General features: G+C 45.1%; 102 protein-coding genes, 1 tRNA gene and 14 pseudogenes (1 of these 117 only partly in view). 70 read left to right on the forward strand and 47 right to left on the reverse strand.

All coding sequences use genetic code 11. The annotated features are described in order from the left end of the window. From typA to clpB, 14 genes and pseudogenes are all read right to left on the reverse strand, one after another. On the reverse strand, positions 1–1,227 hold the 5' portion of the coding sequence (typA, locus tag JEU20_RS06260; protein ID WP_198244294.1) for a translational GTPase TypA. Its footprint begins 588 nt before the window's first position; 1,227 of the gene's 1,815 nt are visible here — the first part of the coding sequence; it begins with the start codon at positions 1,225–1,227; its stop codon lies beyond the left edge, outside the window. 56 nt (positions 1,228–1,283) lie between these two features. Then, positions 1,284–1,676 (reverse strand): rhodanese-like domain-containing protein, encoded by a 393-nt coding sequence (locus JEU20_RS06265; protein ID WP_198244296.1) that lies wholly within the window; start codon positions 1,674–1,676, stop codon positions 1,284–1,286. Positions 1,677–1,685: 9 nt separating this feature from the next. Further along, positions 1,686–2,255 (reverse strand): class I SAM-dependent methyltransferase, encoded by a 570-nt coding sequence (locus JEU20_RS06270; protein WP_198244298.1) that lies wholly within the window; start codon positions 2,253–2,255, stop codon positions 1,686–1,688. After that, positions 2,255–3,157 (reverse strand): LysR family transcriptional regulator, encoded by a 903-nt coding sequence (locus JEU20_RS06275; RefSeq protein WP_198244299.1) that lies wholly within the window; start codon positions 3,155–3,157, stop codon positions 2,255–2,257. Before JEU20_RS06275 ends, JEU20_RS06270 begins: the two co-directional genes overlap by 1 nt. A gap of 338 nt (positions 3,158–3,495) precedes the next feature. Then, positions 3,496–4,542, reverse strand: coding sequence for a hydrogenase expression/formation protein HypE (gene hypE / locus JEU20_RS06280; protein WP_198244301.1), 1,047 nt, complete (start codon positions 4,540–4,542; stop codon positions 3,496–3,498). A 1-nt stretch (position 4,543) separates the two neighbouring features. Continuing rightward, positions 4,544–5,695: a hydrogenase formation protein HypD gene (gene hypD / locus JEU20_RS06285; protein WP_198244303.1), complete on the reverse strand. Its 1,152-nt coding sequence runs from the start codon at positions 5,693–5,695 to the stop codon at positions 4,544–4,546. Next, a complete protein-coding gene (locus JEU20_RS06290) occupies positions 5,692–6,387 on the reverse strand; it encodes a D-sedoheptulose-7-phosphate isomerase (protein WP_198244305.1) in 696 nt (231 codons plus the stop codon). The genes hypD and JEU20_RS06290 overlap by 4 nt, the downstream gene beginning before the upstream one ends. Further along, on the reverse strand, positions 6,384–6,677 hold the full coding sequence (locus JEU20_RS06295) for a HypC/HybG/HupF family hydrogenase formation chaperone (protein WP_198244307.1): 294 nt from the start codon (positions 6,675–6,677) through the stop codon (positions 6,384–6,386). Before JEU20_RS06295 ends, JEU20_RS06290 begins: the two co-directional genes overlap by 4 nt. After that, the gene (hypF, locus tag JEU20_RS06300; protein ID WP_198244309.1) at positions 6,668–9,037 is read right to left on the reverse strand and encodes a carbamoyltransferase HypF; all 2,370 of its coding nucleotides are present in this window, start codon (positions 9,035–9,037) and stop codon (positions 6,668–6,670) included. Before hypF ends, JEU20_RS06295 begins: the two co-directional genes overlap by 10 nt. 69 nt (positions 9,038–9,106) lie before the next feature. Next, positions 9,107–10,660: pseudogene (locus JEU20_RS06305) on the reverse strand (IS3 family transposase). A gap of 17 nt (positions 10,661–10,677) precedes the next feature. Continuing rightward, a complete protein-coding gene (locus JEU20_RS06310) occupies positions 10,678–10,818 on the reverse strand; it encodes a hypothetical protein (protein WP_198244311.1) in 141 nt (46 codons plus the stop codon). Positions 10,819–10,995: 177 nt separating this feature from the next. After that, the gene (gene hypB / locus JEU20_RS06315) at positions 10,996–11,847 is read right to left on the reverse strand and encodes a hydrogenase nickel incorporation protein HypB (RefSeq protein WP_198244313.1); all 852 of its coding nucleotides are present in this window, start codon (positions 11,845–11,847) and stop codon (positions 10,996–10,998) included. Next, positions 11,847–12,188, reverse strand: coding sequence for a hydrogenase maturation nickel metallochaperone HypA (gene hypA, locus JEU20_RS06320; RefSeq protein WP_198244315.1), 342 nt, complete (start codon positions 12,186–12,188; stop codon positions 11,847–11,849). Before hypA ends, hypB begins: the two co-directional genes overlap by 1 nt. Before the next feature lie 279 nt (positions 12,189–12,467). Beyond that, positions 12,468–15,041, reverse strand: a complete 2,574-nt coding sequence (gene clpB, locus JEU20_RS06325; RefSeq protein WP_198244317.1) for an ATP-dependent chaperone ClpB — start codon at positions 15,039–15,041, stop codon at positions 12,468–12,470. A gap of 183 nt (positions 15,042–15,224) precedes the next feature. Here clpB and JEU20_RS06330 point away from each other — a divergent pair. Together JEU20_RS06330 and JEU20_RS06335 are read left to right on the forward strand one after the other, a co-directional pair. Continuing rightward, positions 15,225–15,301: transfer RNA gene (locus tag JEU20_RS06330), tRNA-Arg, on the forward strand. Positions 15,302–15,781: 480 nt separating this feature from the next. Further along, complete coding sequence (locus tag JEU20_RS06335) at positions 15,782–16,159, forward strand: hypothetical protein (protein ID WP_198244319.1); 378 nt, start codon at positions 15,782–15,784, stop codon at positions 16,157–16,159. Positions 16,160–16,256: 97 nt separating this feature from the next. Here the strand turns inward: JEU20_RS06335 and JEU20_RS06340 are convergent, their stop codons facing one another. Then, entirely contained in the window at positions 16,257–17,216 is a 960-nt protein-coding gene (locus JEU20_RS06340; protein WP_198244321.1) for a L,D-transpeptidase family protein, read from the reverse strand. Between the two features lie 86 nt (positions 17,217–17,302). On the opposite strand from JEU20_RS06340, the gene JEU20_RS06345 reads away from it, so the two are divergent. Further along, positions 17,303–17,659 carry a hypothetical protein gene (locus JEU20_RS06345; protein WP_198244323.1) on the forward strand — a complete coding sequence of 119 codons (357 nt, stop codon included), beginning with the start codon at positions 17,303–17,305 and terminating at the stop codon, positions 17,657–17,659. A gap of 20 nt (positions 17,660–17,679) precedes the next feature. Here JEU20_RS06345 and JEU20_RS06350 read toward each other — a convergent pair whose 3' ends face one another. The 3 genes from JEU20_RS06350 to amrS form a co-directional block, all read right to left on the reverse strand. Beyond that, positions 17,680–17,859 carry a hypothetical protein gene (locus JEU20_RS06350; protein WP_198244325.1) on the reverse strand — a complete coding sequence of 60 codons (180 nt, stop codon included), beginning with the start codon at positions 17,857–17,859 and terminating at the stop codon, positions 17,680–17,682. Between the two features lie 128 nt (positions 17,860–17,987). Next, on the reverse strand, positions 17,988–18,140 hold the full coding sequence (locus JEU20_RS06355) for a hypothetical protein (protein WP_198244326.1): 153 nt from the start codon (positions 18,138–18,140) through the stop codon (positions 17,988–17,990). A gap of 65 nt (positions 18,141–18,205) precedes the next feature. Beyond that, positions 18,206–19,291 (reverse strand): AmmeMemoRadiSam system radical SAM enzyme, encoded by a 1,086-nt coding sequence (gene amrS, locus JEU20_RS06360; protein WP_198244328.1) that lies wholly within the window; start codon positions 19,289–19,291, stop codon positions 18,206–18,208. A 116-nt stretch (positions 19,292–19,407) separates the two neighbouring features. Here amrS and amrB point away from each other — a divergent pair, with 116 nt between their 5' ends. Then, entirely contained in the window at positions 19,408–20,217 is an 810-nt protein-coding gene (amrB, locus tag JEU20_RS06365) for an AmmeMemoRadiSam system protein B (RefSeq protein ID WP_198244330.1), read from the forward strand. Positions 20,218–20,276: 59 nt separating this feature from the next. Here the strand turns inward: amrB and JEU20_RS06370 are convergent. After that, positions 20,277–21,392: pseudogene (locus JEU20_RS06370) on the reverse strand (ISAs1 family transposase). 115 nt (positions 21,393–21,507) lie between these two features. Here JEU20_RS06370 and JEU20_RS15595 point away from each other — a divergent pair. The 3 genes and pseudogenes from JEU20_RS15595 (at position 21,508) to JEU20_RS06385 (ending at position 23,168) form a co-directional block, all read left to right on the forward strand. Then, complete coding sequence (locus JEU20_RS15595; protein ID WP_342590472.1) at positions 21,508–21,708, forward strand: AMMECR1 domain-containing protein; 201 nt, start codon at positions 21,508–21,510, stop codon at positions 21,706–21,708. Between the two features lie 160 nt (positions 21,709–21,868). Next, positions 21,869–22,760 (forward strand): annotated as a pseudogene (locus JEU20_RS06380) (IS5 family transposase). Between the two features lie 87 nt (positions 22,761–22,847). Further along, on the forward strand, positions 22,848–23,168 hold the full coding sequence (locus JEU20_RS06385; RefSeq protein WP_198244332.1) for a hypothetical protein: 321 nt from the start codon (positions 22,848–22,850) through the stop codon (positions 23,166–23,168). A 409-nt stretch (positions 23,169–23,577) separates the two neighbouring features. Here the strand turns inward: JEU20_RS06385 and JEU20_RS06390 are convergent, their stop codons facing one another. After that, positions 23,578–23,745 (reverse strand): hypothetical protein, encoded by a 168-nt coding sequence (locus JEU20_RS06390; protein ID WP_198244334.1) that lies wholly within the window; start codon positions 23,743–23,745, stop codon positions 23,578–23,580. A 266-nt stretch (positions 23,746–24,011) separates the two neighbouring features. Further along, positions 24,012–26,177, reverse strand: coding sequence for a DNA helicase II (gene uvrD, locus JEU20_RS06395; protein WP_198244336.1), 2,166 nt, complete (start codon positions 26,175–26,177; stop codon positions 24,012–24,014). A gap of 277 nt (positions 26,178–26,454) precedes the next feature. Here uvrD and JEU20_RS06400 point away from each other — a divergent pair, with 277 nt between their 5' ends. Together JEU20_RS06400 and JEU20_RS06405 are read left to right on the forward strand one after the other, a co-directional pair. Next, complete coding sequence (locus tag JEU20_RS06400; RefSeq protein WP_198244338.1) at positions 26,455–26,718, forward strand: YgaP family membrane protein; 264 nt, start codon at positions 26,455–26,457, stop codon at positions 26,716–26,718. Positions 26,719–26,813: 95 nt separating this feature from the next. Continuing rightward, positions 26,814–28,103 (forward strand): DUF3422 family protein, encoded by a 1,290-nt coding sequence (locus JEU20_RS06405; RefSeq protein WP_198244340.1) that lies wholly within the window; start codon positions 26,814–26,816, stop codon positions 28,101–28,103. Positions 28,104–28,204: 101 nt separating this feature from the next. On the opposite strand, the gene JEU20_RS06410 is transcribed toward JEU20_RS06405, so the two are convergent. Then, entirely contained in the window at positions 28,205–28,654 is a 450-nt protein-coding gene (locus JEU20_RS06410) for an FxsA family protein (RefSeq protein ID WP_198244342.1), read from the reverse strand. A 40-nt stretch (positions 28,655–28,694) separates the two neighbouring features. Here JEU20_RS06410 and cutA point away from each other — a divergent pair, with 40 nt between their 5' ends. The 11 genes and pseudogenes from cutA to JEU20_RS06465 all read left to right on the forward strand — a co-directional run bounded on the left by cutA (position 28,695) and on the right by JEU20_RS06465 (position 41,390). Further along, positions 28,695–29,012: a divalent-cation tolerance protein CutA gene (gene cutA / locus JEU20_RS06415; RefSeq protein ID WP_198244344.1), complete on the forward strand. Its 318-nt coding sequence runs from the start codon at positions 28,695–28,697 to the stop codon at positions 29,010–29,012. Then, on the forward strand, positions 28,994–30,844 hold the full coding sequence (gene dsbD, locus JEU20_RS06420; RefSeq protein ID WP_198244346.1) for a protein-disulfide reductase DsbD: 1,851 nt from the start codon (positions 28,994–28,996) through the stop codon (positions 30,842–30,844). Before cutA ends, dsbD begins: the two co-directional genes overlap by 19 nt. Next, the gene (locus JEU20_RS06425) at positions 30,841–31,365 is read left to right on the forward strand and encodes a TlpA family protein disulfide reductase (RefSeq protein ID WP_198244348.1); all 525 of its coding nucleotides are present in this window, start codon (positions 30,841–30,843) and stop codon (positions 31,363–31,365) included. Before dsbD ends, JEU20_RS06425 begins: the two co-directional genes overlap by 4 nt. A gap of 202 nt (positions 31,366–31,567) precedes the next feature. Further along, positions 31,568–32,680, forward strand: coding sequence for a PAS domain-containing protein (locus tag JEU20_RS06430; protein ID WP_198244350.1), 1,113 nt, complete (start codon positions 31,568–31,570; stop codon positions 32,678–32,680). A gap of 45 nt (positions 32,681–32,725) precedes the next feature. Further along, a pseudogene (locus tag JEU20_RS06435) lies at positions 32,726–33,335 on the forward strand (IS5 family transposase). After that, positions 33,320–34,525 carry a putative bifunctional diguanylate cyclase/phosphodiesterase gene (locus JEU20_RS06440; protein WP_198244352.1) on the forward strand — a complete coding sequence of 402 codons (1,206 nt, stop codon included), beginning with the start codon at positions 33,320–33,322 and terminating at the stop codon, positions 34,523–34,525. The pseudogene JEU20_RS06435 and the gene JEU20_RS06440 overlap by 16 nt, the downstream one beginning before the upstream one ends. Before the next feature lie 15 nt (positions 34,526–34,540). Beyond that, the gene (locus JEU20_RS06445; protein ID WP_198244354.1) at positions 34,541–35,593 is read left to right on the forward strand and encodes a transporter family protein; all 1,053 of its coding nucleotides are present in this window, start codon (positions 34,541–34,543) and stop codon (positions 35,591–35,593) included. Beyond that, positions 35,581–36,123, forward strand: a complete 543-nt coding sequence (locus JEU20_RS06450) for a YfiR family protein (RefSeq protein ID WP_198244356.1) — start codon at positions 35,581–35,583, stop codon at positions 36,121–36,123. The genes JEU20_RS06445 and JEU20_RS06450 overlap by 13 nt, the downstream gene beginning before the upstream one ends. Beyond that, the gene (locus tag JEU20_RS06455; protein ID WP_198244358.1) at positions 36,113–39,040 is read left to right on the forward strand and encodes a response regulator; all 2,928 of its coding nucleotides are present in this window, start codon (positions 36,113–36,115) and stop codon (positions 39,038–39,040) included. Before JEU20_RS06450 ends, JEU20_RS06455 begins: the two co-directional genes overlap by 11 nt. Beyond that, positions 39,030–39,950, forward strand: coding sequence for a diguanylate cyclase domain-containing protein (locus JEU20_RS06460; RefSeq protein WP_198244360.1), 921 nt, complete (start codon positions 39,030–39,032; stop codon positions 39,948–39,950). Before JEU20_RS06455 ends, JEU20_RS06460 begins: the two co-directional genes overlap by 11 nt. A 72-nt stretch (positions 39,951–40,022) precedes the next feature. Further along, a complete protein-coding gene (locus JEU20_RS06465; protein WP_198244362.1) occupies positions 40,023–41,390 on the forward strand; it encodes an L-serine ammonia-lyase in 1,368 nt (455 codons plus the stop codon). On the opposite strand, the gene JEU20_RS06470 is transcribed toward JEU20_RS06465, so the two are convergent. Further along, positions 41,371–42,582: a D-alanyl-D-alanine carboxypeptidase/D-alanyl-D-alanine-endopeptidase gene (locus tag JEU20_RS06470; protein WP_214657290.1), complete on the reverse strand. Its 1,212-nt coding sequence runs from the start codon at positions 42,580–42,582 to the stop codon at positions 41,371–41,373. The genes JEU20_RS06465 and JEU20_RS06470 overlap by 20 nt on opposite strands. Before the next feature lie 173 nt (positions 42,583–42,755). Between JEU20_RS06470 and aroQ the strand changes: the two genes are divergently transcribed. The 6 genes from aroQ (at position 42,756) to JEU20_RS06500 (ending at position 47,809) form a co-directional block, all read left to right on the forward strand. Beyond that, positions 42,756–43,202, forward strand: coding sequence for a type II 3-dehydroquinate dehydratase (gene aroQ / locus JEU20_RS06475; RefSeq protein WP_198244366.1), 447 nt, complete (start codon positions 42,756–42,758; stop codon positions 43,200–43,202). A 4-nt stretch (positions 43,203–43,206) separates the two neighbouring features. Further along, positions 43,207–43,659, forward strand: a complete 453-nt coding sequence (accB, locus tag JEU20_RS06480; protein WP_198244368.1) for an acetyl-CoA carboxylase biotin carboxyl carrier protein — start codon at positions 43,207–43,209, stop codon at positions 43,657–43,659. A gap of 15 nt (positions 43,660–43,674) precedes the next feature. After that, the gene (accC, locus tag JEU20_RS06485; protein ID WP_198244370.1) at positions 43,675–45,018 is read left to right on the forward strand and encodes an acetyl-CoA carboxylase biotin carboxylase subunit; all 1,344 of its coding nucleotides are present in this window, start codon (positions 43,675–43,677) and stop codon (positions 45,016–45,018) included. Between the two features lie 67 nt (positions 45,019–45,085). Beyond that, complete coding sequence (prmA, locus tag JEU20_RS06490; protein WP_198244373.1) at positions 45,086–45,985, forward strand: 50S ribosomal protein L11 methyltransferase; 900 nt, start codon at positions 45,086–45,088, stop codon at positions 45,983–45,985. After that, on the forward strand, positions 45,951–46,607 hold the full coding sequence (locus JEU20_RS06495) for a zinc-ribbon and DUF3426 domain-containing protein (RefSeq protein WP_198245924.1): 657 nt from the start codon (positions 45,951–45,953) through the stop codon (positions 46,605–46,607). Before prmA ends, JEU20_RS06495 begins: the two co-directional genes overlap by 35 nt. Positions 46,608–46,609: 2 nt before the next feature. Continuing rightward, positions 46,610–47,809, forward strand: coding sequence for a class I SAM-dependent rRNA methyltransferase (locus JEU20_RS06500; RefSeq protein ID WP_198244375.1), 1,200 nt, complete (start codon positions 46,610–46,612; stop codon positions 47,807–47,809). A 375-nt stretch (positions 47,810–48,184) separates the two neighbouring features. Here JEU20_RS06500 and JEU20_RS06505 read toward each other — a convergent pair whose 3' ends face one another. Beyond that, positions 48,185–48,538, reverse strand: coding sequence for a TraR/DksA family transcriptional regulator (locus JEU20_RS06505; RefSeq protein WP_342590473.1), 354 nt, complete (start codon positions 48,536–48,538; stop codon positions 48,185–48,187). Positions 48,539–48,640: 102 nt separating this feature from the next. Between JEU20_RS06505 and JEU20_RS06510 the strand changes: the two genes are divergently transcribed. Genes JEU20_RS06510 through JEU20_RS06520 form a run of 3 tightly spaced genes read left to right on the forward strand, consistent with a single transcriptional unit; the run spans position 48,641 to position 52,445 of the window. After that, positions 48,641–49,546: an AAA family ATPase gene (locus JEU20_RS06510; RefSeq protein WP_198244377.1), complete on the forward strand. Its 906-nt coding sequence runs from the start codon at positions 48,641–48,643 to the stop codon at positions 49,544–49,546. Continuing rightward, positions 49,543–50,493: a DUF58 domain-containing protein gene (locus tag JEU20_RS06515; protein ID WP_198244378.1), complete on the forward strand. Its 951-nt coding sequence runs from the start codon at positions 49,543–49,545 to the stop codon at positions 50,491–50,493. The genes JEU20_RS06510 and JEU20_RS06515 overlap by 4 nt, the downstream gene beginning before the upstream one ends. Positions 50,494–50,495: 2 nt before the next feature. Then, positions 50,496–52,445 (forward strand): transglutaminase TgpA family protein, encoded by a 1,950-nt coding sequence (locus JEU20_RS06520; protein WP_198244380.1) that lies wholly within the window; start codon positions 50,496–50,498, stop codon positions 52,443–52,445. On the opposite strand, the gene JEU20_RS06525 is transcribed toward JEU20_RS06520, so the two are convergent. Next, positions 52,427–52,711: a hypothetical protein gene (locus tag JEU20_RS06525; protein WP_198244382.1), complete on the reverse strand. Its 285-nt coding sequence runs from the start codon at positions 52,709–52,711 to the stop codon at positions 52,427–52,429. The genes JEU20_RS06520 and JEU20_RS06525 overlap by 19 nt on opposite strands. Positions 52,712–52,824: 113 nt before the next feature. Here JEU20_RS06525 and JEU20_RS06530 point away from each other — a divergent pair, with 113 nt between their 5' ends. From JEU20_RS06530 to JEU20_RS06600, 15 genes and pseudogenes are all read left to right on the forward strand, one after another. Further along, positions 52,825–53,748, forward strand: coding sequence for an SPFH domain-containing protein (locus tag JEU20_RS06530; RefSeq protein ID WP_198244384.1), 924 nt, complete (start codon positions 52,825–52,827; stop codon positions 53,746–53,748). Beyond that, positions 53,745–54,194 carry an NfeD family protein gene (locus JEU20_RS06535; RefSeq protein ID WP_198244386.1) on the forward strand — a complete coding sequence of 150 codons (450 nt, stop codon included), beginning with the start codon at positions 53,745–53,747 and terminating at the stop codon, positions 54,192–54,194. The genes JEU20_RS06530 and JEU20_RS06535 overlap by 4 nt, the downstream gene beginning before the upstream one ends. A 76-nt stretch (positions 54,195–54,270) precedes the next feature. Further along, positions 54,271–54,936 carry a response regulator gene (locus JEU20_RS06540; protein ID WP_198244388.1) on the forward strand — a complete coding sequence of 222 codons (666 nt, stop codon included), beginning with the start codon at positions 54,271–54,273 and terminating at the stop codon, positions 54,934–54,936. 15 nt (positions 54,937–54,951) lie between these two features. Then, positions 54,952–56,391: an ATP-binding protein gene (locus JEU20_RS06545; RefSeq protein WP_198244390.1), complete on the forward strand. Its 1,440-nt coding sequence runs from the start codon at positions 54,952–54,954 to the stop codon at positions 56,389–56,391. A 92-nt stretch (positions 56,392–56,483) separates the two neighbouring features. After that, positions 56,484–56,621 carry a hypothetical protein gene (locus JEU20_RS06550; protein ID WP_198244392.1) on the forward strand — a complete coding sequence of 46 codons (138 nt, stop codon included), beginning with the start codon at positions 56,484–56,486 and terminating at the stop codon, positions 56,619–56,621. A 147-nt stretch (positions 56,622–56,768) separates the two neighbouring features. Beyond that, the gene (locus tag JEU20_RS06555; protein WP_198244393.1) at positions 56,769–57,509 is read left to right on the forward strand and encodes a methylenetetrahydrofolate reductase; all 741 of its coding nucleotides are present in this window, start codon (positions 56,769–56,771) and stop codon (positions 57,507–57,509) included. A gap of 869 nt (positions 57,510–58,378) precedes the next feature. Beyond that, the gene (dnaA, locus tag JEU20_RS06560) at positions 58,379–59,713 is read left to right on the forward strand and encodes a chromosomal replication initiator protein DnaA (RefSeq protein WP_198244396.1); all 1,335 of its coding nucleotides are present in this window, start codon (positions 58,379–58,381) and stop codon (positions 59,711–59,713) included. A gap of 182 nt (positions 59,714–59,895) precedes the next feature. Continuing rightward, complete coding sequence (gene dnaN / locus JEU20_RS06565) at positions 59,896–60,996, forward strand: DNA polymerase III subunit beta (protein ID WP_198244398.1); 1,101 nt, start codon at positions 59,896–59,898, stop codon at positions 60,994–60,996. Between the two features lie 7 nt (positions 60,997–61,003). Next, the gene (recF, locus tag JEU20_RS06570) at positions 61,004–62,083 is read left to right on the forward strand and encodes a DNA replication/repair protein RecF (RefSeq protein ID WP_198244400.1); all 1,080 of its coding nucleotides are present in this window, start codon (positions 61,004–61,006) and stop codon (positions 62,081–62,083) included. Positions 62,084–62,128: 45 nt separating this feature from the next. Then, entirely contained in the window at positions 62,129–64,543 is a 2,415-nt protein-coding gene (gene gyrB / locus JEU20_RS06575; protein WP_198244402.1) for a DNA topoisomerase (ATP-hydrolyzing) subunit B, read from the forward strand. A gap of 8 nt (positions 64,544–64,551) precedes the next feature. Next, on the forward strand, positions 64,552–65,382 hold the full coding sequence (gene thyA, locus JEU20_RS06580) for a thymidylate synthase (protein WP_198244404.1): 831 nt from the start codon (positions 64,552–64,554) through the stop codon (positions 65,380–65,382). 3 nt (positions 65,383–65,385) lie between these two features. Beyond that, a complete protein-coding gene (locus JEU20_RS06585) occupies positions 65,386–65,889 on the forward strand; it encodes a CDP-archaeol synthase (protein WP_198244406.1) in 504 nt (167 codons plus the stop codon). Between the two features lie 17 nt (positions 65,890–65,906). Then, the gene (locus tag JEU20_RS06590; RefSeq protein ID WP_198244408.1) at positions 65,907–66,656 is read left to right on the forward strand and encodes an endonuclease/exonuclease/phosphatase family protein; all 750 of its coding nucleotides are present in this window, start codon (positions 65,907–65,909) and stop codon (positions 66,654–66,656) included. Continuing rightward, positions 66,653–67,240, forward strand: coding sequence for a CDP-alcohol phosphatidyltransferase family protein (locus tag JEU20_RS06595; protein WP_198244410.1), 588 nt, complete (start codon positions 66,653–66,655; stop codon positions 67,238–67,240). The genes JEU20_RS06590 and JEU20_RS06595 overlap by 4 nt, the downstream gene beginning before the upstream one ends. Before the next feature lie 229 nt (positions 67,241–67,469). Further along, positions 67,470–68,213: pseudogene (locus tag JEU20_RS06600) on the forward strand (IS5 family transposase). Here JEU20_RS06600 and JEU20_RS06605 read toward each other — a convergent pair. Then, the gene (locus tag JEU20_RS06605; RefSeq protein ID WP_198244412.1) at positions 68,202–69,086 is read right to left on the reverse strand and encodes an asparaginase domain-containing protein; all 885 of its coding nucleotides are present in this window, start codon (positions 69,084–69,086) and stop codon (positions 68,202–68,204) included. The pseudogene JEU20_RS06600 and the gene JEU20_RS06605 sit on opposite strands and share 12 nt — an antisense overlap. A gap of 64 nt (positions 69,087–69,150) precedes the next feature. On the opposite strand from JEU20_RS06605, the gene JEU20_RS06610 reads away from it, so the two are divergent. Further along, the gene (locus JEU20_RS06610) at positions 69,151–69,672 is read left to right on the forward strand and encodes a dihydrofolate reductase (RefSeq protein WP_198244413.1); all 522 of its coding nucleotides are present in this window, start codon (positions 69,151–69,153) and stop codon (positions 69,670–69,672) included. A gap of 119 nt (positions 69,673–69,791) precedes the next feature. Beyond that, positions 69,792–71,459, forward strand: a complete 1,668-nt coding sequence (locus JEU20_RS06615) for a multicopper oxidase family protein (protein ID WP_198244415.1) — start codon at positions 69,792–69,794, stop codon at positions 71,457–71,459. 160 nt (positions 71,460–71,619) lie between these two features. On the opposite strand, the gene JEU20_RS06620 is transcribed toward JEU20_RS06615, so the two are convergent. From JEU20_RS06620 to JEU20_RS06660, 12 genes and pseudogenes are all read right to left on the reverse strand, one after another. After that, positions 71,620–72,507: an IS5 family transposase gene (locus tag JEU20_RS06620; RefSeq protein WP_198246166.1), complete on the reverse strand. Its 888-nt coding sequence runs from the start codon at positions 72,505–72,507 to the stop codon at positions 71,620–71,622. Next, complete coding sequence (locus JEU20_RS15110) at positions 72,440–72,835, reverse strand: hypothetical protein (protein ID WP_245395130.1); 396 nt, start codon at positions 72,833–72,835, stop codon at positions 72,440–72,442. Before JEU20_RS15110 ends, JEU20_RS06620 begins: the two co-directional genes overlap by 68 nt. A 373-nt stretch (positions 72,836–73,208) precedes the next feature. Then, positions 73,209–74,321 carry an ABC transporter permease gene (locus JEU20_RS06625; protein ID WP_245395131.1) on the reverse strand — a complete coding sequence of 371 codons (1,113 nt, stop codon included), beginning with the start codon at positions 74,319–74,321 and terminating at the stop codon, positions 73,209–73,211. A 32-nt stretch (positions 74,322–74,353) separates the two neighbouring features. Continuing rightward, a complete protein-coding gene (locus JEU20_RS06630) occupies positions 74,354–75,508 on the reverse strand; it encodes an ABC transporter permease (RefSeq protein ID WP_198244420.1) in 1,155 nt (384 codons plus the stop codon). Continuing rightward, a complete protein-coding gene (locus tag JEU20_RS06635; RefSeq protein WP_245395132.1) occupies positions 75,505–76,212 on the reverse strand; it encodes an ABC transporter ATP-binding protein in 708 nt (235 codons plus the stop codon). Before JEU20_RS06635 ends, JEU20_RS06630 begins: the two co-directional genes overlap by 4 nt. A 32-nt stretch (positions 76,213–76,244) precedes the next feature. Continuing rightward, on the reverse strand, positions 76,245–77,000 hold the full coding sequence (locus JEU20_RS06640) for an IS630 family transposase (protein ID WP_245395133.1): 756 nt from the start codon (positions 76,998–77,000) through the stop codon (positions 76,245–76,247). Continuing rightward, positions 76,967–77,269, reverse strand: a complete 303-nt coding sequence (locus JEU20_RS15115; RefSeq protein WP_245395134.1) for a terminase gpP N-terminus-related DNA-binding protein — start codon at positions 77,267–77,269, stop codon at positions 76,967–76,969. The genes JEU20_RS06640 and JEU20_RS15115 overlap by 34 nt, the downstream gene beginning before the upstream one ends. 39 nt (positions 77,270–77,308) lie before the next feature. Further along, positions 77,309–78,592 (reverse strand): ATP-binding cassette domain-containing protein, encoded by a 1,284-nt coding sequence (locus tag JEU20_RS06645; protein WP_198244424.1) that lies wholly within the window; start codon positions 78,590–78,592, stop codon positions 77,309–77,311. Continuing rightward, positions 78,586–79,116, reverse strand: a complete 531-nt coding sequence (locus JEU20_RS15120) for an HlyD family secretion protein (RefSeq protein ID WP_245395135.1) — start codon at positions 79,114–79,116, stop codon at positions 78,586–78,588. The genes JEU20_RS06645 and JEU20_RS15120 overlap by 7 nt, the downstream gene beginning before the upstream one ends. Positions 79,117–79,143: 27 nt before the next feature. After that, the gene (locus tag JEU20_RS15125; RefSeq protein WP_245395136.1) at positions 79,144–79,425 is read right to left on the reverse strand and encodes an HlyD family secretion protein; all 282 of its coding nucleotides are present in this window, start codon (positions 79,423–79,425) and stop codon (positions 79,144–79,146) included. A 30-nt stretch (positions 79,426–79,455) separates the two neighbouring features. Then, complete coding sequence (locus JEU20_RS06655; protein ID WP_245395137.1) at positions 79,456–80,787, reverse strand: TolC family protein; 1,332 nt, start codon at positions 80,785–80,787, stop codon at positions 79,456–79,458. Then, a pseudogene (locus tag JEU20_RS06660) lies at positions 80,772–81,474 on the reverse strand (IS5 family transposase). The gene JEU20_RS06655 and the pseudogene JEU20_RS06660 overlap by 16 nt, the downstream one beginning before the upstream one ends. Before the next feature lie 174 nt (positions 81,475–81,648). Here JEU20_RS06660 and JEU20_RS06665 point away from each other — a divergent pair. The 6 genes from JEU20_RS06665 (at position 81,649) to JEU20_RS06690 (ending at position 89,850) form a co-directional block, all read left to right on the forward strand. Beyond that, positions 81,649–82,659, forward strand: coding sequence for an HlyD family secretion protein (locus tag JEU20_RS06665; protein ID WP_198244425.1), 1,011 nt, complete (start codon positions 81,649–81,651; stop codon positions 82,657–82,659). A 131-nt stretch (positions 82,660–82,790) separates the two neighbouring features. Next, positions 82,791–83,084, forward strand: coding sequence for a transposase (locus JEU20_RS06670; RefSeq protein ID WP_198244427.1), 294 nt, complete (start codon positions 82,791–82,793; stop codon positions 83,082–83,084). Beyond that, entirely contained in the window at positions 83,077–84,648 is a 1,572-nt protein-coding gene (locus tag JEU20_RS06675) for a DHA2 family efflux MFS transporter permease subunit (RefSeq protein WP_198244429.1), read from the forward strand. Before JEU20_RS06670 ends, JEU20_RS06675 begins: the two co-directional genes overlap by 8 nt. A gap of 95 nt (positions 84,649–84,743) precedes the next feature. Further along, a complete protein-coding gene (locus JEU20_RS06680; protein ID WP_198244431.1) occupies positions 84,744–85,352 on the forward strand; it encodes a TetR/AcrR family transcriptional regulator in 609 nt (202 codons plus the stop codon). Continuing rightward, on the forward strand, positions 85,349–86,743 hold the full coding sequence (locus JEU20_RS06685; protein ID WP_198244433.1) for an efflux RND transporter periplasmic adaptor subunit: 1,395 nt from the start codon (positions 85,349–85,351) through the stop codon (positions 86,741–86,743). The genes JEU20_RS06680 and JEU20_RS06685 overlap by 4 nt, the downstream gene beginning before the upstream one ends. Further along, positions 86,740–89,850, forward strand: a complete 3,111-nt coding sequence (locus JEU20_RS06690; protein WP_198244434.1) for an efflux RND transporter permease subunit — start codon at positions 86,740–86,742, stop codon at positions 89,848–89,850. Before JEU20_RS06685 ends, JEU20_RS06690 begins: the two co-directional genes overlap by 4 nt. A 135-nt stretch (positions 89,851–89,985) precedes the next feature. Here the strand turns inward: JEU20_RS06690 and JEU20_RS06695 are convergent. After that, positions 89,986–90,470, reverse strand: a pseudogene (locus JEU20_RS06695) (IS5 family transposase); the annotation flags it as partial. Between the two features lie 47 nt (positions 90,471–90,517). Here JEU20_RS06695 and JEU20_RS14760 point away from each other — a divergent pair. The 11 genes and pseudogenes from JEU20_RS14760 (at position 90,518) to JEU20_RS06745 (ending at position 96,846) form a co-directional block, all read left to right on the forward strand. Then, a complete protein-coding gene (locus tag JEU20_RS14760; protein ID WP_214657291.1) occupies positions 90,518–90,682 on the forward strand; it encodes a hypothetical protein in 165 nt (54 codons plus the stop codon). Then, positions 90,679–91,068: a hypothetical protein gene (locus tag JEU20_RS06700; RefSeq protein ID WP_198244437.1), complete on the forward strand. Its 390-nt coding sequence runs from the start codon at positions 90,679–90,681 to the stop codon at positions 91,066–91,068. Before JEU20_RS14760 ends, JEU20_RS06700 begins: the two co-directional genes overlap by 4 nt. A gap of 223 nt (positions 91,069–91,291) precedes the next feature. Further along, a pseudogene (locus JEU20_RS06705) lies at positions 91,292–91,774 on the forward strand (IS5 family transposase); the annotation flags it as partial. Between the two features lie 45 nt (positions 91,775–91,819). After that, positions 91,820–92,065: a helix-turn-helix domain-containing protein gene (locus JEU20_RS06710; protein ID WP_198244439.1), complete on the forward strand. Its 246-nt coding sequence runs from the start codon at positions 91,820–91,822 to the stop codon at positions 92,063–92,065. Beyond that, positions 92,062–92,451, forward strand: a complete 390-nt coding sequence (locus tag JEU20_RS06715; RefSeq protein WP_198244441.1) for a HipA N-terminal domain-containing protein — start codon at positions 92,062–92,064, stop codon at positions 92,449–92,451. The genes JEU20_RS06710 and JEU20_RS06715 overlap by 4 nt, the downstream gene beginning before the upstream one ends. Positions 92,452–92,477: 26 nt before the next feature. Further along, positions 92,478–92,786, forward strand: coding sequence for a HipA domain-containing protein (locus JEU20_RS06720; RefSeq protein ID WP_198244443.1), 309 nt, complete (start codon positions 92,478–92,480; stop codon positions 92,784–92,786). 55 nt (positions 92,787–92,841) lie between these two features. Beyond that, entirely contained in the window at positions 92,842–93,591 is a 750-nt protein-coding gene (locus JEU20_RS06725) for an IS5 family transposase (protein WP_198243554.1), read from the forward strand. Further along, on the forward strand, positions 93,576–94,121 hold the full coding sequence (locus tag JEU20_RS06730; RefSeq protein WP_198244445.1) for a HipA domain-containing protein: 546 nt from the start codon (positions 93,576–93,578) through the stop codon (positions 94,119–94,121). Before JEU20_RS06725 ends, JEU20_RS06730 begins: the two co-directional genes overlap by 16 nt. A gap of 295 nt (positions 94,122–94,416) precedes the next feature. Next, entirely contained in the window at positions 94,417–95,520 is a 1,104-nt protein-coding gene (locus JEU20_RS06735) for an AAA family ATPase (protein ID WP_198244447.1), read from the forward strand. Between the two features lie 29 nt (positions 95,521–95,549). Then, positions 95,550–96,020 (forward strand): metallophosphoesterase family protein, encoded by a 471-nt coding sequence (locus JEU20_RS06740; protein WP_198244449.1) that lies wholly within the window; start codon positions 95,550–95,552, stop codon positions 96,018–96,020. Position 96,021: 1 nt separating this feature from the next. Continuing rightward, on the forward strand, positions 96,022–96,846 hold the full coding sequence (locus JEU20_RS06745; protein WP_198244451.1) for a metallophosphoesterase: 825 nt from the start codon (positions 96,022–96,024) through the stop codon (positions 96,844–96,846). On the opposite strand, the gene JEU20_RS06750 is transcribed toward JEU20_RS06745, so the two are convergent. Next, positions 96,832–97,152 carry a hypothetical protein gene (locus tag JEU20_RS06750; RefSeq protein WP_198244452.1) on the reverse strand — a complete coding sequence of 107 codons (321 nt, stop codon included), beginning with the start codon at positions 97,150–97,152 and terminating at the stop codon, positions 96,832–96,834. The two genes, JEU20_RS06745 and JEU20_RS06750, sit on opposite strands and share 15 nt — an antisense overlap. 230 nt (positions 97,153–97,382) lie before the next feature. Here JEU20_RS06750 and JEU20_RS15845 point away from each other — a divergent pair. The 3 genes and pseudogenes from JEU20_RS15845 to JEU20_RS06760 form a co-directional block, all read left to right on the forward strand. Further along, positions 97,383–97,613 (forward strand): annotated as a pseudogene (locus JEU20_RS15845) (DUF6444 domain-containing protein); the annotation flags it as partial. Between the two features lie 19 nt (positions 97,614–97,632). After that, positions 97,633–98,682 (forward strand): annotated as a pseudogene (gene tnpC, locus JEU20_RS06755) (IS66 family transposase); the annotation flags it as partial. 215 nt (positions 98,683–98,897) lie between these two features. Continuing rightward, the gene (locus tag JEU20_RS06760; RefSeq protein WP_198244456.1) at positions 98,898–101,429 is read left to right on the forward strand and encodes a tyrosine-type recombinase/integrase; all 2,532 of its coding nucleotides are present in this window, start codon (positions 98,898–98,900) and stop codon (positions 101,427–101,429) included. A 316-nt stretch (positions 101,430–101,745) separates the two neighbouring features. Here JEU20_RS06760 and JEU20_RS06765 read toward each other — a convergent pair. After that, positions 101,746–102,230, reverse strand: a pseudogene (locus tag JEU20_RS06765) (IS5 family transposase); the annotation flags it as partial. A 401-nt stretch (positions 102,231–102,631) separates the two neighbouring features. On the opposite strand from JEU20_RS06765, the gene JEU20_RS06770 reads away from it, so the two are divergent. The 4 genes and pseudogenes from JEU20_RS06770 to JEU20_RS06785 all read left to right on the forward strand — a co-directional run bounded on the left by JEU20_RS06770 (position 102,632) and on the right by JEU20_RS06785 (position 105,687). Then, complete coding sequence (locus JEU20_RS06770) at positions 102,632–103,423, forward strand: hypothetical protein (RefSeq protein ID WP_198245930.1); 792 nt, start codon at positions 102,632–102,634, stop codon at positions 103,421–103,423. Further along, a pseudogene (locus JEU20_RS06775) lies at positions 103,410–103,963 on the forward strand (BREX protein BrxB domain-containing protein). The gene JEU20_RS06770 and the pseudogene JEU20_RS06775 overlap by 14 nt, the downstream one beginning before the upstream one ends. Before the next feature lie 10 nt (positions 103,964–103,973). Then, on the forward strand, positions 103,974–104,120 hold the full coding sequence (locus tag JEU20_RS06780; RefSeq protein WP_198244458.1) for a hypothetical protein: 147 nt from the start codon (positions 103,974–103,976) through the stop codon (positions 104,118–104,120). 17 nt (positions 104,121–104,137) lie between these two features. Then, positions 104,138–105,687, forward strand: a pseudogene (locus tag JEU20_RS06785) (IS3 family transposase). Here JEU20_RS06785 and JEU20_RS06790 read toward each other — a convergent pair. The 6 genes and pseudogenes from JEU20_RS06790 to JEU20_RS06815 all read right to left on the reverse strand — a co-directional run bounded on the left by JEU20_RS06790 (position 105,677) and on the right by JEU20_RS06815 (position 115,058). Next, complete coding sequence (locus JEU20_RS06790) at positions 105,677–107,842, reverse strand: Eco57I restriction-modification methylase domain-containing protein (RefSeq protein WP_198244460.1); 2,166 nt, start codon at positions 107,840–107,842, stop codon at positions 105,677–105,679. The pseudogene JEU20_RS06785 and the gene JEU20_RS06790 overlap by 11 nt on opposite strands. Further along, a complete protein-coding gene (locus JEU20_RS06795; RefSeq protein WP_198244462.1) occupies positions 107,839–108,336 on the reverse strand; it encodes a hypothetical protein in 498 nt (165 codons plus the stop codon). Before JEU20_RS06795 ends, JEU20_RS06790 begins: the two co-directional genes overlap by 4 nt. Further along, positions 108,326–109,369, reverse strand: a complete 1,044-nt coding sequence (locus JEU20_RS06800) for an AAA family ATPase (RefSeq protein WP_198244464.1) — start codon at positions 109,367–109,369, stop codon at positions 108,326–108,328. Before JEU20_RS06800 ends, JEU20_RS06795 begins: the two co-directional genes overlap by 11 nt. Before the next feature lie 9 nt (positions 109,370–109,378). Further along, the gene (gene brxC / locus JEU20_RS06805; RefSeq protein WP_198244466.1) at positions 109,379–112,792 is read right to left on the reverse strand and encodes a BREX system P-loop protein BrxC; all 3,414 of its coding nucleotides are present in this window, start codon (positions 112,790–112,792) and stop codon (positions 109,379–109,381) included. Continuing rightward, a pseudogene (locus JEU20_RS06810) lies at positions 112,752–114,305 on the reverse strand (IS3 family transposase). Before JEU20_RS06810 ends, brxC begins: the two are co-directional and overlap by 41 nt. Before the next feature lie 33 nt (positions 114,306–114,338). After that, positions 114,339–115,058, reverse strand: coding sequence for a TraI domain-containing protein (locus JEU20_RS06815; RefSeq protein WP_198244467.1), 720 nt, complete (start codon positions 115,056–115,058; stop codon positions 114,339–114,341). Positions 115,059–115,343: the final 285 nt, after the last annotated feature.

Consider the following 115,343-nt stretch of genomic DNA (forward strand, 5'->3'; position numbering starts at 1 on the left):
TTCCTCCACCTCAATCGTGACCATTTCAAAAGGTTCCTGTTTTTCGCCATCGACTTCTTTAATGATGACTTCAGGGCGCGATACGCCAAGCTCAAAACCTTCTCGCCGCATATTTTCGATCAGGATAGACAGGTGTAATTCGCCACGACCGGAAACCTTGAATTTATCAGGATCATCGGTATCTTCTACCCGCAAGGCGACATTATGCTGCAATTCCTTTTCCAGTCGCTCACGAATTTGCCGGGAAGTGACAAACTTGCCTTCTTTGCCGGCAAATGGCGATGTATTGACCTGGAACGTCATGCTGACAGTCGGCTCATCCACCGATAAGGCCGGCAATGCTTCTACCGCATCAGGGTCACACAAAGTATCTGAAATCTGCAATTTATCAATACCGGTAAAGGCAATAATATCACCGGCTGAGGCCTGCTGTACCGGCACCCGCTCCAGACCATGAAAACCAAAAATCTGCAACATACGGCCTGATCGTGTATTGCCTTCATGATCGATAACGGTCAACGGCATATTGACCTTTACAGTACCGCGTTTGATCCTGCCAATGCCTATGACACCAACATAAGAGTTGTAATCTAATGTAATCACTTGCATCTGAAACGGCCCATCGACATCAACATCGGGTGGGCTGACTTGATCGACAATAGTTTCAAACAAGGGTGTCATGTCACCTTCTGTCACGTCATCAGTCAGGCTGGCATAGCCATTTAAGGCTGAGGCATAAACTATCGGAAAATCCAGTTGTTCATCGGTTGCCCCCAGCTTATCGAATAAATCGAAGGTTTGATCAATAACCCAGTCAGGACGAGCACCCGGCCGGTCGATTTTGTTAATCACGACAATCGGTTTCAAGCCCATAGCGAAGGCTTTTTGCGTCACAAAGCGCGTTTGTGGCATCGGGCCATCAACGGCATCAACCAATAACAGCACTGAATCCACCATGGATAATACACGTTCGACTTCGCCGCCAAAATCGGCATGTCCCGGCGTATCAACGATATTGATATGGTAGCCATTCCAGTCAATCGCTGTATTTTTAGACAAAATGGTAATGCCGCGCTCCTTTTCCAAATCGTTTGAGTCCATGATGCGTTCATCGATTTTTTCATGAGCGGCAAAGGTACCGGATTGTTTTAATAATTGATCGACCAAAGTGGTTTTGCCGTGGTCGACGTGTGCAATAATTGCAATGTTTCTGAGTTTTTCTATCACGTTTAAAAATATAATAAGTAGCTAAAAATACAGCGGGGTTAAAAAAGAAAGGCGGATTAACTCTGTTCCCAGGGTAGGCCTTCGTAGCGCCAGCCGCCAAGCGTGCCGCGATGTTTGTTGTCATCCAACGGCCCTTCAAAGCCATCGACGATGTTGATCAAATGCTGATAGCCTTCTGCCTCTAATGCTTGTGCAGCCGCCAATGAGCGCTGACCACTGCGGCATAGTAACAGGACTGGAGACGTTTTATCGGGAACAGTTTGTTTTAGCTGTTCGATAAAATCAGGGTTTGATTGCATCCCGGGAAATTCTTTCCAGGCAATATGAATAGCACCAGGTGGATGCCCGACAAAGCTATGTTCAATCGCTGTTCTAACATCAATTAAAACGGCTTTCGGATTTTGCTGAAGCAATTCCCAGCATTGTTTTGGATTCAGGTTTTCAATCATGATCTCTTTTTATGTTTTTTGGCCAATAAATAATGCTTCATCTCTATTTCCAACATTCAAATCGCCAATACGGGAAAGCTCCTGATAATAAACCAGGGTCAATGCATCAAACAGCGTTAACAATTCATTCCGTTGCAGTAGATAGTCGGGATTTGATGGGCCGAAACGAGTCAATTTATCGACGACAAAGGTTTGATAAAACAATAAACCACCAGGCTTTAAGGCTCCCATAATAGCCGGTGCCAAAGACCGGTCCAGAAAACGGCTCACCACAATGACATCAAACGCCTGATGTAAAAATGTTTCGGGCGTTATTTTAACCTGTTTTGTTTGAATGCGCAGGCCAGCGGACTGCGATTTTCCTTCTAATTTAGTCAATGCCACTGCAGAAATATCCCAGCCTTCAGTTTCAAGACCATGTCGCGCCAAAAACAGCGCATTTCCACCCAATCCACAAGCTAAATCCAAAGCCCTACCTTGGGTCGGCAATAAACAGGCATTTTGCTTCAAAACAGTTGCAGGTACTGCCGTTATATCCGAGTTCCGGTAAATTTGATCCCACTTATCCCGTTCCTGCATTATTCCGTCATTCCTACTCGATTCGATAACCAGGCCTGTAAATATTCGATAAATATCCGAACCTTGGTCGATAAATATTTTCGATGCGGATAAACGGCATGAATTGGCATGGGATCAATGGCATAGTCTTCCAGTATCGGTTGCAGCTTCCCTTTTTCAATATCCCGTCCCACAATATAACGCGGCAGCATAACAATACCTAAACCATTGATCGCACCAATACGAATAGGGTCTGCCATATTTGCCTGCATACGACCACTGACCTTAATTTCGAGCTTACCCAACACACCCTTGAATAACCATTTATTCCGCGGTGCCATGGCCCAATTTACCAGACAACTATGTTCCTCCAGGTCTTCAGGCTGTTCCGGCACACCTTTTTGAGCCAGGTAATCCGGTGACGCACAGACAACCAATTGTGATCGCGCCAATTTTCGTGCAACCAGGCTGGTGTCGCTGAGTTCTCCCAACCAAATTCCAATATCAAAGCCCTCTTCGATTAAATCGGTATGCCCGCCATGTAGCGCCATATCGACATCAATATGCGGATATTCTTTCATATAGTCGGTCAATGCAGGTGCAATCTGGGTTGCCCCGATCACAGGTGGTGCGCTGATTTTCAGTACACCACGCGGCTCATGCTGCAAATGCGTAATAGCCGCTTCCATCTCTTCCACATCCAGCAGAACCTCCTGACAGCGCTCAAGATAAGCGGCACCAGCCTCAGTCAAACTCAAACTTCGAGTAGTCCGATTAAACAAACGCGTATGTAATTGTTTTTCCAGGAACATGATATGTTTAGTCGCCATTGCCCGGGAAATACCCAACTCGCGTGCGGCAGCAGCAAAGCTGCCCGCTCGGGCAACTTTAACAAAAACATTCATGCTGGTTAGCTTATCCATTCAATCTCGATAAAAATGAATTAAAGAGTTGACATTTTAATTGTTTCTAAAATAAAAACAATCTATTTATTCTTTGCTGTATTGTAAACTTCTTATTTATCCGTACAATAGCACTCAATCGAAACAGAGCGCTATAAGCGAAACATGACGATCAGATGTAACTACCTCCTTGGTGTTGTATTACAAGTGGAACCTCCTCATAACACACTCCGCTTGACTTTTTAGCCTTCCCCGTAAAAACAGGGAAGGCTTTTTTTTGTCTGATTCTTTTATAGAAGTTCTCCACATAACACATATCCACCAAACCCCTAATAGTAAAAGGTATGCTGACTCCTGCGTTAACAAATTCGGGGAAGTTGTTCGCCAACCAGCATATCAATAATACGGTTGCCGCCAAACCCCGTTTCCAGTATCACCCGGCCAGCCGGACTTCCCTCTACCCGGCCGATGATGACGCTTTCTCTGCCAGCTGGATGCTGCTTCATTTGAGCAATCAAAGTTTCGGTATAAGATGCCGGAACCACCGCAACCAGCTTGCCTTCATTGGCCAGATAAAGTGGATCCAGTCCCAAAATTTCACACATCCCCCGAACCTCCTGTCGTACCGGAATTGCTGTTTCATCCAGAATGACAGAAACCTCGCTGGCTTCGGCAAATTCGTTTAGAACGGTAGCCAGCCCACCTCGAGTCGCATCCCGCATACAATGAATATCCGGACAGACTGTCAGCATCATCTCGATCAAGCCATTCAAGGTTTGGCAATCGGATTGAATCGTATTTTCCAGCGCCATCTCGCCCCGAGCATCGACAATGGCCGCACCATGGTCGCCGATATAACCATTGACGATAATGACATCGCCGGGCTTGGCCTTATCCGCCCGTATCTCCACGCCTTGTGGGATCACGCCAACACCGGCGGTATTGATGAACAATTTATCGCAAGCGCCACGTTGCACGACCTTGGTATCCCCGGTCACTATCGCGACACCGGCCTCTCGCGCGGCGCTTTGCATAGACATGACAATACGCCGCAAATCCTCGACGGCCAGGCCTTCTTCTATAATCATGCCACAAGTCAAATACAGCGGTCTGGCACCACCCACGGCCAGATCATTGACCGTGCCGGTCACGGCCAGTTTGCCGATATCGCCACCCGGAAAAAATAACGGATCAACCACATAAGAATCGGTCGTCAATGCCAATCGGTCTCCCTGCTGCTCAATAGCCGCCAAATCAAAACGTGCCTGGTCTTCCAATGGCTTTAAATAGTCATTATCAAAGCTTTTGACAAAAACATGGTCGATTAAGTCGCGCATGGCTTTGCCGCCACTGCCATGCGCCAGGGTAATGATGTCGGCATTGAAATGACGCTGAGAACGATTCATATCAAGATTCCTTTTCCACCGCTTGTCGTTTAGACAATAACTCAGGAATATTGCCAAAATTATAATACGCCGCACAAGCGCCTTCAGAGGACACCATCAAGGCGCCCATCGGCGTTTCCGGGGTGCAACTGCCAGCAAAAACCTTACATTCCCACGGCCGAATCACGCCTTTTAGCACTTCGCCACATTGACAGGATTTTGGATCGGCAATTTTAAGATTGGGAATCTGAAATTTTTGCTCTGCATCAAAACCGGCATAGGCTTCACGCATTCTGACACCGGAATGATCAATCGAGCCTAGCCCTCGCCATTCAAAAAACTCACGAATTTCAAACACCTGCTCTATCACCTTCAAGCCCGCCTCATTACCATTAGGCGGAACAATTCGGGCGTATTGATTTTCCACCTGACATCGCTGCTCGCTGATTTGCTTGAGTAGCATCCAGATGGAATGCAGAATATCCAGCGGTTCAAAACCGGTGATGACAATGGGTTTCTGATAAGCCTGTGATACAAATTGAAACGGCTGCTCGCCGACCACCATACTGACATGCCCGGGTGCCAGAAAGCCGTCAATCTTCATATCTGGTGAATCCAAAATAGCCTTGATGGTCGGAACCGTAGTAATGTGATTACAGAACAAGGAAAAGTTTTCAATCCCTTCCCGTTCAGCCTGTAACACCGTCAATGCGGTGCTGGGCATGGTGGTTTCAAAACCTAGCGCAAAAAAAATGACCTGTCGGCCGGGATTTTGCCGCGCCAGTTGCAAGGCATCTAGCGGTGAGTACACCATCCTGATATCCGCGCCTTCTGCCTTTGCCTGCAACAGACTTTTTTTAGAACCCGGCACGCGCATGGCATCACCAAATGTGGTAAAAATCACATCTGGTCTTTCCGCCAATGCAACACAATCATCCACCCGTCCCATGGGCAAGACACAGACCGGGCAACCAGGCCCGTGAATCAGTTCTATCCATTCCGGTAACATTGGCTCTATACCATAGCGAAAAATGGTATGGGTATGGCCGCCGCAAAACTCCATCAGTTGCAAGGGTCGGCTATGCTGTGCTTGTATTGACTCGGCCAGTTTATTGATTTGAGCGATCAATGCACGGGCTTTTTGGGGATCACGAAATTCATCGACAAATTTCATTGGCTCTCTCCTGAATGTTCGGCCAAAAAGCCGCGTTGATCAGCCAGCAAGGTATGCACCAAATCCCAAAGAATGTGATAACAACTTACATGCACTTCCTGGACTCGGTGAATGGAATCGGTTTCCACCACCAAACAATAATCCAGTATGCCTGAATGTTTCATGTCACCACCATCGCCCCCGGCAAATCCAATAGTACACAAACCTATTTCTTGCGCTTTACGAAAACCATTCATTAGATTGTTCGAATTACCACTGGTAGAAAAACCGACTACGGCATCACCTTGACACGCATGTGCATCAAGCTGCCGGGTAAAAATATGTTGTACGCCAATATCGTTACTGACCGCCGTAATCATTGCCATATCCATACACAGGTTGATCGCCGGCAAAGCCGGTCGACCGGTTGTCACCGGGTGCTGAAACTCTACTGCCAGATGGGCCGCATCACAACTGGAACCGCCATTGCCCATGGTAAAAAGACGCCCCCGATTGCGATAAACATTGGCCAGAGCATGGGCAATCTCGATCAATGCCTGACTGTTCTGGGCAAAAAATTGTTGTTTGATCTCAATAGAATGATGGGCTTTTTGTCGGATGGCTTCCAGTAATGCGTCATGCTCACTGGCGGCCTGTTTTTGATCTCCATGCAAAAAAGGGTACAGAGATTTTAATGACTCTTCCGCGGTCATGATGACTCCAATACCGTCTGACTGTCCTGCATGGCATCTAACTCTTGCTGCACCTCCCCAAGCTCACTGAGTAATGCCAGGGTTTTCTGAGCCTCATCCTCATCGATCCGGCTCATGGCAAAGCCAACATGCACCAGCACCCAATCGCCCACACACGATTCCGGGGGATGATTTTCATCCACGACACAAGCGATATTCACCTGTCGTTTCACCCCCGACACATCAACTTTGGCCAGTAATTGTTCGTAATCAATTATTTCAACAATCTGACCCGGTATACCTAAACACATTTTGTTTTCCCCTTTATGCTTCGAGCCAGCGCCACCATGGCCTGCCCAAATGCCAATCCACCATCATTCGCTGGAACTCTACGATGACTCAGGACATTAAACCCCACCTCTTGCAGATTCTTCTCCAGCAATTGAAAAAGTCTGCGGTTTTGTAAAACGCCCCCCGATAATGCAATCGCCTCCCAAGCCATTTCTTTTGTCTGTAAAGACATAACCATTTCGGCTAATCCTTGCGCCAATCCCAGATGAAAACGGGTGGCGATGACATCGACCGGCGTTCCGGCTTGTAAGTCATTTAGTAATGCCCGCCACATATTATCGGCCACTAAACAGGGAGGTTCATTTTGTCGGTCAATCAAAAAAACATATCCCCGACCCTCCTCACGGCTTAGCAATACGTCGCTGACCTGGTTTTCCAGCGCCATCGCTGCCTGGCCTTCATAGCTGATCTGTTCCCGACAGAGTCCCAGCGCAGCGGCCACTGCATCAAACAAACGACCCGCCGATGAAGCCTTAGGCGTGTTGATGTTTTTGGCCAGCATAACATCAATTGTGGTCAATGGTTTTTGCTGTAAAAACTGTATCAACTCAAGTCCTGAATAATACTTTGTCAGTTCCACCCAGTCGAAAGCTGCCCGTAAGTGGGCATAAGTGTTACGCCAGGGTTCTCGCATGGCTTGCACACCACCAATCAAGGCTGTAGGCCTTAATGTCGCCAGTCGTACAAAATCACAGTAATCGGCCAGTAAAAACTCGCCACCCCATAACTCGCCATCCTGCCCGTAACCTATGCCATCCAGCACGATACCCAACACTTTTCCAGCGTAAAGCGGCCAATCATTATCAGCGAGACAAGCGGCAATATGAGCGTGGTGATGCTGAATATTTACCCCTTCAATGCCTAATTCAGCCGCTTTTTGCATCCCCAGTTTGGTAGACAAATAATCAGGATGAGCATCAACCGCCAGAATTTCTGGCTGATGATTAAATAAACGCTGATATAGTTTAAGATTATGCTCATAATCTTTCAGCACCCTGGCATCTTCCAGATCGCCCATATGTTGCGACAAGACTGCTTGTCCATCTTTAATCAGGCAAAAGGTATTTTTAAGCTCACCCCCCATCGCCAGTAAATCAGGTCCCTGTTCAAAGCCTTCAGGTAATAGCAACGATTGTGGCGCATAACCTCTAGCCCGCCGAATCATCCGGCATTGTCCATTGACTACCTTGACGACTGAATCATCGACACGGTGTAAAACCTGCCGGTCATGCAACAAAAAATAATCTACCAGCCCAGTTAGCTGCCGCTGTACCTCGTCATTATCAATACACTGAGGCTGATTACTCAGGTTGGCCGAGGTCATCACCAGCGGCGCGGTCATGTCCTGCATCAACAACGCATGTAACGGTGTATAAGGCAACATGAAGCCTAAGACAGATTGTTCCGGCGCTATCTGACTGGCCAGCAAATGATCTGTTTTTGGGTGTTTTTCCAGCAACACAATGGGTGCCTGGGGTGACGCCAGTAAATCAGCCTCATATTCGCTGACGAGGCAATATTGGCGAATTATCTCTATGGATTTGGCCATCAGTGCAAACGGCTTGGCATCACGTTGTTTATGGTGCCTGAGCCTGGCAACAGCTTGTTCATTCAGCACATCACAAGCCAGATGAAAACCGCCAATCCCTTTGATGGCGAGAATAAAACCTTGTCGAATCAACTGGGCAGCACGGTCAACATCATCAATAGCCGGGATAGAATCAGCCTCTGGCTCCAGCCATAGCTTAGGTCCACAGACCGGACAAGCATTTGGCTGGGCATGGAAGCGGCGGTCGGCGGGGTTGTCGTATTCTGTCTGGCAGACAGAGCACTGCTTGAAGTGTGCCATACTGGTATGGCGGCGGTCATAAGGTATGCTGTCAATAATCGACAAACGCGGCCCACAGTGAGTGCAATTAGTCAAGGCATAACGATACCGGCGATTGATGGGATCGTTTATCTCATCCAGACAATCTTTACAAATGGCGGCATCCGCAGGCACTACTGTCTGCATAGCACCTTGCTGACTGGCAACAATTTCAAATGAATCACCAAACGGTGCGGGCAAAGGCTCTTGTTGAATACTATCAATTCTGGCCAACGGTGGACATTGCTCCCAAACAGCCCGGATAAAATCCTCCACCCGGCAAGACTCCCCCCAAACGTCAATCAACACGCCACTGCCATCATTCATTACTCGACCCGCCAGGCGATATTGGTCAGCCAAACGCCAGACAAACGGCCGGAAGCCTACGCCCTGAACAACGCCGCGGACATGCAGTCTTAAACTCGCAAGTGGTTGCTCTGTTAAATGAGACATGATCAATGCACCGTACACACCATACAAGGATCGGTAAATGTCAAAGTAACTGTCGCCAAAAGTTGAAAATTAATGAATGATATTGGGCTTGTTGACTGAGCGCGAATCATTCGGTTTATCAGGATTTAGGCAGACGTCAGATTGCCAATCCCAGTTTCGGGTATGTTGACTCCATCGTTTGGGGTTTTTGAGCTTTAGCGGCCTCATAGACCGCTTTACGCTGGATTAATATCGCCTGATCTTTAGCCTCATGGCGTTGGGCCGGTGTGACAAATTGAATACCACTATGCCGATGCTGGTGATTGTACCAGTCCACAAAGCCTGCGACCCATTCCCTGGCAGCCGCTATTGTCTCAAAGGGCTGTGAAGGATATTTAGGCGTATATTTAAGCGTCCTGAATAGGGATTCGGAATAAGGATTGTCATTACTCACCGCTGGCCGACTGAGTGAAGTCGCTACCCCCAGTTTTTGCAAGGTTGCCAGCATGGTTGCGCCTTTCATTGGGCTACCGTTGTCAGAATGCAAAACCACCTGCTCGCGTTGAATGCATTCACGTTGGCAGATATCGGTGATGACATCGGCCGCATACTGACTGCTTTCTTCCTGGTAGACCTGCCAGCCGACAATTTTACGGCTAAAGATATCCATAAACAGGTACAGATAAAAGAACTGTCCTTTGACTTGCGTTGCCAGATAGGTGATATCCCAAGTGTAAATCTGATTGGGCGATGTTGCGGTCAAGGCTTTCGGTTTGCTGCGCGAGCTAGGTGTCCGACTGGTATGCCGGTGTGATAATTGATTGGCCTCCCTTAAAACTCGATAAAAACTGGATTCTGAAGCAATATATTGACCACGCTCGGCCAATATCGGCACGATTTGATGCGGCGTACAGTCTTTAAATTCGTCCGAATTAGCGATAGCAAGTATCTCGGCTCGTTCCTCGTCACTGAGCTTATGGCTCGGGGTAAACTGACGCTGTGTCCGGCCATCGACGGATAGCGTTTCAGTTTTTGCCAACGCTGCAAAGTGCGTAAGCTGATGCCGATGATCTCGGCGGCTTTTGATTTTCTTGCGCCCAGGCCGACGGCTTCATCAAAATATTCCAACCATTGTTCGCGTTCTGCAAGAGAAATCATCACGCCTTTTCCTCCCAGAACGCTCGGCACTTTTTGGAGCACCAATAAGGCGGCGGCTTCTGCCAAGGCCTTTTCCTTGCGATTTAATTCTTTTTCCAGTTGTTTTATCTCATCCCGTAAAGACTTGTCTGATCGGGATTTTCCTGATTGTTCTGCTTTGTCGGTTTTCTTGATAAACTCGTCTTTCCAAACATCAAGATGATGCGGAAATATACCGTGTTGACGGCAAAAGGCATTTAACGCCTCACCTTCTAAAGCGACGCTTTCCATTAATAAAGCAAAACGCTCTGCCATTGACCAGTCAGCTGGGCGTTTATTCATCGGGGTGTCTGTCATAGGCGTTGTACGAGGTTTCTTTAGCCAGTTTTTAAGGGTAAACAAGTTTACATTCAATTCATCAGCGATACACTGTATCGTTTTATCACCACGTTGCAATACTTTTGATATGGCTTGTTCTTTAAATGCTTTACTATAACGTTGGGACATCGTTTTATTCCTCTGTTTTAATAGAGGCGACAACTAGTCTGACACAGGGGGGAATCGAATGATCGGATGATATGCTGAATGGCGACCGAGGTTTTTTCATCTTCTTCAACCAGAGTATCCTGTAATGCCTGCTCTAACAAGCGAGCAATCACTCCCACTACCATTCTGCCATTTAAATTCGGTACCTTACCCCCCAGTTGCCAATACTCGGGTCAGAGTAAAATTTATCTACCCCCCATTGGATCACGAAAGCGAAACAATAAGGAAATATATTTTTTACTCTGCCACTAAAAATACTTTATCATCGACAACCAGAATCCTGGGCAGGGTCGCCATCAGTCTGTCATCGTTTTAGCAACGGCTTCAGAAGCCCGATTTGCATGGCCTAACAAGCGGGTCTGCAAACTTAACCGTATCCATTGATACCAATCCTGCAAGCCTTCCCCTGTTTTGGCTGAAATCTTGAATACCTGAATACCGGGATTAACCCGCCGCGCATAGTCAATACATTGCTCAACATTAAAATCCAGATAGGGTAACAGGTCGATTTTGTTCAATAGTAAAATATCGGCCGCATGAAACATATCCGGGTATTTTATCGGCTTATCTTCGCCTTCTGTGACCGACAAAATGGCAACTTTAGCCGCTTCCCCCAGGTCAAAGGCCGCCGGACAAACCAAGTTACCGACATTTTCTATCATCAGTACAGAACCCTGCTGCAAAGATAAATGTTCCACCGCATGTCCCACTTGATGGGCATCTAAATGACATCCCTTTCCGGTATTGATTTGTACTGCTTTGACACCAGTTTCCCGTATCCTGTCGGCATCGCGGCTGGTTTCCTGGTCACCTTCAATAACCGCCATTGGAATTTCTTCTGTTAAGTCCTGCAAGGTACGGGTCAACAAGCTGGTTTTTCCTGAACCCGGGCTGGATACCAGGTTTAATGTCAAAATACCTTTTTCAGCGAACGCCTGCCGGTTGGCACGAGCATATTCATCATTCTTACTCAGAATATTCTGTTCAATCTGCACCATATGAGACTGGCTCATTCCTGGCGCATGAGCATACGCCGGGCCATGGCCGTAATGATGATCAGTCTCTCCATGTGTGTGATCGTGTTCATGATGAGTGTGTTTCCCCTCAATTCTGCTTTCACCTTCCCCGCAACCACATACTGTACACATTACTCCACCTCCAGTTCTTTTATCTTCATTTCATCACCGCCGGTTATCTGCAATTGATAGCCGCCACAATCGGGGCACTCATCAAACCGCTGTTTTACGGTGACTGTTTTTTCACATTGCATACACCAGGCCACACCAGGCTTATGAATGATGTTTAATTGTGCCGACTCTGCCAAGGTATTTTTCATCACCACCTCAAAACTAAAACGCATAGCCTCAATTTCAACACTGGCTAGTTCACCTATTTCCAGCCAGACAGTCTTAACTCGCTGAAACCCCTGTTTTTCAGCTTCTGTTTGCAAAATCTGTAACACCCCTTCACACAAAGACATCTCGTGCATATTCAGTTCAACTCCAGTTGATAAGCCTACACAAGAATCAAAAGCATGTGTCAGCCGATATATCAATCGCTGACATTTTTCGCCTTTACACTTTTTCAAGCTTAACAGAATTATGGATCATGTTCCCTGTGACTAAAAAATTCCATTCAGCAGTTTAAAATTCTCCAAATTGTCTCACACCAATTACCCTGTCCCGCTTGCAAAGAGTATATTGCTCACACAAAAAAAGGGCGCTGACTCTATAGCCAGCACCCTTGTCTGATTGTCTTGGTGTAGACTTTATTTACTGAATGTTAATACACCATTTTCAACATAGACCCGAATAGTGTCTCCCGGTCCAAAATGGCCCGCTAACAATTCAGTCGCTAACGGATTTTCCAGCTGATGTTGAATCGCTCTTTTCAGCGGCCTTGCACCATAAACCGGATCAAATCCTGCTTCACCTAATAGATCAAGTGCTTCATCGGTAATCGTCAGTTCAATCTCTCGATCTTTCAAGCGTTTAACCAGATGATCAATCTGAACTTTGGCGATTTCTCTGATCTGTTCACGGGTCAATGGGTGGAATACAACCACTTCATCAATCCGGTTGATAAATTCCGGTCTAAAATGTCCGGAAACAACTTCCATGACGGCATTTTTCATCGCATCATAGTTTTCTTCACCGGCCATCTCCTGAATCCTGTCAGAACCCAAGTTAGAGGTCATGACGATCACCGTATTACGAAAATCCACTGTCCGTCCCTGACCATCCGTCAATCGCCCGTCATCGAGTACCTGTAACAGAATATTGAAGACATCGGGATGTGCTTTTTCTACCTCATCCATCAGAATGACAGAATACGGTTTACGTCGCACCGCTTCGGTTAAATAGCCGCCTTCTTCATAGCCGACATAGCCTGGAGGCGCACCGATCAACCGTGCAACAGAATGCTTTTCCATAAACTCTGACATATCGATTCTGACCATGGAGTCTTCGGTGTCGAATAAAAACTCAGCTAATGCTTTACACAACTCGGTTTTACCCACCCCGGTTGGCCCCAGAAACAGGAACGAACCATTCGGTTTATTCGGGTCAGCCAAACCGGCTCGCGAACGACGAATTGCGGCACTCACTGCTTTTACCGCTTCATCCTGACCTACAACACGTTTACCCAGTTCCTGCTCCATACGCAGTAGTTTTTCTCTTTCGCCTTCCAGCATTTTGGAGACTGGTATGCCTGTCCATTTAGACACAACTTCAGCGATTTCCTCTTCGGTTACTTTATTTCGCAGCAACCGCATTTCTTGCATTTCAGCCTGTGATGCTAAGTCCAGTTCACGCTCAAGAGCCGGAATGACTGAGTATTTCAGCTCCGACATTTTAGTCAAATCACCGGCACGACTCGCAAATTCCAATTCCTGACGGGCCTGCTCCAGTTTTTCCTTAATACTCGCAGAACCTTGTACTGCCGCTTTTTCTGCTTTCCAGATTTCTTCCAGATCAGAATATTCTTTTTCCAATGAGGCAATTTCCTGTTCCAACGTCTCCAACCGTTTTTTAGAGGCAGGATCGGTCTCTTTTTTCAGTGCTTCACGCTCAATCTTTAACTGGATCAAACGGCGCTCTAACTTATCCATCGCTTCAGGCTTAGAGTCGATTTCCATACGAATACGACTGGCCGCTTCATCTATCAGGTCAATCGCCTTGTCCGGCAACTGTCGATCGGTAATATAGCGATGTGATAATGTCGCTGCCGCTACAATCGCAGGGTCAGTAATTTCTACCCCGTGATGTACTTCATAACGCTCTTTCAATCCCCTCAGGATAGCAATGGTATCTTCAACCGAAGGCTCATCAACCATCACTTTCTGGAAACGCCGCTCCAGCGCCGCATCTTTTTCAATATATTGCCGGTATTCATCCAGCGTTGTAGCACCGACACAATGTAATTCACCCCGTGCCAAAGCCGGTTTCAACATATTCCCGGCATCCATAGCGCCATCGGCTTTACCTGCTCCTACCATGGTATGCAGCTCATCGATAAACAGAATAATATTACCTTCCTGTTTAGCCACATCGTTTAACACGGCTTTTAAACGCTCTTCAAATTCACCACGGAATTTTGCACCCGCAATCAACGCAGCCATATCTAATGACAACAAGCGTTTGTTTTTAAGCCCCTCAGGCACTTCGCCATTCACGATCCGCTGCGCTAAACCCTCAACAATCGCCGTTTTACCGACACCGGGCTCACCAATCAACACTGGGTTATTTTTAGTTCGACGCTGTAGAACCTGAATCGTCCGGCGAATTTCATCATCTCGGCCAATAACAGGATCTAATTTCCCTTGTTCTGCACGCTCGGTTAAATCAATTGTATATTTTTCCAGCGCTTGTCTTTGTTCTTCCGCATTAGGATCGGTCACGCTCTCGCCTCCTCTGACATTCTCAATCGCTTGTTCCAGTTTTTCCTTGGTCAAGCCCAATTTTTTGAACAGGTTTTGTAAAAAACCACTGCTTTCCAAAGCTGCCAATGGAAACAGCTCACTGGAAATATACGCATCGTTTCTTTTTTGCGCCAATTTATCCATTAGATTCAGCACACGGCCGGTGTCGTTAGACAGTTGTACATCGCCCCCTGCGCCTTCAACAACCGGCAGCCGTCCTAACTCCTGCTGAATTTCATTTTGCAGCGCATTCACATCTATGCCCGCTTGCATCAACAAAGGCCGAATGCTTCCGCCTTGCTGATTTAACAACGCACTCATAACATGTATAGGCTCAATAAATTGATGATCCTTGCCTAGAGCAAGACTCTGTGCATCAGCTAAAGCCTCTTGAAATTTACTGGTTAATTTATCCATCCGCATATTGCGCACCTCACTTTTATAAATTTTTTCTTACATCTACTATGAGGGAACATCTTATTTTTTCAAGCCTGAACATAAAAATAGCTTTACTTTTAGTTTTTCGCCTAAAACCCAAGGCCTGTACAAATTCTTACAGTACTATCCCATACGCCGCTGTTGCATGCTAAAATAATCCACCATTCAGTCCCGATAGCTCAGCTGGATAGAGCGGCCCCCTCCTAAGGGGCAGGCCGGGGGTTCGACTCCCTCTCGGGACGCCATTTATCTATTCAACAACGTCGAAAAACTCCTTCTATAAAGACCTGTAGCGGTTTTATTATTCATTAGCGTCCAACAAGATACAGGTTAATCTGCTAGCACAAGCTTATACCATCAAAAATACTGGTCGACAGCGCCTTAAAAGAACCTCTACTTTTAAAAATAGTTTTCCAAAATTTAAGTGTGTGATTTGACCTATTTTTAATAGGTCAAATCACACACTGACGACACAAGAAATTTCTAACATGCATATTTTTTAAATAAATTCGTTAGGCAAACCAATTTGCAAAGCATAAAACATGCCAATTTTTGCGTCATTTTGTCACGCGGCAATATGCCACATTTTTATTTTTTCTAAAATTAATTAAACTTCTTTGCAACTTTGGGATGCAATGTTCAAGCAGTTACAAAGTTAGTAAACCTTACCTTCTTACGGCCTTTTCAGGCCGTTTTCTTTTTGTATCCAAATACAAGGTGTAAAAATGGCTTTTGAATCTTTGGATTTTGAAACTAAATTTATCGTTCCGACCAAGCTTCTAGCTGAAACAGTCTGGAATCAGGTTTCATCTGATTTGACCAACCTCTATCTGCATATCCGTCAGACGTTGATTGAGTTACATAGTACGATTGCCGAGCTAGGCAAAACTTGGTATGACAGCCCGATTGAAACCAGCAAACTATGGTTTGCACAATTACAGGATTATGGCGTTGAGCTTTATGCGCGATTCAACAACGACTGGAAACCGCAACTACAACAAGGCTACGAAACCTTGGCCAGCACAACCAGCGATTGGCTGGACCAGATCAAGAGTACGGTTGAATGGAAAACGCGTTTATGCAAACAATCAATAGTTTGCTGAACGACTATTTTGAATTGGTCAATTCTGTTTTGGCCAGTGTAAATTTGTAAGTTTTTTCTCCCTCTCATTGAGACTGTTCTTCTGAGCAGTCTCTTTTTTAGTTCTCTTCCAACTCTAAATCATCTAACTTAATCGGCCGCTCGAAAATAGCGACTGGAATGCCATTACTTGTTTGTAGCGCTTTTTTTAAAGCAGCACCTCGAACCACGGGCAACATCCCATTATTAGCTCTTTCTATCAGATCCAGTGCCTGATCCAGTTTAGTCTGATAATCTTGCAAATTATCATCCAAGGGTGGATGTACTTCGATATATAGTGTGTCTTCAAGCCAACCTACTTTTATAGGTTGATTAACGATATAAACCGGTGTTCGTACCTTGATCATCGGAAATAGTTTTTCAATATCTTCAGGATACATACGAACACAGCCGTGACTGACGCGCATACCGACGCCAAACGGTTTATTGGTGCTGTGTATTAAATAACCGGGAATACCTAAACGCATAGCATAAAGCCCAAGTGGGTTATCCGGCCCTGCTGGAACAACATCGGGTAAAGGGTCGCCGCTTTCGGCATGTTCCTTTTTTATGGAAGGCGGTGGAATCCAGACCGGATTGCGTTTTTTGCTTTGGATATAAGTTTTACCCAAGGGTGTATCCCAATCTTGTCGTCCGATACTGACCGGATGGGTAATAACCACCGGCTTCTCGCCTTTGGCAGGTTTTGGAAAATAGTAAAGTCTGTATTCCGGCAAATTAAGAATCAAGCCATCACGCGGGGCATCTGGCAAAATATAACTATTAGGGATAACGACACGCGTGCCTTCACCCGGTATCCAGCGATCGACATTTGGGTTGGCCAATAGAATCTGGTTTTGACCTAAGTCATATTCTCTGGCAATATCCAATAAGGTATCTTCATGTTTGGCAATCGCATATTTAATTTTATGTGGCGGGTCACCAATCAAACTATCTTTTGGGTTGGCAGGTAATGGGTAGGTTGTGGCGTGAGCCCAGCTGACTATAAGCCACCCTAAGATAAAAAAGAATAAACGCATCGTAAAAAATATTAGGTTAAAAACGTTAGTTTACAAGGCGCCTTACAAATACCAAAATCCATTGATTGTTTTCAGAGGAGGCAAAGATGGGATGTTGTGATGATCCAACCGAACCCGAAAAAATAAGCCGAAGCGACTGGGTGTTATTACAGGAGCAATATGGCAATTTACAGCGGGATTTATTTACCGGTGACCCTGAAAAAGTCATGCTCAAGGCGTTGCAAAGTGCGAGTACTTATTTACAAGAACTGGCAGCATTGCGCGCACATTATGATTCGGTCAGGCAGGCTGCTATTCGATTGTTGAATAAAGAAAGCCTAAATGTCTTGCAACGTATTGCGGAGCAGGAAAGCGACAGCGACATGGGCACTGCCGCCCGGCAACGCATTGCTGAATTGGAAAACGATACAGGTTTGTTTGGGCGTTTATTTCATTCCGAATAAGCACTCAGTTGCTGTAAGCCTCATTCGGTCTGAGGAATATCAGGATTTGCGCTAAACCCGTTCACATTTGATTGTTGCGCATTTTCCTGATTATTTTGATGAAGCAATGTTCCTCCGACAATAAAAAGCATGACTAATATATAAATGATTGCGGCAATGCGCCTGACTTTTTTGCCTGTACTTACAGAACGTTGTGTCATATCAATTTTAGTTAAAATGGCTGGAAAGCCTTAGTATAACAAGTCCAACCAGGCCTTTCAGCGCGCTGTCATGCTTTAACCTGTCATTGTCGTGCGCGAAAGTATAAAAAATGGCAGGCAAAACCGGGTTAAGCCAACATCGCCTGTTCATATTCATCCAGTTCCGATACCGGCCGCCGCGTTCGGCTGCATGGCTCGGGCTCAAATAGCCCTATGATAATATTCAAATCAATATAGGCTTCCTCGCCCAACAAAGGTTCTTCAAGGTTTAAGTCAAACATAGTTTTCTCTTTTGCAATATTTTTCTCATTATGCAAGCCAAATATTAAAAGTTGATGACAATGAGCTACCCAATCATGACCGGTTGCCGTCTTGCTCCCCAATTTCCTGGTTTATCCATGAAACGTCCGGCGCACGGTGTTCCACAATTCTCGCAACAGCCTTTTTCATCCAATCCCCATTCCGATAACTCATACCAATCCCGACCAATCAATAAATGACCGCACTGATGACAATAGGTACTTTCCGCTACTTTATGATGAACATTACCGACATAGGCATAACGCACCCCATTTTTCTGTGCGATATCGCGTGCCATCAATAATGTACTGACAGGTGTCGAGGGCTTGTCACGCATTTTCCAGTCCGGATGAAAAGCAGTGAAATGCATGGGCACATCTGAACCTAAGTTTTCGACCACCCACTGTGTCATCGCTTCCAGTTCAGCTTGTGAATCATTTTCGCCCGGAATCAGCAAGGTAGTCAGCTCCAGCCAGACCGATGTTTCATGTTTTATGTACTTTAAAGTTTCTAAAATGGGCTCTAAATGTGAGCCTGTAATTTTATGATAAAAATCTTCGGTGAAAGCCTTAAGATCGATATTCGCAGCATCCATCACGGCATAAAATTCTTCGCGCGGTTTCGGGCAGACATAACCCGCCGATACAGCCACTGATTTTATTCCGCGTTCACGACACGCCAATGCCGTATCGATGGCATATTCATGAAAAATAACTGGATCATTGTATGTATACGCGACACTAAGACAACCACTCGAAGCTGCAGCATCGGCAATCGCCGTCGGCGAGGCCTGACTCATCAAAGCATCCATTTCGCGTGATTTACTGATGTCCCAATTCTGACAAAACTTACAGGCCAAGTTGCAACCCGCCGTACCAAATGACAAAACGGCCGTACCGGGATAAAAATGATTCAAGGGTTTTTTTTCGATCGGGTCAATACAAAAGCCGCTTGAACGCCCATAACTGGTCATAACAATTTGATTATTGAGATTCTGTCGCACAAAACACAAACCACGCTGGCCTTCATGCAATTTACAAAAACGCGGACATAGATCACATTGCACACGCCCATCGTCCAAACTATGCCAATATTTTGTTGTGACAATATTGTCGCTGATTAAAGTATGCATAACATCCCCCTTGAATTTTTTACGTTAGCACCTATAACTACATTATGGGGATTGATTTATTAAGATAAAGTCTTAATGGTTGATCCGGTAATTATTTTTAGGTGGAGGGCAGAACGATGACTTCGATCAGACCTCCGGCAGTTGCCGGCACGTTTTATCCTGACGATCCTTCGGAATTATCCGCAATGATTCACTATTTTTTAAGTCAGGCCGATGATAGCTTGCCAGCGCCCAAAGCAGTTATCGTTCCGCATGCTGGCTATATTTATTCAGGCCCGATCGCAGCGAGTGCTTATGCGCCTTTAAAAAAAGCGGCCGATCAAATCAAGCGTGTCGTCCTGATAGGTCCTTCTCACCGGGTTGCATTTGAGGGTTTAGCTGTCAGCAGTGCCGACCAATTTGTCACGCCTTTAGGCGCTATTCCTATCGATAAACAAGCGGTCGAAGCTATTTTACACCTGCCTTTTGTTCATCTCCTGGATCAGGCACATAGCCTGGAACATAGTCTTGAGGTACAACTACCTTTCTTACAGTCTGTATTAAACGATTTTAAACTGGTTCCTATTGTGGCCGGTGACGCCAGTGCCGAACAGGTCAGCACCGTCCTGGAAATTCTCTGGGGAAAATCTGAAACCTTGATTGTCATCAGTTCGGATTTGAGTCATTACCATGATTATTTCACCGCCCAACAGATGGACCAGAACACATCACAACTGATCGAATCATTGCACTATGAACAACTTGATTTTGATTCAGCCTGCGGTCGTGTCCCTGTCACAGGGTTGTTACGCTATGCACGTCAGCATGGCTTGAAACCTAAAACCATTGATTTACGAAATTCCGGTGATACTGCCGGCGACAAAAACCGGGTAGTCGGGTATGGAGCTTATGTCATTAACCAAACAACATCAGAATATTCTGCTTAATATAGCACGCGAGTCGATTGAAAATGGCTATCGTACAGGTCATCCCAGGGCAATCGGGTTTAAATTACACCAAGAATCTTGAGTAAATAATCATTATCCCACCCTGCCATCATTCGCTTGGTTTTTACACCGACTTTGGCCGTTTCCTCGGCTTTTATTAAATTTAAGGCCATGTGTCGAATGACAGCTAAGTTTGAAGCACTATATCCTTTGCGGGTTCGGTTGCTATCCTCATCAAAAGCAAGATCAAGAACCCAATGCAAGTTATTTTCAATCGCCCAATGAGCGCGAACAGCATGCTCTAACTTGTTTGGATCGTTTGCGCTTAAACTGCTTATAAAATAGCGTGTTTCCTCGGTTATTTTTTCATCCACTTCTCTTGTGGCTGTGACGGCAATAATACTTTTTAATCCTGACCAGGAATGCTCCTTTTTAACCATTCAATCTCATCCGTGACACGAACAGAACGCGTTTCAATTCGCCCATGCTCACCATTGACGGTTTTTGTGGCAATTTCTGGCGATAAAGCGGATGTAAAATAGGCCTTTACATCCTCATGTAAGGTGCCATGATTTCCTTTTAAACTCAAAACATAGTCACCGCCTTGGTCGATAATCTGTTTGGCTATTTTCTTTTGGCACCCCATTGCATCAATTGTAATCAAAGCGCCTGCAATATCCAAACGCGACAGAAGTTTGGGTATGGCCGTAATTTCATTGGATTTATCATCCACTTTCGCCTGACCTAAAACCAAACTGTTTTTCCGCGACCAGGCGCTCACCATATAGATGGCTGACTTATTTGAGGCTTTATCAATACTGCGCCTTAAGCATTTGCCATCCATTGCAATAATATCTTCTTCAACCAAGTCCGCTAGATCGGCCACCCAGTTTGAGAAGCATTGACTAAATTGTTCCGTATCTATGGCGGCAAAAACAGCACCCAACGTATCATGTGAAGGGATTCCATTTTTCTAAACCAAGCTGTTCAGTGAACCAGCTTTCTTTAGCCTTTCCAAATTTTTCAATGGCCACCCAGTTATCGGCTCCACAAATAGTCGCACACAAGGTGATGAAAAATATATCAGTGAGTTGATGCTTCTTTCGCCGATCTACTCTTGGATCAGCAATCGTTGAAAAATGGTGGATAATTGAGGCCGTTGGGGTAACTGTCATTTATAATCAAAATGATAAAACCAATACCTTATCTAAATTATAATTTCAACCCTTTTTTAAACCCGATTGCGAAAATGCCTTTTCCGCGGCCTATAAAGATCCTCGTTTTCCGCCTGTGGAACGCAGTGAAATTCCACAGCTTGATATTTTTATTTCCATCCTGAGTGAACCGGAAGCCATGCAGTTTTCATCAGAAGAAGATTTATTACGCCAAATCAGACCTGGCGTCGATGGCTTGATTCTTGTTGAAAATGGTTATAAGGGGACTTTTTACCGTCGGTGTGGGAATCTTTACCGGAGAAAGTCCAGTTTTTAAGGCATCTTAAAAACAAAGCAGGGCTTCCTGCCGATTATTGGTCAGACAGTATTAAAGGGCTTTGTTGCATAAATCATAAGGATCCCCATATTATAGGGCATGGACAAGAAAAAAGAAACAACGCTACAAACTAAAGAATTGGTCGAATTACAATCAAGCCTTGATCAATCGAGGTTCATTAACGCTATGGTTCGAAGAATCCATGATCAAGCAATGGCATCAGCCTGAAAAGACAGGCTATAGAGGAAGCCCGATGACGTATTCTGATACTGCTATTCAATGCGCATTGACCCTGAGAGAACTCTTTAAAGCTGCTGCCGTTGAGAGCGACACAGGGATGTTTGTTGTCGTTAGTCCAGTTATTAAAGCTGTCTATCCAGATTCCTCATTACAGTACATTAAGTCGCCGCCAGCAAACTCTGGAGGTTCGGCTGCCTCGTTCAAGCAGTCGAACGCCAAGACACTTAGTCGTCGATTCGACCGGCTTAAAAGTCTACGGTGAAGGCGAGTGGAAAGTTCGCAAACATGGTGCCAGCAAGCGCAGAACCTGGCGTAAACTCCATATCATGGTTGATGCACAAACGCAGGAAGTCGTGGCAGTTGAGATGACGGCTAATTTTGTTGGTGATTCCGAAGTCTTGCCGGATTTATTAGAGCAGCTGGATGAACACGACCAAGTTGCCAGTGTGGCGGCGGATGGCGCTTATGATACGATCCAGTGTCATCAGGCGATTCGTAACAAAGGCGCCGATGCATTGATACCGCCGCGGGAAGGGGCGGTGGAATGGCCGAGTGATGAAGATGGGAGAACTCATCCAAGAACAGCGATTGTTCAACGTTGCGCTGAAATCGGGAGAAAGGCATGGAAACAAGAAAGTGGTTATCATCAACGCAGCCTGGCTGAAACGGCTATGTTTCGCATCAAAACGCTCTTTAGTGGCCAATTAAAAAACCGGACCTTTGCGGCTCAGATGGTTGAGGCGTATCTCCGCGTCGGCGCAATGAATAAAATGACAGGCCTGGGTATGCCTGAAAGTTATTCTGTTTCATGAATAAAGACTGGAATTTAAGAAAAGAGTACGCTGTGGATTATTTATGCAACAAAGCCTGATCAAACTATATTCACTGGAAGCCGTTGGATGGAAGAAGTTATTTTTTATCATAAGCCATCCAAGACGCTAATTGTTGCAGATTGGGTAGAGAATTTTGACCCAGCTACGTTAAATTGGTGGTATAGGGTTTTAGCTAAACTTGTTGGGATACTGTATCCTAATGGAAAGATGCCTCTTGATTGGCGATTAAGCTTTTTGCTCGGGAATAAAAATGAAGCGAAGAAGCATCTGAAAAAAATTCTAGCTTGGCGCCCTGAAAATCTGATTTTATCTCATGGTAAATGTATATTTGGAAATGCTCATAAGTTTATTGAAAAATCGTTTTTATGGTTAGAGGTAAATGCATAACAAATCGCTCAACTTGACCGCAAAAAGCGCCGCTCCTATCGTCGCTCTGCTTTTTTCGTCAAGTTAGCTTGGTCGTTATAACGCTGGCATCAGCGCCCTGCTAGTGCAATGCTCAGATGCCAGCACTAAAACCATGCTAGGGCGATAGAATCAGCACCACAGGTGCAGAAACAGGGTGACAGACTCAGTTCCAAAGTAAAGCGATTTAATCACGGCTTAGGCTTCGGAGAAGCCCTGAAGCCGTGCATACTTTCAACGCCTGCTAAAAGCTGTAGGGTATAAAGCTATAAACGCCGTGATGAAATAGCTTGACTTCGGAGCCTGCTAGAGTCTGTCTGCCGGAACCTGCCCCGCGATGCTTTCATTATGAGGCTATGAGCAATGGTGACAAATAAGGTACCATGCCCATTTAATCAAACTGGTTTAAATACTCCACAATGGCCAGATTGATAACCGCTTGCACTGGTAAGCCATGCTTTTCAGCAAATAGCTTAACGCGCTCTGTTATTTGTGGCGTTATTCTTGGGCGCATTTCCTTATCTGGTGCCGTTATGGTACTGGATACGGTACCAGACACAGTACCATTTTGAGTAGTTTGATTTGGTTTTCTTCGCTTTCTAGCCATTTTGTTAACCCCTGTTTTTAGTGAGTAAGAAAGAATGGTACCGTGTATGGTGCCTTGTATAGTGTCGATATCTTTCCCCCCATGTTATTAGATGGGGGTTAAAAGCTATAACGATAAAAAACAGAGGCCAGAGATGGCTTTTTCTTTCTCGGTAATAGTGAACGGAGGATCATGGGAATGAAATTAAAGAGCCGCCGCGTAACATCAGTTATCTTAAATCAAGCTCTCGATAACTTGGCATAGGCCAGCATCAACCATTTCAGCCCCACATTCTTAAAATTGATCTGCACCCGCTCCTGTGCACCTTCTCCTTCCACTTGCAACACCACGCCTTCGCCAAACTTCTGATGAATGACGCGCTGTCCCAGTTTATATTGAGCGCCCGCCATAGCAACACTGCTGTTATTAGCGGTTGGCGTTAGTTTTTGATTCAGATTGGCACGCAAACGGATTTCCTGCATCGATTCAGTCGGAATTTCCCGAATAAAACGCGAGGGTGAAGGATAGGTTTCTTTGCCATACAAGCGACGTGATTCAGCATGGGTCAAATACAATTGTTCACGCGCCCGGGTAATGCCGACATAACACAAGCGCCGTTCTTCCTGCAGCCGGGCAGGGTCGTCGGTTGATTGTTGCGAAGGGAACAAACCTTCTTCCATACCCACCAAAAAGACAATTTTAAACTCCAGCCCCTTAGCCGAATGCAATGTCATCAACTGTACACAATCCTCATAGTCTTCGCCCTGCGTATCGCCTGCCTCCAGCGCGGCATGCGCCAGAAACATATCCAGTTCCGATAAGTTTTCTTCGTTGTCGGCTTCATAATCAAACAAACGCGCGGCGTTGACCAGCTCCTCCAGGTTTTCAACCCGTGCTTCGCCTTTTTCACCTTTTTCTTTTTTATACAGTTCAATCAAGCCACTTTTTTCAACCACAAGCTGTACTTTTTCAAACAGTTCCAGCGCTTCGGCTTCAGCGGCCAGATTTTGGATAAGTTGTTGAAAGCCCTTCAGTGCATTAGCTGCGCGGGCAGTCAGGTGATTTTGTTGCCGCATTTTCAAACCGGCCTGCCATAAAGAAATACCTTCATTCCGGGCCAGTTGCCGAATATCTTCCAGCGTTTTATTGCCGATTCCCCGCGCCGGTGTATTGACGACACGTTCAAACGCGGCATCGTCATCCGGATTGGACATCAATCTTAAATATGCCAGCACATTTTTGATTTCCATTCGCTCAAAGAACCTCAGCCCACCGTAAACCCGATACGGTGTACCGGTACTCATCAACTTTTCCTCAAACTGCCGTGATTGGGCATTGGAGCGATACAAAATAGCGACATCGCTACGCAAACCACCTTCATTCACCCATTGCCGTATTTTCTCGACCACAAAATAGGCTTCGTCCTGCTCATTGAACGCTGTGTATAAGGAAATTAAATCGCCATCGCCGCTGTCGGTCCATAAGTCCTTGCCTAAGCGCTCTTCATTATTAGCAATCAGAGTATTGGCCGCTTTCAGAATATGGCCAGTGGATCGGTAATTCTGCTCCAATTTGATCAACTGATGATCGGGATAATGTTTGCGGAATGAATGAATATTTTCAATTTTTGCACCGCGCCAGCCGTAAATAGACTGGTCATCATCGCCAACCACAAACAAATTGTTCTGGCCCTCGGTCAATAAGCGCAGCCAGGCATATTGTATGGTATTGGTATCCTGAAATTCGTCGACTAGCACATGCCGAAAACGTTGCTGGTAAAAGCTCAGTAAATCTTCATTATCGCGCAGTAATTCATGGGTTCTGAGCAGCAATTCACCAAAATCAACTAACCCTGAACGATTACAAACCTCTTCATAAGCTTTATAAATCGCGATCATTTGTCGCTGAAACGGGTCGCCATCTTCAATCATATGGCGTGCACGGATACCTTCATCTTTTTGCGCATTGATATACCACTGGATCTGTTTGGGCGGGTATTTGCTATCGTCGATATTTAAATTGCGTAGCAAACGTTTAATCAACCGCAGCTGATCATCGGAATCGATGACCTGAAAGGTTTCCGGCAATTTGGCCTGCTTGGCATGGCGCCGCAGCAAACGATGCGCCAGACCATGAAAGGTTCCGATCCACAAATTACGTGTCGATTGTTTAAGCAACGCTTCCACCCGACCGCGCATTTCAGTCGCCGCCTTGTTGGTAAACGTCACCGCTAGAATATTTTGCGGTGATAAGCCATTCACCTTGATATGCCAGGCAATTCGGTGTACCAGCACCCGGGTTTTACCGCTGCCGGCACCTGCCAGTACCAAAACTGGCTGTTCCGGGGCAGAAACGGCAAGTTTTTGTGCATCATTTAAATGACTAATAATTGATTCGGTATCCATCTTAAACAACTGACAATATTGACTCAAACCGTCCAATATACCATTAAAACAGTGCTTACGATTCAAATATCCCGACTCTAATCCTTGCACAATTTTTCAAGCGGTGTATATTGAAAAGTTGACGTTTTGATTTTGGGACGTTAGTCCTAAACGTCAATGCAATCCACACAATAACAACAGGAAACATTGAAAGACGAGTAGCCTGGCTTAAAACCTGCCAGGGCAACTTATTTTTTCAGTATTTCCGATAACTTAACACGGGCAGGAAGGTAAAATCATGAGCTTTGATGTCAAACGTTTAATAAAATTCGAACACAATGTCGGTGCACAGGAAAAAAAATACCGTCTCTGGGGTGGTGCGGCGGCGATATTTATTTCGCTGTTTATTGCCAGCGTTCCTTTATTGCTTATTGGCTGTGTTTTAGTCGCAACCGGTTATTCAGGCTGGTGCCCAGCATACTCGGCACTCGACAAAAGCACACTTGAGCAAGATACCACCTCTTCTGACGCTGAAGATAAAGAAGATAAATCCGACAATTAACACATCAAACGGGGTAAAGCACAGCTTTATCCCGTTCGCTTATTTCCCACATTTTATCTATACTCGTCAATTTTAGACACCGCCCGGATCGTACCGTGCCAACATTATTTCCATTACCTGAAAATCATTCCAAACGTTTCCTGCTACACAATGAAGTTCACGCCCGCTCCTCGGTAATCCTGGAATTACCGTTCAGGGCCTCGCATTTGGCCTTGATGGTCAACCCTGAAGAAAAAAAACAAGATTTCCGCCATTTATTGACGCTATGTGAGCGCTTTGGCATCACCCCACCGACGCCCGACGCTAATCATTTCATGGCACCTTTCGGTGATTTTCAGTTACTGTGGGAACAACACAACGAATTTGTCACCTACACATTTTTTGTCAATCTCAGCACCTCACTACCCTTTACAGAACCGGCTTTAAAAAAGGCACCGGTCGATTGGATGGCAAAATTACCCGGGCAATTGATGGTGGCCAGCCATGCCGAAATCATCCCAGCCAACCAGCTCAACAACCTAGATGAAATCAGCGCATTGTTTTCAGGAAATGCCTTAATCGGTGCCGAAGTCAGTGGCGGGGCTGCTAGCGCTTATACTGATTTTCGAATTCACGCCGATGGTTTCAGTCGGTTTTTGATTATCGACAAGCATTTAAAAAAAGCACAAGCAGGTCGTTTGATTCAGCGTTTGTTTGAAATTGAAGTATACCGGGTAATGGCTTTACTCGCCTTTCCAATCGCCCGTCAACTGACACCGGTTTTAATTAAATCCGACCAGCAATTACGTACCATAACGGCAGCCATGGCTGAAGAAGACAGTGACGACAGCCGTTTACTAGATGAATTGACGCGACTGGCGGCGGAAATCGAAAACCATATCTCCAGTAACGATTATCGTTTTGGCGCCGCCAGCGCCTATTACAATATAGTCGTGCGGCGCATTCAGGATTTACGCGAAGTCAGAATCCAGGGCCTGCAAACCTTCAGCGAATTTATGAATCGCAGACTAGAACCTGCCATCGGAACCTGCCAATCAACCATCAAACGTTTTATGCGTTTATCTGAACGTATCAGCAATGCGGGTGAATTGCTCAGAACCCGGGTTGATATTTCTATCGAACGGCAAAACCAGGCCTTGCTCAAATCCATGAATACGCATGCCAAAATGCAATTAAAATTACAAAGCACAGTAGAAGGCTTGTCCATCATTGCCATTACCAGCTATGTCGTTGGCTTGATTGGGTCTATCGCCCAGGCGATGAAATCAGCCGGTTGGCAAATTAACCCCTCTATCGCGGTGGGCGTATCCATTCCCATCGTGTTAGTTGTTGTCGCATTAGGTGTGCGTCGCATTCACAAAGTTATCCAAAAAATAGATGATTAACCCAGCTTTGCTGGCATAAAACGTATGTCACCGACTCAACCTGAAGTCACCGTATTAAACACTTATGTCACCGACTCAACCTGAAGTCACCGTATTAAACACTAAGGTGTCTTATCGCCATCTTTTTTCTCATATTCACCTTCAATCACATGATGACTCGGTGTACCATCCTGCTGAAAGCCGGTTGGCGTCACCAGTTTATTTTCAATCACATAACGGGCGATTTTTTTACGCAAGCCCGGCACCAGGCAGGCAAAACCAATAGCATCGGTAAAAAAGCCCGGTGTCAGCAATAATGCACCACCAACCAGCAAAATCGGGCCTTCAATCATTTCGTAGGCGGGGACAATACCTTTATTTATACTTTCCTGAAAACGCAACCAGGTTGCCAATCCTTGCTTTCTCAGCAACCAGGCACCCAACATAGCCGTAAATACCACCATAAAAATAGTGGGAAAAACACCGATAATGCCACCAATTTGCAACAATAAATAGATTTCGATAAACGGTACGGTCAAAAAAAACAAAAATAAAATCTGTACAATTTTCATTTAAAATACGCCTTGGGTTCAAGTTTATAAGGATAGTCTGATGCACCAACTCATTTATTGTACCTGTCCCGACCGGGAGACGGCAGAAAAAATTGCCCGATATTTGGTCAAAACGCAATTGGCCGCCTGTATCAACATCATCCCCGGAATCACCTCGATTTATCAATGGCAAGGTGAAATCGAATCTGCTGAAGAACATCTGCTGTTAATCAAATCCCGCCAGGATTTATATCCTCAAGTGGAGCAGGCCATCATCCGTTTGCATCCCTATGAACTTCCCGAAGTTGTTGCAGTCTCTATGGCTCGCGCACTGCCTGACTATTTACATTGGATGGATTCATGCTTAATTTCAGAATAATCGCCTTATTACTGACCTGTTTCTGGACACTGCCTACCTCGGCCGTACAAGCGGCTGAACCTGGCACGGTTAAACAATTACTGAATAATTTTTCTGCCAAACTCAATTTATTTGAAGATGAATTGCTGCCAGCCGATCAGGCTTTCAAATTTTTTGCCACGGTTAAAGATGCACAAACGATTAGCGTGCGCTGGGAAATCGCCGATGGTTATTATCTTTACCGCAGTAAACTCAAACTAGCCAGCGATAACGCTGCGGTAAAAATAGGCCCGTTAGAATTACCCGAAGGCGAGCCGTATCATGATGAATCGTTCGGTCAGGTCAGAATTTATCACCAAACCATTGAACTCGATGTGCCGCTGATTCGGCAAAAGGCAGAACCTCTCAGCTTTAATTTGCTGGCTTCTTTTCAAGGCTGTGCCGACCGAGGCGTGTGTTATCCGCCGATGAAAAAATCGCTGCCCTTAATCTTGCCGGCTATGGCTGCAACCGGTCCATCCACACCCTCCCAAACCACGCCCTTATCCGAACAAGACCAGATTGTCCAAGCTTTGCACAATGACAGCTTCTGGGTCACCTTGTTAAGCTTTTTCGGCTTCGGTTTGTTATTGTCACTGACCCCGTGTATTTTCCCGATGATTCCGATTTTGTCAGGAATTATTGTCGGCCAGGGGCAAAATATCGGCACGCGAAAAGCCTTTTTTCTATCATTTTGTTATGTGTTAGCGTCAGCACTAATGTACACACTGTTTGGTGTGCTAGCCGCATTGTTCGGTAGCAATTTACAGACAACCTTCCAGCAACCTTGGATTATCGCCTTGTTCAGCACCATTTTTGTGTTGCTGGCGTTGTCGATGTTTGGTTTTTATCACCTACAAGTGCCCAAAGCCTTGCAAGCCAAATTGCATGATTTCAGTGACCGACATCGTGATGGCTCCTGGATCAGTGCCGCCATTATGGGTGCCTTATCATCCTTAATCGTCGGTCCTTGTGTTGCCGCGCCACTGGCCGCTTCATTGATTTATATCGGCCAGACCGGCGATGTCATACTGGGCGCATCAACCTTATTTGTTATGGGCTTAGGAATGGGCGTACCACTGCTGTTTTTGGGCACCTCTGCAGGCTCATTGTTACCGAAAGCTGGACAGTGGATGAACACAGTCAATGCCGTATTTGGCGTCATTATGCTGGCAGTTGCGGTATGGATGCTGGATCGTATTCTACCCTCACAAGTCACCATGCTGCTGTGGGCCATGTTGTTGATTATTCCTGCCATTTATTTGAATGCGCTCGACCCTCTCCCGGCGGACAGCAGCAACTGGCGCAAATTCTGGAAAGGCTTAGGCGTCGTTTTGATGCTGTATGGCGTGTTATTACTGGTCGGGCTAAGCGCCGGAAACAGCAACCCACTACAACCTTTAAAAGGACTTGGCAATGCTAAAGCCATCACTGCAACCACAGAAGGCGTCTCGTTTCAGCGCATTCACAGCAACCAGGCGCTCGATGAAAAAATCGCCCAGGCTGGGCGTGAAGGGCGCTGGTTAATCCTGGATTTTTATGCCGACTGGTGTATTTCCTGCAAGGAACTGGAAGCCTACACCTTTACCGACCCAGCGGTAAAACAACGGTTGCAACAATTTGTCCGAGTTCAAGCCGATGTCACGGCCAACAGTGCGGAAGAACAAGCACTATTAAAACGCTTCAATCTAATTGGCCCACCCGGCATTATCTTTTTTTCACCAGATGGTAAGGAACGTCCAGCTTTTCGTGTCATCGGCTATCAGGATGCCGCAACCTTTCTGCAAACCCTGAACAGGCTGCAATCTTCATGAAGAATAAACTGATTCTAGTTGCTGCGGCCCTGTTGTCACTCAGTGCCGGCATGCTGTTTAAATATTATCAAATCCAACAAACCGAACAACAACCCGCCTCGCCTTTATTGTCGATACGTTTACCCGACAGCGAGGGCAAGCTGCGTGATTTAAGCGAATGGCAAGGCAATATTCTGATTATCAATTTCTGGGCCACCTGGTGCCCACCTTGTCTGAAAGAAATCCCCGAGTTCATCAAACTCCAAAATGAACTGCGCGACAAGCATGTACAGTTTATCGGCATCGCCATTGAAGATCAGGCAACCATTGTGTCATTTTTGCAAAAAAATCCAATCAACTATCCCGTTTTAATCGGTGGCGATGCTGCCATAAGCTTATCGCAGCAACTGGGCAATCTAGTCAATGCTGTGCCATTTACCATAATCGTTGATACCAACGGCATGATTGTCTACCGTCACCCCGGGGAATTATCCCGACAAAAACTGATGCAAATATTGAAACCACTGCTGGCAGGAAATTAGGGCCTGTTCAAGAATACAGCAACCAACCATCGAGCAACAGCGAAAGCTATCAAGAATAATTCATGCGTCAATTTGTCGCATTGAAAGCATTAAATAATCAGCTAGGCTTTTATCCACGCTTTGGTTAGCTCAAACCAAACTGTGGGTTATCACTAGATTTTGAGTTGAAGCGGATTTAACGACCCCCCTGCACGGAGCATAAATGTACATTCAACTTGGCCTTATTTTTATTTTAAGTCTACTGCTTTCAGGCGTGTTGATATGGCATCTTAACTATCGTAAACAACAGAATCGACAGGCTCAATTAACCGAACTGTTACTCGCTATACAATCCTTCCCAGTACATTTGCACACCATGCAACAAATGCTGGAAAGAAGTCTGGCTCTTATTTCCGCCATCCCCGCTTTACCGTTCACGCCATCCACCTCTATTTTATTATCTCAGCCAGGTAATAAACTCATCTTTGCACAACGAGGTTTGAATGACAGACAAATTGCCCTATGGCAACATATCGCCATAAATGCTACCGAACAATCCATCGACACGATTCAGTTTCAGCCAGCTTCACAACAACAAAATTTATCCCCCTTTTTTATTGCACCGCTGAAAAACCACGAAACGCTGATGGGCGTGATCATTCTTCCAATTCCAGATTCCTTAAGAACCAGCCAGACACTGTTCTCCAGCGTACAAAAAATCGCCCAAGCCATCGAGACCTTGGTCAAACGCAAACAAGTCGCCGATGAACTGGTCCTCGGAAACAAAGTGATTGATATCAATCAACAAGCTATTTTTATCACGGATCAGCAGCACCAAATCATTCGTTGTAATGAAGCCTGCTGTACCCTGACCGGACAAAGCCTCAATCAACTATCCGACAAGAATTTCCTGACATTGCCATTCAACACCCAATCTGGTCTGACGCTAAATGACATTTTATGTCGCGTAGATACGCAGAAAAACTGGCAAGGCGAAGTTGTTATTAAGCATGATGAAGAGCAAAAAACCTATTGGCTAACCTTGTCAGCTATTAAAAATCCCAAGGATGAAATTACCCACTATTTATCTATTTTCACCGACCTGACTGAAATAAAGCGCGCCGAGCAGGCCTGTCAACAACTGACATATTTCGATTCATTAACTGGTCTGCCCAACCGAGCTTTATTACACAACAAAATCCAGCGAGCGATCGAACAGGCGAAAATAAAAAACCAACGTTTCGCTCTATTATGCCTGGATATCGATCATTTCAAAAAGGTAAATGAATCACTAGGGGCTGTTGCCGTTTTGAAAATCCCCCTTGAAATTCAATAACTCCGCCACATAGATTGTTTATTTTGACTCAAAAACAAGCAAACTATGCCCCGACAAATGCTTACGGATGAACTTTGGGAGAAACTGAAGATAATTATGTTGAAAATGGGAATTTATGACAAACCTTGTCTTCGAAAAACAGTCGAAGGTATTTTTATCGGGAATGGGAATTTATTGATGGGAGTATTGTGAAAGCACATCAGCATAGTAGTGGTGCGGCCTGTGAACAAGAAACAGCGATAGGGAAATCTGTCGCCGGGAACACCAGTAAAATTCATATGGCCGTTGATGCCTGTGGTCTTCCTATTCATTTCTCAGTGACAGGCGGCGAAGTTCATGACTGTAAAGAAGCACCGAAATTAGTTGCAGAGCTCCCAAAAGGTGACTATATAGTTGCTGACAGAGGCTATGACAGTGAAGCATTACGTCTTCAAATTAAAGACAAAGGGGCTGTTCCTGTTATCCCAAGAAAAAGAATTCAACTCGGGGAAATGATGAAATGGATTGGTGTCTCTACAAATATCGCCATCTCGTTGAAAATGTGTTTGCAAGACTTAAGCATTTCAGAGCGATCGCCACGCGATATGACAAACTCAAACGAAATTTTGAAGGCTCTATCGCTCTGGCTTGCGCCTTTTTATGGTTACCTATGTGAAATGGCAACAGCCCCTAGGCCATACCGCAGGCGATCAGTTTTTAAAGACCTTATCTAAACGTATTAGCCAGGTTTTACACAACGAAGAATTGCTACATACCGGCGGCGACGAGTTTGTCATTATCATTCCAGAACTAAGCACTAACAACCATTCCTGCGTTCTTGAGCTCACCCGTAAAATCCTGACCAGTCTGCAACAGCCAGTGGCTGTCAATGGCTATGAATTCATTGTTACAGGCAGTATCGGCATCAGTATTTATCCCAATGACACAGCAGATGCCAATGATCTGGTCAAATTTGCCGAATCGGCCATGTTCCAAGCCAAAAAAAATGGCCGAAACAATTATCAATGGCACAACAAACGCTTTACCTTACAGAATTTTAAATACATACAATACGAATCAGCTCTGCGCAAAGCTATCAAACAACAGCATTTATCAACCTATCTGCAACCGCAAACTGACTTGAAATCCGGGCGAATTATTGGTGCCGAGACCTTGTTACGTATTCATCAAGGCACATTAGCTGATATTTCACCGGCCGAATATATTCCGGTTGCTGAAGAAAGTGGACTGGTTGTCGATATTGGCGAGTGGGTTTTCAGAGCTGTTTGTCAGCAGGTCAGCAGCTGGCACCAACAGCACCGAATCCCCGATGAGTTTCACGCCATTGCTGTCAATATTTCACCCATAGAATTTAACCGACCAGACTTTATCGAAAAAATCAGCCAGACCTTACTTGAAACTGGTGCCCCTGCACAGTTTATCGAACTGGAGCTAACCGAAAGCGCCTTACAATTCCCATCAGATGAACTGTACGACAAGCTGACGACACTTAAAGAACTTGGCCTGTCCGTTGCTATAGATGATTTTGGAACCGGTTATTCATCACTCAGCCGACTTAAAAACCTGCCAATCGATGTCCTCAAAATTGACCGTTCCTTTATTCATGATATTCACATAACAGGCTCCAACAATCAGGCGATTGTTGAGGCGGTAATAAACATGGCCAAAGCACTCAATATAAAAACACTGGCCGAAGGCATTGAGAACGAAGCCCAGGTCAAACAGCTGCAATTATTGAATTGTCAATATGGTCAAGGCTACTGGTTTGGCAAACCTGTACCGGTTGAACAATTCGCATCATCAACCTTGCTTGAAACATCTTTAACCGCACAATTTAATTCATAAGTTATGGAGAACACAATGTCCATCATTCGACAGAAAAAATATCCCTGGTATTGGTTTATTTTTCTTTCGCTTGCTATTTCTGTTTCTGCTAGCGAAGAGGATGAACACTTTCTCGATGCCAGTCTGGAAGAAATTCTGTCCATTCCACTGGACACCAATGCTGTCAATATTCAAGAAAGCCATATTCATAAAGAGGGCGAATGGATGGTCGGTTATCGCTATATGTATATGGGCATGGCAGGCAATCTCTATGGTGAAAACTCCATCAGTCAACGGGACATCCTAAAGAAATACGCGATGACACCTTTATCTATGGACATGGAAATGCATATGGGTTCATTGATGTATGCACCTAGTGATGATGTCACATTGATGGCAATGCTTCCGTATAAATTCAATGATATGAATATTGTGACCCGCATGGGACAACGCTTCAGCACTCATTCCGAAGGTCTTGGTGATTTGAAACTGATGATCAATGGCGTTGCATTCAGAACCCGCTGGGATGAACATTTAATCAGCCTAAAAGGCGGTATCAGTATACCCACCGGCTCCATCAATCAACGCGGCGATACCCCTATGGGCAAAAATCAGCGCCTACCTTATCCCATGCAATTAGGTTCAGGCACGGTAGACTTCCTGCCCGGCATCAGCTATCAGGGACTCAGCCGGGATTGGAGCTGGGGGGCACAAATGATAGGTACTATCCGCACCGGAAAAAATGACAATCAATACCGCTTAGGCGATCGCCTCGATGGTTCGGCCTGGCTGTCACGCATCTGGGATAGCTGGTTCAGCACTTCAATCCGTATGAAAGGCATGTGGTGGGGAGATATACATGGCGCCGATCCGCAATTGATGGCGACTATGTCCCCGACAGCAGACCCTCAAATCAGAGGTGGAAAACGTATCGACATGCTGTTATCGGTTGAATTATATGCGCCGGATGGCACACTCAAGGGACAACACCTTGGCTTTGAAATTGGCCTACCTGTTTATCAGTCACTGGATGGGCCGCAATTGGAAACAGACTGGGTGATTTCAGGAGGCTGGCAATGGACATTCTAAATAAAAAGCTGGCTTCAGGGTTGGTACTGGTATTACTTTCATCGGTAGCGCTGCTTTCCGGCACACTGCTCAGTTTTGCCGAAAATGACTTTGTCACGCAAAAACAAAAAGTCATTGCGGCGGCGATATATAAATTCATAAAGTTTGTCGATTGGTCGAATACGCCCGAACAAAACGCTCACAGTTTTACCGTGTGTTTGAATCAATACGACCCAGCCTTTAAACCATTGACCAGTCGCAGCGTACAAGGCAAACCAATTCGGCTGCAAATACTGGACAAAAAAGCCGATTTAAACCAATGCCAGGCCATCTATCTGAACGGTCAAAACAGCATCGACTTGAACACGCTCAAACACAAACCGGTTCTGACCATCAGTGAAAACTCCGGTTTTTTGCAGCAGGGCGGTATTATAGAACTGGGCAACCACAACAACCGTTTGGTGTTTTCCATTAACCACGGAGCCGCTAAAAAGAATGGCCTGAATATTGGCTTTCAATTATTGGCACTGGCGCGGAAAGTTGAAGATTAAACAGCCTAAACGCTCGATCAGTCTCAAGCTGATCGGCTTAATGACAGCGACAACCGCACTCGCCTTACTACTGGCAAGTGTGGCCGTCGTGCATTTTTCCAAACAACTGTTATTGAACAGGATGCAGAAGGATTTGGCTGTCCTGACCAAACTGACGGCGATGAACAATGCGGCAGCTGTCATGTTTGAAGATGCATCAGGCATCAAACAAATGCTGGCCAATCTGCACATTGCACCGAATATTGAAAGTGCTGCCTTATATAATTCGGATGGCAAACTATTAGGCCGTTTTCAGCGCCAAAACAGCGCGTATTCACCGCCCGAGAATCTACCCGAAAGCGACATTGTCGTCTCCCCCGGACTGATCAGTGTTTCCCAACCGATCACGGTCGATAATGAGCGTATCGGTGGTATTTATATCGCCTCAAGCACCGTTCAACTAGAACAGCTGATACAGCAATTGATACATATTCTGGTCTATATCAGCCTCGGTGTGCTGTTGGTGACTATCCTGTTCGCCAGCTACTTACAACAGCTGATTACGCGGCCGATTCTGGAACTGACACGATTGATGAATAGTATCACCAATAGTCAGGATTTCAGTGCCCGAGCCAGACAAACCAGTAATGATGAAACCGGCACTCTAATTCAAGGCTTCAATCATTTAATGGATGAAATCCAGAGCCGTGATGAAACCTTGCAACAAAATAATTTGGAGCTGACACAAGCCCAGCAGGAAGCCCTGAACGCCTCGGAAGCCAAAAGTCAGTTTCTGGCTAATATGAGCCATGAAATACGCACGCCGATGAATGGTATCTTGGGTATGCTGGAATTGTTATCCGATACCCCCTTGCAGGACGAACAGCGTGAATTTGCCCGAACAGCACGCAATTCCGCCTTTGCTCTGCTCGATGTCATCAACGATATTCTGGATTTTTCCAAAATTGAAGCGGGCTGCCTAGATATTGAAATCATCGAAACCGAACTACGCCCTTTATGTGAAGACATTGCCGCCCTATTATCGGAACGAGCATTCGCCAAACAGCTGGAGTTAAGCTGTTTTATCCATGCCAATATACCGGACATTATTTTCAGTGACCCAACCCGCCTGCGGCAAATTTTATTAAATCTAATGGGCAACGCGATCAAATTTACCGAACACGGCGAAGTGATGTTGGAAGTCTCTATTGACCAACGCATTGACGCCGAACACTTATCCTTGAAGTTTTCGGTTCGCGATACCGGCATCGGCATACCCAAACATCAGCAAGACAGGCTGTTCGATGCTTTCAGTCAAGCCGATGCCTCAACCACCCGCCGTTTCGGTGGCACCGGCCTTGGCCTGTCGATCAGCCGGCAACTGGTCGAACTAATGGGTGGAAATATTCATATTGACAGCACACCTAGTCAAGGCTCCACCTTCTGGTTCAATTTGCCGGTAAAAACAGAGGAAAAAAACAAAGCCACATTAGATGAAATAGACGGTCACACGGTTCTGATTGTTGATGACAATGCCACTAATCGTAAAATTCTGGAACATTATTGTGATAACTGGAAACTACATTACTACAGTTTCGGCCATGCTCAAGAGGCCCTGTCAGCGCTGGAGAATCTATCTGTCGACTGCGCCATTGTCGATTATCAGATGCCGGATATGGATGGCTTGCAATTGGCCAAAGCTATCCACAACCTACCAAACTTTCAGAACTTGCCCTGCCTACTGTTAAGTTCAGCCACCGGCATCAAACAACACCCAGACATCAATATTTGCCTAATGAAGCCAGTGCGACAAACCTTGCTGTTCAAAAGCCTAGCAAAACTGCTGCTAAATAACACAAAGGTCGTCACATATACTGAAGAACGCCGTATTCCACACTTTAACGCACATACTTTACTGGCCGACGATAACGCTATCAACCAGAAAGTCGCTGGGCGTTTTCTGCAAAAACTCGGCATAACAGTCGATTTTTGCGAGAACGGCCAACAAGCATTGGACGCCTTAAACCAGAATGACTATGATCTGGTGTTTATGGATTGCCATATGCCGGTCATGGACGGCTACCAAGCCACCCAAGCCATCCGCGAATGGGAGGCTAAAAATAGTTTGCCGCGCACCCCAATCATCGCTATGACCGCAAATGTGCTACAAAGCGACCGAGAAAAATGTCTGCAAGCCGGTATGGATGATTATCTATCCAAACCAATTCAATTACAAAAAGTCATTGATATTCTGCAACAGTGGATTCCCACGCTGCAACAAGATGACCAGTATATTATCGAAGCAACCTTTGACAATTCACCCAGTGATGGTTTCTCAGCTGCCTTGCAAAAAAATGCCAAATCCTTGCATATGGATTACGCTTTTTACAAAGAATTGTTATTCGAATTTTATGATACAAACCACAACGCGATTGCCCGGATTACTTGCTTATTGAACTCAGGAGATATACAGCAAGCCCTTGAACAAATACACCGCATTAAAGGCATCGCTGGCAATCTCGGTTTTCAAGCGATATTCGATCAGGCTGGTATCACCGAATCCACCATCCGCGAAGCAACAGACGAAACAGACATTCAGCGTCATTTCAAACGACTAGCCGAGCTACTAAATCAACTGTTCCATAATATAGAAACATATCGTCATACATCAAAACAAACGGAAGCACCTGCCACAACGGCATCCGGTGATAATCTGGATCAAATACTTTATCGCCTGAACCGGCATCTACAGCGCCATAGTCATTTGGCCCGCAACGATTGCGATGCACTATCAAAGTGTTTACTGGATACACCTTATTCTGACGATATCCGACACATAGCTCGTGCCATCCAACAACTAGATTATGACAAAGCTCGACAGTTGTTAATCAAACTTTTAACAGCTTTGCACAACAAGGAAGAAAAAAATGCATCATAATGGCGTCATTTTAGTGGTCGATGATGAACCATTGAATATCAAACTGCTGATCAATATTCTGGAGGCAGAATATGAAGTGTTGTTTGCAGTAAATGGCAAGAAAGCTCTTGAACTAGCTACAGAATATCAACCCGACCTGGTGTTATTAGATATTATGATGCCAGGCATAGATGGCTATGAAACCTGCCAGGAATTAAAGGCTAATCCGGTGACCCAAGAGATTCCAGTGATTTTTGTCAGCAGCCAGGATAGCGACGATGATGAAGTCAAAGGATTGCATTGTGGCGCCATTGATTATATCAACAAACCCGTTAAAGCGCCGATTGTGTTATCGCGTATTCGTAATCACCTAGAACTGAAAAAAGCCCGCGACTTGCTCAAACAACAAGCCACCATTGATGCATTGACCGGCATCGCTAACCGCCGCCGTTTCGATGAATTTCTGCTGCAAGCCTGGCGTGCCATGCAACGCGAAGCCGAGCCACTCAGCCTGATCATGATTGACATTGACCATTTCAAAACTTACAACGATTTTTATGGCCATGCCGCCGGCGACCAATGTTTGCGGCAAGTCGCACAAGCCATGCAGGCAGTGATTACGCGACCTACCGATCTGTTAGCCCGCTATGGCGGTGAAGAGTTTGTTTGCGTATTACCCCTTACCGATCAACATGGCGCACACCATGTTGCCGAAAATCTGCGCCAAGCGGTGGAAAAACTGGGCTTAGCGCATGAAAAATCTCAAACCACCTCCATTGTGACGACCAGTATTGGCTATGCCTGCACTATTCCAACCCCCGATAAACTACTATCGGAATGGGTGAATAACGCCGACTACGCACTCTACCAATCCAAACAAAGCGGTCGCAATCGAGTCAGCGGTTTCAATCCATCCAAACCACAACAGTAATCCTATATTACTAGCAAAACCAAGGCATGGCGCGGTATCATTTACCGATCATTAGCTATCCACCTATAAATCATGACACTCAGCGTATTCGATATATTTAAAATCGGTATTGGGCCTTCCAGTTCACATACGGTTGGCCCAATGCGGGCGGCCTTGTTATTTGCCCAAAAATTGAAAGCTGAACAAAAACTGGACCAGGTCAACCGCATCTCGATTGAACTGTTCGGCTCGCTGGGCGCGACTGGAAAAGGACACGGTACCGATAAAGCCGTTTTGCTGGGCCTTGAAGGTGAAACGCCAGAACAGGTTGAACCTGATACCATCGAACAACGCTTGCAGAAGATTCGCCAGCAACAACAACTCATGTTGCTGGGCGAAACCACAATTCCGTTCAACGAAGCCAGCGACCTGTCTTATCACCTTGAATCATTACCGTTTCATAGCAATGGCATGCGCTTTAGCGCTTACAGTCATGGCAATCTTATCTTACAAGGTGATTACTATTCCATTGGCGGCGGCTTTATCAGCACAGGCGAAGAAAACGATACCGATAATGAAACCGATAAGGTCGATTTGCCTTATCCATTTCGCTCATCGGCTGACTTGCTCAAGCAATGCGAAGCGCACCAATGTACTATCAGCAGCCTGATGCTAGAAAATGAAAAATGCTGGCGCAGTGAAGACGAAATTCGCAAGCAACTGCTGCACATCTGGCAGGTGATGAAAGCCTGTACCGAACGCGGCTTTCAACAAACCGGCATATTACCCGGCGGCCTGAATGTCAAACGCCGTGCACCGGAACTGTATCAGCAATTACAACGCGATACCCTGCATGACCACTTACCTTTAGGTCAATTGGATTGGGTCAATTTATTTGCACTGGCTGTCAGTGAAGAAAATGCGGCCGGCGGTCGAGTCGTCACGGCGCCAACCAATGGTGCGGCCGGTATTATTCCTGCCGTGTTGCATTATTATTGGCGCTTTTGTGATGATGCCAGCGACGAGGGCGTTATCCGCTTTTTACTGACGGCGGGGGCTATCGGTATGCTGTATAAAATCAACGCCTCCATTTCCGGTGCCGAAGTCGGTTGTCAAGGCGAAGTCGGCGTCGCCTGCTCAATGGCAGCGGGTGCATTAACCGAGGTTTTAGGTGGCAGCATAGATCAGGTGGAAAACGCCGCCGAAATTGGCATGGAACATAATCTGGGATTAACGTGCGACCCGATTGCAGGTTTAGTGCAAATTCCCTGCATCGAACGTAATGCCATGGGCGCAGTAAAAGCAATCAATGCCAGTCGCATGGCCTTGCGTGGCACCGGCAATCATATGGTATCGTTGGACAAGGTGATTAAAACCATGCGCGATACCGGCGCCGATATGCAAAGTAAGTACAAGGAAACTGCTCAAGGCGGTTTAGCCGTTAATGTGATTGAGTGTTAATTTTTTGTCGTAGTTGCTGGATGATATGATGGCGTTTCTTGTGTGAAACTGTCTGTTGCATCATCAACGCAAAAGGCCACCATCGGCGCTCATCCACAATATAACCGGCCAAAGTGCTGATATGATCCAAGGTGCCTGATTTTGCATAAAGCCCTGGAGCCACTTCTGGCAATAAATCACGCCAGGGTAAAAAATCCCGTAATAATTCGGTCAATTGTCTGGCCGATAAACGGTTCTGCCGAGACAACCCTGCACCTTCTTGTAACACCACACCTTGCCAGTCGAAATAACGCTTTACGGTCGATTGCATATAGGTTTGCACATCGGCAAAATTAGCCGGCCGCTTAAATTTCTCGGCCGCCAGCATCAATACCAGTTGATTGGCAATAAAATTAGTCGAATATTTCATCATCGGCCGGATAATATCGGCTACACTGCGTTGGTTATAATGCGCATAAAACAATGGAACATTCGCTGGCACGCGCGCCCAGATTATCGTTTCATCTACATTAAGTCCTTGTTGACGCAGAAAAATAGCCAATAATTGTACAAAATGACGTTCAGCGTCGGTTCTGTCAAAACCGGTATTGATGCGCTCTTTAAAGCCCCGGATACGGCCCGCCTGGGTTTTAGCAAATGCAGTCAATGGCGTTTCAGGTTCGCCGGACATAATCTTACCGTGCTGGATTTGTAAGGCCAACGTATTAAAATTTGCCGCTAATGCAGTCGGAATGGCGTCATAAGGATTGGTGGTCAAACTACTACCGGGGACCTGTAAGTCTGCATCAAACAAACTGTCATCAATGGCAATGCGATCAATTTCGTCGATACCACGCGCGGCAATATGATGTGCCATGCGCCGAATTTCATCCGAGACCAGAAACGGATCACCGCTGGCCTTTATCCACAGGGTTTTCGTTGACCTATCAAAATAAAACGGCGTCATGAAATGATGCTTCTCGCCCCAATGCTTTAATGCCAGCCAAGCGGTCACCAACTTGGTGGTAGAGGCTGGAACCCGGGGTTCATCAGCTTTAGCTGCCAACAAGATTTTTCCACGTTGATTCACCACTAAATAGGTCGCATGGTGTAGAATAGCCTCCGCTTTTGCCAAGCTTAAACTCGTGAAAAGCATCAACCCTGACAAGGCCATGATATTCAAGCTAAATCGGGGGGTAAAAGCTGTTTTCATACGTTGCATGTAAAATTCTGTGTTTGAAAAATCTGTAAAATGCAGAAACTAGCAAATAAATGCAAGAAAAAATAAAGTTTGTGACGCGATTTGTCATGAAATGACATAAATCTGGACAAAACCTTACAATTTAGGCAAAATTAGCCCATCAAATACTTTGACTCGACACTTTCATGGCAAAAATCCTTGTTCTGAACGGCCCTAATCTGAATCTGCTTGGTATTCGCGAACCCGGGCATTATGGCAAACAGACCTTACAGGATATTGAACAGATATTATTGACCAAAGCCGAACAATTGCAGCATCATTTGCAATTTTTTCAACATAATGCCGAACATGAACTGGTCGAGCGAATTCATCAGGCTTTTGCCGAAAACAGCGACTTTATCATTATAAACCCCGCCGCTTTTACGCATACCAGCGTAGCGATTCGCGATGCTTTGCTGGCCACCCGAATTCCATTTATAGAAGTTCACCTGTCAAATGTCCATGCGCGAGAACCGTTTCGGAAACATTCTTATTTTTCCGATATTGCACAGGGCGTTATTGCAGGATTAGGTGGACATGGATATGAACTGGCCCTAGAGGCCGCTGATAAAATATTAGCCCAAGAGACATAACACCATGGATATTAGAAAAATAAAGAAATTGATCGAGATCATCGAAGACTCAGATGTCACTGAAATTGAAATCAGTGAGGGCGAAGAGTCGGTACGCATCAGCCGCCTGACGGCAACCAGCACGATTGTTCAGGCACCTGCCGCTGCTGCGCCAGCTCCGACAGCAGCACCTGCACCAATGCCAACAACGGAAGCTCCAGCTAGCACTGAAAACGCGGCTTCCGGTCATGTCGTCAAATCCCCAATGGTCGGCACCTTTTACCGTGCCGCATCACCTGGCGGCACGCCTTTTGTGGAAGTGGGGCAGAAAGTATCGGTCGGCGATACCCTATGCATTATCGAAGCCATGAAAATTCTTAACCAAATTGAATCAGATGCCAGTGGCACGATTAAACAAATCCTGGTAGAAGACGCGCAGCCAGTCGAATATGACCAGCCTTTATTCATCATAGAATAACCTTGGATAGCACAAATGTTCGATAAAATAGTTATTGCCAATCGTGGTGAAATCGCGCTGCGTATTTTAAGAGCTTGTCGCGAATTAGATATTAAAACCGTTGCGGTTTATTCCTCCGCCGACCGTGATTTAAAGCATGTTCGTCTAGCCGATGAAGCCGTGTGTATCGGTCCGCCATCTTCCACCGACAGTTATTTGAATATCCCCGCCATTATCAGTGCGGCCGAAGTCACCGATGCCGAGGCAATTCATCCCGGCTATGGTTTTTTGTCGGAAAACGCCGATTTTTCTGAAAAAGTGGAACAAAGCGGATTTGTCTTTATCGGCCCGAAAGCCGATACCATCCGAATGATGGGTGACAAAATACAGGCTAAAAAAGCTATGATTGCGGCCGGAATTCCCTGTGTTCCGGGAAATGGCGACCCATTAAGCGATGATAAGGCTGAAAACCTTAAATTGGCGCATGAAATCGGTTATCCAGTCATCATTAAAGCCGCTGGTGGCGGTGGCGGTCGTGGCATGCGCGTTGTGCATACTGAAGCGGCACTGATTAACGCGATTACAATGACCAAGGCGGAAGCCGGAGCGGCTTTCGGCAATCCAACCGTTTACATGGAAAAATTTCTGGAAGACCCGCGCCATATCGAGTTTCAAGTCATTGCCGATAGCCACGGTAACGCTATTCATTTAGGCGAGCGAGACTGCTCCATGCAACGCCGGCACCAGAAAGTAGTAGAAGAAGCGCCAGCACCAGGTTTGAGCGATGAAGAACGTGACCGGATGGGGAAATTATGCGCCAAAGCCTGTCTTGACATTGGTTATCGCGGTGCCGGAACCTTTGAATTTTTATATGAAAAAGGTCAGTTCTTTTTTATCGAAATGAACACCCGGGTTCAGGTGGAGCATCCTGTCACCGAAATGATTACCGGCTTTGATATTGTTAAAGAACAGCTGCGCGTTGCTGCCGGTGAAAAACTGTCTAAAACCCAGGACCAAATCACCTTTACCGGCCATGCCATCGAATGCCGTTTAAATGCTGAAGACCCGACTAACTTTATGCCGAGTCCAGGCAAAATCAATCAGTTTCATATGCCGGGCGGCCCCGGAATCCGTTGCGAAACCCATATTTATAATGGTTATGTGGTCCCCCCGTTTTATGATTCCATGATTGGTAAATTGATAGCACACGGTGAAGATCGAAACAGTGCCATTGCCCGGATGAAAACGGCATTGAGTGAAATGATTATCGACGGCATCAAAACCAATATTCCATTACAACAGGATATTATGGCAGACAGTGCCTTTGCCTTAGGCGGCCAGAATATCCATTATCTGGAAAAGAAACTCGGTCTCGATTGACCGATTCTGCACGCGGGGCAACATGCCCCGCCTCCTTACGTTTTATCTCAATCTTCCCTTATTTGCTATGGCCTGGCATCAACTCTCTGTAACAAGCGATAAAGAAACCGCTCCGAAACTATCTGATTTTTTCAGTGACTGCGGCGCGGTGTCTGTCACCTATATGGATGCGGAAGACCAACCCGTTTATGAGCCCGCCCCCGGTGAAACCAGAATCTGGCGAAAAACTCGGGTTATTGCCTTGTTTGAACTAGACATTGAGCCAGAACGGGTCAAACAAATCGCACAACAACAGTTTGTCGATTCCCCGTTAAATGACTGGACATTGGAACGCATTGAAGACCAGGCTTGGGAACGCGCCTGGCTGGAACATTTTAAACCACTTAAGTTTGGCGACCGTTTATGGGTTTGCCCGACCGGCCAGGAAATTGAAGAGACCGGCACAGTCTGCATGACGCTCGACCCGGGTCTGGCATTTGGCACTGGCACACATCCCACCACCGCGCTCTGCCTGGAATGGCTGGCCTGTCATGATTTAACCGGCAAAACCATCATCGATTATGGCTGTGGCTCTGGCATTCTGGCCGTTGCTGCCGTTTTACTGGGCGCAAAACAGGCACATTGTATCGATATTGACCCGCAAGCGTTAGAGGCAACCTACTATAATGCCGAAAAAAACCAAGTTACACATGCCATTCAGTGTTATTTACCGGAACAGTTTCCGGCCCAAAAAGCCGACATTGTGCTAGCCAATATTCTGGCTGGACCGTTGATTGAACTCTCTGAAAATATTGCTAAGCTTGTATCCGATAAAGGTTCTTTAGTGTTATCAGGAATCTTGAACGAACAAGCAGATACTGTCATTCAGGCGTACCAGCAACAGGGTCTGCATTTTTCAACGCCCCGGCCGCAGGAAGATTGGTGCCGGCTGGATGGTTACTATGTACACCCTATGTCCAGAATGTAGACAGCAGACTCGCGTCAATGCAGAACAATTACGCCACTCACATGGTATGCTGCATTGTAAAAACTGTGGCGTTTTGTTTGATGCACTGGCACTGATTTCCGACCATGCCGAAGAAGACATCGAGCTACCTGAAGAGGCGGTTTTAACCGTTGAAACAGCGCATCCTTCAAAAAAAACCACTGTTTTCTGGTCTATCGGTCTTGTTTTAGGTCTCTTGCTCCTTGTAGGCCAGATCATTTATTTTGAAGGCAACACGCTGCTACAAAATTCACACCTGCGTCCCTGGCTAGAAAAAGCTTGCCTCAAACTGCACTGCACGCTGCCCCCCTATCGAAATCTAAAACAAATACATCTGTTAAACACCGTCATCGAAACACAAAACGAAAATGAAATCACATTCAAGATTGTCTTGAGTAATCAGGCTAATTTTCCTCAACATTATCCGGCCTTAAAACTAACCCTAGTGGATTATTTAGGTCGGCCCTTTGCAGAACGGGTGTTTTCAGTTGATAATTACCGACCACCGTCTGTACGGATAGCGGCTAACCAAACCGTTGAAATCGAGCTGACAATCATCAGCCCGACTGAAAAAATCGGCGGCTATTCCTTCACTATTTTGTAATCATGCCTCAACATCCTGAACTTTTTTTAAAAAAACACGAAGAAAAACGCCTTAAACAAGGCCATCTCTGGGTTTTCAGTAATGAAATCGACAACCAGCGCAGCCCGTTAAGCCAATTTAATGCCGGCGACATCGTCACCCTGAAAGATGCGCAGGGAAAAGCGCTGGGTACCGCCTACGTCAACCCCAATACGCTGATTTGCGCACGTCTTCTGTCGCGTAAGCCAGACCTGAAAATTGCAGGCAGCTTTTTTAAAAACCGGCTAATGACAGCCTTATCCCTGCGTCAACGCCTGTTTGATAAACCGTTTTATCGACTGGTTTTTGCCGAAAGCGATGGTTTACCAGGCTTGATCATCGACCGCTTTGGCGATGTACTGTCTTTACAGATCAATACCGCCGGCATGGAGCGATTTAAAGATATTTTGCTCACAAGCCTCATTGATTTATTGGCACCTACAGCCATTATCGTCAAAAATGACAACAGTTCCCGGCAACTAGAAGGTTTATCGACCGAATCCGAAGTGATTTATGGGACCGTACCAGAGCCTGTGATTATTGAAGAAAATCATGCCCGTTTTTATGTCGATATCCTGAATGGTCAAAAAACCGGCTGGTTCTATGACCATCGCGTCAGTCGGGCGCGGCTGGCCGCTTTGTCCAGACAGCAAACCGTACTCGATTTATTCAGCTATTCAGGCGCTTGGGGAATTCCGGCAGCGATGGCAGGCGCCAGCAAAGTAACCTGTGTGGACAGCTCTGAACAGGCCTTGAAGAATGCCCAACATAGCGCAAAATTAAATCACGTGTCAGAACAAATGCAGTTTGCACAACAGGATGTTTTTGACTTTTTGAAACAGGCGCGGGAACAAAAACAACGTTATGACATCATCGTACTCGACCCGCCGGCATTGATTAAACGTAAAAAAGATTTTAAAGCGGGTTTTGAAGCCTACCGCCGTTTAAACCATCTGGCTTTGCAAGTATTGAATAAACAGGGCATTTTAATTTCAGCCTCCTGCTCGTATCACCTGAACCGCGCCAACCTACACGAAATATTACGCTCATCGGCCCGACACATCGACCGCCATCTGCTGTTTTTTGAAACTCAGGGGCAAGGTCCTGATCACCCTATTCATCCCGCATTGGCCGAATCTGAATACTTGAAAACCTTTTTCTGTACTGTATCACCTAGTCTCTAAACAACAAGTACTTGTTCAACGCAAAAAAAACGGCGTGTTGTTCAAAAACAACGTGCCGTAGAATAGAAGGATATATGAAAACTCTTTGGCTTCAAAAGATAAGCACATCTCCAAGAGTTTCATAGAGTATAGCCGGGATATTTTGTTGTGAAAATGTGACATAGTGTCGCGCGACAAATTGTCGCACCTTCCATAAACTCTGATGTCGAGCAGATATGCAAAAAAAACGGCCTGTTGTTCAAGAACAATAGGCCGCGGAGTAGAAGGTATATGAAAACTCTCTCGCTTAAAAATAAGCACATCTACAAGAGTTTCGTGAAGTATAGCGCAGCCATTTTGTTGTGAAAATGTGACACAGTGTCGCGCGACAAATCGTCACACCCTGTCATTGCTGTCTTTTTCTGCACAGTGAATACAAAAACTGGAATATGGCAGGGCCTTTAAGCGTTCTTTTTTTATCGGCTCGCCACACTTCAAACACAGACCATAGCTACCTTCATCTAAACGCGATAAAGCTTGGCGAATTTTATCGATTTCAATTTGTGTGGTTTCACCTAAAGATTCCAAAACCGGGTCATTTTCGGTTTCTACTGCCTGTTCTTCAAAATCCTTAGCCAACGGCGCATCGGTATGCCGAACATCTTTTGTAATCCGGTCGAGCCTATCTTCAAGCTCTTCCAGCATATCGATCAATTCATTTCGAACCTGATTCAAGTCTTTCAATGTCATCTCTTTTTTAGCGAGTCAGATTGAACTATACTCAGCTTTATTCAGTCGTTCAAATATCTTTATTCCTTCTGTTGTTATTATCATATAAAGGACACTTACATTATGGAAAATACCCTCACCCCTTTATTAAACGCCGCCAATCAAATTATCCTTGGAAAAGACCGACAAATTCGTTTAGCTGTCTGCTGCCTGATTGCCAAAGGTCATTTATTGATTGAGGATATACCCGGCGTCGGTAAAACCACTCTCTCCCATACCTTGGCACGATTATTCGGATTGGATTATCAGCGTATTCAATTTACCAGCGATATTTTGCCCGCCGATATTATCGGCAGTTCGGTTTTTGATGCCGAGCGCCATGAATTCCGCTTTCATCACGGTCCCATTTTCAACCAGATGATTTTAGCGGACGAAATCAACCGCTCCACACCCAAGGCACAAAGTGCATTGCTTGAGGCAATGGAAGAAGAACAAGTCACGGTTGAAGGCCAAACCTATCCCTTGCCTAAACCATTTTTTGTCATCGCCACACAAAATCCATCTCATCAAATTGGTACGTTTCCATTACCTGAATCACAGCTAGACCGATTTCTGATGCGTATCGAATTAGGCTATCCCAATCGTGAGGCCGAACGCGCATTATTACTTGGAAAACAGCGTCACAAAATCATTGCTGAATTACCGGTGATGTTAACGCCGGAACAACTCGATGAATTACAACAGGCTGTCACCGAGGTCTATGTTTCTCCGGCATTATTGGATTACTTGCAAAACATCATCGATTTTAGCCGCCAGTCTGATGAATTTGCAGCCGGTCTGTCACCACGCGGCGGCTTAGCTCTGTTGACAGCCTCTAAAGCCTGGGCCTTGATGGAACAACGCAATGCCGTAATTCCGGAAGATGTTCAAGCCGTTTTACCGGCTGTTGCTGGCCACAGACTTAAAGCTGGCAGTACCGATGCGGCTTCCATCGTCGCCCCTATTCTGGAAAATGTGCCGGTCGTATGAACGAAACCGTGTTAAGCCTGAAACAACGTTTTGCCTTGTCCCGCTTTATGCGTGGGGAAAAGCCTGCCAATGGCGCTTTGACTCTGAACCAGCGACGTATTTTTATACTACCGACGCGTCAAGGTGGCGGTTTTATCGTTCTGATCATCTTGCTGCTATTGATTGCCTTGACCTATAACAACAATCTGATTTATCTACTGGCCTTCATGTTGGCCAGTGTATTTTTTATCACCATCTTGCATACCTATCAGTCGCTGGCAGGTCTTGTGGTTAAACCATTACAAACGCAAGCGGCATTTACCGGAGAAAAAGCCGGGTTTAGTTTCAGCATTCAGAATCCAAGCGATCAGGAACGGTTTGATATTCAACTCAAACTTGAAACCGAAACCCTGCTCGATATTCCGCCACACCATCACGAAAAAGTACTGTTATTTAAATCGACAAAAAAAAGAGGGAAACTGCAAGCCGGCACATTAACCGTCTCCAGCTGCTACCCCTTAGGTTTATTTCGCGCCTGGTCGCCCTTACGATTCAAAATGGAGGCTCTGGTTTATCCTGCCCCAGCGACCGTCTTTTCCGTCTTTCCGGAAAGCGAGGGTTTTGAAGGTGAAAATGGTCAAAGTAAAAAAGGCGGCGATGATTTTTATGGCTTGCAAAGTTATCAACCAGGAGACCCCATTCGGCAAATACACTGGAAAAGCTATGCCAAAGGCCAGGGCCTTTTCAGTAAACATTATGGTGGCAATGCCGTTGCCGACCTATGGCTGGATTACAACCAAACACCAGGCCATGATGTTGAGCAACGCTTAAGCCATTTATGTCGCTGGATCATTGAAGCCGAAAAAATTGGACTGCATTATGGCCTGATTTTGCCCAATAAAAAAATCCCGTGTAACCACGGCCCAAGCCACCAGCACGCCTGTCTTGAAGCCTTAGCCTTGTTTTGACCATGAATAGCTGGATTCCACAAAAAAGTCTTATTTTTATGTTGATTGCATTAGGTTTAATTACCTTGCCACACAGTCAACATTTGCCCTTACCCCTGTTTTTGTTTTTTGGTTTGCTATGGAGTTGGCGTTTTATCGCCATCTGGAAACCTGAGTGGTTACCCGGAAAAACAACTGTTTTTTTATTGATGCTGACAGCTATTGGTCTACTGTATTCGCAGCATCAGGGTATCTTGGGGCGTGCCGGTGGCACCTCGCTGTTTGTTATCGCGCTGGGCCTGAAATTATTGGAAATTCGCGGTACCCGGGATATTTATCTGATTGTATTTTTAGGTTTTATTGTCGCGGCAACCGAATTTTTATACCAGCAAAGCATTATCATGGCTGTATATATTGTGTTGGTCTGTATTGTTTTACTGGCAACATTAATTACCATTAACGGTTTGCACGCAAAAATCCGCCCTACCTTGAAAAAAGCTGGCATCATTGTGTTGCAAGCGATACCGATTGCTGCGATCATTTTTGTTTTGTTTCCGCGGATTGAAGCGCCGCGTTTTAAATGGCTGGAGGCTGAAAAAAACCAGATTACCGGCCTGAGCGATACGCTTGAACCGGGGGCTATCAGTGAATTGGGGCTATCACCGGAACTGGTGTTTAGGGTTAAGTTTGAAGGTGATATTCCGCCGCCGGCCGAACGCTACTGGCGTGGTCCGGTTTTTTCCTATACCGACGGAAAACGCTGGCGGGAAAGCCCAAACCGTTTTTTTAAACGCTATATGGATACACCTCGCTTTAAAGGTAAAGCCTATCATTACACGCTGTTAATGGAGCCACAAAACAAACCTTGGGTGTTTGCATTGGAAATGCCGGCCCGCTTTGAAGCGCCATTGCAACGCAATGGTTTTTACCAATTGACGACGACTAAAGACCCGGCACAGCGAGCGGAATACAACATTACCTCTTATACTCAATTCAACACGGGGTATTTAACGAAAACCGAATTGAAAGATACTTTACAACTTCCAGGCAAGCCCTCCGAACGCATCGTAAAACTCGTCAAACAATTAGGTGGATTTGATTTAAAGCCAGAGCAATTCATTGCCAATCTGTTTAACTATTTTAGACAGGAAAAGTTCTTCTATACCCTGATGCCCAAAAAAATGGAAGACAACCCGATCGAAACCTTTTTATTTGACCGACGTTATGGTTTTTGTAGTCACTATGCCACAGCATTTGTTTATTTAATGCGCATTGCCGATATTCCAGCCCGAGTTATCGGTGGTTATCAAGGTGGTGAATTCAACGAAGCGGGTAATTTTTTGGAAGTCCGCCAGGCTAATGCCCATGCCTGGACTGAGGTTTGGCTGCAAGGCAAAGGCTGGACCCGGTTTGACCCAACCACAGCCATTGCACCAGAACGGGTGGAGCAAACTCTAGATATTGAACAGCAAATTGCAACCCGTACCCTCACCATCGTTCCACCAGAAATTCTACATCAATCAATGGATTGGCTGAAACGGGCCAAACAAATTTTGGGCAGTGTCGATTACAGCTGGCAACGCTGGATCATCAATTACAACCGTGCCAGCCAGCAAGGCATTTTCAAACACTTGGGGATTGAAGATTTGAAAAGTATTATTTACTGGTTATTAGTGCTGGTAGGTACGGCCACTCTGATTATGGCCCGCTTCATCCTGAAACACAAGGCTCAACCGGTCGATCCGGCGGTCAAACTCTATCATCAGTTTTGTCAAAAAATTCCGGATATAACACGGAAACCCGGTGAGACGCCCTATAGCTTTGCCGCACGCTGTCGCCAGGCATATCCCAAACACGCCGAAACTATCGACCGGATTACCCAACTGTTTGTCAAAATCCGTTACTATCCAAACAGCCCGAAAGAAATGCTGGAATACCTTAAAAAACAGGTCGATCATTTCTCCTGCACGTGAGTTTTCTCAGCACTGCGCGGCAACACCGCCGCATCTTGCGATTTCTGGCCGCTGCTAATTTCCGTTTGAGCGCTTTGTGCCAATTTTTTTTGTCGTTCACCTTCACCAAACAAAACGGCGGCCCCCATAAACAGTAATACCGCCAACCACATCACACCCATACGGCTAGGTTTATCCATCCAGAACATTATCCAACCGGGCTTTACCATGCCGACAATGAAAATCACAATAGACAGAATGAATAAATTTATCGCATAAACAATCATCGAATCTCACCAATTCCTTACATTTTATAAAATTGTCCATTATTATTACTTCACAAGGGCATTGCAACTTTGTTCATCGCCCTATCAATCAATTTCTGTTCAGGAGGTTTGTCATGGCGGGTTTTGGCGTATTTGTAACGGCATTGTTTATCTTTGCCATTCTATTGGTTTTCATGAGTGTCAAATCCGTTCCGCAAGGGATGGAATATACCGTGGAGCGTTTCGGTCGTTATACAACCACATTACGACCCGGCCTGAATATTATTGTGCCGATTATTGATCGTATTGGTAATAAGTTAAATATGATGGAACAAGTCATGGATGTGCCCTCACAAGAGGTCATTACCAAAGACAATGCCATGGTTAAAGTCGATGGCGTCGTGTTCTATCAGGTGATGGATGCCGCTAAAGCCTCTTATGAAGTCAATAATCTGGAACTGGCAATTATCAATCTGGTCATGACGAATATCCGGACCGTTATGGGATCAATGGTGTTAGATGAATTATTGTCGCAACGAGATACCATCAATGCTCAATTGCTGGGCGTAGTCGATCATGCCACCTCGCCTTGGGGCGTTAAAATTACCCGTGTTGAAATCAAAGATATTGCACCACCGCGCGATCTGGTGGATGCCATGGCTCGGCAAATGAAGGCAGAGCGCGAAAAAAGAGCGTCTATTCTGGAAGCCGAAGGTTTACGACAAGCCGAAATTCTTCAGGCGGAAGGCGAAAAACAAGGCGCAATTTTACAGGCGGAAGGCCGTAAAGAAGCCGCATTCCGTGATGCCGAAGCCCGCGAAAGACTGGCGCAGGCCGAAGCGAAAGCGACAGAAATGGTCTCAGAAGCCATTGCTAAAGGCGATATACAGGCGATCAATTATTTTGTCGCACAAAAATATGTGGACTCATTGAAAGATATTGCAGGTTCTGAAAACAGTAAACTGATACTGATGCCACTGGAAGCATCCAGCGTGATCGGCGCCTTAGGCGGCATCACCGAATTGACCAAACAAGCCTTGAGCAAGAAATCATCATGAGCGATTTTGTCATGATTTTCTGGTACTGGTGGATGTTGTCCGTATTATTTTTGGCCATCGAATTACTGGCCAGCGGCTTTTTCTTTCTGTGGATGTCAGTTGCAGCGGCCATTACCGGCATTATTTTGTTTTTAATCCCATCCACCAGTTTGGAGATGCAGGTGTTTATTTTTTCCCTGATGTCGTTTATGTCCATCATTTTGTGGCGTAAATACGGTAAGAATTACGCCCATCAGGAAACCGATCATCCTTTGCTCAATCAACGCGGTGCCCAATATATTGGCCGGGTTTTCACCTTGATTGAACCTGTAGTCAATGGCCAGGGAAAAATAAAAATCGGAGACTCCCTGTGGACAGTTTACAGCCAGCAGGATTATCCGAAAAACACCCGAGTTAAAGTCATTGGTGTCGATGGTACGATTTTACTGGTGGAAAAAGTCGATTGATCGACCCAAACAGCTTAAGTTTGGTTTAACAATTATGTTTTATGCTGATAAGCTGGTCTAACTTAATAAAATCCTGATGCGTTTACTTTTAGTTGAAGATGACATGATTCTGGGCGACGGCCTGAAAACTGGCCTGGAAATGGATGGCTATGCCGTTGATTGGGTCACCGATGGACTATTAGCTGAAGAAGCACTCAAATCCAATCAATACGAATTGATCGTACTCGACATCAATTTACCCAGAAAAAATGGTCTCGAAATTCTGCGACAATTGCGTAACCGTAGAGACAGTACACCCGTTTTATTACTGACTGCACGAGACACCGTCAGTGACAGGGTGCTAGGACTCGACAGTGGGGCTGATGATTATGTCGTCAAACCCTTTGATTTAAATGAAATCTATGCTCGACTGCGCGCACTTTACCGACGCCACACCTTGACACATGCCAAAAAACCGTTGATTGAACATAAAAATGTTAAATTAGACCCGGCTTCTCATACGGTATTTTTTCACAATTCAAAAATTGACTTATCACAAAAAGAATTTGAAATTCTAAAATTTCTACTGACCCATATCGGCCAGGTTGCCTCGCGTGCCAGACTTGAAGAGACCTTATATGCCTGGGATTCAGAAGTTGAAAGCAATACGGTTGAAGTCCATATTCATCATTTACGCAAAAAACTCGACAGTAAACTGATCCGAACCATTCGTGGTGTCGGTTATATCATTGATGAGGAATAAGCGGTCAGCGCCGCCATGTCTTTAATTCCCCATTCCTTAAAAAAACAACTACTATTTTTTTTGCTGTTGGCGACCACAGTGATCTGGGGACTCACGACTTGGTTTACCTATGTCAAAATGCAACAGGAAACAGCGGAATTATTTGACGCCGAACTGGCTTATTCTGCCGGTGTTTTACATGCTTTTGTTGAAAGCATGCTGCATGAAGGTTCTTTATCCGAGCATTGGGACCCTGAGCATGCCTCTAATCTATTACACAGCCACAAATTAGCACATCGTTATGCTGGAAAAGTTTCCTTTCAACTCTGGTCTTTAGAAGACGGTCTGATTTTGCGCAGTGAAAGTGCACCTGTTTTTCCCTTATCTAAAAATTACAATGGCTTTAGTGAAACTATTATTGATGGCTATTTATGGCATGTTTTCAGTATTGCCAATAATAATGGCGAATATGTCATTCATGTCGGTCAACGCGATGACATCCGAAAACACATTACGCAGGAAATCGCTCAACACCTAGCTTTTGTCCTGATTCCCGGACTAATACTGTTGGGTATGACAATCTGGGCCATTGTCAGTCGTATTTTAAAACCCTTAACCCATCTGACCGAACAACTGTCACAACGCGAGGCCGACAATCTGAAGCCTTTACCCCAACAATCTCTGCCTGAAGAAATTAAACCGGTCGTGAAACAACTCAATCAACTGTTTGAGCAATTAGAACAAGCATTTGAAAATGAGCGCAATTTTACCTCTGATGCCTCTCATGAGCTGCGTACACCGTTAGCCGGATTGATGACGCAAGTCCAGGTTGCAGCTAAAACCGATAACGATGACATTCGCCAACAAGCTCTCGACCAAGCTCAGCAAGCCGTCATACGCATGACCCGAATGGTTCACCAATTACTGACATTGTCCCGCATACAATCGCAAAATCAAACAGTAGAATTTTCGATCATCGATACATCTGCAGAAATTGTCATGGTCATTGGTGAACTTGAAGCTATTGCTCACCAAAAAAATATCAGTATTGAATTTATTTCCCACGAAATATTAAAAATCCGCGGGAATGGGACTTTATTCAGTATCCTGGTGCGTAATCTGGTTGAAAATGCGATTAAATATTGTCCACAAGGCAGTAAAATCAAAATCCAGTCGATTCGAGAAAAAAACATGCTCCACTTGAGTGTTGAAGACAATGGCCCCGGGATTCATGATCAAAACTATGAACGTTTAACACAACGTTTTTACCGCTGTGTGGAAACTGCAAACAAGGCTGAAGGCAGCGGTTTAGGCTTGTCTATTGTGCAACGCAGTGTTGCCTTGCATGAAGCCAAAATTTATTTTTCAAAATCCAAAATGGGAGGCCTGAAAGCACTGGTTATTTTTCCATTAATGTTTGATAATCCAACACACATCAAAAAGAAACGCACCCGTTTTTTTAGAAAAAAATCTTGACTCAAGCTTGCTATTGTCGTTCTACAAAACTGTTTGTGATTTATTATGGTCAAGCTGGGTTACCCCGAATTTTTTACAGACTGGATTCAAACATGAGCTTTGCAACCTTGAGTAAGCTGATTTTATTATTGATTTGGCCATTCATTTTTCTGATCTTACTTTATTTTTCAGATAAGGAGAAATTCAAACAACGCTGGAAAAAATTTAAAATCAAAGACTGGCGCAAATAATTGTTTGATTACTCAGGCGCTTCTTCAGCACACCCGTAATTCATTTCTGTCGCAAACAAGTCGAAAGAGAGATTGCTGGAATGACCGAATTTCATGTACAGAGCGTATCAGGTAAAATGGCTGATTTCATAATTATCACCTTATGCTATGGAAGTCTCTTTTGAAATCGTACCGCGCAACCGACAGGCTTTTGACCAGCAATATCAATTTGCCCAATCAATGGTTGGGCGTTTCCAGTTCATCAATGTCCCTGATATCCAACGTTTCAATATTCGCAGTTGGGAATGTAATGCGTTTATTGATCCTGAACAACATCATTTTGTCCCTCACTTTCGTGCGATTGATTTTGATTTAAAAGAAGGTCGTATTTTCCAAATTATCGAACAGCATGAATTGAGCCATGTTCTCCTTGTAACCGGTGATCCACCGGACGGCCTGAACCGAGTATTTTTTAATACCAGCGTGTTGGATATGATTCGTGCGGTAAAACAACGCTTTCCCAATATAAAAGTTTATGCTGGATTTGATCCACATCGCAGTGGGGTGCAGGATGAATGTTTATATATTCAACGTAAAACCGAGGCGGGTGCCGATGGCTTTTTTTCCCAACCCTTCTACGATATCCGTATGGTAGAAATTTACCTGGAGCAAATGCAAGGGCTTGAAACCTTTATTGGCTTGAGTCCCATCACAACGGAATCATCCAAACATTATTGGGAAGTCAAAAATAAAGTCCAGTTCCCAGCAAATTTTCGCCCCGATTATGACTGGAATATCACATTCGCCAATCAAGCGATTCAATTGGCAAAAGAAACTGGTAACAATATCTATTTTATGCCGATCAGAATCGATCTCGAAAAATACTTCTCAAAGATTGTATTGGACTAATCCCGATTAGCCTCAATCTACTTAAACTCTTCACACAAAGCATGTGTGAAGAGTGTTTGTCTTTAAACCTTATCAGTAACTAATCGCACGGTAATTATTTAGTGGCCGTAGGATATTGATTTTTAAGGACGCGTAGATACATCCATGTAGCTCTGTGCAACATCCTTGTTGCACAAGCCTGAAAAATCAATACCCTACGCCCAGTGTTTCTGAAGGGGTGAGTAGTTCCCCTTATCATTCCATTTACCCACAGCGTTCCACCGTGTATCGGTGTAATTTGACTCGGCTGTCCCCCAAAACCCTTAACCTCTTGATCAATATACAATAAACAGTCTGATAACGAGACTGAATTAACAGTTTTGTATGCCTTAAGTGGGTTGCGACTAAAGTTGCGTTAAATTTAGGATTTTGTTGTGGACAACATGTTGACGAAAGAATACGTCGTTTTTATCATCAACTTATCCACAGCTTTCATGCGCTTTTGAAAACATTTTCCAATGTTAACTAACAAATTGAATTTATTTATCTAAAACAGGTTATCCACAACTTTGATCAAGGCTAATAATAACTATAAGTTAAAAGATTTATTTGTTATGATTAGGCACTCGTGATGGTGGCATCGTAAACGATTACATCACCCTTTCCTGTAAACCCAGCATCTCGTCCTGAAGGACAAGGCTTTCTTAAGGAAATTATTGAACTTTTTCATCCTCGTCATTTATCCAGCACTATCGCTATTGATGGCAAGGATGAAAAGGTGCAATCAGGATGAGATGTTGGATTACAAGGTGCTGGGTAAATTCTGATTAATTTGTTTCCCTAATTTGGCCGATTTTTATCGGCCTTTTATTTCTTCTTAATGGCTAAAAATGAGTTCTATCTGGTCTAATTGTTTAAAAAAACTGGAAAATGAAATTCCAGGTGCTGATTTCAGTACCTGGCTAAGACCGTTACAAGCGGTAGAAGAAGGCGATACGTTAAAATTGCTCGCACCGAATCGTTTTATTATTGAGCATGTCAAACAACATTTTTTACCGAAGCTGGAAGATGCGGTATATGAATTTTCTAATGGCTCTTTAATCATCGAGTTTGAAATCGGCAGCAAAAAACCAACCGTTCAAATTCAACCTAAACTGTCGTCCAATAAAACGACTGGCTCAGCACCATCTACTGTTAAAAAAGCACCTAGCAACATAAACCGCGCATTTACATTTGAAAGTTTTGTTGAAGGTAAATCAAATCAGTTGGCCAAAGCCGCGTCCATGCAGGTTTCCGAAAATATCGGCAAAGCCTATAATCCGTTGTTTATTTATGGCAGTTCAGGTCTGGGGAAAACGCATTTGATGCATGCCATCGGGAATGCCGTTCTGGAAAAAAATCCATCAGCCAATGTGGTGTATCTACATTCTGAACGATTTGTTCAGGATATGGTGAAAGCCTTGCAGCAAAACACCATCAATACATTTAAGGATTACTATCGCAATGTCGATATTTTATTGATGGATGATATTCAATTTCTGGCTGGGAAAGAACGTTCCCAAGAAGAGTTTTTTCATACCTTCAATAATCTATTGGATAAAAAACATCAGGTCGTTCTGACTTGTGATAGTTATCCAAAAGAAATTGAAGGGTTGGAAGATCGCTTGAAATCGCGTTTCGGCTGGGGACTCCCGGTTGCTATTGAGCCACCTGATCTGGAAACACGTACGGCCATTTTGATTAAAAAAGCGCAGCAGCAGGGGATTGATTTACCACAGGATGTGGCTTTCTTTATCGCTAAACGTATTCCATCCAATGTCCGTGATCTTGAAGGTGCATTAAGACGCGTCATCGCTAATCATCGTTTCACCGGTGACGAGATTACCATCGAATTCAGCAAGGAAGCGTTGCACGATTTAATTTCTTTGCAGGATAAATTGGTTACGATTGATAACATTCAAAAAACTGTGGCCGATTATTTCAAGATTCGCGTCATCAACTTATCGTCGAAATCCAGAAAACAATCGATTACCCGCCCGCGTCAAATCGCAATGACACTGGCTCGGGAACTGACTTCGCACAGTTTCCCTGAAATTGGTGATGCATTTGGCGGACGCGACCATACCACGGTGATGAATGCGTGCAAGCGTATCAATAAACTGCGCGAGAGCGATGTTAAAGTGGCTGAAGATTACCAGAACCTGTTGAGAATGTTGTCACATTAAGGCGGTATAGATTGTGGATAAGCTCGGTATAAAATACCCCTTCGAGTTATCCACAGTTTTATCGACAGCTGACTGTCAGCTTTAGCCACATTTCACCCGTTCGGCAGCCAATTGTTTTTAAAGAATTTTTAACGGTTTTGCACAGATTTATACCTTGTTAATAGTAATAATAAAATAAAAGTATGAAATTCATTATAAATAGAGAGCTATTGCTTCCAGCGCTTCAACAAATCGTCGGGGTTATCGAAAAACGTCAAACCATGCCGGTTTTATCCAATGTGTTAATGCAAGTTAATGATCAACAGTTGACGTTGACCGGCAGCGATCTGGAAATACAAATGATGGCTAAATTAGCGATACAGCCTGAATCGGTGGGTGATATTACGGTACCTTCCCGAAAATTTTTGGATATTTGCCGTTTACTGCCATCTGAAGCCGAGATTAAATTTGAATTAAAAGAGGATAAATTACGTTTAGTTTCCGGTCGCAGTCGTTTTAGTTTATCCACAATACCAGCGGATAATTACCCGGAGTTTGTGGAAAGCGATTATCCACATCAGTTTTCCATTAGCACTGGAAAATTTAAAAAGGCACTGGCGAAAACAGCTTTTTGTATGGCCAGTCAGGATGTGCGTTATTATTTGAATGGCTTACTGCTCAATATCAGTAATTCAAAAATCAAACTGGTGGGTTCTGATGGTCACCGCTTGTCTTTTTTTGAAGATACTTTGGAAACGGCAACAGGTTATGAAGAGCGGATTATTATCCCGAGGAAAGGCGTACTTGAATTGAGTCGCTTGCTCAGCGATCCGGATTCACCGCTGGATGTTTATTTTTCCGCTAATAATATTAAAGTCGTCTATCAGAACATGGTGTTTTTCGCCAAACTGGTCGATTCCAAGTATCCAGATTTTAGTCGTGTCTTCAATCAAGCTTTTAATTCGCCGGTTATCATACAAACGCAATTATTAAAAGATGCCTTGACCCGAGTTGCTGTGTTGGCGAATGAAAAATTTAAAGGTATCACTCTGGATATCAGTGAAAATCAGATGAAAATCACAGCACACAATCCAGAGCACGACGAAGCAGAAGAGGAATTGCTGATGCAATACCCTGGGCCTGCCTTGTCGGTATCGTTTAATTCGCAATATTTGCTGGAAGCGGTTTCTAATCTGGATTCTGAAAAATGCTCGTTGATCATTGCCTCGAATAACAGCTGTTGCTTTATCGAAGAAATTGAAAATCCCGCTTATAAATTTATTGTGATGTCGATGCAATTGTAAAAAATATATGAGTGTGCGGAAACTGGATATTTTACGTCTTAGAAATATCCAGCATGCTTCAGTTGAGCCGTGTGCCGGGCTCAATTTTATTGTCGGAAAAAATGCCAGTGGCAAAAGTGCATTACTGGAAGCGGTTTTCCTGTTAGGTCGCGGTCGTTCATTCAGAACGGCTAAAACACAACAAATGATTGCATTCGATCAACACGATCTAGTGGTATCGGCACAGATTCAGGAAAATTATCAACAGACGCGCTTGGGCATTCAGCTGAAACAAAACAAGATACAATGCCGCATCAATCAGGAAGATTGCTCTAAAGCGGATCTGGCCTATCGACTACCGATTCAGATTGTGCATCCAAAAAGTTATCAGTTGTTAGATGGAGGCCCTCAGTTCAGGCGAGAATTTATTGATTGGGGTGTGTTTAATCATGAACGTCAATACCTGGACTGCTGGCGCCGGTTTAAAAAAGTTCTGAAACAGCGCAACAGCGCATTAAAGTCACATCAGTTCCAACAATTAGATATTTGGGACCGCGAATTCGTTTATTATGGTGAAATGCTGATTCGGTTTCGAAAACATTACATGGAGCTGTTAGAGCCGGTATTTCAGCAGGTCGTCCAGTTTTTTTTACCCGAAAACCAGATAAACTTTTGCCTTATGCAAGGCTGGCCTGATGAGCGTGATTTGGCTTTTGCGATCAGCCAAGATCGGGAAAAAGATATTCGCTATGGTTTTACGCATAGCGGCCCGCACCGAACCGATTTTGTTGTCCAGCTTAACCAGCATAATGTCAGAGATTTTGTTTCGCGCGGACAACTCAAATTGATTGTGCTGTCTTTATTATTGGCGCAAGTACAATTATTGGATAAAACCAATCAGCAGCAAGCCTGCCTTTTAATCGATGATTTAAGCGCTGAATTGGATTCAGAAAACCGCTTAAAATTGGTAAAATACTTGAGTTTATTAAATAATCAGGCATTCATAACAGCAAGCGATTTTTTGCATCTGAATGACTGGCACTTATCGGATGAAATAAAGATGTTCCACGTGGAACATGGTCACATTAGCGAAAGATGTTTCACGTGAAACATTGGCTGATCTCACAACAAACACCTCAAGACGGAAAACCTTATGAGTACAAACGACAAAGAATACGATAGCTCCAATATTACGGTGCTGAAAGGGCTGGATGCTGTTAGAAAACGACCGGGAATGTATATTGGTGATACCGATGACGGTACCGGTTTGCACCATATGGTATTTGAAGTTGTTGATAATTCCATTGATGAAGCGTTAGCTGGGTATTGCAGTGGGGTTGATGTGATTATTCATGAAAATGGATCGGTTACAGTTTCTGACGATGGCCGTGGAATTCCAGTCGATATTCACCCTGAAGAAGGGCGTTCTGCTGCGGAAGTTATCATGACGGTATTACATGCTGGCGGTAAGTTTGATGACAATGCATACAAGGTTTCGGGTGGTCTGCATGGTGTAGGTGTTTCTGTGGTAAATGCTTTGTCTGAAGAAATGATCTTGAAGATTAAGAAAAATGGCAAGCTGTATTATCAGAAATACAAAATGGGCGAGCCTGAGGAACCTATAAAAGTTATTGGTGATGCTGAAGGTACGGGCACCTCAATTACCTTTAAACCCAGCCGGGAAACCTTTTCCGATGTTGAATTTCATTACGAGGTTTTGGCTAAGCGTTTACGCGAATTGTCTTTTTTGAATTCAGGGGTGCGTATCGCGTTGAAAGATGAGCGCAATGGTAAAGAGGATGTATTCGAGTTTGAGGGGGGTATCAAGGCCTTTGTTGAGCATTTGAATAAAAATAAAACCCCTTTGTTTGACGATGTGTTTTATTTTACCACCGAGAAAGGGGGGATTGGGGTTGAAGTTGCCATGCAGTGGAATGACTCCTATCAGGAAAATATTTTTTGTTATACCAACAATATCCCACAACGCGATGGCGGTTCACATTTGGCTGGGTTTCGCAGCGCTTTGACTCGCACTATCAATCAATACATTGAAGCTAATGGCTTGGCCAAAAAAGAAAAGGTATCGACCACGGGTGACGATATGCGGGAAGGGTTGACGGCGGTATTGTCGGTTAAAGTACCTGACCCTAAGTTTTCGTCACAGACTAAGGACAAGCTGGTGTCGTCTGAAGTCAAACCGTTGGTTGAATCGGCTATGAGTGAAAAACTCAATGAGTTTTTGCTGGAGAAACCACAGACAGCCAAGACCATCGTCAATAAGATCGTTGACGCTGCCCGTGCACGCGATGCCGCACGGAAGGCGCGGGAAATGACGCGGCGCAAAACGACCTTAGATATTGCAGGTCTGCCGGGTAAGCTGGCCGACTGCCAGGAAAAAGACCCCGCTTTATCCGAATTATTTATTGTGGAAGGGGACTCGGCCGGCGGCTCTGCCAAACAAGGCCGGGACAGACGAACCCAGGCTATTTTGCCGTTGAAAGGGAAAATCCTGAATGTGGAAAAGGCCCGTTTTGACAGAATGATTTCATCCGATGAGGTCGGTACGTTGATTACCGCATTAGGGTGTGGCATCGGTAAGGAAGAATACAATCTGGAAAAACTACGCTATCATCGCATCATCATCATGACCGATGCGGATGTCGATGGTTCTCATATCCGTACGCTGCTGCTGACATTCTTCTATCGTCAATTTCCGGATTTAATTGAAAATGGCTATATCTATATCGCTCAACCGCCACTGTACAAGATTAAAAAAGGCAAGCAGGAGCACTATGTTAAAGATGATGCTCAACTCAACGAATACCTGGTTCAGTTGGCGTTAGATAAAGCCTTGTTATTTACCGATCCATCGGCACCGCCGATTCAAGGACAGGGTTTGGAAAAACTAGCCTTGGAATATATCGAGGTGCTGGCGGTTATCAAACGCCTGTCGCGTCGTTACGATGAAATGTTGATGCAGCAATTGACCTTCATGCCACCTTTGCATTCGGCGATTGAACAGGGTGAACAGGCTTTGCGGGATTGGTTTGAACAACTACAGCAACGCTTGAACAATAATAATGAAAAAGCCGTGTTTACTCTAGACCTGGATATCAAGGAAGCGGGCGAGTTTCAAGTCACCGTGCATAAACGTTTACACGGCAACACCAAAACATTCGTTATCACTCAGGCATTTTTCAGCGGAACCGATTATCAAAAAATCGAACGCTATGCCGCCGATACGGTGGATATGTTCAATGATGATGCCTTCATACAGATGGGCGAAAAAACGCAGCCGGTGCAAGACTTTCAACAGGCTTATGACTGGATGATGCGAGAAGTCAAAAAAGGCCAGCATATTCAGCGGTACAAAGGTTTGGGTGAAATGAATCCCGATCAGCTGTGGGAAACCACTCTGGATGCTAACAGTCGCCGATTATTGCAAGTGACGATTGAAGATGCGGTAGGGGCTGATGAAATCTTTACCACCTTGATGGGGGATGTAGTCGAGCCACGGCGCGACTTTATTGTCAAACATGCGCTCGATGTCAGTAACCTTGATGTGTAGGTAAAAGGATGCGTCAATATCTGGATTTAATCGATAAAATATTGCGTGAAGGCGTTGAAAAGGGGGATCGTACCGGCAGTGGTACCTTGTCTATATTCGGTCACCAGATGCGCTTTGATTTGCAGCAGGGGTTTCCGTTGGTCACAACCAAGAAGTTGCATCTTAAATCCATTATTCATGAATTACTGTGGTTTCTTAAAGGCGATACCAATATCGCCTATTTGAATGAACAGGGAGTCACTATCTGGGACGAATGGGCCGATGAGCAGGGCGACCTTGGCCCTGTGTACGGACATCAATGGCGTTCTTGGTCATCGGCAGATGGCGCTGTGGTCGATCAAATTGCACAGGTTCTCGATCAATTGAAACATAATCCAGATAGCCGGCGCATGATTGTTTCGGCCTGGAATGTGGCCGATTTACCTGATGAGTCGATGAGTCCGCAACAGAATGTCAAAAACGGAAAAATGGCACTGGCAGCCTGTCATGCGCTGTTTCAGTTCTATGTTGCCGGTGGCAGGCTGTCCTGCCAGCTCTACCAGCGCAGCTGTGACACGTTTTTGGGTTTGCCATTCAATATAGCCAGTTATGCTTTTTTAACGCATATGTTGGCTCAGCAGGCGAATTTAGCGGTGGGAGATTTAGTCTGGACCGGTGGCGATGTGCATTTGTATCTGAATCATTTGGAACAGGCTCGCCAGCAATTGAGCAGAAAGCCTTATCGTTTACCACAATTGCGGTTAAATCCTGCGCCGGATGTGTTCAGCTATCGGTTCGATGATTTTCAAATCGTCGATTATCAATGTCATCCGCCGATAAAGGCACCGATTTCAGTTTAAATCGTGAATACGACAGTCGTTTGCGCAATCTGTATCGCTAAGGCTGTTGTGTTACTAATCCTGGTAAACGGTGCACCGGTCATCAGTCGCAAGCTGTTTAAAAATCATGCCGCTTGGTCGGTTGATTTTGGTTTTAGGTTATTGGATCAACGGCCTGTATTTGGAAACAGTAAAACTTGGCGAGGGCTGTTATCTGCTATTTTAGTGGGGACATTGGCAGCACCATGGTTAGGGTTGTCGGTTACACAAGGTGTTTTATTTTCAGTTTTTACAATGCTCGGTGATTTGTTTTCAAGCTTTATTAAGAGGCGGCTAGGATATGTTGAGAGCAGCTGCTTTCGAGGGCTTGATACGATCCCTGAATCTTTGTTCCCTATTCTGATGTTACAACATGCCATAGGATTGAGCCTATTTGATTGCGTTTTAGTGGTTTTGCTTTTCTTTATATTGGAAGCTACTTTATCACCTATACTGTATGCGTTACATATTCGAAAAAGACCTTACTGACTGGGTAAAGCGAACGTATGCAGCCATTAAAAATTCTTACCTACAATATTCATAAAGGATTTAATGTCGGTAATCGTGCTTTTGTGTTGCATCAAATACGGGATGCACTACGGCACACCGAAGCCGATATTTTGTTTCTTCAGGAAATGCAGGGCGAACATTCAGAACATCCCCATCAATATCCAAACTGGCCACAAATGTCACAAACTGAATTTCTGGCAGAAAACACTTGGCCACATGCCGTCTATGGTAAAAATGCAGTCTATGCAAAAGGCCACCACGGCAATGCCATTCTCAGTAAACTGCCGCTGACGTGTTGGGAAAATATCAATGTTTCTCCATTTGTCTGGGCCAGCCGAAGTCTATTACATGGTGTTATTGAATTGACCGCTCAGGATACGGAATTACATATTATCTGTATTCATTTAGGTTTAATGGGGGGGGAGCGTCGACGCCAGTTTAAACAATTGTGTCAACGTATTGAACAAACGGTCCCTGCAACGGCACCTTTGATAGTGGCGGGTGATTTTAATGACTGGACAAGACAGGCCGGAAAATATTTTTATTCACATTTGAATTTAAAAGAGGCCTATCAGACTCTCCATCAGCGCTATGCCCGCACATTTCCGTCCTGGATGCCTTTTTTAACGATGGATCGGATTTATTTTCGTGGTTTTAACGCGTTACACTGTGAACGCTTACACGACAGCCCCTGGAATCATTTGTCAGATCACGCCCCGCTTGTCGCAACATTGGAATTATGTTGAAAATAGATCTCCAACAACTCTTTACCTTACCTAATTTACTGACGCTGTATCGCTTTTTATGTGTTCCGTTCTTGTTAGGGTTGGCCTGGAATGGCGAGGAAATGCTGTTTTTAGTACTGTTGTTGACGACCTTTATCAGCGATGTATTAGATGGCCTGGCAGCTCGTTTATTACATCAGGAAAGTGATCTTGGTGCGTTATTAGATAGCTGGGCCGATATTCTTGTGTACAGTTCGGTAACCTTGGCCACCACTTGGTTGCGACCTGAATTACTCAAGACTGAAAAAGCCTATGTAATATTGATTGTATTAAGTTATCTGTTACCCATCCTGGTGGGGTGGATGAAATTTAAAGATTTTACCCGTTACCACACCTGGCTGGTTAAACTAGCTGTTGCAACTATGGGAGGAAGTTATTTTTTACTGATGTGGTTTGATCTGTCGCTGCCATTTCATTTGGCTAGTTTTCTGTGTGCATTGGCGGCTGTCGAAGAAATCGCACTTACCCTGATGCTAGATACCATTCAATCCAATGTAAAAACAATCTGGCATGTCTTGCGGCAACAGGAAAAACATAACAATTAAAAAATTATCTTTTCACCCGCGATATTACTGTCCAGAAATTGGCGGCGGGCCTTATCAGAATCAAAATTACCAAAGGCCAATGACAACTTGGCATAGGCGGCCTCTAATGTCATATTCCAGATAAATTCAGCACCGTTTTCTAGGGGCTGTTGCCGTTTTGAAAATCCCCCTTGAAATTCAATAACTCCGCCACATAGATTGTTTATTTTGACTCAAAAACAAGCAAACTATGCCGCGACAACTGCTTACGGATGAACTTTGGGAGAAACTGAAGATAATTATGTTGAAAATGGGAATTTATGACAAACCTTGTCTTCGAAAAACAGTCGAAGGTATTTTTATCGCTTGCGAGTAGGTTGTCCCTGGAGATTTACCCACGGCTTTTGGTAATTGGAATGCGGTATATAAACGATTCAATGACTGGTCTCGTAAAGAAAAACTGATGGGTATTTTTAACGCCTTGGTTGTTGATCCAGACCTGGAATGGGAATTTATTGATGGGAGTATTGTGAAAGCACATCAGCATAGTAGTGGTGCGGCCTGTGAACAAGAAACAGCGATAGGGAAATCTGTCGCCGGGAACACCAGTAAAATTCATATGGCCGTTGATGCCTGTGGTCTTCCTATTCATTTCTCAGTGACAGGCGGCGAAGTTCATGACTGTAAAGAAGCACCGAAATTAGTTGCAGAGCTCCCAAAAGGTGACTATATAGTTGCTGACAGAGGCTATGACAGTGAAGCATTACGTCTTCAAATTAAAGACAAAGGGCTGTTCCTGTTATCCCAAGAAAAAGAATTCAACTCGGGAAATGATGAAATGGATTGGTGTCTCTACAAATATCGCCATCTCGTTGAAAATGTGTTTGCAAGACTTAAGCATTTCAGAGCGATCGCCACGCGATATGACAAACTCAAACGAAATTTTGAAGGCTCTATCGCTCTGGCTTGCGCCTTTTTATGGTTACCTATGTGAAATGGCAACAGCCCCTAATAGTTTCTGCGTTGTGATATAGACCGAAGTGCGTTTTTCAATGGGTGCAAAATAAACCGCTAATCCTTGCTTTTGACATTGATTTAATAAATACAAGGCAGACTGCGGATTTTTTTCATCAAGCGCACAGGCAGTACCGGAATGGTAAAGATCATGCAAAACACAATCGATACCGGTCAACTTTAGCTGACGGTAATCCAGTCCAGGGTAAGGGCGAATCAATAAAATGCGTGGACTGAAAATGGGCTTGAGATGGAGAGCCTGTTGTTGATAAGGTATTGTATCGACGTGAATGAATTGGCCGGCCTCATAACGCATATAACTGGAAAACCGAGCACTGATAAAATCACTGCTTAAGGGTAGAGAGGATAATAAGTGTACGCCTCGGTGGAGTGTCATGCCTTGATTCGGGTTTTGATACGGTACAAAAACACCCGCTGGATGATTTTGCACAATATAATCGACGGCACAGATGAAATTATCAAAGCCATTGGCATCAGGGTGTTGTAATGGTAAGTGACTCGACACTAATAACAAGGGAATGCTGAGCGCATTAAAATACAAACCTAGCGCAGCTGCAGTATAGGCGAGGGTGTCTGTGCCGTGGGTGATGATGATGCCATCATAGTTTTCTATCGTTTTAGATTCTATACACTGAACTAGACTTTGCCAGAATTCAGGCTGTAAATTTTCACTCAAGAGGGATGTTAATTGTACCGTTTTGAAGTGAATTTGATCAGCTTTTGCGTAATCTGTATTAAATCGCTGTAATAAGCTATACGTAGCGGCATCCGAGGTATCGACAGTATTTTTTTTAATACTTGAGCCAATGGTGCCACCCGTCATTACAAGCAAAATATTTTTCATAGTATGATGGGCGTTTACAGGTTATTGAATGACAGCATATTAAACAAATTTTATGAAAATATCATTGATTGTCGCCATGGCGGAAAATAGAGTGATTGGTTTGAACAATCAAATGCCTTGGCATTTATCGGCTGATTTGAAAAATTTCAAAAAAATCACCATGGGTTCGCCGATTATTATGGGGCGTAAAACATTTGAGGCGATTGGCAGGCCCTTGCCGGGCAGAACCAATATTATTGTCAGTCGTAATCCACAGTACCAGGCAGAAAATTGTTTGTTGTTTCCACAGCTTGATATAGCGTTAAACCACTGCTCCCAACATGATGAAGTTTTTATTATCGGAGGAGCAACTTTGTATGAACAAACTTTAGAGCGGGCACATCGACTTTATTTAACCCAAATACATCAGGCCTTTTCGGGAGATACTTATTTTCCTGAAATCGATAAACAGGCATGGGTTGAACTCGAAAAAACAACCATACACGATGATCCGGCGGTTGATTTTTCTTATAGTTTTATTTGTCTAGAAAAGAAAGTAGCGGATGATTTTGCTAATCAGAATGTGGGGTGTTGAGTATAAATACTGAGTGTAAAGCTGGGTTGAAAGATAGAGTAAAAAAGCGTATTTTCAGAGAATAATAAAATACTTATATTACCTTAAAGTACTTAAGGTATCTCTGACGGAGGAAGGCTATGTCAACACGAAATCTATATAACAGACGCCATTTTATGCAGCTTTCAGCATTTACCGCAGCTGCAGCAGCTATACCCGGTTTAGCCTGGTCAAATACCGGGCGCATTAAATCGGCGCCAACTCCGGGATTTAATCCAGATGTGGAAATTGAGTTTACAACCCGCAATGCACATATCCAGGTTTTAAAAAACGGTCCGACCACCAATGTACAAAAATATTACGCTCGCCTGTTAAAAGGTCCTGAAAATACGTTGATACCTTTAAGAGGTAATTATCTTGGTCCGATTTTAAATTATGAAAAAGGTCAGAAAGTCAGAATTTATTTTCATAACCGTTTAAATGAACCCTCCATCATTCATTGGCATGGATTACATGTTCCACAAAAAAGTGATGGTCATCCCATGTATTCGATTGCACCGGGAGAACGCTTTGTTTATGAATTTGAAGTGATGAATCGGGCCGGAACCAGTTTTTATCATTCGCATACCCATGAATTGACGGCTGAACAGGTGTATCAGGGACTCGCGGGTATGATTACAGTGACTGACGATGAGGAAAAGAAACTGGAATTGCCCGATGGCGAATTTAATATGCCGTTAGTGATTCAGGACAGAAGCTTCTCTAGCCGTAACCAGCTGCGTTATGTGCATGGGATGCACGGCAAGATGTTAGGTTTTTTAGGTGATACTATTTTGGTCAATGGGCAGCCTAATGTGACGTTTAATGTTAAATCACGCGCGTATCGTTTCCGCGCTTTAAATGGCTCAAATTCAAGAATTTACAAGTTGGGTTGGGATGATGGTACACCTTTGACGGCGATAGGTACTGATGCTGGCTTATTGGAAAAACCAGAAACCCGGCCTTATATCATGTTGGCACCCGGTGAACGGGTCGATTTATGGCTGGATTTTAGTGGTCGTCCGGTAGGGTCTGAATTAGTTTTGTACAGCTTGCCGTTTCGTGGTGCCATGCCGCCGATGTATGAAAGAATGCGTAAAGGTGGCGGCATGATGCGTGGTGGTATGGGAATGATGGGGAGTCGTTTAGCCCAAGGTGAAAAATTCGTGATAACACGTTTTAACGTGACAGAAAACGTGAGTGATTCTCCCCGTTTACCTAAAAAATTGGTTAATTTTCAACGTTTTACGGAAAATGACGTGGATAATGCACATCATCCAATTCCGATTGGCATCTCAATGAAGCCAATGGCGCCACAATTAAATGGCAAATCGTTTTCTTTGGATAGGATTATGAATTTTGAAAAAGTGCCTGTGGGCTCCATTAAGAAAATAAAGATATTCCATGATCATGGTATGAAAAAAGATGAACATGAGGCCGAAGGCGGAAAAATGGCTATGCGCGGTGGCATGGGAGGAATGGGGATGATGGGGGGCGGTATGATGTTATCTATGGCCCATCCTATTCATTTGCATGGACAACAGTATCAAGTTATTTCGCGCAAAATGGAAGGTATGCGCAAGGCTGAATATGACACCGTTAAAGATGGATTTATTGATACAGGCTGGAAAGATACCGTTCTAGTGATGCCGGGTGAAGAAATTGAAATCATCAAACCATTCCAGGATTATAAAGGCTTGTTTTTATATCATTGTCATAATCTGGAGCATGAAGATTTAGGTATGATGCGCCAATTTTTGGTCAGCTGATATAAACTACTCCGTTCTTGTTATAAGAGCAAGAACGGAGACGCATTATTAATGTTTGGCGGCAGTACCGAATGATTCGGTGGTATAGCGATATACTTTAATACGGCTTTGTTGCATAAATAATCCACAGCGTACTCTTTTCTTAAATTCCAGTCTTTATTCATGAAACAGAATAACTTTCAGGCATACCCAGGCCTGTCATTTTATTCATTGCGCCGACGCGGAGATACGCCTCAACCATCTGAGCCGCAAAGGTCCGGTTTTTTAATTGGCCACTAAAGAGCGTTTTGATGCGAAACATAGCCGTTTCAGCCAGGCTGCGTTGATGATAACCACTTTCTTGTTTCCATGCCTTTCTCCCGATTTCAGCGCAACGTTGAACAATCGCTGTTCTTGGATGAGTTCTCCCATCTTCATCACTCGGCCATTCCACCGCCCCTTCCCGCGGCGGTATCAATGCATCGGCGCCTTTGTTACGAATCGCCTGATGACACTGGATCGTATCATAAGCGCCATCCGCCGCCACACTGGCAACTTGGTCGTGTTCATCCAGCTGCTCTAATAAATCCGGCAAGACTTCGGAATCACCAACAAAATTAGCCGTCATCTCAACTGCCACGACTTCCTGCGTTTGTGCATCAACCATGATATGGAGTTTACGCCAGGTTCTGCGCTTGCTGGCACCATGTTTGCGAACTTTCCACTCGCCTTCACCGTAGACTTTTAAGCCGGTCGAATCGACGACTAAGTGTCTTGGCGTTCGACTGCTTGAACGAGGCAGCCGAACCTCCAGAGTTTGCTGGCGGCGACTTAATGTACTGTAATGAGGAATCTGGATAGACAGCTTTAATAACTGGACTAACGACAACAAACATCCCTGTGTCGCTCTCAACGGCAGCTTAAAGAGTTCTCTCAGGGTCAATGCGCATTGAATAGCAGTATCAGAATACGTCATCGGGCTTCCTCTATAGCCTGTCTTTTCAGGCTGATGCCATTGCTTGATCATGGATTCTTCGAACCATAGCGTTAATGAACCTCGATTGATCAAGGCTTGATTGTAATTCGACCAATTCTTTAGTTTGTAGCGTTGTTTCTTTTTCTTGTCCATGCCCTATAATATGGGGATCCTTATGATTTATGCAACAAAGCCTAAAAGACCTATCATTGACGCCCATCACGCCTAATATTTCGCTGTTGTCATCAATTACAATACAACAACTATCTTCATGGTTTTGGTATGGTGTTTTTATAAACTGCCAGTTATAAAATTTATTGTCGCCAAGACTAATTGGCCTAGTCCACTCATTTTTAAAAAAAGCTGTGACTTTTTCGCTATTTACTGATAGCTCACTTGGGCTACCTACACGTATATTCATTGTTTTTCCTCCCAGATTATTTTAAAGCATAATAGTTAACTATATTGAATCAGATAATAAAGTGCTAGACAGCGTTCTGTCTAGCGCAATAAGATAATCTTATGCAAAAAAATTTAAATCCTTCGAAAAGTATAGCTAAATCTTCGCAATCTGGGTGGAATATTTATTTATCCGCATTGCTAGACCGAAAAATTGCTGAGAAAGTGGAATAACGGGGGCGGGTCTTTGAGTTATGATTTTTCCGCAAGCGTGATGTCCTGCATCGTTTACATTAAGGGAGTGGCCTTAGGATGTTAAAGCCGTGCGATTGGGGTTTGATTAGAGTTACACCGGTTCCCAGACCAAGCTGTGATTGTCTCTCTGGACGTCATCCTTACTGAATTTGAAATCGCCAAATACCAAGACTGAAGATGATGCTGCCTAACACTGTCAAGCCTAATAGTGAATCCCACAATATTTCAAGGTCTGCGCCTTTAAGTAAAATGCCGTAGCCCATTTCAATAAAGTAGGATAACGGTGAAATATACATGGCGTATCGAAGCCCGGTCGGCATAGCTTCCGGCGGCGTCCAGGCGCCGGACAATAATATGATGGGCATGATGATCAACAGAACCAGCATGGATACCTGACCGAGATTACGACTGATTGAGGCAATAAAAAGGCCGATACCGGATGTGGCGAAGACATACAGGGCGGTTACGGCAAAAAACAGGCCTGTACTGCCTTGAATAGGAACATGAAATGCCGGTTGCATGATGCCATATAAACTCACGGCAACCGCGAATAAAATGACCAACCCCATCGCCAATACCTTGGGCAATAATATCTGTATCGGTGTTAATGGCGAAACCATCAGCTGTTCTATCGTACCGCGCTCTTTTTCGCGCACTGCAGCGGCGGCCGGCAACATCATCGACAACATGGTGATGACGGTCAACAATTCTGAAATAGACATGAACCAGCTGTCGGTTTGATTGGGGTTATAAAGAACCCGGTGGCGATCGTCGATTATCGGGACAGTTTGTATGTGTTCGGTGCTCAGACCCAGTTGCTGTAAACTGTAATTTTGTCCATATCGTCCGACCAGTTCAGCGCTATAGTCGCTCATCAACGTAGCCAGTGACATATTGCTGGCATCAAGTCGTAATTGTAATGCGACCGGCTTGCCCTGCAATAAATCATGTTGAAAATGGTTGGGAATATCCAGTATTGCCAGAATCTCGCCATTGTTCAGCAGTTTTTCAGCACTCCTGGCATCAGCCAGTTCGCCCTGGAAGTCAAAATAAGGCGGCCGAAACGCATATATCAATTCTCGAGATGCCGCACTGTGGTCATGATCGATAACGACAAAGGTTGCATTATAGAGTGTTATTTTGGCGCCACTACCTGCTAAATAAACGTCTGCGGTAAAAAAATAGGCAATTATGACCAACAATACCGGATCTCGATAGAGTTGCTTTAATTCTTTGATGATCATAACAGCCATTCTGCGCCACCATAGCGCCGTTCGTTGCATGCTCATTGCCGTGGTCTTTTATGAAAATTAAGATAGGCGATGATCCACAGCAGTCCGGCATAGAGCATTAAGGCGACCACATTTCCCCATAATGCATCCCAGCCCAGGCCTTTTAAAAAACTGCCCCAGGTCAGCCGTAAATAATACATGGCAGGGAAGGCATGGGCTAGAAGTTGGGTACTGTCACTGAGCGATGATAGTGGCATCATGAGCCCTGAATAAAGCATGGCGGGCACAAAGGTAATGACCATGGTCAACATAACCGCCGCTACCTGTGTGTTTACCAAAAATGAAATCAACAAACCAATGCCCGTCGTACAAATTACATACAAAACCGATACGGCAAAATAAAACAGTGGATTGCCTTTAAACGGCGCATTAAACAGAAAAATGACAATGCTCCACAGAATCAAAATATTGATGCATGAAATCAAGAAATAAGGCAGTAGCTTGCCCAGGATAAATTCGCCCCTACTGATGGTGGAGGCATAAATATTATAGATTGAGCCATTTTCTTTTTCTCTGACCACACCTAAAACCGTCAGCATTGGTGGGGTAATCATTAACACCAGCATCATCAGGCCCGATGCCATCGACCAGCTACTACGCAAAGCCTGATTAAATAAATATCGCGGATGCAAGTGCACCGGGTTTATCAAAGCCAGCGCCTGTTCTTGAGATATACCTCTTGTTCGAGCGATAAAATCGGCCAGTGAATGCGCGTTAAAATTGTTAATGATGGCCGATACATAGCCTTTTGCAACCTGCGCCCGATAGGGGAAAACACCATCAATAATACTTTGCACTGCTGTCGATTGGCCGGCCAGCAATTTTTCTTGGAATTTATCAGGAATAATCAAGGCGAAGCGAATATCACTATGTGCCAACAATGTATCCAATTGTTCGGCTTTCTGTACATCGCCACGGTAGGAAAAATAGCGCGAATCAATGAAGCGATGCAGAAAATCCCGGCTCAAGTGGCTTTTATCTTGGTCCAATACCGCAAACGGAATATTTTCCACATCGAGCGAGATTCCCCAGCCTAGGACCATCAGCATCAATACGGGCAATAAAAATGCCATGCTGAAAAACAAGCGATCCCGTAATATTTCTCGCCATTCCTTATAGGCTACGGCCCAGATTCGTTTTCTGTTCATCCTTTCTGCGCCTGTCTTTCCAGTGCTAAAATTCGATACACAAACACATCTTCTAAGGTCAGCGGCAACACCTTGCAATGGCTCAATGCCATGCCCTGTCGTGATAATAATTGCCGCAGCTGCTGTAGGGTCTGCTCGGTATCGTGCGTTAGCATATGAATATGATTACCAAACAAGGCGGCATCCTTAAACCCAGCCTGCTGTAGCGCTTGCAGGGCAGCCAGGGGCTGATCAACGCGAATGTCCAACAACTTTCCCGCTTCTTTTTCCAATGCCAGCTTCATATTCTGTGGCGAGTCATCGGCTATGATTTTACCGGCGTACATCAATGCCAGATGGTCGCAATGTTCGGCTTCGCTCATGTAATGGGTCGTCACCAGAATGGCAACCCGGTCAATCTTGGCTAGATGCACGAGAATCTCCCAAAACTGCCGCCTGCCAACGGGGTCGACGCCTGATGTCGGTTCATCCAGAAACAATACTCGGGGATGGTGCACCAAAGCACAGCTTAATGCTAGTCGCTGCCGCATACCCATCGGTAATGTGTTGACTAAGGTATGGCTAACCGTTTTAAGTTCAGCCAAATCAAGCAATTCGTTGATACGCTGCTTGATCGCTTTTCGTGGTACACCATAGATATTGGCGTAAAGTTGCAGGTTTTCCAGTACCGTCAAATCCTGATACAGGGAAAAGGCTTGCGACATATACTCTCCGCACATGAAAATAGAGCAAACCATCATGCACCGATAATTTGAAAATTCTCAGTTAAAAGTGAGCGCAAATTGTCGACATGCTTTTCTGGCTCAGAAAAGAATGTCTCGCAGGCTATTTTGAATTCTTTGAATGTTTCATAATACTGGTCATATAAGATTTCTTTCTTGAAATATCGCCAGTACCGTTCAATCAAATTAAGATTCGGCGCATACGGCGGTAAAAACACTAATTCAATTCGCGACATTTCAAGAAATTGTCTGACAGCCTTTGATCGGTAGTAGCGTGCATTATCGCAAATGATGTAAATAGTCCCAGCCTTCGGGTAACGTTCTTCAATCGCCTTACAAAGATCAATCGTTGCCTCGCCATTGATGGTGTCATAGAAGCGGCAGACAGTATCCAGAGAATCGATATTGACTGCACCGTTGACATTGAGACGTTGACGCCCGGTATTACTCTGAATCGTGAATTCCACACCACGCTTAATCCAACCACAAGCCATTACAGGATTATGTTGTGGATGAACACCATCCATGAACAATATCAAGTCTTCGGGCTGCTTGTCTTCCTTTAGTTGTTGATATTTCTCAAGGAACTCCAGTTGGGCTTTTGCATTAGCTTTGCCGGGTATCAGCTTGGGCTTTTTATAGACATAACCCAAGCGATGCAGCAAGGCTGTCACACCGCGTTCACTATAGCGAACCTGCCAACGCTCTTTAATGTAAGCTGCAACCGATTTAGCGGTTAAGTGAAGATTTTTCTGCAGATATTCATCCAACTCGGTCGCTTCTGAAACCGATAAGAAACTGGCACTTCCAACATGCTGAGTTTGTAGGAGTTAGCAAGACCACCTTTCTTATATTTTCGATAGTAGGTACGGATTGTATTGCGGTCAATGAGAAGTGCTTCGGCAACGTTTGTTGCTGACCAGCCTGAACCTAAAAGAATGATGGCTTTAACTCGGTCTGCATCACGTTTTTCTCGAAGCTCACCATGGGCTTCGCGCAAATCGGCTAATTCAGTCTCTGGAAGGGTGTAATTCGACATGGCCTTATTTTATATATTTCACTCCATTACGTCATCTTTTTATGCTAAATTCTCATTTGCGAAGAGTATATAACCAATACGTTCCTTGATCATTTGCCCTGCAAAACGCATATTAGCACCGGCCACTTCGCCTTCACCTGCCGTAGGCGGCAAGATGCCGGTCAGCATTTTGATCACCGTAGTTTTACCGGCACCATTGGCGCCTAACAAGCCAAATATTTCCCCTTGTCGTACGCTGAAGCTAATGTTATCGACTGCCCGAAATGCGCCAAAATCACGACATAACTCCCGCGCCGCGATAGCAACGCCAGATGGCCGCTTAAGCGGATTGGCGGTGTTGACGGGGATGGAGTGATGAGCGGTTCGGTCGACTTGTTTTTTGTGTCGAAGCTGTGCAATGAAGGTATCTTCTAAAGTGGGTTCTATGGCGAGGATGGATTTAAGGGGGATGTCTGGCACAGTTTGCGTGACTAAATTCGCAGCATCGTCCAGCGACTGCCGGTCGATGAATACTCTGATGGTATTGCCCATCACATCGACTTGCTCGAAACGGCTTTTGATGCCTTCGAGTGCCTTAGTCAGTGTTTCAGCTTCCAGTTCCACCACACTGCCCGGGATCTGCCTTTGAATGTCGTCTGGCTCACCAGACGCCAGAACCTGACCTTCATGCATCATCGATAGGCGATGAAAGCGGCTGGCTTCGTCCATATAAGCGGTTGAAATCAAAGCTGTCATGCCATGTTCTTGCAACAGCTCGGCCAGAATAGCCCAAAAATCCCGCCGCGAAACTGGATCGACACCAGTTGTTGGCTCATCCAAAATTACCAGTTCCGGTTGGTGAATCAGCGTACAGACCAGTCCTAACTTTTGCTTCATTCCGCCCGACAGGTTTTTCATGGCACGATCGCGGAATTGTTCCAGCCGGGTCATTTTGAGCAGTTTCTGTTTACGTTCAGTAAGCAGCTCTGGCGTTACAAGTCGAAGCTGGGCGAAAAAATCAATATTTTCTTCAACGGATAAGTCTGCGTACAAATTCAATCCTAGTCCTTGCGGCATAAACCCTAAGCGTTCTTTTACCCGTTCCGCCGCCGCTTCTGAATCAAGATTCACATTAAACACCTGCAGCTGACCCTGTTCGAATGCCAACACGCCGGCAATGGCCTTCATCACACTGCTTTTACCGCTGCCATCCGGGCCAATCAGACCATAAATTTCGCCACGCCTGACGGTTAAATCTAAATTCTGAATGGCAATCTGCTGTTTATAGCACTTGCCAAGGCCTTGCGCCCGAACAACAATTTCAGCCGACGGGGCAGCTACCATTGCGGCCTGGCCCAAGGTGTCTGTTGGCGCCAGCGAATGATGGCATCGGCTGGAAGCCCGGGTGTAAAACGATGCGCCGGGTTTTCATCCAGATACAGTTTAACGGCATACACCAGCTTGACGCGCTCATCGGGTGTTTGCACTTCTTTAGGGGTAAATTCGGCCTGCGAGGCAATATAACGCACAGTGGCAGGCAAGGGCTGGTCGGGGAAGGCATCGGTATAAATTTTGGCGGGTAGATGTAAGCGAACCTTGCCGATTTTATTTTCTGCCACATAGACCTTTAAATACAGCTTATCCAGATCGACAATATCAAATAAAGGACTGCCTGCCGTCACGACTTCACCGACATCGGCAATGCGGGTGGTAATCATGCCGCTGACTGGCGCCTTGATGGTTAAATCATCAAGCATGCTTTGGATTTCTGTCACCGCAGCGTGAGTTTGTTTGAGCTGGGCGGCAACGGCGTTGACGTCATCTTTCCGAGCTTCGATTTGTTCCCTGCCCAGTTGTGCTTCGGCCAATTGTTTTTCAGCCTGAATTAAAGCGGCCTAGGCTTGTTGCAGTTTTGCTCGAATTTGCGCATCATCCAGTTTAATCAATGGCTGGCCAGCCTGGACCTGATCACCTTCTCGCGCCAATAACGCGATGATGCGACCAGGCCATTTACTGGCGACCGTGTAATGGTCACCTTCTATGCGCCCATTGGCTTGCACCAGTCCTTCTGGTAATGGTGGTTGACGCTGGCTAAGCCACCACAGTACAAAAAACAGCGCAATGATAAAAAGTCCCGCTATTACGATAATGCTTGTTTTGTTGCTGTTTTTCATCATGACTGTTCTTTTTATCGTGAAAAGGCCGGGTTACAGAATCCCAATCGCCCAGCGTAGATTGATCTTGGCCTGCTGGTGATCAAAATACGCCGTGTTGTAGTTATCGTGCGTTGTTGTGCGTAGCTCCTCTGCTTTTAATACGTCGGTATTGGTTGAAAGCCCCTGTTGGTAGCGGTTGGTGGTGACTTTCAGATTTTCTTCGGCCTGTTCGATAGCCTGTTGGGTCACTTCTAAGCGTTTTTGGGTTTCTTGTACATCCAGCCAAGCCTGCCTGACCTGCAAAGCGATTTGGGTGGTGACATCGTTAAGTTGTTGCTTCAAGGCTAATGCTTGTGTCGCCAACGCATTGCCTTGATGACGGGTGCTGCCATCAAATAATTTCCAATCCATACCGACGCCGACCTGCCACATGCCTTCAAAGGCTTGATAACGGTTTTCCTGATATTTATAGCCGCCGTTGATTGCAATTTGGGGTAGGAGGGTCGCCTTGACACTCTTGGCCTGCTGCTCAAATGAGGTCATTTGCTGGGTTAACAGAGTGATTTCCGGTCTCATTTTCAACGCCTGTTGCGACAGTTCTTCCAAGGTACCAAGAGGGGCTTTGGGAAAATCGGTGGACACGGTAACCTGGGTTGTCAAGTCACGCACCAGTAGTTGATTGTATTGTGCTCGCATGATATCCAGCGTATTTTTAGCCTGCACCACCTGCTGCTCGGCATTAGCCAGTTCTACGCTCGCCGCCAATTTGTCATTACGAGCGACCATGCCTTGAGCATAGAGATTATTGACATCCTGGGCATGGGATTGGAGTGAATCGGCATGACTTTGCGCCACTTTCACACTGCTTTCTGCTCGTAACACATTGATATAGGCCTGCGCCACACGCTGTTTGATGGCTTGCAAAGTCACCGCCTGCTGTTGCTTGGTGGCGGCAAGATTCGCCTTGGCAGATTCAATAGTATGGCTAATTCGGCCGCTGGTAAAAACCGGCAGGGTGACCAGTGCTTTGGCGTTGCCGCTGCTCGGTTCACTCATGTTGAAAGTTGCCGTGCGTCCTGCAATCTGGGTTTTGGCCGCGGGCGTTTCACTGAGTTGAGTATAAGAACCGCCAATAGTGAGTTGTGGCAGACGCAAGCCCTGTGCAGAATCAAGCTGCTGCTGAGAAGACAGGGTCTGAGCTTCGGCCGATTTTAGTCGATAGTTATGTTCAATTGCCTGTTGCCAGGCCTGCTGTAAGGTTTCTGCCTGGATGTTGCCGGCAAATAACAAAATCATCAGACTGTTGAATAAAAGTGGAAGGATCACTCTATGAATATTATGCCGTAACATTAGGGGCTGTTGCCATTTCACATAGGTAACCATAAAAAGGCGCAAGCCAGAGCGATAGAGCCTTCAAAATTTCGTTTGAGTTTGTCATATCGCGTGGCGATCGCTCTGAAATGCTTAAGTCTTGCAAACACATTTTCAACGAGATGGCGATATTTGTAGAGACACCAATCCATTTCATCATTTCCCCGAGTTGAATTCTTTTTCTTGGTCACTGTCATAGCCTCTGTCAGCAACTATATAGTCACCTTTTGGGAGCTCTGCAACTAATTTCGGTGCTTCTTTACAGTCATGAACTTCGCCGCCTGTCACTGAGAAATGAATAGGAAGACCACAGGCATCAACGGCCATATGAATTTTACTGGTGTTCCCGGCGACAGATTTCCCTATCGCTGTTTCTTGTTCACAGGCCGCACCACTACTATGCTGATGTGCTTTCACAATACTCCCATCAATAAATTCCCATTCCAGGTCTGGATCAACAACCAAGGCGTTAAAAATACCCATCAGTTTTTCTTTACGAGACCAGTCATTGAATCGTTTATATACCGCATTCCAATTACCAAAAGCCGTGGGTAAATCTCTCCAGGGACAACCTACTCGCAAGCGATAAAAAATACCTTCGACTGTTTTTCGAAGACAAGGTTTGTCATAAATTCCCATTTTCAACATAATTATCTTCAGTTTCTCCCAAAGTTCATCCGTAAGCATTTGTCGGGGCATAGTTTGCTTGTTTTTGAGTCAAAATAAACAATCTATGTGGCGGAGTTATTGAATTTCAAGGGGGATTTTCAAAACGGCAACAGCCCCTATTGATACCTTGTAAATAAAACGTGAGCCTGTTTTACGATCTGCTGTAAACTGAAATGTATTGTTTAGTTTAACAAGGTTTTGAATATGCGTGGACGCACGGCTGTTATCAGCCTCATTATTATTCTTATATTGGTGGCGATAGTTTACTGGTTATTACAGCGCCAGCAGTATGAAACGACCGATAATGCCTATTTGAAGGCCAACAAGGTTTTGATCAGCGCCAAGGTGCAGGGCTATGTCAGTCAACGCTTGATCGATGATAACCAGCGGGTCAAACAAGGGGATGTGCTGGTTGTGATCGATGATCGCGACTATCAGGCCCGGCTGGCACAAGCTGAAGCCAACATGCTCGCCCAAAAGGCACAAATCAACCGGCTAAAAGCCATGAAACAGGTGCAACAAGCGCGTATCAACAGTGCCAAAGCAGATGTTGAGGCGGCAAAAATCAAGCTGGCATTGTTGCGTAAAGATTTAAAGCGTTTTAACAACTTGATACGACAAGGTTCGGCCAGTACGCAATCACTGGACAACATACAGACCCAGGTCAAGCAGACTGCCGCTGAATTGAGCAGCCATGAGGCACAGTTACTGGCAGAAAAAGGTCAGTTACTGACATTGGATAGCGACATCGAAGCGACGAAGGCCAATCTGAAAAGCGCCCAAGCGCAGTGGCAGCTGGCTAAACTGGATTTGGAAAACACCCGGGTTCGGGCGCCGTTTGATGGCATTATCGGACGCCGTGGCGTAGAAGTTGGGCAGCTGGTGACACCAGGGTTGGCACTAGCTTATTTGGTGGAAGACAATAAAATCTGGCTGGAGGCTAATTTTAAAGAGACTCAGGTGGAATTTATGCGTCCAGGCCAGCCGGTTGAGATTCATGTTGATGCTTATCCCGATAAAACCTTTTACGGTGAGGTGAAAAGTTTTTCACCGGCCACAGGCTCAGAATTCAGTATTTTGCCACCCGAAAATGCGACCGGAAACTTCACTAAAATTGTTCGCCGCGTGCCGGTAAAAATTGTGTTTGATAGCGATCAGGACATCCGTCTACTCAAACCCGGTTTTTCCGTTGTTGTCAGTGTCAAGGTTCGGTAATAATTATCACCGTAGGGGGCAATTCATGAATTGCCCGGACAGATTTATGAATCGACCCGACATCTGTACGGTAATTTCGCACTATGATAGGCTCAGTGAAACCAGCTAAACGAAATCGACGCTCGATACGTTTGAAAAATTATGATTACTCGCAGGCGGGAGTGTATTTTGTCACACTATGCACAGACAGGCATGTGTGTTTATTGGGTAATATTGTTGATAATGAAATGGTCTTGAATGATTTAGGGCGGATTGTGCATCAGGTGTGGATTGATATGCCTTGTTATTATGACAATATTGAAATAGGAAATTTTGTCATAATGCCAAATCATTTTCATGGCATTGTCTATATCACACACCCCGTAGGGGCAATTCATGAATTGCCCCTGCCAGGTTATGAATTTTTCGTATTGATTCATGGCTGAAGTGATTGTAAAAACTGCAGAAAAACCACTCACTAGCGCCCAGTGGATTGGCTTTTTCAGTATGGCGGTTGGTGTCTTCATGGCGGTGCTGGATATTCAGATTGTCGCCAGTTCCTTGCAGGAAATTCAGGCCGGCCTGTCGGCGACACAAGATGAAATTGCCTGGGTGCAAACCTCTTATCTAATTGCCGAAGTCATCATCATTCCATTATCCGGCTGGCTGGGCAAAGTGTTTTCCACTCGCTATCTCTATGTGATTTCAGCCGGTGGCTTCACACTGGCCAGCTTAGCCTGTGCCTTTGCCTGGAATTTACCCAGCATGATTGTGTTCAGGGCTTTGCAAGGTTTTCTGGGCGGCGCCATGATTCCTATGACCTTCACCGTCATCTTCATCATGTTTCCAAAACGCTTGCATGGCCCAATGACAATTGTATTGGGTTTGATTGTCACCATCGCCCCGACCGTCGGCCCGGTTCTGGGTGGCTATTTAACCGCAACCTACAGTTGGGAAGTATTATTTTTAATCAATGTCTTACCCGGTCTTTTGGTTTGTATGCTGGTGTGGCGGTATGTCGATATTGATCAGCCAAACTGGCGCTTACTGAAAAAAATTGATTTTGTCGGCATTATTCTGATTGCCCTGTGTTTAGGTTGTATGCAGTTTGTGCTGGAAGAGGGGTTTCGCAAACAATGGTTTGAGGACTCCCTGATCGTAACATTGACATTTATTTCAGTTGTCAGCGGTATTGCTATGCTCATTTGGGAGCTTAAAAATCCACATGCGATTATCGATTTATACGCCTTTCGCAATATCAATTTTGCCGTCGGTTGCTTATACAGCTTTGTGTTAGGTATCGGGTTATACACCATCATTTATTTAACCCCGATTTATCTGGCTAGCATTAAAGGTTTAAACAGCTTGCAAATTGGCTATTACCTGATGGTCGTTGGCTTGTTTCAATTGCTATCCGCTTTTATCGCCGGGCCGTTGGAAAAAAAGATGGATTTGCGCTGGATGCTGGCGCTGGGATTTGGTTTGTTTGCGCTCGGCTCGTGGATGAATACCGGCCTGACGGCCGAATCCGGTTACTGGGAATTTTTCTGGCCGCAAGCGGTACGCGGCACGGCGTTGATGTTATGTTTTTTGCCCATAAACACGCTGGCTTTAGGTCTGCTGCCGCCTGAAGAGGTCAATAATGCCAGTGGGTTATACAACCTGATGCGTAATCTAGGTGGAGCCATTGGCCTTGCGGTGGCCAATACCCAGATTATTTATTTCACCAAAGCCAATTACGCCATCTTTCGCGAATCAATTACGGCAACCGATTATCAAGCTCAGGCAATGTTACAGCAACTGACCGAGCTGATGGCTATGCACGGCCTGCCTGAGCCGCAGTTAGCTGCACTCAAACAACTCGCAGGGCTTGCCTTACGCGAGGCGGAAGTCATTACCTTTAACAACTTGTTTTTTGTTATTGCCATGATATTCGCAGGTTCTTTAGCTATTGCCCCGTTCCTGAAAAAAGTTGATCCCGAAAAAGTGGGTGAGAGACCAATGGAATAATGGTTTGCCAAGGGTGAATCCAATCAATTAGGGGTTTACAGAAGCGACTCAATGTAAGATGATAGTAACTAATTACTATCTTTTTTGGATTAACCATGTCATTGAATCGCAAACACCTTCCCGCCAATGAGCGTCGGGCTATCACCGTAGAAGCCGTCATTGAACTGGCCGCCAAACAAAATCCTGGAGATATCACGACGGCAGCGATTGCCAAACATATGAATCTGACGCAGGGGGCATTGTTTCGGCATTTTCCAAATAAAGAAGCCATCTGGCAGGCTGTCATGGAATGGGTGAAAGAGCGCATGCTGGCGCGGATAGATAGGTCAGCAAAGGCGGCTGCGACGCCGCTTGCAGCATTAGAAGCAGTATTCATGGCCCATATTGATTTTGTTTCCAGCTATCCGGGGGTCCCGCGTATGCTGTTTGGTGAGTTGCAGCGTTCTGAAGAAACGGCAGCCAAGTGTTTAGCGCGAGTATTGATAAAGAAATATGCCGAGCGTGTCGCTGAATTGATCGAAAAGGGTAAAAGCGAGGGTGAAATTGACCCGGCTGTGGACAAAGTGGCGGCCAGTATATTGTTTATCGGGAGCATACAAGGATTAGTGATGCAGTCATTGCTAGCCGGGGATATTGGCGGTATGAAAGACAAGGCGGTGGGTGTTTTTGCGATCTATCGCCGTGGCATCGAAGAAAAGTCATGAAAAATTTTTTAAAAAAAGCGATTGTTCTTCCGCTGATTGTCTTTATCGCTTTGGCATGGGTGATGTACAAGGTGATATCCAAACCACCGATTGAACATGAAAAACAGCATTTTCCCACTAAAACAGTGGAGATCATTAGCGCCAGGAAATTGCCTTTCCGTTATCATGCTACGGCGTATGGCTCGGTAGAGCCGGTTGTTGCCTTGAACGTCAAAACAGAGACTAGCGGCAAGATCAGTTATATTCACCCCGCGTTTAAAAAAGGTGCCAGTCTGGCTAAGGGTACCGTGGTTTTACGCATTGAGCCCACGGCTTTTGAGTTTTCGCTGGATCAAAGTAAGGCGGTGCTAGACAGTAGCCAATATTCTCTCAAGCAATTGGAGGCCGAAGAGAAAAGCCTTCGGCGTTCTGTCAAAATTGCCCAGAAAAATCTACAGATTGGCGAAAAAGAATTGGAACGCTTTCTAAAACTCTGGGAGAAGCGGCTTGTTCCTCGTTCCGCTGTTGATTCAGAAGAGCAAAAGGTTTTACAGCTCCGTCAACAACTTGAAGATTTACAGGGCAAACTTGCCAGCTATTCCAGTCGTAAGTCTGCGACCTTAGCGCAAATCAAAAAATCCAGAACGCAGCTTGCACAAAGTAAGGATACCCTAGGGCGTACCGAAATCCGTCTGCCTTTTGATGCGCGTATCGGTCAGGTTGCGGTCGAAAAAGGTGAGTATGTCGCGGTCGGCGCTTTATTGTTTGAAGCCTTGGGTATTCAGGCTGTCGAGATTAAGACGCAACTGCCTATAAATCAGTTTTTAGCTTTGATCAGTGGGCTGGGCTGGGACAATCTGAATCTTAAAAAGCCGGAAGATTTACAGGCCGTATTTTCAAGGCTTCAATTAGAGGCTAATGTGCGTCTGGTCGGTGACAAAAGTAAATTGGCCAAATGGCAAGGTGAGTTGATTCGCATTGGCGAATCTGTTGACCCTGTCCGGCATACAATAGACCTGGTTGTTGTGGTCAATAACCCTTATGCCGACATCATTCCCGGTAAACGTCCCCCCTTATTGAAAGGCATGTATGTCGCGGTCGATTTTTTCACCCCGGCACAAGCGAGGCTAGTTGTACCCAGAAAGGCTATCCACCAGGGGCGTATTTATATCGCTAAAGAAAATGACCGACTTGAAATTCGTTCGGTAGACATCCTTCATAAACAAGGGCCGCTGGTTGTGATCGAAACGGGAGTCAAAGCCGAGGAAAGCATTATTATTAGTGATGTGATTCCGGTCATTGAAGGGTTGCCGCTAAAACCTGTGCGGGCGCGTGGTTATGAAAAACGACTGGCCTTAGAGGCGCTCGGCGAAGCCGAGCTAGATACTGCCAATAACAGGGGGACGGAATGATTCGTTATTTTGCAGCCCATCCTACCCTCAGTAATATTTTAATGATGGCGATTATCGCCATTGGCCTTTATTCATTAGGTGGCTTAAATAAAGAATCCTTTCCGCTGCTCAAGCCCAGCAAGGTTCAGGTTAGCGTGGCTTACCCAGGCGCGAGTCCGGCGGATGTCGAAGATGGCATTTGCAAGCCGCTGGAAGATGCCACAGATGGCATCAGCTTTTTAAAAGAGCAGGAATGCGATGCCCGTGACAATATGGCTATTTTTACATTGGAAATGCAGGAAGCGGGCAATATACGACAATTTAGCGATGATATTAAAACAGAAATCGATGCCATCCAGAATTTTCCCGACAATATAGAGGAGCCTGTCATCAAGCAGTTGGGGCGAACCAACCCGGTTGTCAATATCGCGCTCACCTCGGATAAATTGACATTGAGTGAATTAAAGGCCCTGGCGGAGCATTATCGTGATCGCCTGATTGCTATGCCGGAAATTCCCATTGTGACAATAGAGGGATTTTCGAGTCATCAATTACAGGTCTTGATCCACCCCGACACACAAAAAAAATACCGGCTCAGCGTCAAGGAGATTGCCGACTTGATTGCCGCTCAAGCATTGGAATTACCGTCCGGGACGCTGGAGACTTCGGAAGTCACTTATCAGATCCAATTTGATAATGCCAGAAAAACAGTCGATGAATTGGCGGAACTGGTGATCCTCAATACGCCTACGGGTGGCGAAATCAAATTGAGCGATATTGCTATCATCAAGGATAAATTTGAAAAACCGGAAGAACGTATTGAGTTGAATGGAAAGCCGGCGGCACTGCTTAAAATCAGTAAAAACACCATAGATGATACATTAAACGTTGCAGATGCCGTGGCCGCATTTGTTGACAATGAGAATAGCATCCTCCCTGAAGGTACTCGGCTGACGATTGTCAATGATCATTCCACACTGGTACGCGACCGCTTACAGCTACTCCAGAGCAATGGTTGGCAGGGTCTTGTTCTGGCGACGCTTATGTTGCTGCTGTTTTTTTCATGGCGCTACACGTTTTGGATCGCTTTAGGATTGCCCATTTCATTTTTGGGCGGGCTTGCCATCATGGTCATATTTGGTGTGAGTATCAATATGATCTCAATGGTTGCCTTGTTGATGGCGATTGGTATTTTAATGGATGATGCCATTGTATTGTCTGAGAGTATTGATCATGAATACCGAAAAGGAAAATCAACACTAGATGCGGTTGTCGATGGCAGTCGAAAAGTGTTTCGTGGTGTGTTTTCCTCTTACCTCACCTCTGCCTTTTTATTTGGTAGCCTGTTAATGATGAAAGGCGATCTAGGGCAGATATTAGGCGTATTGCCTGTCGTTTTGTTAGCGGTGTTGACTGTCAGTCTGATTGAAGCCTTTCTGGTATTGCCTCATCATTTGAAACAATCACTGAATCATGTGTCTGGTAAAAAACCACCCGCATGGCGGCAACGATTTGAAGGCATGTTCAATCAACTTCGTCATGCGGTAGGGGGTGTCGCCCAAATGGCCATGCAGTACCGGTATCTGACCGTAGGGGTTGCACTGGCGATGTTGATTTTTTCGGTGGGTTTTATTGCCACGGGTACGATTAAATTCAAGGCATTCCCAGATTTAGAAGGTAATACGCTGGAAGCCAGGGTTCTGCTGCCGCAGGGTACGCCATTGGCGGAAACTGAAAGAGTGGTGGATATATTGCTTGATGCATTGCAACGCACCAATGAAGCGCTTAGCCAAAATGAAGTCGAGCCCCTGATAAAAAATGTACAACTTTCGTATGGCAAACATGGCGATGTTCCCGAGCAGGGTACGCATCTGGCCACACTGAGTATCGATTTACTGAATACCGAAAAACGCAACACCCGCCTTCCTGAATTGATCCGGCTTTGGAAACAAAATACCGAACCATTACCGAATGTATTGAATATTCAATATAAAGAGCCTAAGTTAGGTCCTGCGGGACGTGCTATTCACATTCGTCTGAGTGGGCCTAATCTGGATGACTTATCAAAGGCATCATGGGCGGTACAAAACGCACTCAGAGGCTATAAGGGTGTCTATAATTTGCTGGATGATCTTCGTCCCGGCAAGCCACAATATACCATCACACTTAAGCCGGGGGCATTGGCTGCAGGTCTCGATTCACAAAGTGTCGCTTTACAACTGCGGGCGGCGTATCTGGAAGGTGAAGTCAGAGAGATTTACAACGGCCGTGAAGCCTATGAAATTATTGCCAAATTGGATAGTTCGCATGGTCATGAATTATATGATTTTGACAATCTTAGCGTATTTTCAAAAACCGGCGAGGCTATTCCGCTGAGTCGAGTGGCCAATATTCGTGAAGAACGTGACGTTTCCCGCATAGGCCATATCAATCATCAACGCACGGTCAATATATATGGCGATGTCGATGCGGATATTGCCAACACCTCAGAAATCATTGCTAGTCTCCAGCCGTTTTTAGAGATATTGCAAAAGAACTACCCTGAAATCAGCTTCAAAATTAAAGGAGAGGTTGAAAATGGCACAGAAACCAAACAATCCATACTCTCCGGCTTCGGCCTGGGCGCATTTGCCGTATTCCTTTTGTTAAGCCTGCAATTTCGTAATTACCGTGAACCACTTATCGTCATGATTAATATTCCTCTGGCCTTGATCGGTGCGATTTGGGGGCATTTGATCATGGGGCTGGATTTTACCCTGCCGAGCATGATTGGCTTTGTTTCTTTGGCAGGCGTCGTGGTGAATGATTCGATTCTGTTGGTTGAGTTTGTAAAATATCGTGTCGCAGAAGGCATGATGCTTCACGATGCCGCCAGACAAGCGGTGCATGATCGGTTTCGCGCTATTTTTCTCACCTCTGTCACCACCATTGCCGGTATGACGCCCTTACTCTTTGAAACCAGCACGCAAGCCTTGATCCTGGTTCCTTTAGTTACTAGTATTGTGTTTGGTATGTTGACCTCCACGCTATTGATTATGATGGTATTGCCGGCGATGTATGCCATTATGGAAGACATCGGCTTTGTCACATTAACAACAAAGACACAGCAAACGGTAGCACATCTTTAGAAAAATAAAGGATTCGAGCCTCTGGCCTCGGCCTTCGGAGTGCTAAAAAACAGAATGAGGCTGTTTGTGTTTGTATGACGTTAAATTACATAATTAGATGTTTTAAAATGATTTTGTTTAGGGGCTGTTGCCATTTCACATAGGTAACCATAAAAAGGCGCAAGCCAGAGCGATAGAGCCTTCAAAATTTCGTTTGAGTTTGTCATATCGCGTGGCGATCGCTCTGAAATGCTTAAGTCTTGCAAACACATTTTCAACGAGATGGCGATATTTGTAGAGACACCAATCCATTTCATCATTTCCCCGAGTTGAATTCTTTTTCTTGGGATAACAGGAACAGCCCCTTTGTCTTTAATTTGAAGACGTAATGCTTCACTGTCATAGCCTCTGTCAGCAACTATATAGTCACCTTTTGGGAGCTCTGCAACTAATTTCGGTGCTTCTTTACAGTCATGAACTTCGCCGCCTGTCACTGAGAAATGAATAGGAAGACCACAGGCATCAACGGCCATATGAATTTTACTGGTGTTCCCGGCGACAGATTTCCCTATCGCTGTTTCTTGTTCACAGGCCGCACCACTACTATGCTGATGTGCTTTCACAATACTCCCATCAATAAATTACAGCCCCTAGTGTTGACAGTTATCAATTATATGCGAATTGCGAAATGCTGATAGGCGGGAAAGAGATTACTCAAGAATATGATGTCGAACATTTTTTTGACCGTTTTAAAACTAGAGAATCAGCCATTGAACTTAAACATCCAAGTGATAAAAAATATTCAATTATTGGAACCGAATCGACAGTGGACTTGTTCAAATTAATGATTTGAATCTGAATGCTAATTTTGAACGGTTCGACTCAAGCACTGCACTTGGAATAAAAGTAACAGGGAATAATGGTGCATTGAGGACGCATAATGTCTATATCTATCAATCTGCTGATTATTGCATATTCATCGCACAAGCGGTTCCGCCAGACATCATCAATCAACTGCACGGTAAGCAGAAAGAGAAAAAGATTATCGAATACACTTGGGTTAGAAACCGTCATGCCGATGTCGTCGATTTCTTTTTAGACGAGCACGGCAATATTAGCGGTAGAATTATTCATCCAGCCACTAGCCTGGATTGGGAAGAGTTTATATTTTATATCTATATCCTTGCCGTTGAGGCGGACAGGTTGGAGTACGTTTTTTCACAGGAAGACATTTTATAGTGATAGTTTCATCATTATGAAACTGACAAAGGCACAACTCTCTTGATGAAAACTATCAGGTGATATTGGATGTCCAAACTTAGGAAGTTATTGGGTTGACAGTCGCTTTTTTGTTAACTCGTAAGAGCAATTAACTTTTAGAATCAGCAACAAAGAAAAATACTACTGATCAGTAATTTCTAGGAACAGTATCCAATATTTCGCTATAATATTAGGGGCTGTTATTGATGGGAGTATTGTGAAAGCACATCAGCATAGTAGTGGTGCGGCCTGTGAACAAGAAACAGCGATAGGGAAATCTGTCGCCGGGAACACCAGTAAAATTCATATGGCCGTTGATGCCTGTGGTCTTCCTATTCATTTCTCAGTGACAGGCGGCGAAGTTCATGACTGTAAAGAAGCACCGAAATTAGTTGCAGAGCTCCCAAAAGGTGACTATATAGTTGCTGACAGAGGCTATGACAGTGAAGCATTACGTCTTCAAATTAAAGACAAAGGGGCTGTTCCTGTTATCCCAAGAAAAAAAGAATTCAACTCGGGGAAATGATGAAATGGATTGGTGTCTCTACAAATATCGCCATCTCGTTGAAAATGTGTTTGCAAGACTTAAGCATTTCAGAGCGATCGCCACGCGATATGACAAACTCAAACGAAATTTTGAAGGCTCTATCGCTCTGGCTTGCGCCTTTTATGGTTACCTATGTGAAATGGCAACAGCCCCTACTGCTCAGTAACTTATTTTCCTGTCATCATGCAAAATTCCGAAAAAGTACCGTACGGTACGATTAAAAGTGTTTCCGAAATGGGCGCATTAGTGCGGCAACATCGAAAATCTCAGAAAATTCGTATTGAAGATTTATCCGATATGGCGATGATAAGTGCTCGTCTGATCGGTGAATTTGAACGTGGAAAAGAGACCTGCCAGATTGGGAAGGTTCTGCAGATTCTGAAGTTTCTAGGCTTGGAGATTCGCATCGTTCCCAGAGGCTCTGAATGATTGAAGACGAACTAAACGTCTGGTTTGAAGATCAGATTGTCGGTTATTTATGGCGAAATAACCGGGGAGCTATGTCGTTTAAATATGATGACAGCTGGAATAAATTTTCGCTATCCATCAGCCTGCCATTACACAAACCCCATGATGATTTAACAGCACACCGTTTCTTCGCTAATCTTTTACCCGAAGGTTCTGCCAGAGACAGGCTTTGTAGGCGATTCAGATGTCCTGATACAGATTTTGATTTATTACGTGAAATCGGCAGTGAATGTGCTGGCGCTATTGCTATTCTACCGATCGAAAAAGATCCGGACCTTGATCAAAGTTATCAAAAACTGAATGATCAGTCTTTAAAAAACTCATTGAAACACATGGCGCATCGATAAGCCTTGAAGATAAACCAAGACTGTCATTGGCTGGCGCCCAGGATAAGGTAACCGTCCATGTGAAAGACGACGGGATTTACTTGCCAATCAATCAGACCCCTTCAACGCATATCCTGAAATTTGAGGTGAACGATTTTAAAAATGTTCCACTTTACGAGGTCTATACCACCTGGTTAGCCAAGGCTGTCGGACTTAATACCATCGATATACAACTGAAGGAGATGGATTACACCCGTTACACTCTTTCCAAGCGATATGATCGAAAAGAAGGGCAAAAGATAACCCGCATTCATCAAGAAGATTTTTGTCAAGCATTAGGGGCTGTATCCCCTTGAAATTCAATAACTCCGCCACATAGATTGTTTATTTTGACTCAAAAACAAGCAAACTATGCCCCGACAAATGCTTACGGATGAACTTTGGGAGAAACTGAAGATAATTATGTTGAAAATGGGAATTTATGACAAACCTTGTCTTCGAAAAACAGTCGAAGGTATTTTTTATCGCTTGCGAGTAGGTTGTCCCTGGAGAGATTTACCCACGGCTTTTGGTAATTGGAATGCGGTATATAAACGATTCAATGACTGGTCTCGTAAAGAAAAACTGATGGGTATTTTTAACGCCTTGGTTGTTGATCCAGACCTGGAATGGGAATTTATTGATGGGAGTATTGTGAAAGCACATCAGCATAGTAGTGGTGCGGCCTGTGAACAAGAAACAGCGATAGGGAAATCTGTCGCCGGGAACACCAGTAAAATTCATATGGCCGTTGATGCCTGTGGTCTTCCTATTCATTTCTCAGTGACAGGCGGCGAAGTTCATGACTGTAAAGAAGCACCGAAATTAGTTGCAGAGCTCCCAAAAGGTGACTATATAGTTGCTGACAGAGGCTATGACAGTGAAGCATTACGTCTTCAAATTAAAGACAAAGGGGCTGTTCCTGTTATCCCAAGAAAAAAGAATTCAACTCGGGGAAATGATGAAATGGATTGGTGTCTCTACAAATATCGCCATCTCGTTGAAAATGTGTTTGCAAGACTTAAGCATTTCAGAGCGATCGCCACGCGATATGACAAACTCAAACGAAATTTTGAAGGCTCTATCGCTCTGGCTTGCGCCTTTTTATGGTTACCTATGTGAAATGGCAACAGCCCCTAGGCTTAAAAGAGAAATACCAGCGTAGAGAAACACCCAACTTCGCGCAATGCTACCACTTAATCATCGAACACTCTTCCAGTCCGTTAATCGATGCGGAACAGCTGGTCAAATGGCAAATATTTAATTTAATCGTCGGAAATTCCGACGCCCATATTAAAAACATTTCCTTTATATATCATGAGCATGAGACACGGCTGGCGCCGTTTTACGATCTCGTCTGTACTCGAGCCATTGAGCACCTGGACGATACGCTGGCGTTATCGATTGGAAATCAGAATAACCCCAATCAAATAACCGAAAAAAACTTTTCGGAATGGGCCGAGCAATGTCATATTCGGCCCAAACGCATTATTCACATGGTTCATCAGATGCTAAGTGAGCTGGAAGAAAAGAGAGCTATTGTAAGAAGCACACTGGAAGAAAAGCACGGCGAACAACCAGCACTGCAACGCGTTGATCGCATTATTAAACAACAAACCAAGCGACTCAGAAAGAATCTATCATCTCTTTAATACAAACGAAAAAAATAAAAAAACGTTACCCATTCCCACAAGATTATGTAAAAATACGCTTCCTCAAATTTTCACTTCAACGGAGTCCGGTATGAGTACGTCTAACTATACCTATCAGCACAGCACAGTTGTGATGGCTTCGTTGTATCTACTGATTTCATCCGCCGCCATTACCGGCTGAACGTTCCAGATTTGACTCATTCAATACTGGGGCGTGTCCTCAGTATCAATCCTTTTATACTCTTACATTATTTGTCTGATTGACGAGGTACATGCCCCAAATACAGGAGGGACCATGTACGCACATAAACCAAACCGACATTTCAGAAACCTAATCCAACAACGCCTGTTAGCGCCGCAATCACTTCCGGTAGATAATCAGCCGGAGGTAGAACCGGATTGGGATGATAGTTTGATCAAGGTCTTTGATGTGGACAGCATGCAAGACATGATCGATAAACATCCTAGCCGCAGTAATCTGGCCCGGAATCATAGCCGTTATCTGGAATACCTAGGCGATACCGAAGGCTATCTGCAACAGGCGGTGGTGCCCGATGACATCTTCGCACAACTGGACCAGTTAGCGCATGATTTTCCCAATTTCCAGGAGGTGGTCGCCTTTTACCGCGAACAACTGGCCTTAATGGTTTACAGCGGCACCCAGGTTTTTGCGGCAACGCCTTTACTGCTGACCGGGCCGGCCGGAGTCGGCAAAACCGCGTTTTGTCATCGTTTGGCGCAGATCATACAGACCCATTTTGCCCTGATCTCATTCTCCTCTATGAGCGCTGGCTTCGTGTTGGTGGGGATGTCCTCAAACTGGGCAGAGGGCAAACCTGGAAAAGTCGTTGAAGCGCTGGCTATAGGCCATTACGCCAATCCACTCATGGTACTGGATGAAATTGACAAAGCCGACGGTGATCCGCGTTACGACCCATTAGGCAGCCTTTATCAGCTGTTAGAATCGGAAACGGCGGCGCACTTTATCGATGAAGGACTGGAAGTTCCGGCTGATTGTTCGCACATCGTCTGGGTGGCGACCGCCAATGATTTGCAGCGGATACCGGAACCGATTGTCTCCCGTTTTGTGGTCATTCCTATCAAAGCGCCGAACCCGGAACAAATGCGCTCTGTATTGGCCTCGATTTATCGACAAGTCAGGAAAAAGCATCGCTGGGGAGTTCGTTTTACCGAGCAGTTATCCGAACAACTGGTCGCCAAAATCACCACCAGTGAAATGGCCCCACGCCTGATCCAAAGGGAGCTGATCCGGGCCTGTGGTAGGGCCAGTCTGCGTCATAAGGATAATCCGGACAACATTCAGCTCCAGACCGATGATTTTTATATCCAAAACCCGTGGATGGAAAAAGAACAACGGCCCATTGGATTTGTATATTAAAAACCATATGAAAGACCGGATACCCTGAGTTGAATCAACCTTCAGCGCTGAGTGATAACAATCAGCACATCAAAGTCGTCGATGTGGCCGGTTTTAGAATAGCTGGGCTAGGTGGTGTTTTTCTGGGTAGAAATTGGCGACCCGGGGAACTTCCAAAATGGCAAAACAGGAAGCATTGGCTTAAATTCACACCGAAAAACGTAAAAAAAATACCCTTGAAATTGGATCATTCCATTTGGTATCACGAATTTGATCAGATGAAGAAAAAAATTAGGGCTGATATTTTAGTGACGCATGAAGCACCCAGTTGCCACCGATACGGATTTGAAGTGATTGATGAACTGGCTGAAGCGATAGGCGCACAAGCCATTTTTCATGGACATCACCATGAGTATTACAGAGATTCAGTGAACAATAACATTCAAGTAACGGGCGTAGCCATTGGTCGTGTCGTCAACCTGGCCGGTGATGAATTGATGACCATTATAGGAAACCATTAAAGTGAAAATTTATTTAACTTCTGATTTGCACACAGAACATGCTCAAGAAGATTTTGATCCATTCCATGACTACCCTTGTCTGCAATTTAATACACCTGATGAAGCGGATGTCATTGTTTTAGCGGGTGATATTGGCAATAAAACCTGTGGATTGGAATGGGCGTCCCATCGTTTTAAGGGTAAAAAAATTATCTATGTGGCGGGTAATCACGAATACTACGATGCCGACCTTAATATCCTGGAAGATTTGCGTTCCAAGGCTAAAGAACTGGGCATCTATTTTCTTGAAAATGAAGCGGTGATTATCGAGGACGTTCGCTTCTTAGGATGTACTTTGTGGACTAATTTTAATCAGTATTCACGATTAGAAACATTCATGGCGTGGAAAGTGATGAATGATTATTATTACATCACCTGTAAAGACTGGTGGGAAAACAAACAAAACAAAGAAAAAGCCTTATCTATCATGGATGATAAATTTGGGTTTGACTCAGAGCTTTTCTCTCCAGTGGTTGCTTATTGTCTTCATAGAAAATCGGTGGAATGGCTAGAACACAAACTTAATCAACCGTATGAGGGTAAAACCGTGGTGGTCACACATCATGCGCCCACCATGAATTTAACAGAAGATTATGCTTATGGTTCCCATTTAGAAAAATTCATTAAAAACAGAACCGATAAGATTGATGTTTGGATGCACGGACATATTCATGAGTCAGAAGATAGTGAAATAGCGGGTGTCAGGATTGTCAGTAATCCGCGTGGCTATCCCTTACCCGGACATTTATCTGAAAGTTTCGATGAAAAAAAATTAATATGGCTGTAACAACCTCCAGATTTTTAGATATTGAAGCCTCAAGTTCCCATAATCATGTCCGGTAGGGTGATAAGGCTTATCATCATGATTTAAAGGGTTCACCGGACGGGGATTCACATGCTGGCTCGCCTCAGCTGGAGAAGTTGTGGCAGTATTGACCGCAGGCTCGTCAGGTAAATTTCTGACGGAAGAAGCCCGACTTTGATCAAAAGATAAAGCATTAAACTCAGCTTGCAGACCATAAAACAAAAGTATGGCCTCTTTCGCTTGATTTTGTTGTTGAACGGATTGTCGTTTCTCCTGCAGTTTAGCCAAAAATAGTGGCAAACTTGTAGATTCAAAAGGATCGTGCTGATACTTATGACAAAAATCCCAATAAAATCGCAGCCATTTTTTTGTAAGAATACCGGACGTTGTCAGGACAGGGTTTATTCAGCAACAGCACATCGAAATGCTGTGACAAATCAACAGGAAGTTTAAGCATTGAATGTTAGTAACCGTTCACAACACTTGCCAAACCACCCAAAAAATCAGAAAATTCGTGTATGAGCAAACTCCCACTGGATTTCACCCAACCGCCACCTTTGCCTGAGACATTAGAAGAGTCTCACCAGGTGATTTTGACGTTGTGGGAAGCGATTAGGCAACTCCAAATCTGGAAAGAGGAACTGGAGGAACAATTAAATAATGGTTCCGACAATTCCTCAGCACCGCCCTCACAAGACAGCCCTAAAAACGCGCGGAACGCCACCGCAAAACCCCGACGGGGCGTAAAAAGGGGCGCAGACGGGCCACAAAAAGCACGAACGGACGTTATTGCCCGAAGACCAGGTCGACCACATCAAGCGCTACTATCCGCATGCAGTCTGTGGTTGTGGTGGAACAGTCCAGATAGATCGTTACCAACGCCATCAAGTTTTTGATTTACCTGAAGTGCGCTATGAAGTCACCGAACATCAGTGCTACGCAGGTTGTTGTCAACGCTGTGGACAGCACCATAAAGCCCATCTGCCCGACGCCGTTCCTGCCGGCCAAATGGGGCCGGGTCTGATTGCCTGGATCAACCTGATAAATGGCCGTTACCACCTGACCTTAAGACAGATTGAAAGTCTGCTCCAGGAACAATGGGGCCTGACCTTCAGTTTAGGAGCTATCAGCCAAAGCCAGAAAAAGCTCAATGACTGGCTGGCCCCCGTCTATCAACAAATCGGTGAAGCGGTTCGTGCCGCGAATCTCGGCTATGCCGATGAAACCCGACACTACCGGAATCGCAGCACCTACTGGCTCTGGTCCTTATCCACCGACCAGGCCGCCTACTTTCTGACCCACTATTCGCGCGGTAAAGGCGCGGCCAACGCTTTACTCGGCAACTTCAATGGCGTCTTAGTCACCGACCGCCATGGTGCTTACAACGACTATGCAGCCAATAAACACCAATATTGCTGGGCGCATATCATCCGTAACTTGGAAAAAATAGCCCAACGCCGGGGACAAGCAGGCAAAGACGGTCAAAAATTGCTGAGGCTGGCTCGATTAGGGGTACGATGCGCCAAACGCTGGCAACAAAGCGACTATCAAAGCCAGCATTATCGACAGCGACTGGAAAAGCTCCGTCAACGCCTCAAAACCCAACTGGAACAGAGCGCACTCATCCATGGAAAAACCAAAACCGGCAACAGCTGCCGCAAACTGCTAAAGGATTTTCCAAGGCTCTGGACCTTTCTGGACCATCCCGGTGTGCCGCTGACCAACAATGCCGCGGAGAGGTCGTTGCGCCCTTATGTTATCTGGCGGAAAATCAGTTTTTCAGTCAATCACACCGCGGCGATCAGTTTCGGCCGATGATCTTGTCCGTGATCGAGACCTGTAGACGGTTAGGGCTTAATCTGTATCAAACCCTCAGAACGATTTGCACTCAGGGTCTGACAGATGGCCAAGTCTCTTACCGCTTACCTATCCCTGAGCAGCAAGCGGTTATAAGGGTGTGAACGGTTACGCAAGATAAAGGAAAACAACTACGCCAGGAAAATGTATTACGCAGGCGTTGGTTTCCTGATTCAGTGACAGAATTACTATTGCTACGCTGGCAACATCAGCAACTGGGCGAGTTTCCAGTTCCTGAAGGTATAAACCCTGACAAGGCAGAGACCTATTGTCAGTATTTAATCAATGCATTCTTGGGATCTGTTGGCTTTACTGAAAAAATCATTCCGACTCGAATGCTTATCGATGGCGCTGTTATAGCGGCTGGTCTTGAAATACCTGCCTTTCTGGTAAATTTTGCAAGCGGAAAAATACAAACAACATCGCTCCCTCCTCAAGCCTGGCAACGGCTTTACAGCAATTGTCGAGTTGGCCAGAGCAAACAGGAATTAAAACTCGAACAAACAGAATTCAATTTGCAACTGGGTGAGCAATTGAATGGCAATGACAGCGTCATAAAGCGTTATGATCAATATCGACTCTATAAAAAACTCCGCAAACAACTGACCGATAAACGCGAGGATAAAAAACGATCTCATGCGCAATCGATCAAAATAATCGAGTCTTTTATGGATGAACATAAAGATCAAGTTGCCCCGCCGTTATATTATTTATGTCAATGGGCTATAGAAATGTATCGCAATGGTAGTTATACCAAAGCGAGATTAGCAGTCAGTACAGTACCTAAATACCTGGGGCAGCTACAAGAATTGGTTAACTTTGTTGGCAGTGAAGATTTGCTAACGCTTGATGCTGAAGAATTACTTGAAATTTACCAAGGTCTGGTGAATCGTAGTAAAACCCTCAAGGCGAAAGCCTATAAAGCCGGTCGTATTAAAGAATTCCACCACTTCTTGTTAAAATGCGGCTATTCCGGTCGTTTGAACTTAAACGAGCTGGAAGGTGTAAAAGCGCACGGAACAGCAGTTGATGCCAATTATCTTAATGAAACGGCATACCAGGCAACCTTAGTAGAACTAAACCGAGTAGATGCCAGACATTCACGCATCGTGACCATTCGACGATTGATAACCATGCTGGGGTATCGTTGTGGTCTGCGCCGGACTGAAGCCTGGAAACTGAGACTCTGCGATATCCAAATTAGCCATTATCCTGTGTTGTTGATACGGGCCAGCCAATACAAAACGGTCAAATCCCCACAATCCATACGACAACTTCCCTTAAAATCATTATTGACTCAACAGGAACTGGATGAGTTTCTGCATTGGGTCGAACAAAGGCGATTGGAGCAAGGCTTAGATGATTTTGCAACCGATTCCAGCTTTCTATTTTGCCATGAGCATAATGGATTAAGTCTCATTAAAGAAGATTTGATTTTTCCGGTGATACAAATGGTACTACGGGCCGTTACCGGTGACGATAGTATTCGCTATCATCATCTACGGCATAGTTGTGGAAATAACCTGATGCTGCGATTTCAAAAGATTACCTGGTCTGAGTTAGCATTAGAGAAGATAGAGCCTGTTGAATCAGAAACGAACAATTTATTCGGTTTGAGTGACCAATATCCATCACGAAAACATTTATTTCAAGTAAGCGCCTTGCTCGGTCATGCCAGTCCGGATATTACGCTGAGAAACTATATTCATTGTTGCGATTATTTGCTTCGGCATTATTTAAACCAGGCTCATGACGATACTCTGCCAGTGACATCAATTACAGCTATTAGTGGTATTGGCCGGGAATCCTTATATAAAAGTAGACAGCGAAAATACCCAGAACTTTCCGTTCTGCAAATTGCTAAACATCAGTTGCGAGAGAAAACTCGGTTAGTAAAAGATGAAAACAGTGCGAAACAGAATGAGCCGATTGACTGGCCAGAAGAACTATTACAACTGCCTCAATTGCATTTATTGGAAGAACCTCCCATTTCCATTATGCATCAGTTGATCGAAAATTATGACCCTGAACAGAAGGATGCTCGTTATTGGGCGGGAAAAACCTGTTATTCTGAATACCAAATACAAAAATGGCTTGATGCAGCATTATTTTTAGCACACATGAAAACCGGCAAGGGAGTGCCTAGACACATTCGTCCACAATGGTGGGGATTAGCGGATGCAGAACAAAAAAATGCTATCCTGATTCAAGAAACACGACAACAGCCACGTTGCATGCCCAAACCACATAATCAACAAGATGTTAAAGATGCCCAGTTAGCTTTACAACACTTGAAAACAATGAGAAACAGTACCCCTGAACTGACTAGGTGGGGTATTCAGTATTACCTGGAGACAAATGTTTCATCCCATTCCCACTTGAGAATGAAAACACTCGATGATGCAAAACGTTTTAAAGATTTTATTTTAGCGCTGGGTTTCACTAAAAAAAGAATCCATTGCCAACTAAAACCTCAAACCCGTCCAGGGAGCCTGCCAAAACATAAACAGGTTGAATTCTGGGCAAAAGAACTATCCATTCAAACGAATCAGATTACCGTGAGAACGCCTATTGAAAAACGTGGTTCAGATTTTGGATCATTAAGTATGCTTGTTGTACATGAAAATGGTCATGCATCATATGGTATTCGCTATGCGCTTTATATGACCGGCATTTTAATGTTGGTGGCAAATGAAATAAGTCTATAAATCGATTCAATAAAACATAAGAATTATGAAAAATATGAATGCTCCACTGGCTAGAAGCTGGTCATTTCGCCTAAAGGCGATTTACAGCACACTAAAATCATCGTCGGGTTCGTCCAGCTTCTGATTCTTGATGTGTACTAGTTCAAACCCGCTCTGTCTCTACGCTTTCAGGCGGTGAATCCTTCATGGCGGCTTTATCTCTGGCGCTGCTGGATGTTATAAGTTCAAGAAACGGTAGTCGTGTTCGTACTGTTGGTATTTCCTGAAGCTGATAATCAGCGTTAAATATTTTTCTAATAGTCGGCGCTAAAATCGATTAGGCGCAAGCCAGAGCGATAGAGCCTTCAAAATTTCGTTTGAGTTTGTCATATCGCGTGGCGATCGCTCTGAAATGCTTAAGTCTTGCAAACACATTTTCAACGAGATGGCGATATTTGTAGAGACACCAATCCATTTCATCATTTCCCGAGTTGAATTCTTTTTTCTTGGGATAACAGGAACAGCCCCTTTGTCTTTAATTTGAAGACGTAATGCTTCACTGTCATAGCCTCTGTCAGCAACTATATAGTCACCTTTTGGGAGCTCTGCAACTAATTTCGGTGCTTCTTTACAGTCATGAACTTCGCCGCCTGTCACTGAGAAATGAATAGGAAGACCACAGGCATCAACGGCCATATGAATTTTACTGGTGTTCCCGGCGACAGATTTCCCTATCGCTGTTTCTTGTTCACAGGCCGCACCACTACTATGCTGATGTGCTTTCACAATACTCCCATCAATAAATTCCCATTCCAGGTCTGGATCAACAACCAAGGCGTCAGCCCCTAGTAATAAATGATTTATTCATGTGTTGCTTCAATTAAGCAATTCTTGTAATGAAAATGGAGGGTCTATCTTGACTTTTCAGCTCTTAGCACGTAGCTTTAAGCGGCTTTATCCCAGTAACAATAGGTAAAAACAATTATAGAGCTAGACTTGACTATTTGAATTTGCCATCGTCTAAGAAAGGGTGGGCAACCGGACTTAAGACAATGGCTAGTGTCGATGAAATTGAAGCCTGTTTCGGGATGAAGCGGGATACGGTCTAAAAAATGGATCAGCAAACAAACCAGCCAATCCACAAAATCGGTCGTCTCTGGAAATTCAGGAAAAAATTGACGAGTGGATGCGCAAAGACGGAACAAGTGAGACTAGTGGTGAGTATGACGGAAAAGAATAAACAATTGACACGCTTCGGATTCAGTTTCGAACGAGGCGGCGCTCATACTTCCCGCACAATGATGCTTGAAGAGCTGAAATCGCTTTTATCCTATGTAAACCGTGTTGATGCTGTAAAACAAGATTACCTGCATGCGATAGACGATGAAAACTGCCTTGGTAAACGATCAGCCAAAACGCGTATTCTGACTTACCGACACCTTGTGGATCTTTATTCACTTGATCCGTCTAACGTTCTTTTTCGAGCTTTATTATATTTTTGGGATCGTGATACGTCAGGACAACCCTTACTTGCATTACTTTGCACTTATGCACGCGATCCTGTTTTTCGCTCTACCGCGTCTTTTATTTTAAAGTTCCCGGAAGGCGCAACTGTCTCACGTGAAGCTCTTGAGGAATATATTGATGACATTGAGCCAGGTCGTTTCAGTAAAGCAACGTTAAAATCCACAGCACAGAATATTAACTCGACCTGGACAAAATCCGGGCATTTGCAAGGCCGTACCAGAAAGATTCGTACACCGGCTATTCCAACTGTGGGAAGTGTGTCTTATGCGTTGCTACTCGGTTACTTGTCCGGTGTACGCGGGCAATCACTCTTTCGAACAGAATACATCGAATTGCTTGACTGTTCTTTCGATAAAGCCATCGAGTTTGCTGAAGAAGCATCACGAAAAGGCTGGATAGTATTCAAACGCGTTGGTAATGTGATTGAAGTTCTTTTCCCAAACCTGATAAATCAGGAAGAAATGGAGTGGCTTCGTGAGCAAAGTTAAGCGACTTATTCAATCTTATAGTAAACATATTGCTGTGCCATGGAGAGATGACGCAGCCGCAGCACAGCGGGTTATTTTTTTGCGTCTACAACGAAAATGAAGAACGCTGGCTGCGCGCCAGAATTGATGAATTTGAAATAGCCACCCGACAAGCTGAACATGATTGGGCAATTTTCGATTTAACGGATACATTTGCTGTCTGGTTATCTTCAGGGCGTTATGCAAAAAGTTATTTTCAAAAACCCCATTTACTACACACACTTTTACCTAAATACCTGACATTTTTAACTAAAGAATTTGAAAACTTTCTCCAGAAAAACAAGGTAGATGAAAATACTGTGGTTGCCATTAAAGGCGTGGGATCATTATTTGGATTTCTGAAAGTAAAAGATGTTGTCGATAAGTTTGCACCGATGGTTAAAGGAAGACTTGTCGTCTTTTTTCCCGGGCAGCTTCGAAAATAATAATTACAGACTACTGGACGGTTATGACGGGTGGAACTATCTCGCCATACCTATCACTGCGAATAAGGAATATTGAACGGGGGTTAATGATGAATAATCGAGATATTTACCAAACAGATCCAGCTACCCGTAAGTTGGTTAATGAAGGTGTCGCCAGTGTTAATGACGAAAAAAAAACCAGTCAGGCGCTGGCCGTACTCCCCCTGTGTCAGACTAGTTGTCGCCTCTATTAAAACAGAGGAATAAAACGATGTCCCAACGTTATAGTAAAGCATTTAAAGAACAAGCCATATCAAAAGTATTGCAACGTGGTGATAAAACGATACAGTGTATCGCTGATGAATTGAATGTAAACTTGTTTACCCTTAAAAACTGGCTAAAGAAACCTCGTACAACGCCTATGACAGACACCCCGATGAATAAACGCCCAGCTGACTGGTCAATGGCAGAGCGTTTTGCTTTATTAATGGAAAGCGTCGCTTTAGAAGGTGAGGCGTTAAATGCCTTTTGCCGTCAACACGGTATATTTCCGCATCATCTTGATGTTTGGAAAGACGTTTATCAAGAAAACCGACAAAGCAGAACAATCAGGAAAATCCCGATCAGACAAGTCTTTACGGGATGAGATAAAACAACTGGAAAAAGAATTAAATCGCAAGGAAAAGGCCTTGGCAGAAGCCGCCGCCTTATTGGTGCTCAAAAAAGTGCCGAGCGTTCTGGGAGGAAAAGGCGTGATGATTTCTCTTGCAGAACGCGAACAATGGTTGGAATATTTTGATGAAGCCGTCGGCCTGGGCGCAAGAAAATCAAAAGCCGCCGAGATCATCGGCATCAGCTTACGCACTTTGCAGCGTTGGCAAAAACTGAAACGCTATCCGTCGATGGCCGGACACAGCGTCAGTTTACCCCGAGCCATAAGCTCAGTGACGAGGAACGAGCCGAGATACTTGCTATCGCTAATTCGGACGAATTTAAAGACTGTACGCCGCATCAAATCGTGCCGATATTGGCCGAGCGTGGTCAATATATTGCTTCAGAATCCAGTTTTTATCGAGTTTTAAGGGAGGCCAATCAATTATCACACCGGCATACCAGTCGGACACCTAGCTCGCGCAGCAAACCGAAAGCCTTGACCGCAACATCGCCCAATCAGATTTACACTTGGGATATCACCTATCTGGCAACGCAAGTCAAAGGACAGTTCTTTTATCTGTACCTGTTTATGGATATCTTTAGCCGTAAAATTGTCGGCTGGCAGGTCTACCAGGAAGAAAGCAGTCAGTATGCGGCCGATGTCATCACCGATATCTGCCAACGTGAATGCATTCAACGCGAGCAGGTGGTTTTGCATTCTGACAACGGTAGCCCAATGAAAGGCGCAACCATGCTGGCAACCTTGCAAAAACTGGGGGTAGCGACTTCACTCAGTCGGCCAGCGGTGAGTAATGACAATCCTTATTCCGAATCCCTATTCAGGACGCTTAAATATACGCCTAAATATCCTTCACAGCCCTTTGAGACAATAGCGGCTGCCAGGGAATGGGTCGCAGGCTTTTGGACTGGTACAATCACCAGCATCGGCATAGTGGTATTCAATTTGTCACACCGGCCCAACGCCATGAGGCTAAAGATCAGGCGATATTAATCCAGCGTAAAGCGGTCTATGAGGCCGCTAAAGCTCAAAACCCCAAACGATGGAGTCAACATACCCGAAACTGGGATTGGCAATCTGACGTCTGCCTAAATCCTGATAAACCGAATGATTCGCGCTCAGTCAACAAGCCCAATATCATTCATTAATTTTCAACTTTTGGCGACAGTTACTTTGACATTTACCGAGAGCGGCAAGGGTACCTTTCTCTTGTTCCCAACGAATAACTTGTTCTCTACCGGAAAACCTAGCAATCTCGTTAATTGCAGTTTGAACTGGCTCCCAAATCCAGGAAAATTTTTCAACTTCCCAGTGCATCTTGAAAAATTGGTGCAAATCACCAGCGTGCAAGCCGCTTCTAGCCTCAGCAAATTCATTAAGCAAGGCAGCATCAGACGCCAAATTAGTAATAAAACGCATGTCTGGATTGCCGCGTATATCAGCCACACTAACTCTATCTACAGAGCACCCAATGGCTGAATCCATGTTTTCTTGAAGTGACTTGTTAGCTGAACAATCCGACAGTGAAAATGAATCTCCTATCTTTTCGTCGACTGATGAGATCAATAATGCAGGGTTTGCTCGAATTGGCGTAGAAAATGCATTCCACCCAAGGCGCAACACAAAGAGCGGCCGATGTTTTTCAAGATAATTTTTTCTATACTGTGCGTACGGGCCAAGGTAAAGCCACTCACCAAGAGAGACTAGCGCATAACTTCCAAAAGGCTTTATCCACTCACGAATCCTCTCAATAAACGCCATCGCCAAATCGTATTTGCCAACGGTGTACCACTTTTCAATAAACTCAAGGAGTCTTGGATGATGCTTTGAAACACCCAAATAGGGAACGTTTGTTTCAACCAAATCGTATTTGTGGGAAAGCAGAAACGCCGCCTTTACTATCCCTTTTGCAACAATGCCAATTTCTGACCGTTCATCATCCTTTTCACCCGCCAACGCCTTTGTCAGAAGCGGCCCAACCTCTTCCCACTTCAGTTCAAACAGCGATCCCTTGCCCAGACTGGCCTCCGGGTTAATAAGGCTACCGAGCACCGGCGCATCCTTAAATTGTTTGTAGAGCTCTTCCAGTGCCAGGCGCAGGTTGGTGTCGTCGCCAGCAAGAGCGAGCCACTCTTCCTTCTTGGCGCTGATTGCCAATCCAGAGCAGGCCACATTCAGTTCCGGCAATACGCGATAGCCACCCGCATCGGGGTATTTCCAGGCGGTAAGCGCCAGGGCGAAGGCGGCCAGTTCCACGCAGCGTTGATCCAGTTCTAGGCCGTGAATATTCTCCTTCAATACCGCATCCACCGCTTCACGGGCAGACAGATCCTCCAGATCCATCCGCATCGGAACCAGCATCAGAAAGGCAGCGACCAGAAAGTGTCCGGAGCCGCAGCAGGGATCGAGGGTTTTCAAGTCGGAGAGCTGTTCCGGCCAGCCATCGAAGGTTCCCGCAGCCGGTGTCCAGGTACCATCTTCTTGCTGTACAAAGCGCAGGTAATCCAGCGGTACACCCGGTATGGATGCCTTGCTGCGCAGTTCCTCTTCGCTGCAGGCGTTTTTCAGGTCCGATTCGGTGAGACGACGTGCCGCCCACCACGCCCCCAGGGAGTTATCCAACAGGAAGCTGACCATGTACGGTTCGGTGAAAAGCTGGGTAACGGCGGGCAGTTCCCTGCTACCTATCTTCACTTCGGAAGCGTTGACCTCATCTTTCTTTTTGGCCTGCCAGAATTGGTAGACCCAGCCCAGCGAGTCGGAAGCAGTAAAGACCTCAAGGGGCAGATCGGACACCAGGCGTTCCAGTTTTTGCTGATGCTCCGGTGGCAAAGTCAGTTGAAAGACCGGGGAGTCGAGACGGAAGATCTGCGGCAGCATGCGAGCGGCGAACCTAGCGGCTAGTTCCCAGCCATTGGCCGCATCTTCGTCGGCAGCCAAGTCTTCGCACTCTTCCAGGGTGATAGCTACCGGATCATCCGGGTCCGGGTACATGAGCAGGTTATTCTCGGCCAGGAAGCGGGCAAACAACATGCGGTGCCAATGCTCGTAGGCCACTTCTTCCACCAGCCTCTCTATCTCTTGCTCTCCCCTGTCGTTACGCAAGTCACCCAGTTGACGACCATGAACACGTAACTTGCGGCGCAGTTCACGATCCTGTTCGCTTAAATGGGTAAACGGGGTGGCTTCACCTACACCGAGTTGTTCCAGCGCAGCGCGGGCAGCCTCCTCGGCAGTGTCGCGGGCTTCCTTGATGGTTCGTTCGAGTTGATTGCGTAGTAATTTTTCAAGAGGCTGCATCATGCTCCTCCTGCTTTAAGACGACTCACCGGCCAATCTGGAAAACTGGCGTTCCAGCGGTCTATGTTGGCAACAACACAAGTTGCTGCGATGGGCTGTTGCCACCTGTTTTTTGGCCCTTTTTCTGGAAGTTGCCTTTTTAATTCTTTCATCAATCGTGAAATTGATGCATTCTCCAATTCCATTAAGCAAAGGTATTTGATTGGTTTGTCGTTTTTGTTCTCTGCCCAACGGTAAATGAATGAGTCTCGAAATTTAGTGACAAGCACTTTAACAAGGTTGCTAAGTTTCGCACTATCCGTATATTGGTCTGAATTGTGGAAATCCTTTATTTCTACAAACAGATAACTATCATTTAACTCTACGACAAAGTCTACAGCCTTCATGCAATGAGATAGCCCGTGAAACTTCGTGCTTGTTCTATCAGAATCATCAAACTTGAACCCATCCAGTGCATTTTGAAAGTTGATTCGAATATTTCCCTCTTCAAGTATCATTCTGCCCTCCTTCCATAGATTGCTTGATTTCCCGTTCAACCAAGAGGCCAAAAGTGTCATCAATCGCATTTGGAGAGATATTTAGGTAATTGTCTGTAGAAGTAACCTTAATTTCACCGATTTCCTGGTCTCGATACAGACTGTGATAGCGTATTTTATCTTCCGCTTTAGTTTGCAGATCAAACTCTTTCAGGATGACATAATCGTGAGTGGTGAGAAAAATCTGCACGCCCATGCGTTGCAGCTCGATGAGAATTTCTACCACGGTTTCCATCAGCTTTGGATTTAAATTGGTTTCCGGTTCATCCCAAAACAGTATGGAGCCATTCGTTAACGTTCCGTTTTGAATAAGAACCCATAAGAGCGCCAATTTGCGCAACCCTTCTGCCAAAAGGGTGAATTCCAGTTCACCTTGCTTGTTTTTTAGAAAAAACTCTTCATTTTTTGTGATTACCTTACCATCCATCGATTTCTGTAAGATGGCCAGTAATTGCTTGCGCGAAGCATCAATAGGACCTTTTAATGTTCCCAGAAAGGCCCTGTCAATAATGTCGGCATAGACCTCTTCAAAGTGGATATTCCGCAAGCTGTAAAGTGAACGAAACCCAGGTGCATTGGCCATCATGTCTTTAACCGGTATATAGACGGATTCGACAGGATGCTCTCTCCACTGTTTAGGGGTGCCACTTTCGGTTGCTTTTTCAGGTGTTTTTGTGTGGCTGGAAAGATTGAGTCGAATGCGTATTTTTTCTCCTTCTAAGGTTTTTCTCCAAACTTCAACAAAACCTTTACTGCTGACCGGAGAACGCTTGACCAAACGACCGATTTGATTTTTTGACGGAAGGTAAACTCTGTTGAGTTTTTCGGCCAGACCCTGTTGTGTTTTGGAAATATCGCAAGCTGAGTAGAGTGCTTTAAGTATATGCGTTTTGCCGGTGCCATTTTCCCCCACAAAGATATTGATACCCAAAGAGAAACCAATTTCCAATTTCTCGAAGGCTGTAAATCGTTCAAGTTTTATTTTTTCAAGCATTTCAGCCTCCTATTGAATCACCACCGGACCTTGTTGCAGGGCGGCTTTTAACTGTTGTTTAACCTCTTCAGTCCAAGCCTCAATATCCTCATCCGTTTTGAGAGTACGACGAGGCACCTGAATAAACTGTGCCTTGGGTTCGCAAAGTTCTGCTGCACCCATTGCGACATTATCAAAGCGGGCAGGCATAGCGGCAACACGATCGGCAAACATAGACAGAGCGCAGTTGTCGAGGGTTGAGAGTACATCAGCAGTGCTCTCAAGCTTTACCCCGGGTCGATCCTTAAATGTTAGTCGTTGTTCCGCTAACAACTGATTGCGCTGTTCAGGTTCCAGTTGCTGCCAGTTTGAATCATCTTCTAAACGTTCCATGCCTTGTTTGTGACTTGCCTCATATTGCTGATCCAGGCGATTGAGTTCATCCCGTAGTCGTTGAGTCAGGTTGGCAATGAGTGGTGTAATCAAGTCGGGTTCTTCGAGCAGTTGGCGCTGTTGCTCAATGGTTTTGACTTGAGCAAGAATCACCTCTGCATCTGCAATACCGGTGGCGTGAGCCGCCAGGCGTGTTAAGACTTGCCAATTTGGCCAGCATTTGCTGATACGCTCGGCAAGAATAGTCCAGACATCAATATGGTTGCCAAGCTCCTCGCGCCGGTTGTACAGGGACAGCAGTTGTTCATTGCCTGCGGTAAGGCGAATTTCATCGAGAAAAGTCGTTTCTGGCTGCTCTGGTTTAGGGGCTTCTCCGCCCGCTTGATTGGCGAGTTCGATCATTTTTTGCAGGAACTGCGGTACATAACTCAATTCTTCACCTTGTTTGACGGTTAGCCCAACTTTTTGTAACAGTTTACGAATCTGAATCCGTTGAGCCGTGGTAACAGTAGCGGATTCTACCTTGAACATCACCTTGCCAATGGATTTACGTTCCAGTTCTTTCGGGTCCATGGTTTGACCACGCTCGTCCTGGGCTCGAATGAGTCCAGCTATTAACAGCGCTTGCAGACCACCATCGACGGCATCACGAGACCAGCCAAAAGGCGCTGATTCAAACTGGGCGCGAATATCCGCACCCTTCTTGCCACCGGCAATGAAGCCCAGAATGGCTTTGCACACTGGATTCCTGACTGGTTCACCTTCATCGCCAACGGCCTTCAGCGCGTCAGGCGCGCCTTTTTTTGCTTTTTCATAGACTTTTGACCAACCGCTATGATCGGCGATATGAAACTGCGGGTAGAGCCGCTGTAACGAATTGCCTGCGGCTTCCAAAATCATATCCTGCAAATCATTGCCAAGAATTTCGTTACCGCCACCCTGGAAAACTCGGCTACCTGAGAATGCTTCTTCCAACAATTCGCGAATTTTCCCTTCAGCGGTTTGCTTGGTAGTCTCCATGGCTGCACGGGCTTCAGTACCTTCCGGCGTATTGGGGACGCCGCGTTTATCCAGGGTGGCGCTGGCCGCTTTGTAGTCGATCAGATGATGGCGCAGGTCATCGGCAGAGCGTTTTGGAATGAACACAAAAACCGTGGGTGATTGATTTCCAGCCTGGCGTGCATCGGCCCGCACGGAGTTTTCATCGATACTCCATCCATCGCGCACCCAGACGTATATGCGCTGATTGGCATCAGCCGGCAGGTTGGCATCAAACAGTGGGTAGATGTCACGCGTGACTTTTGAGTTACCCTGGGTCAGAGAGAGCTTGCGGACCATCTCACCGAATTTCTTGCGGATGCGGTCGTCACGCTCTGCTTCGATGCGATGCGCTTCGTTAGAGAGCGCGGATCGTTGGCTCAAGAACTCATCGAGCCAGGCAGCGCTTTCCTCGGTCTGAATACGGTATTCATCCCCGACCTTCATCAGCAGTTCGCATTTGTCGAGTAGCCCCGGCAGTTTGCTGCGAAGTGCGCCGGAACCCTGTGACAGGTCTTCAACCAGCAGGTCGGCCAGGGTATCTATTGTGGCGTGGATACCGATTTCATGATTACTACTGGCGAGTTTGTTTATGAGGAATACCAGACCACAGGCACGCGCCATGAGTTTTTCGTCATCAGTACCCTTGCTCCAGCTCATGGTTTTTTCGTGCACCTTGCGAGGCAGAATGCGTGACTGTAACAATTTATCTGCGGAATCAAAGTAGAGATAGTCTGCTGGTACGACATTTCCCAGAGGGTCATTTAAATTCGTTTGGATGACCTTGTGAATCATACTGAGCTGGTTACGGAGTTGACTATCCGTACCGGTTTGGTCAAGTACACGTAAGGTGTTTTCCCAGAAGCGGCGACGAACTGGAAGAATAGGATAATCCTGTGGAAAATAGGGAATATCATCCTGCTGATGACCAATGGTGGTGCCAGCAAGGTGCCTGGAAATCTCGCCCAGGTTGGTTTGCATGATTTGTTCAATGGGCGCTTTTGCTTCAGGTTTTTTGGCAAGAATAACCTGCCGTATGACGGCATCGACATCGGCATCGGATAGTTCGACGCGAATGGTAAAACGGCCTTCCAGCTTTTTCAGGTTACTGGTGCCTGTTACGGCTGTCTGGCCTGTACCGATAAATAGCAGTTTGCCGCCAATATTCTTGCTACAGGCTTCGACTACTTCCTGGACATCAATCGAGCGTTGGCTGTCTTCTCCAATGTATTGTTGAACCTCATCGAGTACCACAAGGGTCAACGGAAATTTGCCGTCATGGGTAAGCGCTTGACGAATGGTTTTGAGCATATCGTCGCTGGAGACATCCTGGACATAGGGATACAGATTGTTCAGGGTTTCGACACAGGAGGCAGGTGATGTGAATAGATTGGGTTTGGCCTTAACCAGGGCCTCATGCAAACCTTCGGCAACATAGAAATTGTCCAGCTCTTCTTCCCAGTCAAACCCACTTTGTTCTACCTGGCTACGGACTTGGTTCTCGATGCCTTCAGATTTAAGCCACATGACAAAACGGGCTACAGGGTACTGCTCTGGAAGCCCGACTGATTTAAAAATAATCCGTAAAAGAGCCAGGCGAACACTGCCGCTCGCACCAGCGCCCAGTGTGCCCGATGCGGCATGTAAACCACCATGTCGTTTAGCCTGTGTGCTGAGTTCTTTTAAATGATCCTGAATATTTTGTGGCAAATTAGCGATGCCGCGAGCTGTAGCGCCATCTTCAAAAACCGTATCAACCCAAAGCGCACGGAGCATTTTCACCAGGTGTGATTTACCAGAACCGTAGAATCCACTTACCCAAACGGCAGGCTGTTGCGCCTGGTCTATATTTTTTAAATAGGTTTCAAGGATGTGCTCCATTCCTTTTTGGTATTGACCATCACAAACGAAGGTTTCTAATTCATAACGGAGTACGGTAAATGTCAAAGTAACTGTCGCCAAAAGTTGAAAATTAATGAATGATATTGGGCTTGTTGACTGAGCGCGAATCATTCGGTTTATCAGGATTTAGGCAGACGTCAGATTGCCAATCCCAGTTTCGGGTATGTTGACTCCATCGTTTGGGGTTTTGAGCTTTAGCGGCCTCATAGACCGCTTTACGCTGGATTAATATCGCCTGATCTTTAGCCTCATGGCGTTGGGCCGGTGTGACAAATTGAATACCACTATGCCGATGCTGGTGATTGTACCAGTCCACAAAGCCTGCGACCCATTCCCTGGCAGCCGCTATTGTCTCAAAGGGCTGTGAAGGATATTTAGGCGTATATTTAAGCGTCCTGAATAGGGATTCGGAATAAGGATTGTCATTACTCACCGCTGGCCGACTGAGTGAAGTCGCTACCCCCAGTTTTTGCAAGGTTGCCAGCATGGTTGCGCCTTTCATTGGGCTACCGTTGTCAGAATGCAAAACCACCTGCTCGCGTTGAATGCATTCACGTTGGCAGATATCGGTGATGACATCGGCCGCATACTGACTGCTTTCTTCCTGGTAGACCTGCCAGCCGACAATTTTACGGCTAAAGATATCCATAAACAGGTACAGATAAAAGAACTGTCCTTTGACTTGCGTTGCCAGATAGGTGATATCCCAAGTGTAAATCTGATTGGGCGATGTTGCGGTCAAGGCTTTCGGTTTGCTGCGCGAGCTAGGTGTCCGACTGGTATGCCGGTGTGATAATTGATTGGCCTCCCTTAAAACTCGATAAAAACTGGATTCTGAAGCAATATATTGACCACGCTCGGCCAATATCGGCACGATTTGATGCGGCGTACAGTCTTTAAATTCGTCCGAATTAGCGATAGCAAGTATCTCGGCTCGTTCCTCGTCACTGAGCTTATGGCTCGGGGTAAACTGACGCTGTGTCCGGCCATCGACGGATAGCGTTTCAGTTTTTGCCAACGCTGCAAAGTGCGTAAGCTGATGCCGATGATCTCGGCGGCTTTTGATTTTCTTGCGCCCAGGCCGACGGCTTCATCAAAATATTCCAACCATTGTTCGCGTTCTGCAAGAGAAATCATCACGCCTTTTCCTCCCAGAACGCTCGGCACTTTTTTGGAGCACCAATAAGGCGGCGGCTTCTGCCAAGGCCTTTTCCTTGCGATTTAATTCTTTTTCCAGTTGTTTTATCTCATCCCGTAAAGACTTGTCTGATCGGGATTTTCCTGATTGTTCTGCTTTGTCGGTTTTCTTGATAAACTCGTCTTTCCAAACATCAAGATGATGCGGAAATATACCGTGTTGACGGCAAAAGGCATTTAACGCCTCACCTTCTAAAGCGACGCTTTCCATTAATAAAGCAAAACGCTCTGCCATTGACCAGTCAGCTGGGCGTTTATTCATCGGGGTGTCTGTCATAGGCGTTGTACGAGGTTTCTTTAGCCAGTTTTTAAGGGTAAACAAGTTTACATTCAATTCATCAGCGATACACTGTATCGTTTTATCACCACGTTGCAATACTTTTGATATGGCTTGTTCTTTAAATGCTTTACTATAACGTTGGGACATCGTTTTATTCCTCTGTTTTAATAGAGGCGACAACTAGTCTGACACAGGGGCATCCGATTGGGACATCGTTTCAATCTTACCCAAGTCATGCAGCAAGGCCGCTACAAGGGTTAATTGCGCTTCACGCTTTGACAGCGTTGAGAAGGCAATAGACTCCAGCCATTCGGCGCATTCCACACTGTGTAGCAACAACCCTCCGGGCATACTGTGATGGTGATTAAAACTCGCTGGTAGTGATATAAAAGGAGCGGCAATGTCTATTCGCGAAAACAACGTCGTCAGCAGCTTCTGCAAGCGCTTATCCTGCAAACGGGCGATCAACGCCAGTAATCGCAACAAAGCGTGAGGCTTGGGTGTTTTGTCAAACAGCGTTTGCAAATAGCTCAACGAATAGTCCGATTCGATCGGTTGCCAATAACGCAATAATCGCAGCGAATGCAGGGGTGCCGAAGACTTTGTGTTTCCCTTTAGCGGTCTTTGTAGCAATTCTGTTTCAACATATAGCACCGACTCCATCGCCGGTAACGACACCTTGTCTGATGCGGGAAGCCACACGCGCATACGGTGCTGATGAGGTAATTGTAACGTCATGATATGGCCGTTTTGCTGTGCCGAATGCTTGGTCAACACCGACTCAAGCTGACAGACTTGGCTGACTCGATTTGTCGCATTTTGACCTGGGTCAGCATGTGTCATACTGTGTTCTGTGACAGCCTGGGTCACCGTAGAAAATACCGCGTCATGTTGTGTCATAGTCTGTCTCATACGTTGTCCCTCCGCTGATTGTTCAAGATGGCATCCAGTTGATTGGCCAGGTAATTGAATAAGGCACTTGCATCGATGAATTTGATGCTCTGTGTTCAGTCAAAATCCAGGCTGACAGTGCATCGCGGTCACAAAGTGACTCAGGTAGACCCAGTCTGACCGATAATGACCTTGTGTCATCGGTGACACAAGCAAATAGTAAACAATCAGTCAAATGTGCCAGCACACTTGGATTTGTTAGATCCGTTTTATCCATCGAGCTTGCGGAATTAA

It is taken from the genome of methane-oxidizing endosymbiont of Gigantopelta aegis (assembly GCF_016097405.1).
Taxonomy (GTDB): Bacteria; Pseudomonadota; Gammaproteobacteria; order Methylococcales; family Methylomonadaceae; genus Methylomarinum.

What these genes read in the sequence shown, in the direction of transcription:
- JEU20_RS06265 (WP_198244296.1), bottom strand. Translation starts at nt 1,676, where the DNA reads ATGATTGAAAACCTGAATCCAAAACAATGCTGGGAATTGCTTCAGCAA.
- JEU20_RS06270 (WP_198244298.1), bottom strand. Translation starts at nt 2,255, where the DNA reads ATGCAGGAACGGGATAAGTGGGATCAAATTTACCGGAACTCGGATATA.
- JEU20_RS06275 (WP_198244299.1), bottom strand. Translation starts at nt 3,157, where the DNA reads ATGGATAAGCTAACCAGCATGAATGTTTTTGTTAAAGTTGCCCGAGCG.
- hypE (WP_198244301.1), bottom strand. Translation starts at nt 4,542, where the DNA reads ATGAATCGTTCTCAGCGTCATTTCAATGCCGACATCATTACCCTGGCG.
- hypD (WP_198244303.1), bottom strand. Translation starts at nt 5,695, where the DNA reads ATGAAATTTGTCGATGAATTTCGTGATCCCCAAAAAGCCCGTGCATTG.
- JEU20_RS06290 (WP_198244305.1), bottom strand. Translation starts at nt 6,387, where the DNA reads ATGACCGCGGAAGAGTCATTAAAATCTCTGTACCCTTTTTTGCATGGA.
- JEU20_RS06295 (WP_198244307.1), bottom strand. Translation starts at nt 6,677, where the DNA reads ATGTGTTTAGGTATACCGGGTCAGATTGTTGAAATAATTGATTACGAA.
- hypF (WP_198244309.1), bottom strand. Translation starts at nt 9,037, where the DNA reads ATGTCTCATTTAACAGAGCAACCACTTGCGAGTTTAAGACTGCATGTC.
- hypB (WP_198244313.1), bottom strand. Translation starts at nt 11,847, where the DNA reads ATGTGTACAGTATGTGGTTGCGGGGAAGGTGAAAGCAGAATTGAGGGG.
- hypA (WP_198244315.1), bottom strand. Translation starts at nt 12,188, where the DNA reads ATGCACGAGATGTCTTTGTGTGAAGGGGTGTTACAGATTTTGCAAACA.
- clpB (WP_198244317.1), bottom strand. Translation starts at nt 15,041, where the DNA reads ATGCGGATGGATAAATTAACCAGTAAATTTCAAGAGGCTTTAGCTGAT.
- JEU20_RS06335 (WP_198244319.1), top strand. Translation starts at nt 15,782, where the DNA reads ATGGCTTTTGAATCTTTGGATTTTGAAACTAAATTTATCGTTCCGACC.
- JEU20_RS06340 (WP_198244321.1), bottom strand. Translation starts at nt 17,216, where the DNA reads ATGCGTTTATTCTTTTTTATCTTAGGGTGGCTTATAGTCAGCTGGGCT.
- JEU20_RS06345 (WP_198244323.1), top strand. Translation starts at nt 17,303, where the DNA reads ATGGGATGTTGTGATGATCCAACCGAACCCGAAAAAATAAGCCGAAGC.
- JEU20_RS06350 (WP_198244325.1), bottom strand. Translation starts at nt 17,859, where the DNA reads ATGACACAACGTTCTGTAAGTACAGGCAAAAAAGTCAGGCGCATTGCC.
- JEU20_RS06355 (WP_198244326.1), bottom strand. Translation starts at nt 18,140, where the DNA reads ATGTTTGACTTAAACCTTGAAGAACCTTTGTTGGGCGAGGAAGCCTAT.
- amrS (WP_198244328.1), bottom strand. Translation starts at nt 19,291, where the DNA reads ATGCATACTTTAATCAGCGACAATATTGTCACAACAAAATATTGGCAT.
- amrB (WP_198244330.1), top strand. Translation starts at nt 19,408, where the DNA reads ATGACTTCGATCAGACCTCCGGCAGTTGCCGGCACGTTTTATCCTGAC.
- JEU20_RS06385 (WP_198244332.1), top strand. Translation starts at nt 22,848, where the DNA reads ATGGAAGAAGTTATTTTTTATCATAAGCCATCCAAGACGCTAATTGTT.
- uvrD (WP_198244336.1), bottom strand. Translation starts at nt 26,177, where the DNA reads ATGGATACCGAATCAATTATTAGTCATTTAAATGATGCACAAAAACTT.
- JEU20_RS06400 (WP_198244338.1), top strand. Translation starts at nt 26,455, where the DNA reads ATGAGCTTTGATGTCAAACGTTTAATAAAATTCGAACACAATGTCGGT.
- JEU20_RS06410 (WP_198244342.1), bottom strand. Translation starts at nt 28,654, where the DNA reads ATGAAAATTGTACAGATTTTATTTTTGTTTTTTTTGACCGTACCGTTT.
- cutA (WP_198244344.1), top strand. Translation starts at nt 28,695, where the DNA reads ATGCACCAACTCATTTATTGTACCTGTCCCGACCGGGAGACGGCAGAA.
- dsbD (WP_198244346.1), top strand. Translation starts at nt 28,994, where the DNA reads ATGCTTAATTTCAGAATAATCGCCTTATTACTGACCTGTTTCTGGACA.
- JEU20_RS06425 (WP_198244348.1), top strand. Translation starts at nt 30,841, where the DNA reads ATGAAGAATAAACTGATTCTAGTTGCTGCGGCCCTGTTGTCACTCAGT.
- JEU20_RS06430 (WP_198244350.1), top strand. Translation starts at nt 31,568, where the DNA reads ATGTACATTCAACTTGGCCTTATTTTTATTTTAAGTCTACTGCTTTCA.
- JEU20_RS06440 (WP_198244352.1), top strand. Translation starts at nt 33,320, where the DNA reads ATGGTTACCTATGTGAAATGGCAACAGCCCCTAGGCCATACCGCAGGC.
- JEU20_RS06445 (WP_198244354.1), top strand. Translation starts at nt 34,541, where the DNA reads ATGTCCATCATTCGACAGAAAAAATATCCCTGGTATTGGTTTATTTTT.
- JEU20_RS06450 (WP_198244356.1), top strand. Translation starts at nt 35,581, where the DNA reads ATGGACATTCTAAATAAAAAGCTGGCTTCAGGGTTGGTACTGGTATTA.
- JEU20_RS06460 (WP_198244360.1), top strand. Translation starts at nt 39,030, where the DNA reads ATGCATCATAATGGCGTCATTTTAGTGGTCGATGATGAACCATTGAAT.
- JEU20_RS06465 (WP_198244362.1), top strand. Translation starts at nt 40,023, where the DNA reads ATGACACTCAGCGTATTCGATATATTTAAAATCGGTATTGGGCCTTCC.
- JEU20_RS06470 (WP_214657290.1), bottom strand. Translation starts at nt 42,582, where the DNA reads ATGAAAACAGCTTTTACCCCCCGATTTAGCTTGAATATCATGGCCTTG.
- aroQ (WP_198244366.1), top strand. Translation starts at nt 42,756, where the DNA reads ATGGCAAAAATCCTTGTTCTGAACGGCCCTAATCTGAATCTGCTTGGT.
- accB (WP_198244368.1), top strand. Translation starts at nt 43,207, where the DNA reads ATGGATATTAGAAAAATAAAGAAATTGATCGAGATCATCGAAGACTCA.
- accC (WP_198244370.1), top strand. Translation starts at nt 43,675, where the DNA reads ATGTTCGATAAAATAGTTATTGCCAATCGTGGTGAAATCGCGCTGCGT.
- prmA (WP_198244373.1), top strand. Translation starts at nt 45,086, where the DNA reads ATGGCCTGGCATCAACTCTCTGTAACAAGCGATAAAGAAACCGCTCCG.
- JEU20_RS06495 (WP_198245924.1), top strand. Translation starts at nt 45,951, where the DNA reads ATGGTTACTATGTACACCCTATGTCCAGAATGTAGACAGCAGACTCGC.
- JEU20_RS06500 (WP_198244375.1), top strand. Translation starts at nt 46,610, where the DNA reads ATGCCTCAACATCCTGAACTTTTTTTAAAAAAACACGAAGAAAAACGC.
- JEU20_RS06505 (WP_342590473.1), bottom strand. Translation starts at nt 48,538, where the DNA reads ATGACATTGAAAGACTTGAATCAGGTTCGAAATGAATTGATCGATATG.
- JEU20_RS06510 (WP_198244377.1), top strand. Translation starts at nt 48,641, where the DNA reads ATGGAAAATACCCTCACCCCTTTATTAAACGCCGCCAATCAAATTATC.
- JEU20_RS06515 (WP_198244378.1), top strand. Translation starts at nt 49,543, where the DNA reads ATGAACGAAACCGTGTTAAGCCTGAAACAACGTTTTGCCTTGTCCCGC.
- JEU20_RS06520 (WP_198244380.1), top strand. Translation starts at nt 50,496, where the DNA reads ATGAATAGCTGGATTCCACAAAAAAGTCTTATTTTTATGTTGATTGCA.
- JEU20_RS06525 (WP_198244382.1), bottom strand. Translation starts at nt 52,711, where the DNA reads ATGATTGTTTATGCGATAAATTTATTCATTCTGTCTATTGTGATTTTC.
- JEU20_RS06530 (WP_198244384.1), top strand. Translation starts at nt 52,825, where the DNA reads ATGGCGGGTTTTGGCGTATTTGTAACGGCATTGTTTATCTTTGCCATT.
- JEU20_RS06535 (WP_198244386.1), top strand. Translation starts at nt 53,745, where the DNA reads ATGAGCGATTTTGTCATGATTTTCTGGTACTGGTGGATGTTGTCCGTA.
- JEU20_RS06540 (WP_198244388.1), top strand. Translation starts at nt 54,271, where the DNA reads ATGCGTTTACTTTTAGTTGAAGATGACATGATTCTGGGCGACGGCCTG.
- JEU20_RS06545 (WP_198244390.1), top strand. Translation starts at nt 54,952, where the DNA reads ATGTCTTTAATTCCCCATTCCTTAAAAAAACAACTACTATTTTTTTTG.
- JEU20_RS06550 (WP_198244392.1), top strand. Translation starts at nt 56,484, where the DNA reads ATGAGCTTTGCAACCTTGAGTAAGCTGATTTTATTATTGATTTGGCCA.
- JEU20_RS06555 (WP_198244393.1), top strand. Translation starts at nt 56,769, where the DNA reads ATGGAAGTCTCTTTTGAAATCGTACCGCGCAACCGACAGGCTTTTGAC.
- dnaA (WP_198244396.1), top strand. Translation starts at nt 58,379, where the DNA reads ATGAGTTCTATCTGGTCTAATTGTTTAAAAAAACTGGAAAATGAAATT.
- dnaN (WP_198244398.1), top strand. Translation starts at nt 59,896, where the DNA reads ATGAAATTCATTATAAATAGAGAGCTATTGCTTCCAGCGCTTCAACAA.
- recF (WP_198244400.1), top strand. Translation starts at nt 61,004, where the DNA reads ATGAGTGTGCGGAAACTGGATATTTTACGTCTTAGAAATATCCAGCAT.
- gyrB (WP_198244402.1), top strand. Translation starts at nt 62,129, where the DNA reads ATGAGTACAAACGACAAAGAATACGATAGCTCCAATATTACGGTGCTG.
- thyA (WP_198244404.1), top strand. Translation starts at nt 64,552, where the DNA reads ATGCGTCAATATCTGGATTTAATCGATAAAATATTGCGTGAAGGCGTT.
- JEU20_RS06590 (WP_198244408.1), top strand. Translation starts at nt 65,907, where the DNA reads ATGCAGCCATTAAAAATTCTTACCTACAATATTCATAAAGGATTTAAT.
- JEU20_RS06610 (WP_198244413.1), top strand. Translation starts at nt 69,151, where the DNA reads ATGAAAATATCATTGATTGTCGCCATGGCGGAAAATAGAGTGATTGGT.
- JEU20_RS06615 (WP_198244415.1), top strand. Translation starts at nt 69,792, where the DNA reads ATGTCAACACGAAATCTATATAACAGACGCCATTTTATGCAGCTTTCA.
- JEU20_RS15110 (WP_245395130.1), bottom strand. Translation starts at nt 72,835, where the DNA reads ATGAATATACGTGTAGGTAGCCCAAGTGAGCTATCAGTAAATAGCGAA.
- JEU20_RS06625 (WP_245395131.1), bottom strand. Translation starts at nt 74,321, where the DNA reads ATGGCTGTTATGATCATCAAAGAATTAAAGCAACTCTATCGAGATCCG.
- JEU20_RS06630 (WP_198244420.1), bottom strand. Translation starts at nt 75,508, where the DNA reads ATGAACAGAAAACGAATCTGGGCCGTAGCCTATAAGGAATGGCGAGAA.
- JEU20_RS06635 (WP_245395132.1), bottom strand. Translation starts at nt 76,212, where the DNA reads ATGTCGCAAGCCTTTTCCCTGTATCAGGATTTGACGGTACTGGAAAAC.
- JEU20_RS15115 (WP_245395134.1), bottom strand. Translation starts at nt 77,269, where the DNA reads ATGTCGAATTACACCCTTCCAGAGACTGAATTAGCCGATTTGCGCGAA.
- JEU20_RS06645 (WP_198244424.1), bottom strand. Translation starts at nt 78,592, where the DNA reads ATGGTAGCTGCCCCGTCGGCTGAAATTGTTGTTCGGGCGCAAGGCCTT.
- JEU20_RS15125 (WP_245395136.1), bottom strand. Translation starts at nt 79,425, where the DNA reads ATGATGAAAAACAGCAACAAAACAAGCATTATCGTAATAGCGGGACTT.
- JEU20_RS06655 (WP_245395137.1), bottom strand. Translation starts at nt 80,787, where the DNA reads ATGGTTACCTATGTGAAATGGCAACAGCCCCTAATGTTACGGCATAAT.
- JEU20_RS06665 (WP_198244425.1), top strand. Translation starts at nt 81,649, where the DNA reads ATGCGTGGACGCACGGCTGTTATCAGCCTCATTATTATTCTTATATTG.
- JEU20_RS06675 (WP_198244429.1), top strand. Translation starts at nt 83,077, where the DNA reads ATGGCTGAAGTGATTGTAAAAACTGCAGAAAAACCACTCACTAGCGCC.
- JEU20_RS06680 (WP_198244431.1), top strand. Translation starts at nt 84,744, where the DNA reads ATGTCATTGAATCGCAAACACCTTCCCGCCAATGAGCGTCGGGCTATC.
- JEU20_RS06685 (WP_198244433.1), top strand. Translation starts at nt 85,349, where the DNA reads ATGAAAAATTTTTTAAAAAAAGCGATTGTTCTTCCGCTGATTGTCTTT.
- JEU20_RS06690 (WP_198244434.1), top strand. Translation starts at nt 86,740, where the DNA reads ATGATTCGTTATTTTGCAGCCCATCCTACCCTCAGTAATATTTTAATG.
- JEU20_RS14760 (WP_214657291.1), top strand. Translation starts at nt 90,518, where the DNA reads ATGCTGATAGGCGGGAAAGAGATTACTCAAGAATATGATGTCGAACAT.
- JEU20_RS06710 (WP_198244439.1), top strand. Translation starts at nt 91,820, where the DNA reads ATGCAAAATTCCGAAAAAGTACCGTACGGTACGATTAAAAGTGTTTCC.
- JEU20_RS06715 (WP_198244441.1), top strand. Translation starts at nt 92,062, where the DNA reads ATGATTGAAGACGAACTAAACGTCTGGTTTGAAGATCAGATTGTCGGT.
- JEU20_RS06725 (WP_198243554.1), top strand. Translation starts at nt 92,842, where the DNA reads ATGCCCCGACAAATGCTTACGGATGAACTTTGGGAGAAACTGAAGATA.
- JEU20_RS06730 (WP_198244445.1), top strand. Translation starts at nt 93,576, where the DNA reads ATGGTTACCTATGTGAAATGGCAACAGCCCCTAGGCTTAAAAGAGAAA.
- JEU20_RS06735 (WP_198244447.1), top strand. Translation starts at nt 94,417, where the DNA reads ATGTACGCACATAAACCAAACCGACATTTCAGAAACCTAATCCAACAA.
- JEU20_RS06770 (WP_198245930.1), top strand. Translation starts at nt 102,632, where the DNA reads ATGACGGAAAAGAATAAACAATTGACACGCTTCGGATTCAGTTTCGAA.
- JEU20_RS06780 (WP_198244458.1), top strand. Translation starts at nt 103,974, where the DNA reads ATGATGAATAATCGAGATATTTACCAAACAGATCCAGCTACCCGTAAG.
- JEU20_RS06790 (WP_198244460.1), bottom strand. Translation starts at nt 107,842, where the DNA reads ATGATGCAGCCTCTTGAAAAATTACTACGCAATCAACTCGAACGAACC.
- JEU20_RS06795 (WP_198244462.1), bottom strand. Translation starts at nt 108,336, where the DNA reads ATGATACTTGAAGAGGGAAATATTCGAATCAACTTTCAAAATGCACTG.
- JEU20_RS06800 (WP_198244464.1), bottom strand. Translation starts at nt 109,369, where the DNA reads ATGCTTGAAAAAATAAAACTTGAACGATTTACAGCCTTCGAGAAATTG.
- brxC (WP_198244466.1), bottom strand. Translation starts at nt 112,792, where the DNA reads ATGATTCGCGCTCAGTCAACAAGCCCAATATCATTCATTAATTTTCAA.
- JEU20_RS06815 (WP_198244467.1), bottom strand. Translation starts at nt 115,058, where the DNA reads ATGACACAACATGACGCGGTATTTTCTACGGTGACCCAGGCTGTCACA.